Consider the following 115343-nt stretch of genomic DNA (forward strand, 5'->3'; position numbering starts at 1 on the left):
CGAGCTCGTCGATGCTCCTCGCGCCCGAGACAGCCGCACAGGCACACACCAGCAGGACCGCGGTCAGCGAGTACCACCGCCCCCGCCGCGAACGCGGGTCCGGCACCAAGTCGAAGTAGGGGCGCAGGTCAGCGATCCGGCCAGTGTCCAGCGGCCCCAGTTTCACCAGCACCGCAGGGATGGGAGAAGATGCAACGGCAGGCACGAGCCACCTCATGATCATCGGGCTTAGACACCACAATGATCACGAAGCTCGTGCCTGCTCTGCTATACACCCCAACCGGTCACTACCCGACCAGCCGCACGACCCCGGAACTTGCAACCGCCCTGCCGGCGACCGCGGCGGTCGCCCAGCTACTCGCGGACGGCGTCGACCCGGACGACCCGGCCGCACTCGACGCGTGGATCGAGGCGAACCGGCACCATCTCCCCGACGAAGGGTCCTGAACGCGCCGGCCTTCGCACTGACGACGGCCCGCAACGCGCACCGGCCTTCATACCTCGAACAGCCTGTCGCCGAAGGCTTTGACCTGGATCAAAGCCTTCGGCGACAGTGGGGCTGGCCGACTAACTCGACCTGCGGTCAGCTGACCCTGAGTTAGCTCGACCCGTGGTCAGCTGACCCTGGGCGCGCCCGCAACGGTCATACCGCTACCTTGCCGTAACCCTGCGGACGGGAAGCGGCGGGGTCCTTCGGGTCGGGGCCGAAGCGGTTCGGGCCAGACGTGCCGGACTTCAGGAAGAAGACCAGCAGGATGATCCATCCAACCAGCGGGATCAGACCGAGCAGAACCAGCCAGCCAGAACGGTTGATGTCGTGCATACGTCGCACGGCGACCGCGAGTGACGGCAGCACAAGCGCCAGGTTCAGGACCGCGCTGAAGACAATGGTGTTCAGCGCTTCATTGAGGAGCAGACCCACCACGCCAAGCAGGAACAGGAGGAGATTGAACCACCAGTATTCAGCGCGGCGAGCCCGCCCACTGAACCCGACGTACTGGGTAAACACCGAACGAACGGCATCGACAAACGACACGAGAACTCCAAAATCCACACTACTGAGCACAACTTGGCCGGCTGATCCTGTCACAGCCACCACGGCTACGCGCAACCGGAACGCCAACAACCCTACCAAAGGTCCACAATGGATCTCCGGGATCAGCCGGAAGCTCCACTCACCACGGACGATGCTAGTGAATGTAGATCGTAAATATCGACGCCATTAGGTGAAAGCCGAAATTGACTGTACGCGCTGCTCAAGGATGAATATCCGGATCGACAGGGCCTCGGGCCGAGGCCCGATTCGACCAAGGCGACGGCGACGGCGACGGCGACGGCCGCGTGAACCTCAGCGGGCAGAACGCCACCGAATCCCGGTCGGCCAGCGGGAGCGGTGCGGGAGTTGGTGGCGGGACAGCCACCGGCTCCATCGACGGAGTCGGGAGCACGAGGGCACCACTGCCAGGCGGGGCGGTGCTGGCGCTGGTGGACGAACCAGCGCCGGCCGCGGCGAGCAGCGGCATGGACGCGGTACCGACGAGTAGCGCCACCGTCAACAGGTAGCCACGGGAGGGGCCCGCACCGCCGGGGGCACGGTGCGCGCCGACGACCCGTCGATAGCCACCGCCTGAACGGTGCCGGCCGACGAGGGGAGGGCCTGCCGCGTCACCCGACTCGGACACGTCACCCGACTCGGACACGTCGCCCTCCTCGTCGTGGTCTCCGCCGACGAGAGTGACTCAACCGGGCGGCTGCGGCGCTGGCAGTACCATCACCCTGACTCAGTCACACTGGGTAGGCCAACAAGAACAGCGTGTCGACACACCAGATACGTCCGGAGTAATCCCAACCGCCCGGTATTCGGTGTTGCGCCACTGCTGCGGCACGCTGGAATCCAGATAACGAAGCGGGCACCCGCCAGGACGCGGACGGGCCGGACTGTGGGCGTGCTCACGTGTAATGCGAGTATGGACCACGACGGCAACGCAGCCGGAACCTCCGCGCACCCGCAGGCGGTACGGCTGGGCGCCGGCGCTCCCGAACCGGATCCACTCCCCTGGATCCGGCTCACGCCGCGCGGCAACCCCCACCGGGGCCAGGCGTGGCCGCCAGGATCTTGTCCGGCAGCAGTCGGACAGGCGCACGAGTTGCGCGTCGTCGGGTTACCCCCGGCGCCGACGCAGACACGACAGGGAGAGACGGATGGCAAAAGGCGACCCCGGGGTCAGCACCCGCGGCCGGCGGGCCGTACCCCGATCCAGGAAGGGCGCGACCGGCGACCCCGAGCTGGTGCAGCTACTCACCCCCGAAGGTGAGCGCATCGAGAGTGTCACCGGGCCGGACGGCACCGAGTACCGGGTCGACTTCACCGACGAGGAGTACCGCGGCTTCTATCGGGACCTGGTGCTGGTGCGGAAGCTGGACGCCGAGGCGACCGCCCTGCAGCGGCAGGGCGAGCTGGGCCTCTGGGCGAGCCTGCTCGGCCAGGAGGCGGCCCAGGTCGGTTCCGGCCGGGCGCTGCGTACGCAGGACATGGCCTTCCCGACCTACCGGGAACACGGCGTCCTCTACTGCCGGGGCATCGACCCGATCATGCCGCTGGGGCTGTTCCGCGGCGTTGACCAGGGCGGCTGGGACCCGAACGAGTTCAAGTTCAACATGTACACGATCGTGATCGGGGCGCAGACCCTGCACGCGACCGGGTACGCCATGGGCATCACCATGGACGGCAAGACCGGCACCGACGAGGGCGAGGCGGTGATCGCCTACTTCGGCGACGGCGCCACCAGCCAGGGCGATGTCAACGAGGCGTTCGTCTGGGCCAGCGTCTTCAACGCGCCGATGGTCTTCTTCTGCCAGAACAACCAGTACGCCATCTCGGAGCCGCTGGAGCGCCAGACGCGCATCCCGCTCTACCGGCGGGCCGCCGGCTTCGGCTTCCCCGGCATCCGGGTGGACGGCAACGACGTACTGGCCAGCTACGCGGTGACCCGGCACGCGCTGGACAACGCGCGGCACGGGCAGGGGCCGAGCCTGATCGAGGCGTACACCTATCGGATGGGGGCGCACACCACCTCCGACGACCCCACCCGGTACCGGATCGCCAGCGAGGTCGAGGCCTGGCAGGCGAAGGACCCGATCGCCCGGATGAAGACCTTCCTGGTAAAGCAGAAGATCGCCGGCGACGACTTCTTCGCCGAGGTGGACGAGCAGGCCAAGCGTGAGTCGGTGCACCTGCGCGAGCGGGTGCTGGAGATGCCGAACCCGGAGCCGAGCAGCATGTTCGACCACGTCTACCCCAACGGATCGCCCCTGGTTGACCAGCAGCGGGCGCAGTTCACGCAGTACCAGGAGTCGTTCGAGGGGAGCGCGCACTGATGGCCACGGAGACCCTCACCCTCGGCAAGGCCCTCAACGCCGGCATGCGCAAGGCCCTGGAGAACGACCCGAAGGTCGTGATCATGGGCGAGGACGTCGGCAAGCTCGGCGGCGTGTTCCGGATCACCGACGGGCTGCAGAAGGACTTCGGTGACCAGCGGGTGATCGACACCCCGCTCGCCGAGTCCGGCATCATCGGCACCGCGGTCGGCCTGGCCATCCGCGGCTACCGGCCGGTCTGCGAGATCCAGTTCGACGGTTTCGTCTACCCGGCGTACGACCAGATCGTGTCGCAGGTGGCGAAGATGCACTACCGCTCCCGCGGCAAGTTGAAGATCCCGATGGTGATCCGCATTCCGTTCGGGGGCGGCATCGGGGCGGTGGAGCACCACTCCGAGTCGCCGGAGGCGTACTTCTCCCACACCCCTGGGCTCAAGGTCGCCACCTGCGCCAACCCGCAGGACGCGTACGTGATGATCCAGCAGGCCATCGCGTCGGACGACCCGATCGTGTTCCTGGAGCCCAAGCGCCGCTACTGGGAGAAGGGCCCGGTCGAGGTTGACCAGCCGCTGCCGGCGGCCCACCCGCTTCAGGCCGCCCGGGTCGCACGGCCGGGCACCGACGCCACCCTGATCGCGTACGGGCCGATGGTGCGTACCTGTCTGGACGCGGCGACCGCCGCCGCCGAGGACGGCCGTGAGCTGGAGGTCATCGACCTGCGCACGCTCGCCCCGCTGGACCTGGGCCAGGTGTACGAGTCGGTCCGCCGCACCGGTCGGGCCGTCGTGGTGCACGAGGCGCCGTCGAACATCGGCCTCGGAGCCGAGGTCGCGGCCCGGATCACCGAGGAGTGCTTCTACTCCCTGGAGTCGCCGGTGCTGCGGGTGACCGGCTACGACATCCCCTACCCGGCCTCCCGGGTGGAGGAGGAGTACCTGCCCGACCTCGACCGGGTGCTCGACGCCGTCGACCGCACCTTCGGCTGGTGAGCGAGATGTCACGAGTCAAGGAATTCAACCTGCCCGACCTGGGCGAGGGCCTGACCGAGGGAGAGATCCTCAGCTGGCTGGTCAAGGTCGGCGACACGATCGAGCTGAACCAGCCCATCGTCGAGGTGGAGACCGCCAAGGCGGCGGTCGAGATCCCGGCGAAATGGGCCGGCCGGGTGCAGTCGATCTTCCACGCGGAGGGCGCGACCGTCGAGGTCGGAACGCCGATCATCGCGATCGACACCGATCCGGCCGCCGGCCCGCTGGAGACGCCGGAGCCGACCGGCGACGCCGCGAAGGCATCGTCCACCGCGGCGGGGGAGGCCGCCAAGGGCTCGGCCGAGTCCGGCCAGAACGGCGAAGCCGCGTCCGGTGGGCGTACTCCGGTGCTGGTGGGCTACGGCCCGCGTACCACCGCCGCGAAGCGCCGCCCCCGCAAGGGTGCCGCTCCGGCCGCGCCAGCCCAGCCGGCTCCCGCGACAGCCCAGGCCGCTCCCGCGCCAGCCCAGCCGGCTCCCGCGCTGGTGGCCAGCGGGCCACGTACCGCCGGCAACGGGCACAGCGGTCCGGCCGGTGGCGCTCGGGTGCTGGCCAAGCCCCCGGTACGCAAGCTCGCGAAGGATCTCGGGGTTGACCTGTCCACCCTGACCGGGTCGGGTCCGCTCGGCTCGATCAGCCGGGAGGACGTACGGCAGGCGGCGAGCGGCACCCCAGCGGCGGCGCAACCGCTGGCGGCGGCCGCGGCAGTCGGTATCCCGGCGGCGAACTTCGGGGTACACCGCGAGCAGCGGATCCCGGTCAAGGGGGTCCGGAAGCTGACCGCGGAGAACATGTCCCGCTCGGCGTTCACCGCGCCGCACGTGACGGAGTTCCTGACCGTCGACATGACCCGGGCGATGAAGGCCCTGGACCGGCTCCGCCAGCGACGGGAGTGGCGGGATGTCCGGGTCTCCCCGCTGCTGCTGGTCGCCAAGGCCGTGCTGTTGGCCGTCCGGCGGCACCCGATGGTGAACTCGACCTGGGCGGGCGAGGAGATCGTCGTCAAGGACTACGTCAACCTCGGCATCGCGGCGGCGACCGAGCGTGGCCTGATCGTGCCGAACGTGAAGGACGCGGGGCGGCTCACCCTGCGGGAGCTGGCGGATTCGCTGACCGATCTCGTTCAGACCGCCAAGGCCGGAAAGACCTCACCGGCGGACATGTCCGGCGGCACGTTGACCATCACCAACGTGGGGGTCTTCGGCGTGGACACCGGTACCCCGATTCTGCCCCCGGGCGAGTCGGCGATCCTGGCCTTCGGCGCGGTCCGCAAGATGCCGTGGGTACACAAGGGCAAGGTCCGGCCCCGCCAGGTCACCACGCTGGGGCTCTCGTTCGACCATCGGATCATCGACGGGGAGCTCGGGTCACGCTTCCTGCGAGACATCGGCGACTTCCTGGCCGATCCGGAGGCGGCGCTGCTCGCCTGGACCTGACCGGTAGCGATCGGCTGATCCACTGACGGCCGGTGTGTCCGGGGTTGAGACCCCGGCACACCGGCCGTCACCTTTGGCGAGACACCTTCGGTCAAACAGCCACCTTGCCTTAGATCTTTCGGCTCGTGTCCCAGCTCACCTAAGAATCGTTGGCGATCTCGGACCCGGTTGCGCTTCAATTGGTGTCAGCAGGGGCTACCGACAACCGAATAGCCAGGAGTGAGACCCATGAGCATGATCGATCGATTCCGCAGCCGTCGCGACGCCAGCCGCCGCGCCCGTGCCATCGAGCGCGCGCTGCGTTCCGCCAATTCGCCGGCGGTCCGCGACGAGATCCTCACCATCGCGCAGCGTCAGATGTACTGACCCGCCCACGACATTTCTCGCCTCCTCACAGAAGGCCCGTCCGGCTCCGCCGGACGGGCCTTCTGCGTTCCACGGCGCGCACCGTCGACCGGGTCCTGTGGCGGTTGACACCGGGATTTCGCCGTCACCCTGCGCCCGGTACGGTGGTGTCCGGCCGTCGCCCGATGCGGCAGGGCGGCTCCGGTATCGAAGCCAATCGAGACCGCCCGGCAACGCGGGTAGCGGTCCGACGCTCCCGAAACCTCCCTTCAGGAGGACCGGATACGGTGCGGAGAGCGGCCGGGTCGCACGGTCCGGCGATGCCGGTTTCCGTGCCGCGCACCGGCATCCGCGGCCGAAGCTGATGGAGGAGGCGCACGCATGACGTCCGAAGGCACGCACCACCCCGGCCAGCAGCCGGAAGAGGCGTCGCCGGGCGCTGGCGGCCCGACGCCATACGGCGACCGGCCGGCGCAACAGGACAGCGGATACGCCGCGGGGCAGCCGGATCTGGGCTGGGCGCCTCCGCCCCCTGCCCGCCCGGGCCCGCCCGGGCCCACCCGGGCAACCGACGCACCGCCGGCCCCTGCCTGGGGCAGCACCCCACCACCGACGCCGGGTCCGGCTTCGGCGCAGTGGGCCCCGCCCCAGTCCACCGAACCTGCCTGGACGCCGCAACCACCACCCCCGGTCGTCCGGGCCACGGCGCAGGTACCCCAGCCAACCCCCAGCTGGCCCACCCCGGACGCCCCGCCGGCCGGGAAGCCCGAGCGGACAGCCGAGTGGAGCGGCGGAGCCGAGTGGAGCGGCGGAGCCGGCCAACCGGATCCGACCCAGTCGGGCGGGGCACCGGCGGGGGCCGCCTGGGCGCCCGATAGTCCCGCTGCCCCCAGCAACAACGAGGGCGGCTGGCACCCCGGGGAGCCGACGGGGAACGCCGGCATCCCCGCCCCCGGCGAACCCCTCTCGCAGCCCTGGGTCCCGACGCCTCGCAACGCCAGCGATGGGCTGAACATGCCCAACGTCGAGCCGTGGGCGCCGGAGGAAGCCTGGGGTAACGCCGAACGTTCGGCAGCGGCCGGGCCGGAGCCGGCGGCCGGGCCGGAGCCGGCGGCCGCCGGAGCGGCCCCGGTCTACCAGCCGACGCCGGGCCCCGGCATCTCCCCCGCCAACGCCGTCCCGCTCCCGCCGCAGGAGCAGCGGGTGCCCGGCGCCAGCCTGGCAGCCGACCCACCGGCCGAATTCGCCGCCCCACCAGCCGTCCCGGAGGCCGCTCGGCTCGACCTCGGATACGAGGCAGAAAAGCACGAATGGCCCCCACCAGGCGGGCCGGGCGAGCCCTCCGCGCCTCCGGTGGTGCCCGCGCCGCGCACCTCCCCGGAGTCCGCCGAGCAGCCCGTACCCCCGGCGATGTCCGGGGGTGTATCGGCCAGCGCCGCGGTACCGCTGGCCAGCCGGGTGCTCCCCCCAGCTGACCAGGCCCAGGTGCCTCCCTTGTCAACGCCGCAGCCGCGTGTGTATGGCCGTCCCGCGCCGCCAGAGCCGGCGGAGCCCGAGGGTTACCAGGCCGGCCCGCAACAATTCGATCCCGAGAGCGGCTTCGGCCCGGAGAGCGGCTTCGGCCCGGAGAGCGGCTTCGGCCCGGAGAGCGGCTTCGGCCCGGAGGATGGACTCGGTCGCGGTGGCGAGAGTCGGCCCGCGGACCCCACCGGCTCCGCACCCGCCGCGCCGACTCCCGTGGCGCTCTTCCCACCGGATGTCCCCGCCTTCGCCGACACCCCGGCCAGCGAACGACCGGTCAATGGCACCCGGCCGCATCCGGGCGAGGAGCGCCCCGCCGACCGCCTTGGCGAGCCGGTGACCGGCACCGCCAGCGTCAACAGCACCACCGCCTTCCCCCCGCAGCCCGATTCGGCGTTCCCACCGCCGGCCCAGCCCCCGGCCCCGGCCTGGGACCAAGCCCAGCCCCCCACTCCGGCCTGGGACCAAGCCCAGCCCCCCACTCCGGCCTGGGACCAAGCCCAGCCCCCCACTCCGGCCTGGGACCAAGCGCAGTCGGCCGTCCAACCGTGGGATCAGAACAGCCAGGCCGGCCCGGACCCGGACCAGGGCCGCTTCGACGCGTTCCAGCCGATCGCCGAGCCGCCGGCCGACGCCCCTACCCCGAAGGTCCGTAATGGCCGGGTGTTGGCCGCGGTGCTCGTCGCCGCGGTGCTGATCCTGGCCATACCGCTGGGCCTGCTCGCGCTCCTCGGCAAGGTCGGCGGAAACGATTCACCACCGGTCTTCGACCCAGCGGTCGGAAGCTGCGTCCGGCAATCGGGGGACGCGGCGGTGGCGGTGGACTGCAGCGACGCTGAGGCGCACACGGTCGTGTCGAAGGTCGAGACGAAAGAGGAGTGCACCGACCCGGTCCAGCCGCACGTGACGCTCACGGGCTCCGGCAGCAACCGGGTGCTCTGCCTCGAAAAAAACTAACTGACGACCCGACCTGATGGTGGGGCCACAGTAGACCTGTGGCCCCAGGAAAGTGCTGCCGACCTACCAGCGAGCACAACTCACAAAATGTGCGCCAGAGCCGAGCTTTGGGCGGTGTGACCAGCTCATGTCACCGAGGGAAATCACCGCACAACAACAGTAATCTCCACCTTTTGACCGACGTGCTCGGCCGAGTCGAGGTGGTGAAATTAGGGCGTGAAGCTGCTTCGCGAGGATGCGTGCATCGCATCGGCCTTCGCCATCGTCGGCACGGCCCTGATCTTCCTCGCCGCCGAGATCACGCCGGGCCACAACCCGGCGCCACCCGCATGGACGTCCATCATCGCGGTGCTCGCGGCCGCCATAGGCCAGACCTTTCGACGCATCCAGCCGATCGTCGCCCTCTCCGTGGTGGTGCTCACCCTGAGCTGGAGTCTGATCATCAGTGGGTCGGCTCCCCTGGGGGTGGCGCTGGTCCTAGCCGACACGCTCTACGCAGCGGTCCTCTTCTCGAGCCGGCGCACCGGCTGGGCCGTTGCCGCTGCAGCTGGACTGGTGATGATCAGCATCGTCCTAGACGCAGTCGTCACCGACGGGTGGCGTGCCGGGCTGTACCTTGTGTTCAACCTGGGGCTACTGCTCGCCCTGCCCGTATTCTGGGCGCTCGAGGTGCGTAACCACCGGGAACGCGCGAACGCCGAGCGGGAGAGATCGGAAGCCCTCGCCCGGGTAGCGGAGCTGAACCGGGCAGCGGCCATCGCGGCCGAGCGCAACCGCATGGCACGCGACCTCCACGACGTGGTCGCCGGGCAGCTCTCTGCGATCGCCCTTCAGTCGGAGGCCGCGCTAACCTTGTCCGATGACGACCCCGCCCTATTGCACAAGGTGCTCGCCGAGGTACGCCGTGGCACCCTGACCTCACTCGCCGAGATGCGTACGATGATCGACCTACTACGCTCCGATGACCCGGACGAGCCACTCACCGCCCCGGCGGGTCTGGACCGCCTCGACCTCCTCCTCGAGACCGCGGGTGCCGCCGGCCTGCACGTCGAGCTGCACGATCGGCGGGTCACCGCCCAGGCGTCGGTCGCCGTGGAAATTGCGGCGTACCGGATCGTTCAGGAAGCATTGACGAACGCCGCCAAGCACGCTGCCGGCAGCAGAGTTCGCTGCACGCTCGATGAGGAGGATGGCGCCCTGCACCTCGAGGTGGTCAACGACCTCGTACCCGATGCGTCACGAGGTGTCGGTACCCGTAACGGGCTGCTCGGCGCCGCCGAACGCGCAGCGTCCGTCGGCGGCCGGCTCAACGCCGGTGAGGACGGCGGCGTCTGGGCCGTCCGGGCGCGGCTTCCGCTCGCCGAGGCGGTACAAACGTGACCGTGCGGGTCGTCGTAGCCGACGATCTGGCTGCGGTCCGCGCCAGCCTGGCGATGATCCTCGGATCCGCCGATGGCATTGAGGTCGTGGCCGAAGTCGATGATGGCGTCTCCGCGGTGCAGCGGGCGATCGAGCTGCGGCCCGACGTCGTGGTGATGGATATCCGCATGCCCGGCATCAACGGCATCGAGGCCACCCGCAGGCTGGTGACGGACGGAGTGTGCGAAGTACTGGTCCTCACAACCTTCGACATCGACGAGTACGTCGATGCGGCGCTGGCCGCGGGAGCCGCGGGTTTCCTGATCAAATCGACATCCGGATCGGCGCTGATCGAGGCCGTACGCGTCGTTGCCCGCGGCGACGGCATGCTCGCGCCAGAAGTCACGAGAAGGGTCCTGAGCAAGCTCGCCACCGCTCGACGCCAGACGCCACTGCCAGCCTTGGCGACGCTGACGCCGCGGGAGACCGACGTGCTCGTCCGCCTGGGGCGGGGCCTGTCCAACGCCGAGATCTCCGAGGAACTGGTCATCACCGAGGCCACCACGAAGAGCCACGTGTCGCGGGTACTCACCAAACTCGGCGTGCGTTCGCGTGTCAAGGCGGCCGTGGCGGCCCAGGAGGCCGGGCTGACGGAGTGATACGTCCAGTCGGCTCACCATAAGACGCTCCCGGACGTCCACCGGTCCAGCGGAAGATCTGCTCGTGGTTGCGCTCGTGGGCAGTGGTGCCCTCCAGCGCGATCTGGCCGAGGTCGACTCCGCCGATTGGGAGGCGCACCACTGCGGCACGAGCTGCACGCCCGGCCGCAACCAGCGCCGACGGACCCTTCACGGTTGTGGACTGTTCAGGAGGCACCCGACCCCAGCGCCGGGCCGAGTTGCACCGCTAGCACTGCGGCCTGCATACGCGAGCGGACGTCGACCTTGGTCATGATGCGCGAAACATGGCTCTTAACCGTTGTCTCGCGAATGAACAGGGTCGCCGCGAGGTCTGCATTGGACAGGCCCGTCCCGAGACAGCCGAGGACCTCACGCTCCTTCGCCCGCCCAGGGCAGGCAGACGAGGTGGGGCAGCGAAGGATCGTCGTGCCCGAGCGGGGTGAGCCAGGCGTCCGCCGCGAGGGACCAGACGGTGGGCGTCACGCCTCCCCCATCGCACGGACCAGGCTCAACGGCCGCAGATCGGTCCAGTTTTCGTCCACGTAGCTCAGACAAGACGCGCGATCGGTGCCATCCGGCCCACCGTGCACGATGCGCCAGCCAGCCGGCACATCGACAAACGTCGGCCAAAGCGAGTGCTGACCCTCGTCGTTGACCAGGACGAAGAATACGCCGTTGTCGTCGTCAAATGGATTGGTCACCCTTGTCCCCTCCCAGGGTTCTCGCGGTCTGTGGCAGCCAGTCGTCGGGCCGGTACGCGCTGCCGGCAGCGTGCTCGGCCGCTCGTAGGTCGCATCTGGCGTGAACAGATCGAGCGGGCCCGGCACGTCATCCTTGTCAACCAATTCGTAATACCGACGAACGGTGGCCAGCGCCTGATCGCGCTGGACCGTCCGAGTCGAGACGTCGTTGAACATACTGTCCCCCACTCGCAGGGCGCGGCACCAGAGAAGCAGCGTGAACCGCGACCTGTCAACCCCTTCAGAGGAACAAGAAGGACAGACCGCGAAAGCGTTAATGAACATGATGAGAGACGCCGCAGAAATAGTTCGAAAGAACGATGACGGCAGCGCAAACCACGGTCAAGATCGGCCTGTGAACAAAACCTGCGCCCAAGGCTTCCGCTCGTGCACCATGGTCGCGGCAGCCACCCTGCTGCTCACCGGATGCGACCTCCCCGACCTGGTGCCGACTGGCGGCGGACCGGGCCGAGTCACGTCAGCCGATGCGGACACGACTCCGGAGCAGACAGCGTGGATGACGCGGCTGTGTGAGGACCTGGATCGGGTGCGGACCGTTGCGGTCGACCAGGCGGACTTCGATCGCATCGACACCGACACCATCGCTGACACCGCTGCCCGCAGCCTGCGCAGCGTCGGCAAGGCGGCCGACGAATTGATCGGCGAGATCGACGCGCTGGGGCCGCCCCCGGTGGACAACGGCGACAAGGTGCTCGATGAGCTGCGCACGTCGTTCCAGGACGAGCGCGAGTCGATCGAGAAGGCCGCCCGGTACGTCGAGGAGGCTGATCCTTCCAATGTGCTGGAAGGGGTCCAGGCGGTGCGGGCAGCGCAGACGGGCATCCGAGCCATCAGCGTCATGACCAACGAGGTGTCCGACCAGCCGGCACTCGAGCAGGCGTTCGCCGCGACGCCCACGTGCCAGGCGATCGGCAGTGGTGCTACGGGGGAGAAGAGCGGATGACAGTGACCGCCCCGGCCTGCGCCCCGGCCGACCGGCTGTCCGGCGCGGAGCGGTGCGCCCACCCGGCCTTTGGCACGGTGTTCACCGAGCACACGGTTACCCGCACCTGGTCGGCCGACCGTGGATGGGCCGATGGAGTGGTCCAGCCCTACGGCCCGGTCCCGGCCGACCCGGCCACGGTCGGACTGCACCACGGGCAGGTCGTGTTCTGACTTGCCCGCTGCTATCGCGCGCGGCGAGGTCTCCGAGCTGCCCGCCTGCGGGACGGCGGCCGTTGTGACGCCGGTCGGACGGATCGTGTCCGAGTACGGCCGTAGGTCGCTCGGCGACGGCCCGATCGGGCCGATAGCCCGGTTGTTGCGTGACCGCCTGGTGGCCGTGCAGCGTGGCCGCGCCCCCGACGAGCGGGGAGGGCTGCTGCCATGCAACTGATCATCTGTGTTAGCGGTCCGTGCCCGGCCGCCGAACCATTCGCCAACCCGCGGTGATCACGGAGACCACGGCCAGGACGACCACCGCGGTGACAGCCACGTTCACCGCGACGGGAATGCCTGCCATGAATTGCTGCTTGAGGAAATTCGCCCCGATGATCGCGATCGCATACACGTACCAGGGCGCCCAGTTATCGTCCGCGCCTTTGGCCATCACACACTCCTCGTCGATTCGGTTCACGGGCTCGCTCCCGAGCCGATGTAAGACCGATCGTGACAGCGTCGGGACCGGTGGGCGTCGGCGGAAAGTATGATCTCGGCGCGTTCCAACTCCGCCCCGGGCGACGCCTGGCCAGGTGTTCCGGTCAGCCGCCGAACGAGGGGATGAGAGACGCCATGGCAACGATCCCGAAGGGGACTACCCAGGCCGAACGGGCGCGCCGGCGCAACGACGAACGCGCCCGCCCCAGGTTGGGACGGGCGCGTTCGGAGGGTAGGTCAGTCGCGTCCTGGAAGCTGGGCGACGAACGCCCGCCACGACGCCGGCCCGAAGACCAGCGCCGGGCCGGTCGGGTCCTTGGAATCCCTAACCCCCACCCCACCGGGCAGATCGTCGGCAACCTCGACGCAGTCGCCGCCGTTGCCGCTGCTGCGGCTGCTCTTGCGCCATCGCGCCCCGGTCAAGTCCATGATTCAGCCACTTCCCTCAGAAGATCAACTGACTGCCAGTGGGACAACGCCTCACCCCGCACGTTCTCCCACACCTCCAGTATCGCCGCCACGTCGTTCGGGGTGCTAACCATCTCCCCCTCCAGCTGGCTGTCCAGGTAGACCGCCATCCGGTGGTCCGCACCGGTGCCGATGACGAACGGCCCGTTGAGCCCCGCGTAGGCGCCGACGGTCAACGGCACGACGTGCAGCCGGATGTGTGCGGCCGCGCACGCTGCCAGCAGCGCCGACACCTGCTCGCGCATCGTCTCCCGGCCGCCGACCGGGCGCCGGAGGGCGACCTCGTCGACCACGGCCGCGAACTGCGGCGGATCTTCCCTGGTGAGGATGGCCTGGCGCGAGAGCCGGGTGGCGACGAGCCGGTCGACCGCCGTGCGCCCCCGTAAACCCCCACTGGACAGCACCGCGCGTGCGTAGGCCTCGGTCTGCAGCAAGCCAGGAACAACCAGCGGCTGATATGACCGCAGCGACGTCGCCTCGCGTTCGAATTCCTGCCACGGTCGGAACCAGACCGGATTGCGACGTCTCGAAGTGTCCGGCCATATGTCCTCCTTGTCCACACCGAGCGCATCCGCCGCCGCCGTGCGGTGCGCCGGGTGCGGAACATGATCCTTTACGAGCCACCGCGTCGTCGTTTTCCGGTCAACCCCGACCCGTTCGGCGAGCGATTGAGCGGTGTGGCCAGCCTCGTTCATGGCCAGCCGAAGTGCCTCGTTCATGGGCCCCTCCGGAAGGCATTTCGGATGTCTTCGGACCATACGCGGATGGGGTTTTACTGTCCACTACTGATAGCCAGACTGACTCCGCGAAACGGCGTAAGCCGGTGGAGGTCCTATCCCGCCGGAGGCGCTGTCGGACCGCCCCCACCCGTGGGGGCGGTCCCCCACCAGCACCAAGGAGATCAAATGCGAATTCGCTGGTTCAGTCGGCGCCGGAAAAACACCGCGCCGCACCGCCCGCACCGCGCGAACGAGCCGCACCGGACGAACGCTTCACAGCACCCAGCGGCTTCGGGGCGTCCAGCGGCGCCGGAGCGGGCCCGGCCGGCGAACCGGCCAGCCAACCTCCCCGCCTGGATGACCCAACCAACCGTCGCCGACCCCCAACCCGGACGCGTCGGCTGGCTCACCCCCGCCCAACAGTGGCGAGCCAACGGAGGCCGCTGGTGAACCCCCACCACCTACCCCAACCACGACTCGGCCCCCACCCCCAACACCCCCGCCACCACACCCGGAACCAACCACCCCACACACCCCTACGACCCATGTGGGCCTGCCGCGCCTGCGGCCACCCCTGGCCCTGCGCCGAAGCCCGCCTCCTCCTCAAAGCCGAATACGAAACCCGACAGCCGAGCCTCACCATCTACCTCGCCGGACTCCTCTACGAAGCCATGCACGACCTCTACCACCTCAACCCCCACGACGGACCGAACCCCCGCGAACTATTCGATCGTTTCGTTTCCTGGGGACCATTCCGGCGGCAGGCGCACAAGCGACCAGATTGAGGCTTCGACCGACCGAGACCTTAGTTTCTATCCAAGGAGCGCAATGCGGTTCGTAAAGACTCTGCCGCCCCGGCGGGCCTCACTCGCCGCGGCACTGGCCGTCCTGCTGCTCGCCGCAGCCCCGGCGGCCCCAGCCCGGACCGCGGCGACACCATCCGAACCCACGGCCGACCGTTCGCAAGCCCCGCAGTCCAGCGACGACATCGATCCCGCCCTACGTGCGGAAATGCTTCGGCAGAGCGCCACCGAGCCCGCGCAGCACGTCATCATGGCGGAGCAGCTGACCACGCCCCAGTCCGGCTTCGCCGGCCTCGCACACAACGACGGTGGCCTCATCGTCTACTGGAAGGGTGAGCTGACTTCCGGCATGCGCGCAGCGCTGACCCAGGCCCGCCGCTGGTGCACCGTCACCGTAGAGCCGGCGGCGCACTCCGAGGCCGAGCTAAAGGCCGCTGGGCAGAAAATCTGGAACGCCACGCGTGGTCGGCGCACCGGCATCCACTCGATCGGCTATATGCCAGATGGCAGTGGGCTGGAGGTGGGGCGCATCCCTCCGGACACGTCGGCGCGATCAGCGGGAGACAGCCGCCCCACCGAGTCGATCACGCCCCTCGCCCAGCTGATCGAGGAGGCGGGGGTGACGGTGCCGGTCACCATCGAAGACATCACGGAACCCATCAGGCTGCTGGCCGACAGCCGGGAAGGCACGCCGAGCGATGCCACCGACCGGCGCAACCCGTAGAAGTAGCCGCGTCGTTTTCCGCGTCACGTTGGCTCATCCACGGGGGCACCTGCATCGTTGCCGTGGGAGGGTTGCCCCATGGCAACCGCGCCTCGCGTCCGAGCACCCGAGCTGAAGGGCCGTCGCTGGCTGAACACCGGCGGACGAGACCTGACCCTGGCCGACCTTCGAGGCCGGATAACCGTCCTCGACTTCTGGACCTTCTGCTGCATCAACTGCCTACACGTGCTCGACGAGCTACGGCCCATCGAGCAGAAGTACGCCGACGTACTCGTGGTCGTCGGCGTCCACTCGCCCAAGTTCGAACACGAGAAGGACCCGGACGCCCTGGCCGACGCCGTCGAACGGTACGGCGTGCACCACCCGGTGCTCGACGACCCTGAACTGAACATGTGGCAGCAGTACGCCGCCCGGGCCTGGCCGACCCTCGCCGTGATCGACCCCGAGGGGTACGTGGTGGCCACGATGGCCGGTGAGGGGCACGCCGAGGGCCTGGTCCGGCTCGTGGACGACCTGATCGCCACCCACGAGGCCAAGGGCACCCTGCACCGGGGCGACGGCCCGTACGTGCCCCCCGCCGAGCCGGAGACCACGCTGCGCTTCCCCGGCAAAGGCGTCGTACTCGACAACGGGAACCTGCTGGTGTCGGACTCGGCCCGGCACTCCCTCGCGGAGCTGGCCCCCGACGGCGAGACGCTGCTGCGCCGGATCGGCACCGGCGCGCGCGGTCGGACCGACGGGCCGGCCACGGCGGCCACCTTCGCCGAGCCGCAAGGGCTCTGCCTCCTCCCGGCTCGCGTCTCCCGGCTGGTCGGCTACGACCTGGTCGTCGCCGACACCGTCAACCACCTGCTGCGCGGCGTACGCCTCGACACCGGCGAGGTGGTCACCGTGGCCGGCACCGGCCGGCAGTGGCGTTCCACCGTGGATGACCACGCCCACGACGCCCGCTCCGTCGACCTCTCCTCCCCCTGGGATCTGGCCTGGTACGACGGCCGCCTGGTGATCGCCATGGCCGGCATCCACCAGCTCTGGTGGTTCGACCCGGTGAAGCGCACCGCCGGCATGTACGCGGGCAGCACCGTCGAGGCCCGCAAGGACGGCCCGCTGGCCGAGGCGTGGCTGGCCCAGCCCTCCGGCCTGTCGGTCTCCGCCGACGGCAGCCGGCTCTGGGTGGCCGACAGCGAGACCAGCGCAGTCCGCTACGTCGAGAACGGCACCCTGCACACCGCCGTCGGGCAGGGGCTCTTCGAGTTCGGGCACGTTGACGGGCCGGCGGCGCAGGCGCTACTCCAGCATCCGCTGGGAGTCTGCGCGTTGCCGGACGGGTCGGTGCTGATCGCCGACACGTACAACGGGGCGGTCCGCCGCTACGACCCGGAGACGGACTCGGTGGGCACGGTCGCCGACGGGCTCGCCGAGCCGAGCGACCTGCTGCTCACCCCGGACGGCGGGGTACTGGTCGTGGAGTCCGCCGCCCACCGGCTGACCCGACTCGCGCCGGGCGCGCTCACCGCCGCCGGGGCCAGCACGGTCGACGGCCCACGGCACCGTGCCGAGCGGAGACCGACCGAGCTACGCGCCGGCGAGGTGACCCTGGAGGTCATCTTCACCCCGGCATCCGGTCAGCAGCTCGACGACAGCTACGGGCCGTCCACCCGGCTGGTGGTCACGGCGTCCCCGCCGGAGCTGCTGCTGGCCGGCGCGGGCACCAGCACCGAGCTGACCCGCCAGCTGGTCCTCAACGACTCGGTCCCCGAGGGGGTGCTCCAGGTGACCGCCCAGGCGGCGACCTGCGACGCCGACGTGGCGCACGCCGCCTGCCACCTGACCCGACAGGACTGGGGCGTACCAATCTGGGTGGTTGACGACGCCGCCGACCGGCTCCCGCTGGTGCTACGCGGCATGGACGCCGGAACCGGCGCGGAACCCGGCACCTGAACCGGCGCGGGGTCCCGCTACCCTGCTACGCCCGCCCCGCCCCTCCCGTGAACGGGGCGAGCGGGACCCCCGCGTCCACCAACACGGCGCGAATCAGCTCGGCACAGCGCACCGCACCAGGGGTGTCGCCGTGCAGGCAGATCGACTGGACCGGGCAGGGAATCACGGTGCCGTCGACCGCCACCACCGCCTGCTCGGTCGCCATCCGGAGAGCCTGCTGGGCCATCTGCTCCGCGTCGGTGACCAGCGCGTCCGGGGCGCCCCGGGGCACCAGCCTGCCGTTGGGCTGGTAGCCCCGGTCGGCGAAGCCCTCGCTGACCGCCCGCAGCCCGGCCCCGTTCGCGAGCTGGGCGAACACCGAGCCGGATGGGCAGAGCACGGAAAGTTGGTCGTCGTACTCGGCGACCGCGGCGACCACCGCCGCCGCCTGCGATTCGTCGTGGGTGACGGCGTGGTAGAGCGCGCCGTGCGGCTTGAGGTAGCGGACCCGCGTCCCGGCGACCCGGCAGAAGCCGTCGAGCGCACCGAGCTGGTAGATGACCTCGTCGCGCAGCTCGGCGAACTCGTACGCGATGTGCCGGCGGCCGAAGCCGACCAGGTCCCGGTAGCTGACCTGGGCGCCCACCATGACTCCCCGCTCGGCGGCCGCGGCGCAGACCCGGCGCATGGTGACGGCGTCGCCCGCGTGGAACCCGCAGGCGACGTTGGCGGAGGTGACCAGGTCCAGCAGCGCGGCATCGTCGCCGAGCCGCCAGACGCCGAGGCCCTCACCGAGATCCGCGTTGAGGTCCATAGAACCTCACCGTAGTCCCTGGCCGGGCCTGCGCGAGCGGAGTCACGTCAACCACCACCCCGACCACCGGGTATCCCCCGGTGGTCGGATGGTCGGCGAGGAAGACCAGGGGTTGACCGTCCGCCGGCACCTGCACCGCCCCGAGTACGAGACCCTCGCTGGGCAGTTCCCCCGACACCGCGCGGGGCAGCGGCGCCCCGGACAGGCGAGCGCCGACGCGGTTGCTGACCGGGGTCAGGGTGTACGCCGTACCGAACAACCGGTCGAGTGCGGGTGCGGTGAACCAGTCGGCGCGTGGACCGAGGCACAGCTCCAGCCGCACCTGCTCCGGTGCCGGCACGGTCGGGGTGACATCCACCGGGGCGGGCGGCCCGGCCGGCGCGCCCACGGGGAGCCGGTCGCCGTCGTGCAGCGGGGACGGGCCGAGCCCGGAGAGGGTGTCCGTGGCCCGGCTGCCGAGCACCGGTTCGACGGCGATCCCGCCAGCGACGGCGAGCCAGGACCGCAGCCCGGTGCGGGGCGGGCCGACCCGCACCGTCGCACCCGCCGGGACGGCGAGCGGCCGCCCCACGTCGCCGGGACGCGCACCGACGTGGACGGGGGCGTCCGCCCCGGTGACCGTGACCGTGGTGGCGCGACGAAACCGCAGCTCACACCCGGTCAGGGTGATCTCCAGACCGGCGGCGCTCTCCGGGTTGCCGACCAGCCGGTTGGCCAGCCGGAGCGCGCCCGGGTCGAGGGCGCCGGAGCGCGATACGCCGAGGTGTGCCCAGCCGGGCCGGCCGAGATCCTGCACGGTGGTGAGAATGCCGGCCCGCAGCACCTCGACCACGCCGCCGCTGCCGGCTACGGGCACGTTGGGTGGCTTCGGCCCGGCGGGCCGGGTGCCGGTCATGCCGGGACCAACCGCACCCGGGTGCCGGGCGTGAGCCGGGCCGGCGGGTCGGCGTGCACGTCGAACAGGGGCAGGTCGGTGTGGCCGACGAGCAGCCAGCCGCCGGGCGAGGCGGTCGGATAGATCCCGGCGTACGGACCGGCCAGCGCCACGGAGCCGGCCGGGACCCGGGGGCGGGGGGTCGGCAGCCGGGGCATGGCCAACCCGACCGGCAACCCGGTCAGGTACGCGAAGCCGGGCGCGAAACCGCAGAAGGCCACCCGGAACTCGGTGTCGATGAGCCGGCGTACGACGGTCGGCACGGCGACGTCCCAGTAGCCGGCGACGGTCGGCAGGTCCGCCCCGTTGTAGCGCACCGGAACCTCGACAACGCCGGTGCCTCCACTGCCGGTGCCCGGGTCGGCGGTGCCGACGCTCGTGCCGGTGGCAGCGATGCTGGGGGGCGGGTCCCAGGTGCCGAGAAGCGCGGCGGTGTGGGCCGGGTCGGTGAGGCCGTCGAGCAGCACGGTGCGGGCCGCCGGGATGATCTCGATCGCGTCCAGGTCGCCCCGTTCCCGGCGGCGCCACAGCTCGGCTCGCCACGCCTCCACCTGGTCGGCGTCGGAACAGTCGAGCAGCAGGGCGTGCGCCCCGACCGGCCGGATCCGCATCCCGCCATCTTTCCGGACCGCGCCGGGTTCCGGAACGAGCCGGTGCCGGGCGGCCCGCTGGCGCAGCCGACCCGGGCGGCCCGCTGGCGCAGCCGGACGCCCACCCGCTCGGCCACCGGTTTCGTGACCATCGGCACTACCACCAGGTAACCTACGGCGTCGTAACCTGTTGGCGTGACCTCCTCCGCACCAACCCGCCTCAAGCCGACCGACCTCGGCAAGCCTCGGATGCGCGGCTGGCTGCACGCGTACGCGTTCTTCGTCGCCATCGTCTGCGGGATCGTCCTCTGCTCCATCGCCGCGGCCCGGTCCGGCTGGTCGCCGCTGGTCAGCACCCTGATCTACAGCCTGACCGTCTGCGGGCTCTTCGGCACCAGCGGGCTCTACCACCGGCGGGTGTGGTCCGAGCGCGGCTTTCAGGTCATGCGGCGGATGGACCATTCGATGATCTTTATCTTCATCGCTGGTACGTACACGCCGCTCTGCGTCCTGCTGCTGGAGCCCCGACCGGCGACGATCATGCTCACGTTGGTGTGGGGTGGCGCATTCGGGGGCGTGGCCCTCAAGCTCAGCTGGCCGCACGCCCCGCGCTGGGTATCCGCACCGCTCTACCTGGCGCTCGGCTGGGTCGCGGTGGCGATGCTGCCGGACATCCTCCACGCGGGCGGGGTGACCGCCCTGGTTCTGCTGATCGTTGGCGGTGCGATCTACAGCATCGGCGCGGTGAGCTACGCCCTGCGCCGGCCCAACCCGTGGCCCACGGTCTTCGGCCACCACGAGTTCTTCCACGCCTGCACCCTGGTCGCCGCGACCTGTCACCACATCGCGATCTACTTCGCCCTCTTCGCCTAAACAGGTCCTGGGACTCCGGCCCGGTTGCGGATGGATAGGCCGGTGCGGGTTTGGACCTCGCGGGAGACGGCGAGGGCGGCGAACACGATGGTCAGGTGCGCCTCGATGGCGTCTTGCGTGCGGTGGAACATGGGCCGGGCGGCCAGGTCGGACTTGCTCATCCGAAACGACGCCTCGACCTGCCAGAGGTCGTGGTAGGCGCTGATGACCTCGTCTGCGGGCATGGCGGTGCCGGCGATGTTGGTGACGTAGCCCTTCAGGCCCACCAGTCGGCGGGCGCGGTCCAGCGATGCTTGATCGAGGGTCTGTGCCCCGTTGTTGGTCTTGACGGACCTCGGAGTCCGGGCCGTTTTCTGCCCGTTGACGACGGCGCGGGCTCGTTGCTCCTGCGCGGCGAGGGTGCGCCGGTCGCGCACGGCCCGTTTGTGGGAGTAGGCCCAGACCGCGCGCCACGAGCCGGGATGGGTGTGCGGGTTCCCGCCGCAGTCGACCAGCAGCCCGACCACGATCTGCGGGTCGACCCGGCGTTCCTTGGAGTAGCCGACCCTGCGCAGGTCATCCTCCTTCTCCGCCTCGAAGTACAGGGTCGTGACGTCGTAGAGACACAAGGTGATGTCCCCGCTGGCCGCGGGGCACTGGGAGCCTGGTGACCCGGCGGTCTGGGTGGTGATGGATGCCGGCTACGACGCCGCCCGGCTGGCCTGGCTGCTACGTGACCTGCCGGTACGCGTGCTGGCCCGGATGCGATCCGACCGGGTGCTACGCCGCCGGCCAGCTGGGGCGCCCCGGACGTGACCACCGCGACCGAGACCCGCCTCTACGGCACCGCGACCGCCCGCGCCTGGCACCGGGGCTAACCCGCCGCGCCGCCTGGGCAGACTGCCCCGACCTGCCCATTCCCGAAGGCACCGTCGTCCGTCTCGACGTGCAGCGACTGCCCTCCGGCAGGACCGCGAAACCAGTCTGGCTGTGGTGGTTCACCGGCCTCGCCCACCAACCCAGCGACAACCCCGACCCGGCCATCATCGACCTGCTGTGGTAGGCGTTCCTGCGCCGTTTCGACATCGAGCACACCTTCCGGCTACTCAAGCAGACCCTCGGCTGGACCGTGCCGAAACTACGCGACCCACACGCCGCCGACCGCTGACCTGGCTGATCATCGCCGCCACACCCAACTACGACTGACCCGACCCCTCGCCGCAGACCTACGCCACCCGTGGGAACGACCAGCCCCACCCCACCGGCTCACCCCAGCCCGCGTCCGCCGCGGATTTCGGCACCTACGCGCCAACAGCCCCTGTCCCGCCAGTGCACCGAAACCCACCCGACCAGGACCCGGCCGCCCACCAGGACGACCCAACCGCCACCCCACCCGCCGCCACGACGTCCACATCGTCACCAGCAGCGCGACCGGGAGGACAACATCTCCCAAGAAGAAATCGATCAATCCCCGGCCACGCCGCACAGGTTAAAGATCAAGGTAAGGCGTGAAAACGATCCGCCCCGAGCGCATCGCCGCAGTTCACAGCCGCACCGCCCTCAAGATCCGCAAACCGTGAGCCAACTCAGGTTCCACCGCCAGAGAGCCATCCAACCCTTTGACGACACCATGAGACCGGACAACGAAACTATGACAGACAGTGTGAGAAATTTCACACGCGGTTGCCCCAAATAAGGGATAGTTATAGTATTCAATATAGAAGTCAGATTGACTTCTATATATAAGTAGGGAGTGAAATACATTGACATGCTACGCATTAAAGGAGGAGTCATGCTAGGCAAAGTGATCGCATCCGTGGCAGTGATGTTGGCCGCCACTCTGTCACCTGCTAGCGCCCATGCCAGCAATCCGACTCCAACAACAGCGAACACTGCCACGACAACGTCGACCAATAGCATAAACGGCACCAGATGCAACTACAAAGGTGGGTTCACACTCTGCATAGATCGGGATGGGAGCGATATAAAAGTCCGACCGACTATGGGCTCGCGCTCGGAGATTGGAGATATACCCGAGTTCGAACTTGCTTCAAAACTTGAGCTACAAATAATTGAAACACGCCCCTCTCCCGTCGGGCCAATTACCTCCACCTACACTCAGTACAAGGTACCTTTCTGGCTTGACCACTCCTACCCCGAGGCCGAATGGCTCTGCCGCGAAGACGCCATCGCAGTTTATGCCAAAGTTCGAATCGAAGTCTTGTTCACAAAATGGCAGGACGTCGTAACCATGGATGCTGATTGCTAACTCCACGCGGTAACGGCTCAGGGGCCGCCACCGATTAAAATTTCACCGGCAACCAAAGAGGAACGCTGCACCCTCAGCGAAAACCTGACATAGGGAACCCCGGTGTGCACGGGCTCACGAGCGCGAATCGCCAGTGTACACCGGGGTGACCGTAGCGACGCTAGAATGTCCACTTCCGGCGAGTTGCAGCAACTCTCGCTTGGCAGGATTATTGCAACCCCGTGGCGCCCAAGTGCGGATGAGGGACTACCACCAATTTGCCGGATCAGCAGATGCCGTGGTTCACGCCGACGTTGCCCGGTGCCGCTTCCTGCCAACCAGCACCTACTGCATCCGGGCGGGGAGGTGTAAGAAAAAATCATCGCCCCTCCCGCCGCAGGAACGCCCCACTCTCACCAGCCACGACGGCCTGCTCACACCCGGCCAGCAACTCCAGCTTCTGCCCCGCAGTGAACGACCGGCGGAACGCGGGCCATCCGCACGCGGGCCCTTCCTAAGACTGACCCCATCCTGGGCCGTCACGACGTCAACAACAGTATTCAACGACTCTCGATCCTGAACTCGCCCCGTCCGGCGGACTTGCAATGAACCGCTGGCTCAACTCACCCTGACAGACAGGGATCGGGCAAGCTGGGGGCATGACGGACACGCAGGCCCAGAACCGCACGCTGGTGTTGCTTCGGCACGCGAAGGCGGAGCCGCCCGGCGACCAGCCGGACGTGGACCGGCCGCTGACGGCGCGGGGGCGAGCGGACGCGGCGGCGGCCGGCGCGTGGCTGGCCCACCACGGGCTCCTCCCGGACGTGGTGATCTGCTCCTCGGCCCGCCGCACCCGGGAAACCTGGCACGGCGTGGCGATGGGGATGACCGGGGCACCACCGGAGGACGGCTCCGCCGGCCCGGCTCCCGACGTGCACTACGCCGACGACGCGTACGAGGCGCATCCGGCGGATCTGCTGGCCCTGGTGCGGCGGGTCGAACCGACCGCCCGGACGGTGTTACTGATCGCCCACAACCCCGGCGTGTCGCAGCTGTCGATCCTGCTCGACTCCGAGCAGGCGGACCGGGACCCGCAACGGACCAGCCAGGCCGTGGTGCACCGCACCACGGCGGAGTGGGCCGGCCTCGGCCGCCGGGACACCGTCATCACCGCCGAGCACACCGCCCGCGGCTGAGCCGCTCACCCGGGCCGGGCCGCTCACCCGGGCCGGGCCGCCACCAAAGTCGCGACGGCTCACCTGAGCCGCTCAGGACGGCGGCGCTGTCGGCGGCGGCGGGTCCGGCGGCGGTGGCATCATCGCGGTCGGATGCGACAGCCGGTTCTCCTCCACGATCAGCGTCCGGGCCCGCTTGCGCCGGTCCTGCCAGAACCACACCGTGGTGAGGAGGACGGCCAGCCCGGCCAGGATGAAGACCCAGCCGACCGCACGCAGGTCAACCCACCAGACGTTGGCCCGGACCGCGAAGGTGAGGATCGCCCCGAGGGCGATCAGGAAAATACCGCTACCAATGCCCATGTGCGCTGCACTCCCCCGTGCGATGGCTCTGGGCGTTCTCTGCCTGACCTGATGCCGGTTACCCGCCGCCGCCGCACCGCAACCCCGTCCGGGCCGGCAACCCCGCCCCCGGGCCCGCAAACCCCCCGTCCCGGGCGGGGTTGCGGTGCGGCGCGAGCGTCGGAGCCAACGCGACGGCCGGCGGGTCACCCCGCCGGCCGTCGCTGCTGCCGGGTCTGCCCCGGATCAGGCCCTACCCGTCGAAACGGATCAGAACGCCTCCTCCGGGAGGTCCATGACGCTCAGGTCAACGTTCTCGATGATGCGCCGATCGGCACCGATGCGCGGTAGCACCTCACGGGCGAAGAACCGGGCGGCGGCCACCTTGCCGGTGTAGAAATCCCGATCGGTGCCGGGGTCACCGGCGAGCGCCGTCAGCGCCACGTCGGCCTGCCGCTGGAGCAACCAGCCCACCACCACGTCACCGATGGCGAGCAGGAACCGACGGCTGCCCAGGCCGACCTTGTAGAGCGCCCGGGTCTCGCCGCCCTGCGCCTCACCCAGCCAGCCGGTCAGCGTGCCGAGGATGCTCTGGATCTCGCCGAGGGCGCGGCCGAGCGCCTGCCGCTCCTCCTTGAGCTGCCCGTTGCCGCCTTCGGCAGCGATGAACTCCTGGATCTCGCCGGCGACCGCCATCAGGGCCTTGCCGTTGTCCCGGACGACCTTGCGGAAGATCAGGTCGAGGCTCTGGATCGCCGTGGTGCCCTCGTACAGGGTGTCGATCTTGGCGTCCCGGACGTACTGCTCCAGCGGGTAGTCCTGGAGGAAGCCGGAACCACCGAAGGTCTGGAGGGACTCGTGGCCGAGCAGCTCGTACGCCCGCTCCGAGCCGACCCCCTTGACCAGCGGCAGCAGCAGGTCGTTGACCCGCTTGGCGAGCTGGACGGTCTTCTCGTCGCCGGCCGCCTCGGCGATGGCGACCTTGTCCTGCCAGCCGGCCGTGTAGCAGACCAGGGCCCGCAGCCCCTCGGCGTACGACTTCTGGAGCAGCAGCGAACGGCGTACGTCCGGGTGGTTTGTGATCGTGACCCGGGGGGCGCTCTTGTCGGTCATCTGGGTCAGGTCGGCGCCCTGCACCCGGTTTTTGGCGTACTCGAGTGCGTTCAGGTAGCCGGTGGAGAGGGTGGCGATCGCCTTCGTACCGACCATCATCCGGGCGTACTCGATGATCATGAACATCTGCCGGATGCCGTCGTGCTTCTCACCCAGCAGCCAGCCCTGGGCCGGCACGCCGTGCTCGCCGAAGGTCAGCTCGCAGGTGTTCGAGACCTTCAGGCCCATCTTGTGCTCGACGTTGGTGGCGAAGACGCCGTTGCGCTCGCCCAGCTCGCCGGTCTCCTCGTTGAAGTGGTACTTCGGCACCACGAAGAGGGAGAGGCCCTTGGTGCCCGGACCACCCACGCCCTCGACCCCGACCGGCCGGGCCAGCACATAGTGGACGATGTTGTCGCTGAGGTCGTGCTCGCCGGAGGTGATGAAGCGCTTGACGCCCTCGATGTGCCACGAGCCGTCCGGCTGCGGGATGGCCCGGGCGCGGCCGGCGCCGACATCCGAGCCGGCGTCCGCCTCGGTCAGCACCATCGTGGAGCCCCAACCCTGGTCGATGAAGAGCTTCGACCACTTCCGCTGCTGCTCGGTGCCCTCAACGTGCAGGACGTGCGCGAACGAGGGGCCGGAGGCGTACATCCAGACCGCGGCGTTGGAGCCCAGCACCAGCTCGGCCAGCGACCACCAGAGGGCGCGGGGTGCGTTGCTACCGCCGAGTTCCTCGGGCAGGTCCAGCCGCCAGAACTCGGCGTCGATGAACCGGCGGTACGACTTCTTGAACGACTCCGACAGCGGCGCGGTGTGCGTCGCCGGATCGAAGACCGGCGGGTTGCGGTCGCTGTCTGTATAGCTGGCTGCCAGGTCTTCCCGGGCTAGGCGGTCGACCTCGGCGAGGAAGCTCCGGGCGGTGTCGACATCCAGCTCCGTGTAGGGAGCCTGGCTGAACGCCCGGTCTGCCCCGAACACCTCGAACAGGTTGAACTCAAGGTCCCGAAGGTTGCTCTTGTAGTGGGTCATGGTCGCTGGCCCCGCTTCCGGACGCGTGTTACCGATCAGTAACCCTGACTGTATTACTCGCGGGTAAGCAACGACAAGCCCTTTACCCCTCCGCCGTGCCAACCTCCCAACTCGGCACGGCGGCCGAACCACCTAGCCGAGTACCGGTGTACTCCATCAGGACCAGCGCGATGTCATCGTCGAGCCGGTCATACACCCACTCGACCAGCGCTGCCTCCAGAGAGGCCAGCCCGTCGGCGACGGTGCCATGCCCGAGCAACCGCCAGGCCCGATCGGCGGTCGGGAAGAACTCGCCGCCCCGCCGAGCCTCGCCGAGCCCGTCGGTGAACAACAGCAGCCGGTCGCCCGGCTCCAACCGCTCCACCCGGGCTCGCACCGCCGGCATGAACCCCAACGGCGGCGCCGGCGCCGGCGGCTCCAACGCGATCACCGCCCCCCGACGCAACAACAGCGGCGCCGGATGTCCACAGTTAACAATAGTCAGGGTGCCGCCCCGCTCCTCGACCAGGGCCGCGGTCACGAAGTCCTCGTCCCCTCCGCTTCGGGCCACCGCCCGGTCCAGGTCCGCGACGACCGCCCGCAGGTCCGCCCGCTCGTACGCCACATGCCGGTAAGAGCCCAGCACGATGCTGGCCAACCGGACCGCGTCCAAGCCCTTGCCCCGAACATCCCCGATGATCATGCGTACGCCATACGGCGTGTCCAGGGCCTCATACAGGTCGCCGCCGATCTCCGCGGTGGCCGTTGAGGAGATGTACCGGGCGGCTACGGCCAACGGGCCGACCTGTGGACCGAGCGGACGGAGTACCGCCTGCTGGGCAACCGTGGCAAGCCTCGACAACTCCTCGATCCGCTCGGCCTGCCGCTGCCGGATCGACGCCATGGTGGCCGCCAACGCGGCACCCAGGGAGATGCCGGCCACCGCGACCGCGGCCGGCAGTGACCCGGCCCCCTCGGCCAACGCGAAGCCAACGCCGAGGAAGACGGCTACGGCCCCCACCCCCAGCACCACCTGCCAGGAGGCCAGGACTGCGGCCAGGAACGGGGCAGCGGTCAACAAAGCGATGTAGTTGGCCCCGCGGCCGTCGGCGCTCTCCAGTGCCGAGACGATTGCGAGCAGGGCAAAGGCCGCGCCGAGGCCGGCACGGGATCCGGGGCCCAGTGGGCCACGGCCCAGCTGGGAAAGCTGTGTACGTACGAGGGACAGCATGCCTGATGGACCGTGGCCGTTGAATGAACCTGACCTGACATCCGAGGCGGTTCTGGCTGGGCGGGTCACCCCGGGACGCCGTTCACGGTTGCCGGCGGGCTCAGCCCAACACCTCGTACCGAACCTCGACGTGCCCCGCGCTCAGTGGGGCGATCACCGCAAAGGCCGCCTCGGACAGGTCAATGCAGCGCCCCGTGACGAACGGACCCCGGTCGTTGATCCGCACGGTCACCGACGTACTGGTGACCGGGTTAGTGACCCGCACCATCGTGTCAAACGGCAGGGTCTTGTGGGCGGCGGTCATCGCCGAGGGATCAAAGGCTTCCCCGCTCGCCGTCAGCTGCCCCTCGGAGTAGTAGGAGGCGCCGCAGGACCCGGTCTCCACCACGGTCGGGCCGGTGTTGGTTGGCGCCGGGGTGGCGCTGGCTGACGTCGTCGCCGTCGACTGCGGCGTGCTGGATCTCGGCTTGCTCCGCGACGGCGCCTCGCTCTTCCGGGTGGGCGTGGGGCTCGCGGCTGGAGTAGACGGGGCGCTGGCGCTCGGCGGGACACTCGGCGAAGCGGAGAGCGGGGCGGGCGTGGCGGCCGCAGAGTCAGCCGTGGTCGGCGCGCCTGCGACGGACCGGTCGGACTCGTTGGCGGAGGTCAGCCGGACGGTGCCCACGGTCCCACCGATCGCGAGCACGACACCGACCGCCGCGGTTGCCGCGACGCCGGCCGGGGAGACCCTTCGGGTACGCGCATGCCTGCCGGCCACCAGCCCGATCCTTTCGCCAACTGAACAAAGCGGGTCGGACCGTAACGAGCGAAGCACATCCGAAGTCAACGTGATCATGGAGGTATTGCCCGATTTATAGTGAAACGAATAGCCGATCATCCGATCGGCAGTGGTCCGCCCAGCCGATCGCCGGCAGTCGACCAGAATGGCGGCATGCACCCCGAGCTGAGTGGACGTCTCGCCGAGCTGATCCGTTGGATCGACCCGGGACCGGGCGCCACCCATCTGGTCAGTGACATCTCCGGCTGGTGGCGGGACCCGATGGTGCTGGCCCGCCTCGGCCCGGCCCTGGTCAACCCCTTCCAGCAGTCCCAGCCGACGGTAGTGATCTCCCCGGCGGTCACCGGCTACCTGCTCGGACCACTCGCCGCGACCGCGCTCGGCATCGGCTTCGTCGCAGCCCACAAGCCCAGCGACGGTCGCCTCCCCCCGGGCACACTCACCTGGGCACAGGGCCCGCCGGACTATCGCGGGCGGCGACTCGACCTCGCCGTACGAGACCGGAACCTGAAAGCCGGAGACCGGGTGCTGGTGGTGGACGACTGGGTCTCCACCGGAGCCCAGGTGCGCGCCCTCTACGACATCTGCGCGGCCCGGGGCGCCACCCCGCTCGGCACCGCCACGGTGGTGGCCGACTGCCCCCCGGAAGTCGCTGCCGAGCTCCGGATCCAGAGCCTGCTCACCGGCGCCGACCTCACCCCCTGAGCCGCAGCCGGGCCAGCATGGTCAGCCGGTCAGCCGGGCCAGCATGGTCAGCTGGTCAGCCGGCGCAGCTCCGGCAGCTGGGAGGCCACCTCCCCCAGGACCGCCTCCTCCCCCGCGTACCAGCTACTGGGCCGAGGCCAGTGGGTGATCACGTCGGTGAAACCGAGTGCCGCGGCCCGCCCCACCTGCTCGGCGAAGAACTCCGCGCTACGGAGCGAGAAGACGGGCGCGGAGTCCACCAACAGGTGCCGGTCGAGGGAACCGGGCTCGCTGCCGACCGACACCAGCGACTTGTCCAGCCGAACGGTCAGATCCGCCACCCCGTCCCACCACGCCTCCAAATCGTCGGTGGTGGGGCCGGTGGTGACCCAGCCCTGGCCGTACCGGACCGCGAGCCGCATCGAACGAGGTCCGTTGGCGGCGACGACGAACGGCACCCGCGGCGTCTGGACGCAGCCCGGGTTGTTCCGCGCGTCCACCGCGGTGAACCAGTCACCCCGCCACGTCGTCCCATCCTCGCGCAACACCAGGTCGAGCAGCTCGACGAACTCGCTGAACCGGTCCACCCGCTGCCGCGGCGGAAGGGTCTCGCCGCCAAACACCGCGGCGTCGAACCCGATGCCGCCCGCGCCCAGACCGAGCAGGGCCCGACCGCCGGACACATCGTCGAGGGCGGTGACCTGGCGGGCGAAGGCGGCCGGATGCCGGAAGTTCGGCGACGCGACCAGGGTGCCCAGCCGGATCTGGCGAGTCACGGCCGCAGCGGCGGTCAGGGTGGTCATCGAGTCGAACCAGGGCCCGTCCACCAAGTCCCGCCAGCCCAGGTGGTCATAGGTCCAGGCGTGGTCGAAACCCCACTCGTCCGCCTGCCGCCAACGCCGCCCCGACTCCGCCCAGCGCTGGTCTGGAAGGATCACAATGCCGATCCGCATGATCACCAGCCTATCCCCTTCCCCCCGACGGCACCCGGTGGCCAGGGAAAAGGCTCGGCTGGTAGGCGAGCGGACTCACCCAACTGTTGATCACCGTATGCAGCGAGGCGCCGCCCGTCAGCGCAGCGGCTTCGCCATCTGCTGAGCGGTCATCTCATACCCGCTCTGCTCGTACAGGGCGATCGCCGGCTTGTTGTGGCCGAAGACATTGAGCCCCAGGCGCAGCGCCCCCGCTTCCCGGGCCAGTTCCTCGGCAGCCGACAGGACGGCAGCGCCGTAGCCCAGCCGGCGGTGGGCGGGATCAACCCTGATATCGAAGATCCAGGCCATCTCGGCCGACTTGCTGCGCGGGTCGTCCAAGCCGAGCCAGAGGACTCCGACCGCCGCACCGCTGCTGTTCTCCGCCACCAACAGCCGATGGCGCTCGGTGGCCAGCCCGTGGGGCAGGTACTGCTCCCGATCCCGAAGCGCCTTCCGCCGGGCCACTTCGGTCGAGACCAACCCGGTCTGGGACTCCACATACTCCCGGAGCTGCTGATCCGAGTAGACGTCGTACTCGTCCTGGCGCATGTCCCGCAGTTTCACGACCTGACCCATGGTCGAAGACTACTCGGAACACGATCCGGGCCGGCCGCAACAGTCGGCTTCGGACACCCAACCCAACTAGCCACCCAGATATAGACAGAAAGGGTGCCCAGCGGGATCGAACAGCACCCGTACCGTCTGTTGTGGCTGGTGGCTGGCGACCGTCGCGCCCAGCTCCACCGCGTGCGCCACCGCCGCATCCAGGTCTGACACCTCAAAATCCAGGTGCAGCATCATCTGCGAAGCGCCCGAGGTGGTCGGCCACGTGGGGCGCTGGTAGCCGGTGGCGGTCTGCACCGCCAGATAAGCCACACCATCCGGCGGGGCGATGCTGACGAAATTCGGCTCCTCTTGGTAGACCTGCCAACCAAGCAGCTCGGTGTAGAACCGGGCGAGCATCGCCGCATCCGGCGCATCCAGCACCACGCCCCAGTAGTCCCGCCGTTCTGCTCTCGGGGTGGCGCTGTCGTCCGTAATTCGTCCACGCATGGATTCATCCTGGCCCGGTGGTCTGACAGAAACGGCCGAACAATCACCGCCACGGGCCAGCGGTCTGCCGACCCTGGCCGACAGGCTTTCACCTCGCCGCACGACTGATCCCGAGGGCACACCTGCGCAGTCGGCGGGGCATCCGGCCGCTAGAAGGGGGTAGGGCACGGGCCGTCGGAAGGAAGGCCGAACCCACTTGGTTTGATAACTCTATGTACGTCACGGCTCCGCACCGCATCGGTGAAGTCCAGCTGGCTGATGGGCGGCTGCTGGGTTGGGCAGAATGGGGACCACCGGACGGGACACCAGTGCTGTTCTCTCCTGGTGCCGCCACCAGCCGTTGGCTCGGGTTCGGCGCCGAAGTCATCGACCGGCTCGGCGTACGACTCGTTTCGGTGGACCGTCCAGGGCTCGGCGCCTCGACGCCGCTGCCCGGTCGAACCTTCGCCGACTTCGTCGCCGACCTCCGACAGTTAACCGCGATGCGCGGATTGGGTCGGCCCGCGATGGTCGGCAACTCGCAGGGCGCGCCGTTCGCGCTGGCCTGCGCGGAGGGAGGTGTCACCGCTGCCCTCGCCATCGTCTCCGGCGCAGACGAGGTGGCCGCGCCGGAGTTCGCCTCCGCACTGCCCGCCGAGCTACGCCAGCTCGTCGACTGGACGGTACGGGACCCAGCTGAAGCTGAGCGCTTCTTCGCCGGATACAGCGCCGACACGCTGCTTGACTTTGTACTCCACGGCAGCCCGGAATGTGACCTCGCGGTGTACCGCGAAGCCGGGTTCGCGGCCGCCTATCGCCGCGCCCTGAACGAGGCGTTCGCGCAGGGGGCAGCTGGGTACGCGCGGGACACGGTGCTGGCGATGAGCCCCTGGCCCATCGACCTCGACAAAATCTCCGCGCCGGCCGACATCTGGTACGGCGAACTGGACCAGAGCCACTCGCCGGACAACGGATCGTTGCTCACCGCCCGGATACCCGGCGCCGAGCATCACCTCGTACCGGCGATCGGCGGAGCGGTGCTGTGGACACATGCCGAGCCGATCCTCAGCACCCTGTTGACCAGGGCCAGCGCCTAGTCGTCGCCGACCAGGTCATGGCGGGGCCACCTATTTCAGCCGACTAGACCCACGGAAGCCCCGGCGGGACAGTGTCCTGAACAGGGCTTTCGCGCGTGGATCGGTGACGGGAATCAAACCGGTCGGGCGGGACGGACCGTCAGGTTGAGGCTGTCGATGTGCCGCTGTCGACCCGTGTTGACCGCTGAAACGGGCACGGATCGGGCACGCTGCCAGATACTTGCGCCATGACCACCTCGACCAGGAGACTCGCGTCACAGCAAGCAACGCGAGGAACCAACATGGGCGAAGACAATGCCGCACCGAGGGATGTCGCCGAGCGTCTGACGACCAGGCGGCGAGGGTTGTTCCGGAAGGTGGTAACCGGCGACACCGTCGGCCTCGATGACCGGGATACGGTCGTACGGTGGCTGCGCGAGCTCCATCAGGAGCGAGACCAGACAGTGATCATCCATCGGTCGTGGGGGTCGGTTTGCGTGGTCGGCGAAGGACGGGCCCCGACCGACATCATGATGACCGAAGACGACGGCCGGATGTGGTATGCGGCCCGCGCGGGAAGCAAGATCCCGCAGCAGCGTCCCCAGCTAACCCCAGCCGAGGTAGAGCACGTCATGCTCGAGGCGCTGACCTCAGATACCCGGCCTCAGTGGCCAGAGTGGCGGGAATTCTGATTGCCCACAGCACAGGAGCGTGACCAGCGCATCGCCGACGGGCTCAGCCTTCACCACCGGTGGTGGTTAGCGCCTTCGATGGTCAGGACCTTCTTGCCTGTCCGTCCTGCAGCGTCAGGAACCCAGGTTCGATCGTTCTCCCCCGCGACGAGCAGGGCCGACGCTGGGTTAACGGCCCACCAATGGCCCATCCTTGTTCCAGCATGGCCCAGAACCACGGAAGCCCTGGCGGGACATCTGTCCTGACCAGGGCTTCCGTGCGTGGAGCGGGTGACGGGAATCGAACCCGCACTGTCAGCTTGGGAAGCTGATGTTCTGCCATTGAACTACACCCGCGGGCGGGACCACTCTACCTCAAGCACCACGCGGCGCACATCCCGGCACCAGCCGACCTGAACAGCCGGCGAGCGACAGCGCCGGAACGGGCTGAACCCACAGCCGCGAACGTCGGCGCCGGCGCAGCGGCCATCCGGACGCGCCCGGCCAGGGGAGATGGAGCGACCTGCCGGCCAAGCCCTTCGGAGCCGCCTCGGCATTTTCAAAGCTGTCGATGTCTTGTAAGGTCTGCCCCACGTTTCCGCCATGGCACGCACACTCCCCCGCTGTGCTGCCAAAAGGAGGTGGCCCATGGGTCTCCGTCCCAACCTACTGTCCCGTCGAAGCGCCGGCATCGCGTCAACGTCGTTCGCGCTGCTCCTCGGCGCCGTCACGGCCGGCTACGTCCCGGCGCACGCGGCACCGCTCGCGAACCACGGCGCGGAACACGCCGCGAGCGAGGAGTGCGAGCCGGTCCACGCCAACGCCAAGGCCCGGCCGGGCAGCATCACCGATCACGACCCGAACCACCTGACCGAAGCCGAGGTGACAGCGCGGGAGAGCGAGCTCGCCGAACTGGTGGATATGCAGGTACGGCGCGAGGGCGCCGCCGCCTTCGCACCCGTGGCGCCCGCGTCGATCGCCATCCCGGTGGTGGTGCACGTCATCCAGGAGAACAGCACCCGGGCCGGCGGCAACATCCCGGACTCCATGATCCACTCCCAGATCGACGTGCTGAACGAGTCGTTCGCCGGGGCGACCGGTGGCGCACCGACAGCCTTCGGCTTCACGCTTCAGTCGATCAACCGGGTTACGAACCCGAGCTGGTACCCGATCAACTATGGCTCATCGTCGGAACGGTCGATGAAGAGGTCGCTGCGCGTCGGTGGCGCGGGAACCCTCAACCTCTACCTCGGTGACCTTTCGAGCGGCCTGCTCGGCTGGGCGACCTTCCCGAAGCGCTCGATAAAAAAGATGGACGGCGTCGTCGTGCTGAATGAGTCGCTGCCGGGCGGCACCGCCACCAACTACAACCTCGGCGACACCGGCACCCACGAGGTTGGCCACTGGCTCAACCTCTACCACACCTTCCAAGGCGGCTGTAGTGGCTCCGGGGACGGGGTCAGCGACACCCCGGCCGAAGCCTCCCCGGCCTACCAGTGCCCAACCGGACGGGACACCTGCTCCTCGGCGGGCGTGGACCCGATCCACAACTTCATGGACTACACGTACGACTCCTGCATGTACGAATTCACTCCGGGCCAGGCCAGCCGCATGCTGACCGCCTGGAATGCGTATCGGGCATAGCCCTCGACCGGTACGGTCTGCTGCCGGCTCCGAACGTTCGGAGCCGGCAGCGGCGCTTGCCCGGCCGACGCTCAGGCCGCCGCGCTGCCCTGATCGACGGTGGGGGCCGGTGAGCCGGCGCGTCGAGGCTGGCCGGGGTGACCCGACGCGGCCTGACCACCCGGCTCCAGCCAAACCTGAACCGCCGGTCTCGCCACGCCGGCGATGTCGTGCTGGGCGATCATCGCGACATCAATGCTGAACTCGAAGAGCCGCCAGTCGATGTCGTAGATGGCGCAGTGCCGGCGGGCCAAACGGGTCACCCGGACCGGATCCGTCACCAGCTGAGCCCGACCCGCGACATATGCCTCGTCGTCGCTCTCCTCTGCGGGAAAAGAGTGCAGCGCGTAACGCCCGTCGCGCTCCAGGTCACGCCGCTTGGGCGAGTCGATCACGAAACAGAAGAGGCCCTCGTCGGCGAGCACCGGGGAGACCGGATGCACCCGAGGACCGCCATCGGCGCGGACCGTGGCCAGGTAGCCCAGGCCCGGCCCGTACTGCTGGAGAAGTCGGCGGACCCCGTCGGCGAGGCAGGGTACGTCGGCGGCGAACTCGGACCAGGAAGCCATACCCGCACCCTATCGAACGTGCGTTCGAATGCCCAGGCGAAATGGGCGCGTGTCGTCCCACTCGCTATGGTGGTCCGATGCTTCTCTCCGATCGTGACCTGGCCTCCGAGATCAAGGCCGGCACGCTGGCGCTGGAGCCGTTCGATCCCGCGCTGGTCCAGCCATCCAGCATCGACGTACGGCTGGACAAGCTCTTCCGGGTGTTCAACAACCACCTGTACACACACATCGACCCGTCCCAGCAGCAGGACGACCTGACCTCGGCGGTCGAGGTACCCGACGGCGAGCCGTTCGTGCTGCACCCCGGCGAGTTCGTGCTGGCCTCCACCCTCGAGGTCATCTCGCTCGGGGACCAGCTCGCCGGCCGGCTGGAGGGCAAGAGCTCACTCGGTCGGCTTGGGCTGCTCACCCACTCGACCGCCGGCTTCATCGACCCGGGCTTCTCCGGCCACGTGACGCTGGAACTCTCCAACGTGGCGAACCTGCCGATCATGCTCTGGCCCGGCATGAAGATCGGTCAGCTCTGCATCTTCCGCCTCTGCTCACCCTCCGAGCACCCGTACGGATCCGCCGTCTACGGGTCCCGTTACCAGGGGCAGCGGGGCCCGACGCCCAGCCGCTCCTGGCAGAGTTGGCGGACCTGGCCGACGCGCTGACGCCGGGCGGTCCAGCGGTTGGCCCGGGCTGAGCCGGCGGCTACCCCACGGGCGAGCCGGCGGCGGCACCGCCGGAACCGACAGCCGCACACGACGAGGCCCCGGACGAGACAGCTCGTCCGGGGCCTCGGTCCAGTCGCCGGCTCAGCCCGGTCGACGGAAGCCGGCGATCGACGGCATGGTGTTGATGCTGGAGACCATGACCGGCTTGCCGGTCCGGGGCGCGTGCACCATCTGGTCGTTGCCCAGATACAGGCCGACATGGTGCAGGTTGCTGGGGCTGGAGAAGAAGACCAGGTCGCCGGGGCGCGCCTCGGACCGTGAAATCGCCTGCCCCTCGTTCCACTGCGCGCCGGTGTAGTGCGTCAGGTAGATACCGGCCGCCTTGTACGCGTACTGCGTCAGCCCGGAGCAGTCGAACGAGTCGGGGCCGGTGGCACCCCAGACGTACGGGTCACCCACCTGAGCGCAGGCGGTCCGGATGGCGGTCCGGGCAGCTTCGCTGACCACACCGTTGATGGTGGGGCACTGCGGGGTCGACACCGTGGTTACTGGGAGTGAGTCCTTGAGGCGCGTGATCTCGGCGTCGATCTGTTTCTTTCTCGCCGCCAGCTCGCTCTCCTGCTTATCCTGCTCCGCAATCAACTCGTCGAGTGAATTCTTCTGACCCTCGTACTCTTTGCGGATCGTCAGCACTTCCTCGAGCTGCCGATTCTCCATAAGGGCAACCCGGTTCAGCAGGGCCAACTCCTCGCTGATTTTATTCGGGTCATCGCTTACCAGCAGCGCGCCGAGTTCCCGCGACGGCCCACTGATGTAGTACTGCGAGGCCAGCCCGCCGATCCGCTTCATCGCGGTCTCGGTCTCCTGCTGGAGCGGAGCGAGCTTCTCCGCGAGTTCCTCCGACTTCTCGCGGTTTATCTTCAGCTCCGCCCGAACCTTGTTGTACTGCGCGATCGTGGGCTCCATCTCACGCCACTGCTCGTCAATCGCGGCCTCGATCTCCTCCACGGACGGCTCGGCGTACGCGGGGACCGCCAGCACACCGAGACTGACCGCAACCGCGGCGACCGCGGCGAGCAAACCGTTAACAGACCGACGCAATCCGCCCGAACGGCGTGACCCTACCCAGTCCTGGCGATGAGGGGGCGTGGTTGCCACCAGCACCGACTCCTTTTGCAACCCAGACCACGGGGCGCCTCGGAACAAGGGGGGGACGAGGCAGACGATCCACCGCAGCGCAGGCACAACAATAGGCAGAGTCTGGCACGGAATCAAGAAAGGCCAACGGCTTTACTTCTGTGTAGTCACTCACCCACAAATAGTGCTGACCCAACTCAAAAAATAGATACTTCCAAAACATTTACATCCACAAACCTGACCCTCTGTAGTCACAACATGGCCGGGCTGATACGAAGTGACCGGTGGCGGCACCCGATGGGGTGCCGCCACCGTCCTGGTCCGGAAGCGGCTCTACCAGGTGCCGGCTCGGCACCTGGTAGAGCCCGTAATGGCTAGATCAGCCCGTGACCTGGGCACTCTTCTGGTCAACCGGCGGCTGCTCCGGGCGCACCGACCGGAGCAGGACGCTCGCCACGTCCACCACCTCGACCTGCTCGCCGGCGCCCTTACCGTTCACACCGTCGTTGAGCATCGTCGAGCAGAACGGGCAGCCGACCGCAACCGTCGCGGCACCGGTCGACATGGCCTCCTCAACCCGATCCACGTTGATCCGCTTGCCGATCTTCTCCTCCATCCACATGCGGGCGCCGCCGGCACCGCAGCAGAAGGAGCGTTCGCTGTTTCGCGGCATCTCGGTGAGCTCGCCCTGGATCGCCGTTCCGAGCACCGCACGCGGCGGAGCGAAGACCCGGTTGTGCCGGCCCAGGTAGCAGGGGTCGTGGTAGGTGACGCCGCCATCGATCGCCTGCACCGGCGTCAGCGCACCGGTGGCCACCAGGTGGGCCAGCAGCTGGGTGTGGTGCACCACCTCGAACTCACCACCGAGCTGCCCGTACTCGTTGCCCAGGGTGTTGAAGCAGTGCGGACAGGTAGCGACGATCTTGCGCCGGCTCTGCTCCCGGCCGTCGAACGCCTCGTTCAGAGTCTCGACGTTCTGCTGGGCGAGCATCTGGAAGACGAACTCGTTGCCGATCCGACGGGCCGGGTCCCCGGAACAGGTCTCCCCCTCGCCCAGGATGGCGAAGGAGACGCCGGCCTCGTGCAGCAGTGTGGCGACCGCCCGGGTGGTCTTCTTGGCCCGGTCCTCGAAGGCTCCGGCGCAGCCAACCCAGAACAGGTACTCGAAGTCGTCAACCTCGCCGACCCGCGGCACCTCGAAGTCGAGACCCTTGGTCCAGTCCTCCCGGGTGTTCTGCGGGGCACCCCACGGGTTGCCCTTGTTCTCCAGGTTGCGCAGCATCACCCCGGCCTCCGAGGGGAAGCTGGACTCGATGAGCATCTGGTAGCGACGCATGTCGACGATGTGGTCGACATGCTCGATGTCGACCGGGCACTGCTCGACGCAGGCCCCGCAGGTGGTACAGGACCAGAGCACATCCGGATCGATGACACCGGACTCCTCGGCCCCGCCGATCAGCGGCTTCTCCGCCTCGGCGAGCGCCAGCGCGTCAACGTGCGCGAGCTGCCCGTCGGTGGCCTTCTCCGCACCGGTCAGATCCTTGCCACCGCCAGCCAGCAGGTACGGGGCCTTCGCGTAGGCGTGATCGCGGAGGCTGAGCACCAACAACTTCGGCGACAGCGGCTTACCGGTGTTCCACGCCGGGCACTGGGACTGGCAGCGGCCGCACTCGGTGCAGGTACTGAAGTCCAGCAGCCCCTTCCAGGTGAACTGCTCGACCTGGGCGACTCCGAACTGGTCCTTCTCCGGGTCCGCCTCCTCGAAGTCGAGGAGCTCACCGTTACTGGTCATCGGCCGCAGCGCACCGAGCCCGGACCCCGACCGACCCGGGTTGCGCTTGAAGAAGATGTTGGGGAAGGCCAGGAAGCGGTGCCAGGCGACCCCCATGGTCACGTTCAGCGAAATCACGATCAGCCAGGTCATCGAGATCGCGATCTTGATGACGGCGGCGACGCTGACCCCGGCCTCCCAGTTCGGTAGCAGGCCGCCGACCGCGTGGCTGAGCGGCGCCGCCCAGACCGGGTACTCGAAGTGATCAGTGGCGACCTTGAAACCCCGGATGAGGAAACCCATCACCAGGACGCCGAGGATGACGGCCTCGACGAAGTAGCCCTGCCACATCGTTGAGCCCGTGAACCGGGACTTTCCACCGGGCCGGGTCGGTCGGTTACGCAGCCGGATCGCGATCAACACCAGGATGCTGACGATCCCGAAGATGCCGAGCCACTCGGTGACGAGACCGTAGACCGCCCAGTTCCCGACCAGCGGGAGCCCGCCGGTGGGAGAGACGACCTCGAAGTACGCCTCCAGCACCAGCAGCGACAGCACGATGAACCCGACCATCACGAACCAGTGCGCGGCCCCCACCAGGCTCCAGCGAAGCATCCGGGTGTGCCCCGCGGTCTCCGCCAGCATCGTCCGCGTCCGCGTGGCCCAGTCGGTGAAGCGGGCCGGATCCGGCTGGCCCAGCCGGATCACCGCCACCATCTTCCTGACTGCCCGCACGGCGAGCCACACCGCCACCGCGGTGATGGCGGCCGCGACGATCGTGGTGGCGATCTGGACGCTGCCCATCGAGTCGGCCCTCCCGGTCTACTACTGCCTCGAGCGGCTCGGCGATCGGTACCCGGCCCAGACGCGGTCGGCGGCGCTCTGCCGCGTACTCGGCCCGGACCGATCGTTGGACCTTGCCTCACCCGGTCGTGCAGTGCAGCCTACGCGCACGGTTACCCATCGGTAACGTGACGCATCTCGCATCCCTGACGATGCCGTCCTGCGCCACACAATAGGGTGCCGCGTCCGGCAACGCCGGTTGGGGCCGAGTCGACCAGGCGGGCCAGGCGAGCGCGCCGGCTCCGGCCGGCACGCGGGTCAACGCGTGGTCAACGCCAGCGCGAGAGCAGGATCAGAGAGCCGACCATTGCGCCGAAGCCCACCGCGAGGTTCCAGTAACCCCACGACATGACCGGATACGCCTGCTCGGAAAGGTAGTAGACCACCAGCCAGCCGATGCCGGCGACGATGAGCGCGACCGCCGTGACCGGCAACCAGACCGGGCTAGGCTTACGCGTCGCCGCCGTCGCCGTCGGACGCACATCCGTCGGCGGGGTGTACACCTTCTTCTTACGAACCTGAGACTTGGGCACGGCGCTCTCCAGAGGGGGTGACGACCTCGTCCGGCCTGACAACCGGGCGCGAGGGCGACGGTCCATGGCCAATAATGTTCGACAGCTAGCGTAGTCCGGAAGACCCGTTCAGGCCACGAAAGGGTCTTCTCCAACACCCCGGAGGGGTTACTGGAGCGGGCCGGCCGGCGACGAGGGGAGGGAACCCCGTGGAGTACACATCCGGCGAGACCTCCTGGCGGAAGGTGCTCCGGCGGGTCGTCGTCGCCCTCATCCGGCGCCCCCGGCAGCGCCGGCTCGGCTGGCCGGTCGGCGTACCGTTGATCGCCGCTGCGGCCGGGCTACTCTTCACCACCACCGCTACCACCGCCGGGGGCACCACCCTGCGCGAGGATCGCCGCCCCCAACTCAACCAGCTCATCCAGGACCGCCACGCCGAGGTGGCGGCCAGCGAGCAGCGGGCGGCGGAGCTCCGCGCGACGGTCGAGGCCCGCACCAACGCCCTCGCCGGTTCTGACGGGACGATCCAGCAGCAGCAGGAGCGGGCGGCGGCCAGCCAGGAGCCGGCCGGATTTACCGCCCTCACCGGCCCCGGGGTGACCGTGGAGCTCGACGACGCGCCGCGGCGCAGCGACGGCAGCTTGCCCACGGGCGTCACCAACGACGACCTGGTGGTGCACCAAGGCGACGTACAGGCCGTGGTGAACGCCCTCTGGGCCGGCGGCGCGGAGGCGATGTCAATCATGGATGTCCGCGTACTCGCCACCAGCGCGGTACGCTGCGTCGGTAACACCCTGCTACTCCACGGCCGGGTGTACTCCCCTCCATTCAAGATCGCAGCGATCGGTGACTCCGCTGCCCTCCAGCGGTCCCTCACCGAATCCGAGGGAGTCCGGTTGTTCAGAGACCTGGCGAACACCTACAAGCTCGGCTACAAGGAGACTGACTCCACCGTGACGGTGCCGGCGTTTGATGGCTCAGCCGCCCTCCGTTGGACGACGGTGCCCGAATGACCAGGGAACCGGAGAGCTGGCAACCCGATCGGGACAACGATGAGACGGCGTTCCTGCCGCGGCTGGAACGCCCCTGGCAGCAGCCCCGGCACGGTGCGGAGCAGCCGTTGCCCCCGCCGGGGCCCCTGCCCCGGCCGTCCACCCCAGCCCAACCCGACCCACCGAGCCAGCCGGTCGCCCCAAGCCAACCGGACCCACCGGGCCAGGAGGCCGCCCCAACCCAACCGGGCCTGCCGCCGATCCAGCCGCCGGGGTTGACTGGCCCACGGCCCGGCCCGCCGAGCCAGTCACCGCGACACTCGGCCGACCCCGCCTCAGCACCTCCAGCCGGCTCAGCCTTCGACGCTGCGTACCCGCCCACGCCGACGGCGCCGCCACCATCGCCACCACCGACGGCTGACGCCCCCACCGCCTTCATCCCCATCACACCGCCACGGACCGCGACCCCGAACGCTGACACCACCCCGAAGGCAGGCCCGGTCCCTGACGCCCCCCGAGGCACCGGCTCCGCCGCCGATCCGGCGGCCACCGCACTCATCCCCCGCGTGGCCAGCCACACCCCCCCACCACTCGACTCCACCGCCCTGATGGGCGCTGTGCCCCAGCCACCGCGCGACACGGACGCCACGACCGGACCTGCCGGCGGGGAGCCGGCCCCGCCGCGCCGGGGTGAGCGGGTGGTCAAGCTACGCCCAGAGCAGTCCGGCGACGGTTACAGGAGCGTCTACTCGGAACTGACCCGGCCGACGTTCCGGTCCCGCTTCCGCATCGGCGTCCGCGCCGCCGGGGAGGTACTCATCACCTTCGGCATAGTGGTGCTCCTCTTCGCCGGGTACGAGATCTGGGGGAAGTCGGTGATCGTCAACGCCTACCAGAACGACCTCAGCCAGCAGCTCGCCGAGGCGTGGGGGCCGACCGGTGACCCAACTGTGACGCCCTCCGCTACTCCCTCGTCCACCCCCGCCTCGCCGGCAGTGCAGGGCACTCCGATCGCCGGCCTGTACATTCCACAGCTCGACAAGAACTGGATCGTCGTCGAGGGGGTGACCCAGAAGGACCTCCGGTACGCCCCGGGCCACTATCCGACGAGTGCCCTCCCCGGCCAGCTCGGCAACTTCTCCGTCGCCGGGCACCGGAACCGGGCCACCTTCTGGCGACTTGACGAGCTGAACGACGGCGACGTGATCGTTGCCGAGGATCGGGACAACTGGTACATCTACCGGGTCACTCGCAACCACATCGTCAAACCGAGCGAGGTGTCCGTGGTGGCGCCGGTTCCCGGCGACGCGGGCGCCGAGCCGACCGACGCGATGCTCACCCTGACCACCTGCCACCCGAAGTTCGACAACTACGAACGCCTGATCATCCACGCGAAGCTGGACCGGACCCAGGCCAAGTCGGCGGGCCGCCCGGCGGAACTGGGGGGCTGAGGAGATGTACGCCTGGATCTGGCGGAAGTTGCCGTTCGGGCTGCCCGGCAAGCTGGCCGGCAGCGTCCTGTTAACGACGGCCGCGGTCGCTCTGCTCTGGTACGTGGTCTTCCCCTGGGCTGAGCCGCTACTCCCCTTCGACGATGTCCAGGTCACCCAGGAGACGGGAGACCCCGGAGCGCCGGAGGTTCCCGGCTTCCCGCCGCCCGGCGACGGGCCGGCGCCGACCGAGGACGGGCACGACCTGCCGTACGACACGGACGAGAACAACCCACCCCCCTCCCCGGAAGAGTGACCCGTGCGCATCCTGGTCATCGACAACTACGACTCGTTCGTCTTCAACCTGGTGCAGTACCTGGGTCAGCTCGGCGCCGACTGCGAGGTGCGCCGCAACGACGAGATCAGCGTCGCGGCGGTCGGGCAGGCGAACGCGGATGGCGTCCTGCTCTCCCCCGGCCCGGGTAGCCCGGATCGCGCCGGCATCTGCCTGGACGTCATCCGGGAGTACGCCGGGGTGCTCCCCCTCTTCGGTGTCTGCCTCGGCCACCAGGCGATCGGGGAGGCGTTCGGCGCCACGGTCGCCCAGGCTCCAGAGCTGCTGCACGGCAAGACCTCGGAGGTCCGGCACCAGGGCGTGGGGGTACTGGCCGGCCTACCGGAGGTGTTCACCGCAACCCGCTACCACTCGCTCACTCTCGTGCCGGAGACGTTGCCGGCCGAGTTGGAGGTCACCGGTTGGACCAGTTCCGGTGTGGTGATGGCGATGCGCCACCGGACGTTGCCGATCGAGGGGGTGCAGTTTCATCCCGAGTCGGTCCTGACCGAGGGCGGGCACCTGATGCTGGCGAACTGGTTGGCGTCCTGCGGCTTTCCGGAGGCGCTGGAGCGTGCCCCCGCGTTGGCGGCCGAGGTCGACGCACGCCGACGTACCGCCTTCAGCACCACCTAACCGTCGATCAACAACGCCCTCAATCACCGTCGCCCGGCGTGTCGGTCGGATCCGGCGTCGGCGTCGGCGTATCGGTCGGATCCGGCGTCGGGGGCTCGGTCGGCTCCTCCAACACCGTCACCGTGATGGTCACCGTCTTGCCCTTCTCAAGCTTGGTGTTCGGACTCGGGTTCTGGTTCGTCACCCGGCCTTCCTCACCCGGCGGCACCGGCTGACCCTCCCGGATGTCAACCTTGTAGCCGGCGTCCTCGAGCTCCCGCTTGGCGTCCTCAACATAGGACTGCACCACGTTCGGTACGGTGCCGATGTTGCCCTTGGAGACGGTCAGTGTGACCACCTCGCCCTCCGCCGCCTGGTTGCCCTCATCCGGCGTCACCCGCAGGACGGTGCCCGCCGGCTCCGCGTCGTCGACCTCCTCCCGCGCGACCTCGAAGCCGGCATTCTCCAGCTGCCGCTTCGCGTTGTCGTAGGTGGAGCCGACCAGGGTGTCCGGAATCGTCACCGTCGCCGGCCCAGCGCAGATGAAGACCGTGACGACGTCGTCCGGGGCCAGCCGCTCACCCTGGGCTGGCTCCTGGTTGGCCACCTCCCCCTTGGTGCAGTCGTTGTCGCGGACCTCCTGGCCGGTATTCGGCACCAGGTTGGCCTTCTCAATCGCCGCGAACGCCTGCTCCTGGGTCAGCCCGGTTACCGGCGGGACCGTGGCCCGCTCGGGTTCTTCGGGCAGGAAGGCGTACACAGCCAGCGCGGCCACCGCGAGTACCCCGAGCACGGCGAAGGTGGCGATCAACCACGACGATGCCCGGCGCCGACGTGGGTCGCCGACCCGGGCTGGTATCTGTTGGGTACGCGGACCGGGTGCGGCGGCCGGATATCCAGCCCCGGCCGGGGCGAGTTGGGTGGTCTCCTCCTCCCGCAGGACCGGGGTCGCCATGACCGGCCGTCCGGCGGCGGCACGCAGCAGGTCCGCCCGCATCTCGCCGGCGCTCTGGTAGCGGTTGAGCGGGTTCTTCGACAGCGCCTTGAGGATGATCGCGTCGACGGCCGGGGGGACCTCCGGGTTGAGGTCGCTGGGCGTCGGTGGCGTCTCCCGGACATGCTGGTACGCGACGCTGACCGGGCTGTCCCCGACGAACGGCGGGTGCCCGCAGAGCAACTCGAAGAGCACACATCCGGCGGCGTAGACATCCGAACGGGCGTCCACCGACTCACCGCGGGCCTGCTCGGGTGAGAGGTACTGTGCGGTGCCGATCACGGCGCTGGTCTGCGTCATCGTGGTCGCGCCGCTGGCCAGCGCCCGGGCGATCCCGAAGTCCATCACCTTGACCTGGCCGGTCTGGGTGAGCATGACGTTGCCGGGCTTGATGTCCCGGTGGATGATGCTGTGCCGGTGGCTGAACTCCAGCGCCGCGCACATGTCGGCGCAGATCTCCAGCGCCCGGCGCGGCTGGAGCCGCCCTTCGGCGCCCAGCACCTCCTTCAGGGTCCGCCCGCCGACGAACTCCATGACGATGAACGGCAGGGTCTCACCGGTCGGTGCCTGCTCCTCGCCGGTGTCGTAGACGGCGACGATGGCCGGGTGGTTGAGGGAGGCCGCGTTCTGCGCCTCCCGTCGGAACCGCATCTGGAAGGTGGCGTCGCGGGCCAGATCGGCCCGGAGCATCTTGATCGCAACATCCCGACCCAGTCGCAGGTCACGACCGCGATGCACCTCGGCCATGCCGCCGTAGCCGATAAGCTCGCCGACCTGGTAACGGCCACCGAGCAGGCGGGCCTGCGCTGTCATCGCGTCTGTCGTCCTTCGCTCGTCGTCGTCTCGTCGCCGCCCATCGCGGGCAGTTGCAGTTGACGGTACGACGTTTGGTCTGAATCGTCGCGTCCGTCGAGCCGGAGTTCGCCGGAGGTTCCCGTCGACTGCCCCGGCCGGCCGGTGAGCCCGGCATACCCCTCGTCCCAAACGTAGGAAACCATGCGAAAGCAGGTCAGGACCAGAGCGACCAGGAGGAAGAAAAGGAGCAATCTCCCGAACCGGGACCGGCGGGACCGCGGAGCCGGCGTTGGGGGGTGCCCGGGCCGCGCCGACGCCAGCGGCACGGCGGCAACCGGGGACCACTGCGCCGGCGGTCGCGGGGCCAGCGGTGGGAAGGGCTGCTGCGGCGCGGGCGGCGGCGGGAAGGGCTGCTGCTGCGGGGCGGGCGGCGGCGGCATCGGCGAACGGGAAGCCTGCGGTGGACGGGCAACGACCGGCGGCGGCACTTTGGCTCGGCCCGGCGCCGGCGCGGCAGGCGCCGGCGAAACCACGCTGGCCCGACCCGGCACCGCCGAAACCGGACTGGCCTGGCCCGCCGCCCGGGCGGCCTGGGAGAGCTGGACCTTCAGTTGTCGAGCCACTCCGGCCAATGCCGCCGCGCTCGGCCAGCGGTCCGCCGGGTCCTTCGCCATGGCCCGCTCGACCACCGCCCGCACCTGCGGCGGAATGTCGGCAGGCAGCGCCCGAGGTGTGTCCCGGACGTGCTGCAGGGCGATCTCGAGTGGGTTATCGCCCGCAAACGGCCGCCGGCCGGAGAGACACTGGTAGGCGACCACACCGAGGGCGTACACATCCGAGGCCGGGGTGGCGACCGCTCCGGTCGCCTGCTCCGGTGAGATGTACGAGGCGGTGCCGAGCACCGAGCCGGCGGCGGTGAGCTGGGCCACCAGGTCGGATCGGGCGATACCGAAGTCGGTGAGTACCAGGGTGCCGTTCGGCCGGACCAGGAGGTTGCCGGGCTTCACGTCTCGGTGCACGATGCCCTCCAGGTGGGCGGCGTGCAACGCGTCGGCGGCCTGGGCTACCAGGGCCATCGTCCGGGCGGAGGTGAGCCGGCCGACCCGGTTCAGGGCGGCCAGGAGCGCCTCGCCCTCCACGTGCTCCATCACCAGGAAAGCGATCTGCTGGTCGCTGCCGAAGTCGTAGATGTCAACGACACCGGGGTGGTTGATGGTCGCCATCGTGCGCGCCTCGCCCCGGAACCGCTCGGCGAAGTCAGGATCGTCGAGCAGGGCCGGCAGGAGACTCTTTACGGCGACTGTCCGGCCGAGCACCTCGTCGGTGCCGCGCCAGACGTCGCCCATGCCGCCGCTGGCGATCCGCTCGTCGAGCCGGTAGCGGTTGCCGAGCTTCACCCCGGTACTGAGCACGTCAGCGGCTCCCCGGTGAGGCGATCGCCGCCCGCATGATCTGCCCGGCGATCCGGGCGGCCTCGGAGCTGCCGCCGTCGCCGGTCTCCTCCAGCAGGACGCAGACCGCGGAGACCGGGTTGCCGTCCTCGTCGAGCGCGAAGCCGATGAACCAGCTGTGTTCGGGAGTGTCCGGACCGGACTCTGCCGTGCCGGTCTTGCCGCCGACGGTGTAGCCGCTGATCCGGGCGTTGCGGCCGGTGCCGTTCTGGACGACACTCTCCATCATCTCCCGCAGGTCGGCGGCGACCTGGTCAGTGACCGGCTGCCGCAACTCGTCGGGCTCGGCGGTGTAGTAGTTGGTGGTGCGATCAGCGCCGAGGATCTGACTGACCAGGTATGGGCGCAGCTGGCTGCCGTCGTTGGCGACCGTGGCGGCGATCAGGGCGCCCTGGAGCGGGGTCATCCGGACATCACGCTGGCCGATGGAGGACTGGGCCAGGGCAGCCGGGTCGACGCTGCCGTCGGCGTTCTCCATGCTGCCGGTCCGACTGGCCGCGACCGGTTCGCCGTCCTCACCGAGCCGGCCGACGGTCAGGTCGTCCTGCTCGAAGCCGAACTGCCGGGCCTTCTCCTTGAGCGTGTCCGCGCCGAGGCTCACTCCGAGTTGGGCGAAGCCGGTGTTACACGACTCGGTCACCGCGTTCATCAGCGTGACCTCCTCCTCCGGGCAGATGGAGGGGGCCGCGTTTTCGATCGGCTTGCCCGAGGTCGGCGGGGTCCAGCTGGGCCCGGCGGGGATCTTCGTGTCCTGGGTGACACCGTTCTCGAGCGCGGCGGCGGCCGTCACGATCTTGAAGGTGGAGCCCGGCGGGAGCACCTCGCCGAGCGCCCGGTTCTTCAGCGGACCGTCCGGGTTCTGCTGCAGCTTGTTGTATGCCGTCGTGGCCTCATCCGAGTCGTGGCTGGCCAGTGGGTTCGGGTCGAAGCTCGGCATCGAGACCAGCGCCTGCACCGCCCCGGTACGCGGGTCGAGCGCGATGGCCGCACCCTTGCTGACCCCCTCGCGGTTGTCCCGCAGCTGCTCGTACGCGACGTCCTGCGCCTGCTCGGAGATGGTGAGCAGGACGTTCGCCCCGGCGGTCTCGTCGCCGGTGACCAGGTCCCGCAGCCGGTCGCCGATCAGCTGGTCGCTGGTGCCGGCCAGGAAGGCGTTCTCCGCCTCCTCGATGCCGGTGTCGGCCAGGTTGACCGGCTTGTAGCCGATCGCGTGGGCGTACTTCGCCCCGCCGGGATAGGTGCGCAGGTACTCCAGCTCCCCGTCGGTCTTCTTACTCACCGCGAACGCCGTACCGCCGGCCTCGATGTTGCCGCGCTTGCGCTCGTATTCGGCGACCTGGACCCGGCCGTTGTAGTCGCTGTTGCGGTAGTCGTCGGCCTTGTATGCCTGAATCCAGTTCAGGTTCGCGAAGAGTAGCCCGAACAGGACCATCACGACGAGACCCACCCGGCGCAGTGGCGCGTTCACGGTCTGATCACCTCCGTGGGGGCACCGTGTAGCTGCTCTGGCGGTCCGCCCGTCGGTCGGGTCGACAGAGGGCCCCCGCCGGTCACTGGCCGACGGGCGGCATCGGAGATCCGGACCAGGATCGCGATGAGTAACCAGTTCGCCATCAGCGACGAACCGCCGGCGGAGAGGAACGGCGTGGTCTGGCCGGTGAGCGGAATCAGCCCGCTGATCCCGCCAACGATCACGAAGACCTGGAGCCCGAGGGTGAACGCCAGACCACCGGCGAGCAGCTTGCCGAACGAGTCGTGGACCGCCAGCGCGGCGCGCAGCCCTCGCTCGACGATGAGCAGGTAGACCACCAACAGGGCGGAGAGACCGAAGAGACCGATCTCCTCGCCGAGGCCGGCGAAGATGAAGTCGTTCTGCACCTCGGGCAGCTTGAGCGGCTGGCCGGCGCCCGGCCCGGCGCCGAACATTCCTCCGCTACCAAGGGCGAGCAGCCCCTGCACCAGCTGGTAGCCGTCGTTGTACGGGTCGGCGAACGGGTCCAGCCAGATGTTGGCCCGCAGGTAGAAGTTGGCGAACGGGCCACCGACCACGTCGCCCAACACGTACGCCAGATAGGCGCCGCCGAAGAAGAGCACCAAGCCGATGAGGAGCCAGCTCACCCGTTCGGTGGCGATGTAGAGCGTCGCCACGAACATGCCGAAGTAGAGCAGGGAGGTGCCCAGGTCCTTCTCGAAGACCAGGACCAAAAGGCTGATCAGCCAGACCACCACGACCGGCCCGAGGTCCCGGCCCCGGGGGAGGTCGACACCCAGAAACCGGCGACTGGCCAGGGAGAGGACCTCCCGCTTGCGGACCAGGTAGTACGCGAAGAAAGCCAGCAGCGCGAGCTTGGCGAACTCACCGGGCTGGATGGAGAGACCACCGACCCGGATCCAGAGCTTCGCGCCGTTGATCTCGGAAATGCTCCGCGGTAGCACCGCCGGGATCATCACCAGCACGATGCCGGCGAGACCCAGCGTGTACGCGTACCGGGAGATCGAGCGGTGGTCGCGGACCACAGCGAGCAACCCGGCGGCGAGGGCGACCGAGATCAGTGTCCAGGCGAGTTGGCGCCCGCCGGTGCCGGCGAAGGTCGCCAGTTCGGCCCGCTCGGCCGGGGTGGCGCGGGCCAGGTCCAGCCGGTGCAGGAAGCCGACACCGAGGCCGTTGAGGAGGGCCACGGACGGCAACAGGGCCGGGTCGGCGAAGGGAGCCAGGAACCGGATCACCACGTGCAGGCCGAGGAAGACCGCGCTGAGCGCGGCGGCCGGCACCCAGAAGCTCGGCGTGACCGTGTCGAGCACGCTGGCTTCGACCATCGCCCCGTACGCGGCCACCAGCACCATGGCGAGCAACAGCAGCGACAGTTCGGCGTTACGCCGGGCCCGGGCCAGCCGCACGCCGCTCTGCCCGCCCGTGGTCGTGGGCGGGGATGTCGACGTGGCCGCTCCGGTCACTGAACGTCCTGACAGATCAAGCCGGCGCTCACTCGGGCGACCGGCAGGCGGCCGGATCAACAGCCGGCGGCGGGATGGCGGGCAGGGCGTCGGGCGAGGGGGTCGGCTCGCCGGTTGCCGGCGCGCTCGGGGCGGCGGAGGCCGCCGAAGGTGTACTCGGACCGTCGGCCGGCGTTGACGCATCGAGCTCCGCGGTCGGGCTCGGCGCTGCTGGCGCGCTCGGACTCGGGCTCGGGGGACAGGTCGGCTTCAGGTTGGGGTTGCTCGGAGTGTCAGCGGTCAACTCGGCGAGCCGACGCTCCGCATCCGCTTCACTCTTGGCCGGGATGCCCTGTTTGACCTGTTCCTGTGCGGCGAGCGTGAGGTCGTCCAGCTTGGCGGAGCTGGTCGAGTGCACGGTAGAGAGGTCGACGCCGGCGATCTGACCTTCGACGCCGCGGAACACCGCGACCTCGCCGTTCCCCGTGGCTCCGACGTAGTACTGCCGCTGGGTGTAGCTCCACCAACCGGATAGCATTCCGCCCAGCAGGACGAGCAGGGCGAGACTCACCGCCGCGAGGAGGATCGGCCGGCGGCGGCGGCGCTCCGGCTCGTCGTCCCCGGCAGTCGACTCGTCCGGCGGCTCCGGCGGCGCCCCGGAGAGCGCGGAGGCGCGGGCCGCGGGAGTGGAGTCATCGGCGGAGGTCGCCATGCCCCGGTCCCGGGAGGCGGCGCCACCGACGATCGGGCTCGCCTCGACGATGTCCTGGTCGGTCGCGTCGGCGATGATCACGGTGATGTTGTCCGGACCGCCACCGCGCAGCGCGAGCTGAACCAACCGCTCCACGCACTGCTGCGGGTCGGCGTACTCCCGCATCGTCTCCATGATCGTCTCTGCGCTCACCACGCCCGAGAGACCGTCGCTACAGATCAGGTACCGGTCGCCGGCGAGGACCTGACGGACCGAGTACTCCGCGTCGATATCCCGGCCGTCAAGGGCCCGGGTCAGCAGCGACCGCTGGGGGTGGCTGCTCGCCTCCTCGGCGCTGATCCGGCCCTCGTCCACCAGCATCTGGACGTACGTGTCGTCCTTGGTGATCTGGGCGAACTCGCCGGCACGCAGCAGGTAGGCACGAGAGTCGCCGATGTGCACCATGCCCAGCTTGCTGCCGGAGAAGAGGATCGCGGTGAGTGTCGTCCCCATCCCCTCCAGCTGCGGATTGGCGTCGACCGTCTCGCGTAGCTGTTGGGTGGCGTTGGTGACAGCCGAACGAAGCGCGTCCACGAGGGCGTTTCCCGGGACATCCTCGTCCAGCGGCGCCATGGCGCCGATGACAATGTTGCTGGCGACATCACCGGCGGCCATACCGCCCATGCCATCGGCGACGGCGAGCAGCCGTGGCCCGGCATAGACGGAGTCCTGGTTGCCGTCTCGGATCAGCCCGCGGTCGCTGTGGGCCGCATAGCGGAGGGTCAGAGTCATGGCCGTAATTCGAGTGAGGTGCGCCCGATGCGAATCGGCACGCCGAGGGGGACGGGGGTAGGTCCGGTGACCTTAGCGCGATCCAGGTAGGTGCCGTTAGTCGAACCCAGGTCCTCAACGAACCACTGCCCGTCGCGGGGCACGAGCCGGGCGTGTCGCGCGGAGGCGTAGTCGTCGGTAATCACGAGGGTGGAATCCTCGGCCCGACCAATTGTGATCTGCGCTTCACCGAGGGTGATGCGGGTGCCGGCCAACTGGCCGGCGGTCACCACCAACTGGCGGGCTGCCTTTCCCCGCTTCACCCGGGCCGGCTTACCGCCCTGACCAAGGACGGCTCCGACCCCTCGAGGGGCCGCTACCAGCCGGCCAGAGCGGGCGCCCGCGAAGAGGTCCCGGCGAATCACCCCGACCACCGTGAAGACGAAAATCCACAGCAAGATCAGGAACCCGAACCGGGCAACGGTGACGACGAGTTCCGGCAAGGCGGATCAACCATCCACGCGGAAGGTCAGGGTGGTGGTGCCGAGCTGGACCATGTCGCCAGGGTTCAGGGCAACGGCGGAGACCCGCTGACCGTTGACCATCGTGCCGTTGGTTGACCCGAGGTCGGTCAGCACGACCTGACCGCCGTCGAAATCCAGCCGGGCGTGTCGCCGCGAGATGCCGACATCGGGCAGGCGCAGGGTGGCCTGGTCGCCACGGCCGATCACGGTCGTGCCCAGCTGGAGCGGGTAGGTCCGCCCGTCGCCGGAGACCAGCCGCACGTTGGGGCCGCCACCCTGACCGGGCGGCGGGCCGTAGCCACCCCCCTGGTCGTAGGCGGGGTAGGCCGGCGGGCCGGCGTCGTAACCCGGCGGGCCGGCGTCGTAGCCCGGCCCCGACACCGGGGCAACCTCACCGCCGGTATAGACCTCGGCGGTCACCCGGAACATACCGGTGTCGAGCCCCTCCCCTCGTTCGACCTCGACGATCACGTCGCCGTAGACCGTCCACGCCTGCTCGCCGATGAACTCCGCCTGCGACTGGGCCAGCTCCTGGGCCAGCGCGGCGGCGTACGGCGCCAGGCGACTGTGGTCGTATGGCGAGAGATCGATCACGTAGCGGTTGGGCACCAACGTGCGCCCACCGGCCAAAATCGCCTTGTGCGCCTCGGCCTCCCGCTGCATGGCGTTGAGGATCTCCACGGGGTGGACCACCCCTTTGAAGACCTTGGCGAAAGCCCCTTCGACCAGGCCTTCCAGACGCTTCTCGAAGCGTTGCAGCACGCTCACCGGCTCCTCCTCGGGTCCCGAGGACATGATGGTATCCGGCCGAGAAGCGTCCAGCTCACACGCCGCTCGGCCGCGCTTGTCCCGGCCCGTTCGGCGGGCCGGTTCCGTCGTGCTAGTCTTTCGTCCGCCACAAACGGTGGCCGTCCTACGAGGGTAACCGTTGGTGGCAAGTGCGAGGAGCCACGTAGAATGTCCCGAGCCCGGCGGTGCAGCCGGAGGGCCGGGGCACCAGGTGTCTCCGGTTGAAGCCACGGGGAAGTGGCGGAATGGCAGACGCGCACGGTTCAGGTCCGTGTGCCCGAAAGGGCGTGGGGGTTCAACTCCCCCCTTCCCCACCAGACGAGGGCTCCGCAGTAGCGGGGCCCTCGCGCCGTCTCGGGGCACGTCGTACGTCACGCTATGCTCCGATCGTTCTTGACTCCGACGGACCAGGAGTGACGTGTGAGTGTCGCATTCGTGACCGGATCGGGCGGTCTCATTGGTTCCGAAGCGGTCCGGCATTTTGCCGGCCTCGGTCTCGATGTCGTCGGAATTGACAATGACATGCGGCAGGAGTTCTTCGGCGCGGAGGCCTCGACCGCGTGGAACGTCCGGCGGCTCACTGCGGAGCTGGGCGCCGCCTACACGCACCAAAGCATCGACATCCGCGACCGGGACGCACTCGCGAAGCTCTTCCGCCGGTACGGCCGCGACACCGCCGTGGTGATCCACACCGCCGCACAGCCGTCGCACGACTGGGCCGTCCGCGACCCGTTCACCGACTTCGACGTCAACGCCGCCGGCACCCTCAATGTGCTGCAGAGCGTCCGCGAGCACTGCATCGAGGCGCCGGTCATCCACTGCTCCACCAACAAGGTCTACGGGGACCGGCCGAACAGCCTGCCGCTGGTCGAGTTGGCGACCCGGTGGGAGATCGAGCCCGGGCATCCGTACGAGCAGGGCATCCGGGAGGACATGTCGATCGACGCCTGCCTGCACTCGATCTTCGGCGCCTCCAAGGTGGCGGCGGACGTGATGGTGCAGGAGTACGGCCGTTACTTCGACATGCAGACGGCCTGCTTCCGCGGTGGCACCCTGACCGGGCCCGCGCACGCCGCCACCGAGCTACACGGTTTCCTCGGGTACGTGATGCGGGCCAACATGGAACGCCGGAAATACAAGATCTTCGGATACCAGGGCAAGCAGGTCCGGGACGCGATCCACAGCTCGGACGTGGTCTCGGCGTTCGAGTCGTTCTTCCGTAACCCGCGCTCCGCCGCCGTCTACAACCTGGGCGGCGGCCGGCACTCCAACACCTCGATGCGCGAGGCGTTCGCCCTGGCCCAGCAGATCACCGGGCAGGAGATGGACTCCGAGTACGTCGAGGCGAACCGAATCGGCGACCACAAGTGGTGGATCGGCTCGAACGAAGCCTTCCACGCCGACTACCCGGACTGGAAGCAGGTCTACGACGTGCCCATGATCATGCGGGAGATCTACGAGGCCAACGTCGACACGTGGGTTCCGCAGTCATGACCCCCCGGGGCAAGCGGAACGTGCTCGGCGTCCTCGTTGATGTCACCGACTACGCCACCGCCACCGAGACGGTCGTGACCGCGGCGCACGAGCGGCAGCCGCTGGCGCTGACCGCCCTGGCCGTACACGGCGTGATGACCGGTGTGCTCGACCCCGCACACAATGCCCGGTTGAACTCGTTCGACGTGGTCACTCCGGATGGACAGCCGGTGCGCTGGGCGCTCAACGTGCTGTACCGGGCCGGGCTGACCGACCGGGTCTACGGCCCGACGCTCACCCTGCATGTGTTGTCCCGCTTCGCCGACGAGGGCCTTCCGGTCTATCTCTACGGTTCCACCGAGGAGACGCTCGCAACGCTGGTGCCGGCCCTGGAGCGCATGTTTCCCGCGCTGAAACTCGCCGGGGTGGAGCCGTCCAAGTTCCGACCGGTGCAACCCGGCGAGGCTGTCGAGATCGCCGATCGGATCCGGGACAGCGGGGCCCGGCTCGTGCTGGTCGGGCTGGGCTGTCCGCGGCAGGAGATTTTCGCGTACGCCATGCGACCGTTGCTGGACATGCCGCTGATGGCGGTCGGCGCGGCCTTCGACTACCACGCGGGTCTGCTGCGGCAGCCGCCACCGTGGATGCAGCGGGCCGGCCTGGAGTGGCTCTGGCGACTCGGCCTGGAACCGAAGCGCCTCTGGCGCCGTTACGTGATCCTCAACCCGGCCTACCTGGCCCGGCTCGCCGCACAGAAGACCGGCCTGTGGAAGGCGGAGCCGCCGGAAGCCGCCACCGAGCAGCCCACCAGCTTCGCGGTCTGAGGAAGGTTTCGGCACGGTACGGGGCCCTGTCCCGGAATCTCCGGGAAGGGGCCCCGCCCGGTGAGATCGAATCAGACCGTCAGGGTCCAGGTGTCGATGTAGCCGATGTGCCTGCGATAGATATCGCGGACCTGGAGCTGCCAGGTGCCGTCGGCCGCCTCATTGGAGAGGTCCACCGTGTAGGTCTCGTTGACGTTGTCGGCGGAGTCGGACAGCTTGGGAATCTTCAAGATGTAGAACGGGTAGAACGAGCCGTCCGGCGGGATCAGGTCGATCATGAGGTCACCCCGCCAGGTGTGCGGAATGTCCACGGTCACCGTCGAGGTGGCGGCGGCGTCCCGGTCGCAGCCGGCGATGGTGATCGAGCTCGTCGCCGGGCCGCCCGCGTCCGGGATCGACACGTCGGTGTCGTTGGTGCCGGAGCAGCCCGGCGGCGGAGGCGGAGGCGGCGGAGGCGGCGTGGTACCACCGTCACCGACGTAGAGGAGCTTGTTCGGGGAACCGCTGCCCGGGGAGCCGATCGCACCGTCGGTGGCGTTGTCGACCAGCGCGTCCCGAATCTGCTGCGGGCTGTACGACGGGTTGGCCGACAGGACCATCGCCGCGGCACCCGCGACGTGCGGCGAGGCCATCGACGTGCCGCTGATCGTACGCGTGCTGGTGTCACTGGTGATCCACGGCGCGGTGATCAACGAACCCGGCGCGAAGATGTCCAGACAGGGGCCGTAGTTGGAGCGAGAGGACCTGACATCGGTGCTGGTGGTGTTCCCGACGGTGATCGCGTCGGGGGTACGCGCCGGCGAGTAGTTACAGGCGTTGGCGCTGCTGTTACCCGCCGCCAACGCGTAGGTGATACCGGAGTCGATCGAGTTGGTCACCGCGTCGTCCAACGCACTGTTCGCACCGCCACCAAGGCTCATGTTCGCCACCGCCGGCTGGACCGCGTTCGCGGTCACCCAGTCGACACCGGCCATAACCCCAGCGTAAGTACCGCCGCCCGCGCAGTTCAGCACCTTCACCGCTACCAGGTTGGTCTCCTTGGCAACACCGTATGCCGTACCACCGACAGTGCCGGCCACGTGCGTACCGTGCCCATTACAGTCCGTGTCGTTGTTGTCGGCGGTGTTGGTACCCCAGGAAGCCCTACCACCGAAGTCCTGGTGAGTAGTACGGATACCAGTGTCGAGGATATAGACCGTCACGTCACTGGCAGTGTTCGGATACGTGTAGGAGTCGTCCAACGGCAGATCCCGCTGATCAACCCGGTCCAAACCCCAAGACGGCGGGTTGGCCTGGGTGCCATTGATCGACACCTGATGGTTCTGCTCGACGTAGGCCACCGCCGGGTCAGCCGCGATCCGAGCGGCGGCACCAGCATCCACCCGCAGTTCAGCCCCACGCAGGGCTGCGGTGTACGTCCGGGCTACCTGGCCACCATGCCGATCCGCCAGGCGATCAGCCGACCGCTCGACCGCACCGCGGCCGACCGCACTGTCCTTGAAGACCACAATGTAGCTGTCGGCTACAGCCGTAGCGCCCCCCGCACTACGGATCTCACCAACCGGTTCAGCGGCCATAGCGGGGGCTGCGGACGCCACCATGGCCATCATGGCTAATCCGGCGAACACGGACCTTCGGGATAGACCCATCTCCTCTGTCTCCCTCCGGATGGCATCAAAGTCCACCGGCTCCCGGCGAACCTGTCGTCAGCTGCCAATTCGGTGATGATGAGTAGTCAGCATGAGAGAGAAACCAACACGTCGAGTCACCGCGCCAGGGGTGGCGCGGGGCCCCTCCCGGAGTCTCCGGAAAGGGGCCCCGCCCGGTGAAATCAGATCAGACCGTCAGGGTCCAGGTGTTGATGTAGCCGGTGTCCCGGCGGTAGACGTCGCGGACCTGAAGCTTCCAGGTCCCCTCGGCCGCCTCGCTGGAGAGGTTCACCGTGTAGGTCTCGTTGACGTTGTCGGCGGAGTCGGACAGGTCGTTGGTCTTCAACCGGTAGGACGAGCCGTCCGGCGCGATCAGGTCGATGACGAGGTCACCCCGCCAGGTGTGGGGGATGTCCACCGCCACGGTCGAGGAGGCGGTGGCGTCCCGGTCGCAGCCGGCGATGGTGATCGAGCTGGTCACCGCGGAGCCCGCGTCCGGGATCGACACGTCGGTGTCGTTGGTGCCGGAGCAGCCCGGCGGCGGAGGCGGCGGAGGCGGCGTGGTACCACCGTCACCGACGTAGAGGAGCTTGTTCGGGGAACCGCTGCCCGGGGAGCCGATCGCACCGTCGGTGGCGTTGTCGACCAGCGCATCCCGAATCTGCTGCGGGGTGTACGACGGGTTGGCCGACAGGACCAGTGCCGCGGCACCCGCGACGTGCGGCGATGCCATCGACGTGCCGCTGATCGTGTTTGTGCTGGTGTCACTGGTGATCCACGGCGCGGTGATCGACGAGCCCGGCGCGAAGATGTCCAGACAGGTTCCGATGTTGGAGAACCAGGACAGTCCGTCACTGCTGGTGGTAGAGCCGACGGTGATCGCGTCGGGGGTACGCGCCGGCGAGTAGTTGCAGGCGTTGGCGCTGCTGTTACCCGCCGCCAGCGCGTAGGTGACACCGGAGTCGATCGAGTTGGTCACCGCGTCGTCCAACGCACTGTTCGCACCGCCACCGAGGCTCATGTTCGCCACCGCCGGCTGGACCGCGTTCGCGGTCACCCAGTCGACGCCGGCCACGACCCCGGCCCAGGTGCCGCTACCCGCGCAGTTCAGCACCTTCACCGCTACCAGGTTGGTCTCCTTGGCGACGCCGTGTGCCGTGCCACCGACGGTGCCGGCGACGTGCGTGCCGTGCCCGTTACAGTCGGTGTCGTTGTTGTCGGCGGTGTTGGTGCCCCAGGTGGCCCTACCACCGAAGTCCTGGTGGGTGGTGCGGATGCCGGTGTCGAGGATGTAGACGGTCACGTCACTGGCGGTGTTCGGGTAGGTGTAGGAGTTGTCCAGCGGCAGGTCGCGCTGGTCAACCCGGTCCAGGCCCCAGGACGGGGGGTTGTTCTGGGTGTCGGTGATCGACACCTGGTGGTTCTGCTCGACGTAGGCCACCGCTGGGTCGGCCGCGATCCGAGCGGCGGCACCAGCGTCCACCCGCAGTTCGGCTCCGCGGAGGGCTGCGGTGTACGTCCGGGCTACCTGGCCACCGTGCCGGTCCACCAGGCGATCGGCTGACCGCTCGACCGCACCGCGGCCTACCGCGCTGTCCTTGAAGACCACGATGTAGCTGTCGGCTACGGCCGTAGCACCCCCCGCACTACGGATCTCACCAACCGGTTCAGCGGCCATAGCGGGGGCTGCGGACGCCATCATGGCCATCGTGGCTAGTCCGACGAACATGGACCTTCGGGATAGACCCATCTCCTCTGTCTCCCTCCGGCTGGCATCGAGGTCCACCGACTCCCAACGAGTCGATCGATAGATGCCAATCCATCAATGAGAGTAATCGGCGGGGAGACGAGAAATCAACACATCGAGTCACCGCCCACGCGTGGAGTTACCTGGAAGATCACCGATACGGCCACGGTGATACCGGCTACCGGAGGACGGAGGCACCGGCGTTCACCGGCGTTCGCTGCCGCACGGGTGCACCCGCCCGGCACCGGCGATCAGCACCACCGACTGGCGGCCTGAGCGGCGCCCTAGCGCGAAACAACCGTCAGCGGGGCCGCCCCGGGCCCTGCACGTAGAGAAGTTCGAGAATGGCCCGGGTCGCCTCGAACCAGCGATCCAGCCAACCCGGCGGTGGAACACTGCCCTTCGGTGGTAGTTCCAGCAGGAGACCGCGCAGCAACGGGTGATCGACCAACGATTCCACCGAACCAGTCGGCCAGCGGTCGGCCGGAACGCCCGGCCCAGTCGACGGATCCGGGTCGAGCGAAGTCAGGGGCTGGGGTGGAGCGGGTCGCTGAGGTGGGGACCCGTCCTGCCGCTCGCCGGCTTCACCGTCCGGCGACACCACCTCAGTGAGCACCGTATCCCGGCGTGTCCCGCGGTACTTGCCACCGAACCGCTCCGGCTTGCCCGGACCGTTGGGGAGGTTCTCTGACCCGATCGTCGTCATCCGTCTCGCCTACTTCGTTCGGTTGCCGATCGGTGCGGCGGGCACTAGCCATATGGCGCACCGACGGGTTCAACGAGACGGAACCGATGTGGCGACGGGGAACGCCCACGGGCCCCTCCCGGTCACTCACCGAAAGGGGCCCGTGGACACCAGGCTGAAACCGTCAGGGCGTCGCCCTCACTCGATGTAGAGGAGCTTGTTCGGCGAGCCAGCACCCGGGGAGTCGATCACGCCGTTGGTGGCGTTGTCGACCAGTGCGTCCCGAACTTCCTGCGTGGTGGCAAACGGATCATCCCAGAGCACCATCACTACGGCACCCGCGACGTGCGGCGCGGCCATCGACGTACCGCTGATCGTATTCGTGCTGGTGTCACTGTCGATCCAGGGCGCGGTGATCGACGAACCCGGCGCGAAGATGTCCAGGCAGCTACCGTAGTTGGAGAACCAGGACAGCTCATCACTACTGGTCGTCGACCCGACAGTGATCGCCTCCGGGACCCGCGCCGGCGAGTAGTTACAGGCATCATCACTACTGTTTCCCGCCGCCACCACATAGGTGACGCCGGAGTCGATCGAGTTACTCACCGCGTCGTCCACCGCGCTACTGGCAACACTGCCCAGGCTCATGTTCGCCACGGCTCTGGGGCCTTCCTGCGCGTCCACGGTGACCCAGTCAACGCCTTCGATCACCCCCGCCAGAGTGCCGATGCCCGTGCAGTCCAGCACCTTCACCGCCACCAGCCTGGTCAACTTGGCGATGCCGTGCTCCGCACCGCCGACGGTGCCGGCGACGTGCGTGCCGTGCCCGTGGCAGTCGGTGTCAATACTGTCGACCGTGTTGGTGCCCCAGTTGACCCGGGAGGTGAAGTCCTGGTGGGTGGCGCGGATGCCGGTGTCGATGATGTAGCTGCGCGTGTAGAGCGCGTCGTTCCGGTAGGTGTACGAGTTGTCCAGCGGCAGGTCACGCTGATCCACCCGGTCCAAACCCCAAGACGGAGGGTTGAGCTGGGTATTCGCCACAGACACCGTGTGGTTTTGCTCGACGTAGGCCACGGTCGGGTCGGCCGCCATCCGGGCCGCCGTAGCGGCATCCATCCGCACCTCTGCTCCGCGGAGTGCCGCGGCAAACGTCCGTGCCACCTGACCACCATGCCGATCCAGCAGATGGTCTACCGACGTCTCCACCGCGGCACGACTCACCGCACTGTCCTTGAAGACCACGATGTAGCTGTCAGCGACCGCGGTAGCACCCCCGGCGCTACGGATCACACCGACCGACTCAGCCGCCATAGCCGGAAGCGCTGGCCCCACCATGGCTATCGCGGTCAACCCGACAAGCACCGACCTACTAGATAAACCCATCTCCTCTGCCTCCTTCCGAAGGCGTCGAACGCCTTCGAAAGCGAAACTTTAATCGAAAGATGCAGACCTGACAATAAGGACAGGTTGCCCGAGCAGAGAGTTATACATAGCAATTAGTGCATACCATGACGGGATGTCCCGAAGGGCAAGCCGCACCGGCCCACACGGAGGGTGACGGCCCCAGGAAAGCCGACGCCCCCGCCCGGACAAGCCGGGCGGGGGCGTCGCTCCTCGTCAGCGCGGGTCGAAGGCACCGCCTCGCGCGTTGCTGACGAAGGAACGCCAGTCACCCTGACTGAAGACCAGGGCCGGACCGGACCTGTCCTTCGAGTCCCGCACGCCGACCGCCCCCGGTACGTACGCCACCTCAACGCAGTTGTCGCAGTTTGGCCCGCTCTTCGAGCTCTTGAACCAGGTGCCCTGCGTCAGGTCCACAGGGAACTCCTTGGTCGCCATTTCCACAACGGCTCCTCTGCCAGTTTCGCGATGTGTGCCATGGACTCCTCAGGACTGATGGCAGCCGCGCGGATGTGATCAAAGATGAAGCTGTACTTCTGCAGTTCGTCGCTCTTCTCCAGGAAGAGCCCACCCGTAGCGTTCTCCGCGTACACAACATCCGGATCACTGGGTTCGGGGAAGCTCAGGATGCTGAAGGTCCCGTCCATGCCCGCATGCGCACCCACCTCGAACGGCAGGATCTGCAACGTCACGTTCGGTAGTTCGGTTACTTCCAACAGCCGCCTGAGCTGACCACGCATCACCGTGTCCCCACCCACCGGCCGGCTCACCACTGCCTCATCGAGCACCACCCACACATCGACTGAATCATCCTGAGTCAGCAACGACTGACGACCCAATCGGACACGGACACGTTGTGCGACCTGCTCTGCGGTGAAGTCCGGTCGCGCAGCACGGATCATGGCGCTCGCATACTCTTCGGTCTCCAGTAGACCCGGCACGACCTGCTGCTCGTAGGCACGGATGGAGCTGGCCGCCGCCTCCAGGCCGACGTACGCCCCAACCAGAACCGTGCTGTACGGATGCCACCAGCCCTTCTGCCGGGCCTCGCGAGCGATCTGCACCAACTCGTCGCTCTCCGCGCCCACCACGCCGTAGATCCGGAGCATGTCGCGGACGTCGCGGGGCGTCGCTGTGGTGTGGCCGGTCTCGATCCGGGAGACCTTCGAGGCCGAGCACTCGAGCTGCTCGGCGACCGACTCGATGGTGATTCCCGCACCCTCACGCTGCCGACGGAGTTCCGCGCCCAGCCGCCGGCGGCGGATCGTCGGGCTTCGCCGCTCAGCCACGGTGCCACCCCGGACTCAATCTCGCGGTCATTGCCACCCGTCCCCCTCCACCTTGACAACTTCCCGGCTCGGCCGTCGCGCCGGGGAGGGCACGACGGTGGACGGGCTCGCGGCGGCGGATGGCGGCGGGGCGAACCCGGCCCTCAGTGTGCCGCCCGAATACGAACAGCTCAAGCATTGCATCGCTCTGGACCGACAACCCATCGGCAACAACCGACATGCAACTTGCATGTCGCACGTCACTGATGCACTCTATTCCCTATGGCGGATCACGTAGAGTCCTACTCCGCTCTCACACCGTGGTGATCCTGCGGTCAGGCACCAACAAACGCCAGCCGGCGGGGCACCACCCCGAGGCCGACAACACATGTCCCCCGACAACTCCCGCCGGCGCCTCCGCCGGCCCTCTTTCCCAGGAGCCCATGTGCTTCCCCGCACCGGTGACGTACTGCACGTGACTCGCGCGGCGAGTGTCCAATTCCTCCGACCCATCGCCTTCCGGGTGATCCGGGTCCTTGACTGGCCGACCTACGACGGTTGGCTCTGGCTCGACGGCTACGAGTTGAACGCATCGGGGGACGCGGTCAGCCGACGGTCGATCTTCGTACAGCAGGGAGGACTGGACCAGATCCAGCCCGCGCCGCAACGCCACCCACAGACCGTAGGGACACCGCGCCGACCGCTGGCGCGGACCCCAGCCCGCGTGGGCTGACCTGCCAGAATCCTGAACCTGGGAGCCGCCCGGTCAGCCGGTGGGGTGGCCGTGAACGTCCGGTCAGCCGGTGGGGGTGGGAGCGGGCGTCGGCTGCCCTGACGACGGTCCGGGCATCGACACCACCAGGACGACCGCTGTCCCCTCCGGCACCAGCACACCCGCTCGCGGTTCCGTCCCGATCACGATGCCGGGCGGCTGATCCGCAGTCCGATACTGGACCCGGTACGCCAGTCCGATCTGGTCCAGGAGCGCCTGGGCCGTCGCCAGTGGCAGGTCGACCACCGGGGGCATCGGGACCTCACCCGGCTCCACTGTCGGCGACGGAGTGGTCGGCGCGACCGAGGTCGGCGTGGTCGTGGTCGGCGTGGTCGTGGTCGGCGCGGCGGACGTTGGCATGGGGGACGTTGGCGTCGGCGATGCCGGTGGCGTGGTAGCCGACGGCGAGGAGCCGGGGTTGACCTGCTCGTCGTCGCCGGCACCAAGGGTGAGCCACAGACCGACGCCGAAGCCGGCGAGCAGCAGGAGAATCACTCCCCAGAGGAGCGGTGACCACCACGGTCGCCCGTTCGGCTCCGCGTACCACCCGGCCTCCTCCTGGTACTCCGGCGGGCGCGGCGGCGGCACGCCCGCACGCCCGGACCATGCCGCCGGCCCTCCGGTGGGGGGCAGGGGCGCGGTCTGGTCAGCAGGCGGCAGCGGCCCGGTCTGATCCGCCGGCAGCGGGCGGGTTTCGTCGTCCGGCCCGTCAGCGGCGGGCTTTCGGTCGTCGCTCATCCCACGTCCCCCCTCGCTGCCTGACGACAACCTAGCTGGCGAGCAGGGGGGACGGCGGGAATCGGCTCACCACGGCCCGGTCGGTGTCAACCCCCACAACCAAACCATCCCGCTGTAATTACTCTACGTAAGAATTTGGGCTCGGTACTCCCCGCCCCGACCACAGGACGTTACGCTCGCCGGCATGGCGAGACGCGGCTGGGCAATATCGATCATGACCGCGCTTGGTACCGCCGCCGGGGCCGGCGCCGCCGCGCTGGGCTTCGGGTACGGCCTGGGCATCATCAACTGGGCCCCACCGCCCGATCAGAGTGCCGCTGTCACCGCCTGGACCGCCAGCCTGATCTGGGCCACCTGGATCGCCGCTACCTCTACTGTGGCCGGTGCGGTCTGCGCACAACACCTCCGCCGTCGTGGCCCGGTGGACCACCCGCCGACCAGCAGCCACAGCGAACACTCGGGAGCGGACTCGACAGCCGACAACCCGAGCGGCCCCGAGACCGCCGCACCGACCACCCGGGAGACGGCGAAGTGGAGCCAGGACAACCCGGGTGAATCCGACGGGGCGCTCGGCAAACTGGCGCTCGCCGGAGCCGCCGGGATCGGCGCCCTGATCACGGTCCTGTTGACCGCCGTACCGGCCCGGGTGGCCGTGGTACCCGGCGTCGCCGCACCCCGGGATGTCGCCGCTGGATACGCCGCCCTGGGCATCGTGGTCGGCGTGGCCATCGCCGGATGGGCGTTGCACTCCCGGGCCGCCGCCACCAACGTGATCGTGACCGTCGGCTGGCTGTGGCTGCTCGCAGTGGTGGCCGTTGTGGACGGCGTCATCGCGGGGCAGGGGCTGAATACCGCCCAGCTCGGCATCTGGCAACTCAGCGTCGGCGGAAGCGAGCTGTGGCTCCGCGACTGGTTCTACTGGCCGGGTGCGCTGCTGTCCCTCGGCTCTGCCCTCCTCATCGGCATACTGGTCGCCCGCGGCACGGCCCGGAACCCCGACCAGCGGGTTGGCACCACCGCCTCCGGCGCAGCCGGCCCGCTCCTCGTCGCAGTCGTCTACCTGCTCGCCGTACCGGGGCTGGCGGACCTCGCTCCCGGCCAGGCGTCGGCGCACCTCATCGCCCCGTACGCGGTCATCATCGGTCTTGGGGGCTCAGCGCTGGTCGCCACGCTCGGCCAACGGGCCGACCGCCGACGGCGGGGAGTTTCGCCCCAGCCGGCGGAGGCTCCAGCCGATTCCCCCCAGCCGGCGGAGGCTCCAGCCGATTCCCCCCAGCCGACCGAGCCACCGACCGCCCCACAGTCGGACGGATCGACCGGCGCGACGGCTACCCCTCGCCGCCGGGCACGCGGATCAAGCAGCCGACGTCCCCGCACTACGCAGGCGGACACCACGGCCGGAGTGCCGGTTCAGCGCAGCGTGGACGCGGCACCGGCACCGGCACCGGCACCGAACACGGCACCCGCCGTGCAGGAGCCGACGGAGACGGGCTCGCCCCGGCCTCGGTCCCCCCGCCGCACCAGCTGACCGTGGCGCCGAGCACCGCGCCGGATCGGGGTCTGCCCCCAAGCCTTCGGTCACCATCGTCCCCGACACTCCGACCGGAAGGCCGTACGATCGCCCGCCGGCCAACTAATCGACCGGCCAGGTGTGCACCGGCTCGTTGCTGCGCTGAAGTTCGGCATACCGCTGGACCATGTGGTGCAGGGCGGCCGGGCGGTCGAGTTTCCGGTGCCGCTCGGCCGCCCACACCGTTTCCGCCTGCCACACCGCGCCGTTACGCCCGGTCCGACAACGCTGCTCGATGACGCCGAGCAGCCGGTCCCGCTCACCGGGAGCCACGCCGAACCGGTCGAGACCGACCGCCGCCTGCGGCAGCAGCACGTCGAGGACCAGCTCGGCGACCGGCACCTCACCGAGCTGCGGCCAGTGCACCACGGCGTCCATGCCGCGTCGGGCGGCGGAGTGGAAGTTCTCCTCCGCCGAGCTGAACGGCAGCTCGCTCCACGCCGGACGGTCCGCCTCCGCCAGCCCTCGTGCCGATCCGAAGTAGAAGGCGGCGTTGGCCAGCATGTCGATCACGGTCGGACCGGCGGGCAGGACCCGATTCTCCACCCGTAGGTGCGGACGCCCCTCGGTGATGTCGTAGACCGGCCGGTTCCAGCGGTAGACCGTCCCGTTGTGCAGGCGGAGTTCGCCGAGTTGCGGCACACCCCCGCCGTGCAGCACCTCCACCGGGTCCTCTTCCTCGCAGATCGGCAACAGCGCCGGGAAGTAACGGACATTCTCCTCGAAGAGGTCGAAAATCGAGGTGATCCACCGCTCGCCGAACCAGACCCGAGGACGGACACCCTGCGCCTTCAACTCATCTGGCCGGGTGTCGGTCGCTTGTTGGAACAGCGCGATCCGGGTCTCCGCCCAGAGTTGTCGGCCATACAGATAGGGAGAGTTGGCGCCGGTCGCCACCTGGGCGGCGGCGATCGCCTGTGAGGCGTTCCAGTAGTCAGCGAAGCTGTCCGGCGCGACCTGGAGGTGAAACTGCAGACTGGTGCAGGCCGACTCGGGCGCGATCGAGTCGGTGTGGGTCTGTAGCCGCTCGACCCCCTGGATGTCGAGCTCGATGTCTTCGCCACGCGCTCCAACGATCTGGTCGTTGAGCACCCGGTAGCGCTCGTTGGTGGAGAGGTTGTCAACGACCAGGTGCCCCTCGGTCAGGGTGGGCAGGATTCCCACCAGGAGGATCTTTGCGTCAGACTTGGCCGCCCACGCGTCGGCACGGGCAAGACTGCCACGAAGATCCTGTTCGTAGCCGGTGAAGCCGGCGCCCTCAATCAGCCGGGGGACGGCGTTCAACTCGAGATTGAACTGCCCCAGCTCCGTCTGGAAGAGCGGGTCGGCGATGTCGGCGAGAATCTCCTCGTTCCGCATCGCTGGTTCGGCGGCGGAGTCGACCAGGTTCAGCTCGATTTCCAAGCCGGTCATTGGCCGGTCGGCAGCGAACCCGAAGTCGTCCAACATCAAGGCGAAGACGTCCAGGCAGCGGCGCACCTTGCGCCGATAGCGGATCCGATCCTCCCGGGAGAAGGCGCCCCGCGTGACATCCGTGCCCATGTATCCTCCCGGCGCCCGAGGTGACGGAGCGATGCCGCTCCGCAGCGCATTGTGAACCCTCCACGGTAAGAGTGGCCGAGGCAGCGGGCCAGAGCCCGGCACACACGAGCCCACCGAGCCTGGTCACGTGCACCATCCACAAAGATGCTTGTTTTGTAGATACGCGCTCAGCAGATATTGCTCGCAGCAATATTTCACTGATCAACTACTGGTAGTATCAGCCGGTGGACCAGAATGCGTTCGACGACCCCCGGATCACCGCTGTTGGTCTACTTGTCGAGGCGCACGCGGGGCTGTTGGCCCGGTTCGCCGCCCAATTCGAGGAGCACGGCCTCTCCCCGGTGGAATTCGAGGTGCTCACCCGGCTCGCCCGCTCACCTGAAAATCAGCTTCGAATGACCGATCTCGCCGCACAGACCTCCCTCTCCACCAGCGGGACGACCCGCGTGGTGGACCGGATGGAACGCGATGGGCTCCTCGCCCGGCGTGCCTGCCCCGCCGACCGACGTAGCTCCTTCGCCGTGGCCACGAAATCGGGCCGGGAGCGGCCGAGGCCGTACTCCCGGATCACCTACGAAACATCGAGGAGTGGTTCACGGGGCAGCTCGACCCGGAGTCACTGACCCGGCTCCTCGATGGGCTACGTCGAGTGCGAGATGCGGTCCACCCTGGCGCCACCGCCGGCGCCATAGACCCGGAGCCGGACCGGAACAGCCACTGACGCCACCGGTGGAAAGCGCCGGCGTGGCCAGGGCACCACCGGCAGCGAACACCACCGGCAGAAAGAGCGGCAGAACTGCTCGAGAACATGCTTATTGTTGGGCAAGTTGGTCAGCTGACGTTTCCCCGCCAACTAAGCTCCAATCAACGGGGGATGCACCCGGGGGAGGCGCGGGCGACGAGCGAGGGGTAACAGAGGGGGCTCTCGCTCGCGCCGCTCCCGGGACCTGTTCACCCGGCAACCCCGACAACGGCTCACGGCCGACGGGTAGCCGCAGCCAAAGCCTCCACCTCCGGCGGCAGCAGGCAGATCCCACTGACCCGACAGACCGCATCCAGCCGATCCAGCACGGCCGGTTCCGCCGTGCTGGCGGCCAGCCCCACCAGCGCCTCCACCAGGTCGCGGCGGTCCTGACTGTTGGCTCCCGCCTCGGCAGCGACGGCGAACCACTCGGCCGCCACCTCACGATCGCCCCGGCGCAACGCCAGCGTTCCCTCGATCAACCCGCAGATCCCGTCCGCTGGAATCCAGCTCAGACCCGCCGCCGGTCCCCCGAGCCGCAGCTCGGCCAGCACCTCGGTCGCCTCCGCCACGCGATCGTCCTGTGCCAACGCCAGCCCGACCGTGCCCAGCACCCGCCGGTGGTGCCCCGGGTCACCCAGCGCCGTCAACGCCGCCAGCGTCCTCCGCCCCTGATCGACGGCCATGTCGTACCGACCCTCAAGGCGCGTGACCTCCGCCAGATTGGCCATCGCGAGTACTCGTAGCCGCCGCTCCCCGCACTGGGCCGCGAGGCGATCGGCCGCAGCCAACCGGCGCCGAGCAGTGGCAAGGTCACCGACCCGGATCCCGTGCCAGGCCAGGTTGTTCTGCGCCACCGTCATATCCCGGATCCGCCCGTTCCGGGTGGCCAGCGCCAGTACCGCCTCGGCCTGCCCCCGCGCCTCATCGTGGTCGCCGGTGCCGGTGAACAACCTGCCCAGAACGGTACGGGCCTCCAGCTCACCAGCGACCTCGCCGGCCGACTGGAAGGCGGCGAGTGCCGCGCGGGCAGCCGGCAGTTCCTCCGCCCCAGCGCCGTGCTCCGCGGCCAACCGGGCCACGCCCAGCAACGCCCACGCCCGCAGGACGGGGGAAGCGTCAGCGGTACGCGGATCCGCCAGCAACCGGCGCAGCCACTGCCGGCCGGCCACGTCGCGCCCGCGAAAGCGCCACCACCGAACGAGTCCGGCCGCCAGGCCCAGCGCGGTCACCGGTTCGTCGACAGCGGCATGCCCGAGTGCGGAGCTGATGTCCCCGCCCACATCATCCAGTCGGTGCACCGCCGCCGTCAGGTCCGCGCCAACCAGGTACGGAGCCGTCTCGGCGACCAGCCGGGCCATGACCCGCGCATGTTGACGCCGGGCCAGGGTGAGTTCACCCGCGCCGGCAGCCTGCTCGACGGCGAACTCCCGAACCGCGTCGAGCAGCCGGAATCGGAACGGCCTCACCCCCAGGATGCTGAGTAGACCCAGCTCCCGGAGTCGATCCAGCAGCCCAACCGGGTCAACGACCAGCGCCCTGCCCCCCGGTTCGGCGCCGATTCCGAGCATCTCCTCGGCCAACGTGATCGACCAGCGGTTACCGAAGATGGCGAGCCGCCGCAGGGCAGCCCGCTCCGCGGGGGTGAGCAGGAGATAGCTGGTGGCAACGGCGTCCCGCAGCGTCTCGACGACCGCTGCGGGCGTCCGCTGCGCCGGGCCCGGATCAGCAGCGTTCCAGCCCGGCCGCTCGGCTGCACCGGAAACCGTCGCCAGATCGAGAACCCGATCGCCATACCGGTCGAGCAACTCGTTGAGGTCGAGGAGGTGCCCGCGCGCCGCCATCAGCTCGATCGCCAACGGAAGGCCACCGAGGCGGCGGACCAGCCGGGCCAGCGCCGGCAGCTCCGCCGCCGCCGGCGGGTTCGGTCGGACCAGCTCGAGTCGGGCGGTAAACAGCGCCACCGCCGGATACTGGGCGAGGGCCGCCAGGCCAGCCTCGTCGCGGTCCGGTGGTGGCGTATCGAGCGGGGCCACCGGCCGGACCCGCTCACCGCGGAGCCCGACCGGGTGTCTACCGGTGACCAGCACCCACAGGGACGGCACCGCGGTCGCCAGCTGGTGCACGGCTTCGGCGACCGGGCCAGGAGCCCGCTCCACGGCGTCCACAAGCAGCAGTGCCGGCTGGCCGGCGAGGCGGGTGGCCAACTCGGGGAGGCGAGCTACTCCGAAGGCCGCCGCCGAGGCGGCAAGCAACTCCGCGACATCCGTTCCCTCCCCGGTTAGGACCCCGGTTACCCCACCCGGGAGCTGCCCGGTAGCCGCGTGGGCCACTGACAGCGCCAGCGCCGTCTTGCCGACTCCCGCCAATCCGACCAGGCTGACCAGCCGGGCTGCCGGCTCCCCACTGAGCATCCCGACCAGCTCGGCCACGTCACGCTCCCGACCGATCAGCTCGGGGGCCGGGGGCAGCGCGGTCGGCCGTACCATGCCGTCCGGGCCGACGTAGAACCCTGACTCGGACTCCGGATACCGGGGCGTCGGCAGCTGTCGGGCGGCGACGAAGGTGGACCGCGCTGCCCCGGCCAGCCCAAGGGCGGTCGCTAGCAGTTCGACGGTGGTCCGCTGGGGTCGCGACGAACGGCCCCGCTCCACGTCCCGAACGGTTCGGACCCCGATACCGGCCCGACCCGCCAGTTCGACCTGGGTCAGGCCGGCGGCAAGCCGATGTCCGCGGAGTAGGTCGGGCAGCCCCATCGGGCCGCCGGACCACCGCGAATAGTCGTCCTCCGGACTCATGGCCAGGAAGGGTACGGATCAACGACGATTGCCGACAGGCCCTCGTCGTCCTATTGACGCACCCTACGGATACCCGACAGCGATGCCATGCGTGGTTCCGGCGACAAGACACGCGCTGCCGGCCACAGCCCAGTTCCCGGCTACAGCCCCAGTTCCCGGGCAATGATCATACGCTGCACCTCGGAGGTACCCTCACCGATCTCCAGAATCTTGGCGTCCCGCCAGAATCGGGCCACCGGAAACTCGTTCATGAAGCCGTATCCGCCGTGGATCTGGGTGGCGTCCCGAGCGTTGTCCACCGCGATGGTGCTGGCGTACAGCTTGGCGATGGCCGCCTGGCGCTTGAACGGTTCTCCGGCGAGCATCCGCGCCGCGGCGTCATAATAGGCCAGCCGGGCGGTGTGCACCCGCAGCTCCATGTCCGCAATCTTGAATTGAATCGCCTGGTTGGCCCCGATCGGACGGCCGAAGGCGTGCCGTTCCTTCGCATACCGGACCGACTCGTCCACACAGCCCTGGGCCAAGCCGACGGCGAGGGCGGCGATCGCGATCCGTCCCTCGTCGAGAATCCGCAGGAACTGCGCGAAGCCTCGGCCCCGCTCGCCGAGCAGGTTTCCCGCCGGCACCCGGCAGTCATCGAAGGTCAGCTCGTGCGTGTCGGAGGCCGTCCAGCCCACCTTGGAGTATCCCGGGGCCACGGTGAAGCCGGGGGTTCCGGTCGGCACCATGATTGTGGACAGCTCCTTCGAGCCGTCCGGCCTGGTACCGGTGACCGCCGCGACGGTGACCAGCTCGGTGATGTCGGTCCCGGAGTTGGTGATGAACGCCTTCGACCCGTTGATCACCCACTCGTCCGTCGACTCATCGAGTACCGCCCGGGTCTGGGTTCCCCCGGCGTCCGAGCCGAAGCCCGGCTCAGTCAGCCCGAACGCGGCCAGTGCCGTGCCGTTGAGTAGCCGCGGCAGCCACTGCGCCCGCTGCTCATCCGTGCCGAACCGGTAGATGGGCATCGCACCGAGCGAGACCGCCGCCTCGAGCGTGATCGCCACGCTGGAGTCGATCCGGGCAAGTTCCTCCAGCACCAGGCAGAGCGCGAAGTAGTCGCCCCCCATGCCGCCGTGCTCCTCCGGAAAGGGGAGGCCGAACAGGCCCATCTTTCCCATCTGGCGAATGACGTCGTACGGGAAGGTGTGCTGCTCGTAGTGGTCGGCGATGACCGGAGCAACCACCGCACGGGCGAAGTCGCGGACGCTCGTCCGCAGCGCCTCATGCTCCTCGGTGAGCCGAAAGTCCATGGATTCCTCCTGTTGGGGGATGGGCCACCCGACGCTCGTGACGCCGGGGCGGCCGGGTCAGACGGGGGTGACGCCGGGGCGGCCGGGTCAGACGGGGGTGACGCCGTGCCGGCGGGTGGCGAAGTGGCGATCCTTGCTGCGGGCGGCGGCGAACCGGCGAATCAGCTCGCCTCGCAGCTCGGGTGGTTCCACGATCGCGTCAACCACCAGTTCGCTGGCGAGCCGGACGATGTCGATGTCCTGCTCGTACTCCTCGCGCCGGGCGGCGACGAAGGCCGCCCGTTCGCCCTCGTCCCCGATGGCCCCGATCTTGTTGGCGTAGACCGCGTTCACCGCCGCCTCCGCACCCATCACGGCGATCTTCGCGGTCGGCAGGGCGATCGTGGCGTCCGGCTCGAACCCGGGGCCGGCCATCGCGTACAGGCCAGCGCCGTATGCCTTGCGCACCACCACGCAGATCTTCGGTACGGTCGCCTCGGAGATCGCAGTGATCATTTTTGCGCCGTGCCGAATGATGCCCTGCTTCTCCACCGCGCTGCCGACCATGAACCCGGGTACGTCGGAGAGGAACAGCAGCGGCACGTTGAACGCGTCACAGAGCTGCACGAACCGCGTCGCCTTGTCGGCCGAGTCCACGAAGAGCACGCCCCCCTTGAACATCGAGTTGTTGCCGACCACGCCAACGACCTCGCCGTTGAGCCGACCAAAGCCGATGGTCAACTCCTTGGCCCACAGCGCCTGGATCTCGAAGAAACTCCCCTGGTCGAGCAGCCCCTTCGCGTACCGACGCAGATCGAACGCCTGCCGCTCGCTGGCCGGCACCAGCGCCGCCAGATCGGCCTTCGCCGGCGCATCGACGGCGGGTGCCGACGGCGGCTCCTGCGTCCAGTTTGTCGGCAGGTATGACAGGTAGCGCCGCACAACGTCAAGCGCGTCGGCCTCACTCCGGCAGAGGAAGTGCCCGACGCCGGACTCGGCGCAGTGCACCCGGGCCCCGCCCATCGCCTCCAGCGTGGTCTGCTCTCCGGTGACCATTTCGACCATCCGGTCCGAGCCCAGGTACATGCTGGCGTTTCCCTCGACCATCGCGACCACGTCGCAGAAGGCCGGGATGTACGCCCCACCGGCCGCGCTCGGTCCGAAGAGCGCGCAGACCTGGGGGATCGAGCCAGACGCGCGGACCTGGTTCCAAAAGATCTTTCCGGCGCCACGCCGGCCGGGGAACAGATCCACCTGATCGGTGATCCGGGCACCGGCCGAATCGACCAGGTAGACCATCGGAACCTTGGTCGCGTAGGCCCGCTCGATGATCCGGATGATCTTTTCGACCGTCCTTGCTCCCCAGCTGCCCGCCTTGACCGTGGAGTCGTTGGCCAGCACACAGACCGGGCGGCCGTCGATGGTGGCGGTTCCGGTGATCACGCCGTCGGCGGGCAGCCCTTCGGCCAGCGCGTTGGCATAGAGCCCGTCCTCGACCAACGACCCCTCGTCAACCAGGAGCGCGACCCGTTCCCGGGCGAAGAGCTTGCCCTTCGCCGCATTCGCCGCATGGTATTTGTCCGCGCCACCGGCCCGGGCCCGCTTCCGTAGCTGTTCCAGCGCCTCACCATCGAGCATCACGCCGACTCCTCCTGTGCCGCCGCTCCCGGTCCGGCGCGCACTCGCGCGCACCGCCGAACCTACCTGAACGATCGTTAGGGTAGCGTACCGCGCCCACCATTTGCCTGCCCGCTCCAGGCGGATTCGGGACACCGACGCCTGACCCCACGGCAACACCCGGCCCACGGCGGGCGGTGCGAGCCAGCCCGGCGCGGAAGCCAGCCAGGCCAGGGGCTTATTCAGGCGGGGGCATCAGGCAGGCGAGGGAGTCAGGCAGGCGAGGGAGTCAGCCGGGTCCGCGGGCCAGCCCGGAGCACGCCGCTGGGCAGGCTTCGGCCGACCAACTCCTCGGCCAGTTCGGCGACCTCGACCAAGGCGGCCAAGTCGATGCCGGTGTCGATACCCATGTCATGCAGCAGGTGCACGGCCTCCTCGGTAGCCAGGTTGCCGCTGGCCCCGGGCGCGTACGGGCAGCCACCCAGCCCCCCGACGCTCGCATCGAACTCGGTAACCCCCAGCTCGACGGCGGTCAACAGGTTCGCCAGGGCGGTGCCGCGGGTGTTGTGGAAGTGCAGCAGCACCGGTACGTGTGCGTCACGATCACGTACGGCCGTCACCAACTCACGGACCCGGCGGGGCGTCGCCATGCCGGTGGTATCGCCGAACGCCACCCGGTCGGCGCCGTCGCGCACCACCCGCTCCACGATCCCGGCCACTCGAACGGGGTCAATGTCCCCCTCGTACGGGCAGCCGAAGCTGGTCGCGACGATGACCTCCGCCCGAGCACCGGCGTTGTGAAGCAACTCGACCAACTCGGCGATGTCGTCCAGCGACTCATCGGTGGAGCGGTTGACGTTGCCCCGGTTGTGGGTGTCGCTGGCGGAGACCACCACCTCGATCTCGGTGAACCCGGCAGCCAACGCGCGCTGGGCACCGCGGGTGTTCGGCACCAGCGCCGAGTAGCGCACCCCTTCGGTCCGCTCCGCCCGCCGCCACACCTCGTCGGCGTCGGCCATCTGTGGAATCGCCTTTGGGTGCACAAAGGACACCGCTTCGATCCGCCCAACCCCGGTCCGGGAGAGCGCATCGAGCAGTCGCACCTTCGCCTCGGTCGGAATCGGCTCCTCGTTCTGGAGACCGTCGCGCGGCCCAACCTCCCGAATAGCCACGAATCCCGGCATGTTACCCATGGGCCACCTCACTGTGACGCGCTCTGGTCCGACTCCCCCAGCATGTCACCCACGCCGCCGGACCGAACCCGACGCCACATCAACGCTTGACCCCGGGATCAGTACCTCGACCCCGGGGTCACACATCAAAGCGAATACCCTCCGCGCGTCCGAGCAGCCACGGTCAGCGCATGCGGGAGACGATGCCGGTGTCGTAGTCGCCGGAGAGGAACTCCGGGTTGTCCAACAGCTCGGCGAAGAAGGGCAGGTTGTTCTTCGGCCCTGCCAGCTGGAACTGCGCCACCGCGGCCCGCGCCCGACTGATCGCTTCGGCGCGGTCCGCACCACTGACGACCAGCTTGGCCATCAGGCTGTCGTAGAACGGGGTCACCGTGTTGCCGGCGACATACCCCGAATCGACGCGGATGCCCTCGCCGGTCGGTTCGGTCCAGGTGGTGATCGCCCCCGGCCCAGGCAGGAAACGCTTCGGGTCCTCGGCGTTGACCCGCAGCTCAATCGCGTGCCCGCGCGGGGTCAACGTATCCGGGTCGAACGTCGGCGGCAGCCCGGCGGCCACCCGCAGCTGCTCCTCGACCAGGTCAACCCCGTAGACCAGCTCGGTGACCGGGTGCTCGACCTGCAGTCGCGTGTTCATCTCCAGGAAGAAGAACTCGCCGGTGCCGGGGGCGAGCAGGCATTCGACCGTGCCGGCGTTGCGGTAGCCGACCGCCTCGCCCGCCCGCACCGCCGCGGCCAGAAGACGCGACCGAAGCTCCGGGGTGACCGCCGGGGAGGGGGACTCCTCGACCAACTTCTGGTTCCGTCGCTGCACCGAGCACTCGCGCTCGCCGAGCGCCACCACCCGGCCGTCCGCCAAGCCGAGAATCTGCACCTCGACGTGGCGCACCCGGGGGAAATACCGTTCGATCAGGACGGACCCGTCCCCGAACATCCGCTCGGCGAACGCGCGCACCTTGTCGTACTCGGTACGGAGCGCGGTCTCGTCGTTCGCGACTCCCATGCCCATGCCGCCACCGCCAGCGGCGGCCTTGACCATCACCGGGTAGCCGATCTCTGCCGCCGCGTTGACCGCCGCGGCAAGGTCCGCCGCCGGTTCCGTGGTGCCCGGCGCGACCGGCACCCCGGCCGCCACCATCAGATTTCGGGCGTTGATTTTGTCACCCATCGCGGTGATCGCGTCCGGACCGGGCCCGACCCAGAGCAGACCACTCGCCGCGACGGCCTGGGCGAAGTCGGCGTTCTCCGACAGGAAGCCGTAGCCGGGGTGAATCGCCTGCACGCCGGTCGACTTGGCGGCGGCGAGGACAGCCTCGACGTTCCGGTAACTCTGCGCCGGATTCGCCGGACCGACACAGACCGCCTGGTCGGCCTCGGTCACAAACGGCAGGCCGGCGTCCGCCTCCGAGTGCACCGCCACCGCCCGGACACCGAGCCGCTTCGCGGTCCGGATGATCCGGCGGGCGATCTCGCCCCTATTGACGACCAGCAGTGACTCGATCATGTTTCCTCCAGCGTCCCGGGGGTTGAACGGAAGCTAGGGAACCATGCCGCCCCGGTTACTGACGAGTCAGTGTGCGGCACAGCCCCTCGATCCGGCCTGGGGCAGGCTCGGGCTTGGGGCCAGTGCTCAACGCGCTGTCGGTGCCAACAGCGCGGCCAGTGTCGCGGCTCGGAGCAGCTCGGCTCGGCGCTGCCGGTCCACCACGCCACCGAGGAACGGGGTCGAATTCATCAGGCCAAAGGCGGCGTGGGCCAGCACCCGCGCCTCATTGTCGGGCAGGCCCGGGTGCGACGCGGTCAGCACGCTGACCCACTCCTCGACGTACAGCCGCTGGAGCCGACGGATCCGGCGACGCGGTTGGTCAGGTAGTCGGTCCAGCTCGTGCAGGTGCAGGGCGATCACCGCCGGTTGGGCCAGCGCGAAGTCGACATGGAAGTCGATCAGCGACTCTAACGCGGCGCGAGGGTCGTCCGGATGGGTCGCCGCCCGCTCCCGGCCGCCGGTGAGCAGCCCTTCGCTGACCGGGGTCAACGCGGCGACCAGCATCGCCTCCTTGCCAGCGAAGTGGTGGTAGAGCGCCGGACCGGTCACCCCGGCGGCAGCGCCGATGTCATCCATCGACACACCGTGGTAGCCCCGGGCGGCAAACAGCCCGACCGCGATCTCGAGGATCTCGTTCTTACGGGACCGACGCCGGCCACTGCCCGTATCGCCGTTCGCCGCTCTGGGCGACTGCTGCACCGTCACGGGGAAAGCGTAGTCCGCAGACTCCACCGCCCGCAGCGGTCGGGGCCGTGCCCCGGATTCCCGAAACACGGCCGGGACAGAACCAGGCGCGGTGGGCCCTGGGCGGAGCGAAGCCGGTCAGCCCTTCAACGGGGTCAGATCGGGGCGTTTGGCGGTGACCGTGTCGCCAGAGCTGCGACCGGTGAGGCGACGCGTCAGCCAGGGTGCCAGGTGCTGGGTGGCCCAACGGAGGTCGTCGGTGCGGGCCGTCAGCCACGGCCGGGGCAGCGGACGTTCGGGGACCAGCAACCATTCCTCGGCACAGCTGACCCCCAGCGCGGTCAGCACCTGGGCAGCCACCCGCCGGTGCCCGGCCGAGGAGAGGTGCAACCGATCGGTGCTCCACAGCATCGGATTCAGGTACGTGTCGTCGGCGTACAGGTCGACCAGGATCGCGCCATGCCGTTCCGCCGTGTCACCAACCGCCTGGTTGAGTAACTGCACCCGAGGGGAGACCAGCCGCTGCCCGGGTAGGCGGGCCATCACGTCGGCGAAACGGAACAGGAGCACGTCGGCCCCGCCAGCGCGTAGCCGCCCCACCACGTCGTTGAAGCGCGCGATCAGGACATCCGGGTCGAAGCTTCGCCGCAGCACGTCGTTCCCACCCGCCGCGAAACTGATCAGATCCGGCTGCATCGCCAACGCGGCGGGAACCTGCTCGTCCACCACCCGAGGAAAGAGCCGGCCGCGAACAGCGAGGTTCGCGTACCGGAAATCAGACCCGGCTTCCGCGGCGAGCCGGGTGGCCACCAGGTCGGCCCAGCCCCGAAAGCCGCCATCCGAGTACGTGTCGTTCAGGCCCTCGGTGAAGCTGTCCCCGACCGCCACAAAGCTGCGCCAGCCCACTACACCCTCCAGGGTAGGGAAGGACCCGTGTCTCCGCCTCCGGTAGCGGCGAGCCCCGCCTGAGAAGCGATAGTTTCTCACCAATGGTGCTTCTCGGGGTGCCCCCGGGCCGGAGCCGGGTGACATCGAGGCGGTGCCGAGTCGGAAAGCCTCTGGTCGAAGGGGTGACCGCAGAGGTAAGTGTAGTAAGGGAGAAACGGGGAACCGCGTCCCGAACGGGCTGGATCGCTGCCAAAGGAGTCCCATGACCAGTTTCCGGGTCAGTGACGTGATGACGAAGCAGGTCATCTACCTGCCGTTGGAGACCACTCTGGACGAGGCTGCACGGGTGATGAAAGAGGCCGACATCGGGGACGTGGTCGCGACCGACGGCGCCACGCTCGCCGGAGTACTCACCGACCGGGACATCGTGGTCCGGGCCGTCGCCCAGCGGAGCGACCCAGCCCAGACCACCATTGGCTCGATCATCAGCCGTGAGGTGGTGATGATCGAACAGAACTGCACCGCGGGCGAGGCGGCGGCCCTCATGCGGGAACGGGGCGTGCGGCGAGTACTGGTCTGCGACAACGAGCGAAAGCTGGTCGGCATCGTCTCCCTCGGTGACCTCGCCCTGCGGCTCGACCCCCAGTCGGCGCTCGGCCAACTCACCGGACAGGCCCCGCTGCCATAACGCGAACACGACCCGCCGCCATAGCGCGAACACGAGCCGCCGCCGTGGGGTGGAGGCGACCCGACGGTAGCCTGGCGGGATGCCCGAGATGCCTCCCCGGCTGGTCGAGATCGTGGACGAGTTCGCCACGGCACCCCGTGACATCGTGCTGGAACTGCTGCTGGAATACGCCGACGCCATCGGGCCGTTGCCGTCCGGGCACCCCGGTCGCGCGGAGCTGGAGCCGGTCCCGGAGTGCCAGACGGCACTCTTCCTACGCGCCCGGGTGACTCCGGAGGGCAGCGTCGAGACCATCTTCGACTGCCCGCCCGAGGCCGCCACCACCCGCGCCTTCGCGGGCATCCTCGCCGAAGGGCTCGCCGGCGCTCGGCCGGCGCAGGTGCTGGCCGTCCCCGACGACCTGTACCAGCGGATGGGGCTGGCCCAGGCGGTGAGTCCGCTACGGATCCGGGGCGGCACCGCGGTGCTGGCCCGACTCAAACGTCAGGTCCGGGAACAGACGGGCTGACTCCCGGGTTGCCTTCGGTTATGGAGATCGAAATCTACAGCGACCTGGTCTGCCCCTGGTGTTATCTGGGCAAGCGCCGGTTGGAGCGGGCGCTCGCGTCCTACGACGGCGCCGTGACCGTCAGCTACCGACCGTTCCAGCTCGACCCGGCGCCGGTACCCGAGCCGCTGCCGCTACTGGACGCGCTGGGCGCGAAGTTCGGTGGCCGGGAGCGCGCACGGCAGATGGCGGACCAGGTCACGCGGGCCGCCGCCGGAGACGGCATCGAGTTCGACTTCGACCGTGCGCTCGCGGCGAACACCTTCGACGCGCATCGGATGGTCGCCTGGGCGACCGAGCGGGACCGGGCCGCCGAGACGGTCGAGGCGCTACACCGGGCCCACTTCCGCGACGGCGTCGACATCGGCTCCCGACCGGCTCTGGCCACGATCGCGGGCGAGGTCGGCCTGGACGCCGCGGCAGCCCACACCTTCCTCGAATCCGACGGGCAGGTAGCCGAGGTCCGCGCCCGGCTGGCCACCGCGCGGGAACTCGGCATCACGAGCGTGCCGACCTTCGTTCTCGCCGGCCGGTACGCGGTGAGCGGCGCACAGGATTCGTCAGCTCTGCTCGCCGCCTTGACCGAGGCCCAGCGGCACCTGGCGACCGGTGCCTGATGAAGTACACCCGGCGACCGCCCCGGACATCGACCGCCCTGATGTTTCACGTGCAACAACATTGACAAACCCCGCCGCCCGGTGGCGCGGGTGCCGCTACCACCAGGTCAACTCCCGGCGACGTAGCCCTTCCTCTCCAACAGGGCCCGATCCCGGTGGGCAGCCAACTCCTCGGCCCGCTGGGCCTCGATCCGACGTACCTCCACCTCCTCCAGGGAGTGCCGGATCGCGAGGCGGATCACTCCGTACAGGAAGATGAACCCTCCGACGTACAGAACCACGGTGGTGACCAGGGCGAACATGAAGCCACCGTAGGTCTGTCCGAACCGGGCGGGGCGGTGGCCGCAGACGGGTTCCCCCATACGTGTCCAGCGCCCACCCACCCCGACCCGGCCCGGGAAAACCGAGGGTCGCCGGGTGCACCCCGCCAAGGCGATCAGGCGGTCTCCATCGCCTCCCCAAGCCCCTTGGCCAGCCCGGACAGATGCTGGTCGGCGAGCACGTGACCAGCGGTTACCACCAACGCCACCGGCCACTCGATGACCTGCAACAGGGTGAGCAGACCCACCCCCGCGTAGTACGCCAGCTTGTCCGGCGGCGGGATGGCCACCTCCCCCAGTACCGGCACCTCCACTCGGCGGGTGAACGTCCGGACCATGTCCCGACTCCCACTGAGATCCCGGGTCAACATACTCATCTCGACCTCCCAGAAACGGCGGTGACCGCCCTGGTCTTCCACCGTCGGCGCCCGCCATGCCGGCCTGACCGGTAGAACTTCACCGCTACTCAGGGGCATAACGGACGGCCGGGCGGGAAGCCAGACCGCCGGGACACACGGCGTGGGAGGCGGGATGGCGTACGGGAAGAGCGACACCGGGGAATCGCGCCGATACGAATACCGCCGTACGCCTCGATGATCCCGCTGGGACGCGTCGCTGGCAGCGTGCGCGTACCGGCCGTGCCAGAGCTGATGGGGCAGACGGCCCGCGGCCTCGGATCAGCCGCTGCCCGGGCCGCGCGGCTCACCGGGCTGACCCGCCGCCGGGTCTGGTCCCGCCACGGCCGACACCACATCGAGGTACACGGTGTCTGTCAGGACGGCGGGGAGCAGCTCGCCCGACAGGTCGAAGCGGCGCTGGAACGCGTACCCGGGGTGAGCTGGGCCCGGGTGAACGCCCCCTCGGGGCGGGTGGTGGTCGCCGTTGGTTCCCCCGAGCCGCGACTGCGCGATCTGATCGCCACCGTGGCCCGCGCCGAACGCGTCAGCCCGCACGAACCAGACCCGGAGATCCCACCGCCGCACCCCCCGGAGGAGGGCCCCCGCACCCCCCGTACGCTCGGCGCCCTCGCCTCCGACGCGCTCGGTCTGACGCTCTCCGCCGCCACCCGGATCCTGCCCTTCACCCCGGTGCCGGGGGAGGTCGCCGGCCTCCTCAACGCGATTGACCTACACCCGAGACTGCACGCCCTCGCCGACCGGGGAGTACGCGCCGACCCGCGTGCCGACCTCCTCTTCCCGCTGGCCGAGGCGGTGGCGCAGGGCCTCGCGGGCGGCTGGACCGGCATCGTCCTGGACAGCCTCCAGCGGGTGGTGCAGTGGGGCGAGGCACGGGCCCAACTCGCCGCGTGGACAGCGGCCGAACCCCGACTCACGGGCGCCCCGGGCCGGGCCGCTGCACCCGTCCTGCCCGCCGAACGACCCTGCCCGAAGCCGGATGGGCCGGCTGAGAAGTACGTACTCCGGATGCTCCACGCCGGCGCGGCAGCAGCCGCCGCCGCGACCCCGGTGGCCGGTCCGAAACGTGCCGCCGCACTCGGCCTCGCCACGCTGCCGAAGGCCAGCGGCGCCGGCCGAGAGGGGTACGCCGCACAGCTCGGTAGCCTGCTCGCGCGGCGCGGCGTCGTCGCCATGGACCGCCGCGCGCTCCGCGAACTCGACCGGATCGACACACTGGTGCTGGACGCCACGATCCTCGGCTCCGACCGCGGCCTCCTCAGCGACCTGGCGCCACTGGGCGACGCGGAGCTGGGCGAGGTGGGTGCGCGGGCGTTCGCCCTCTTCGACCCGGATCAGCCGACGGCGGTCCAGCACGGCGACGGCTGGGTTCTCGGCCCGCTGGACCGCCTAGAGGCGGCGAGCCCGGGCGACACCCTGCACAGCGACCGGCTTCGCGCCTCCGGCGGCCGACTCCTCGGCCTGGCACACGGCGGTCGGCTCGTCGCGCTGCTGCGGGTCGAGGCCGAGCCGACCCCCGACGTGGACCTCCTGCCGGCCGCCGCTCGACGCGCGGGGTTGCGGCTGGTCGTGGCGGACGACGACCCGGGCCGGTACGACTTCGCCGACATCGTCCTCGCCGGCGGCGTCCAGCTCACCGAAACCGTACGCCAGCTGCAACGCGACGGCGCGGTCGTAATGCTGCTCTCCGGTGCCCGGGGGGCGCTCGCGGCAGCCGACTGCGGTCTCGGCCTGACCATCGACGAGGAGCTGCCCCCCTGGGGCGCGCACCTACTGGTCGGAACCGACCTCGGGGCCGCCGCGCTGGTGGTCGAGGCAGCTGGGGTGGCCCGCCGGATGACGAGGCAGAACATCCGGCTGGGGCTCGGGGGCGCCGGTCTCGGTACGCTGTCCGCACTCACCGCCGCCCGCGAACAGCTTCCGGACCGGACCCAGGCCGCGGTCAACGGGACGGCGGCGTTGGCGTTCGCCCACGGCGTGTGGCGGGCCCACCACCTACCCAAACCGACTGAGGCCCCGGCCGGGCGGACGGCGGTCCCGTGGCATCTGATGCCGGTGGGAACCGTCCTCGACGAGTTGGGTAGCAGCTTCGACGGGTTGGATCCGACGGAGGCCGACCGCCGACACTCCGGCCAGGTCGCCGACGGCGGCCCGACTCCGACCCTGCTCCGCGCCTTCCTGGACGAGCTGGCCAACCCGTTGACCCCGGTCCTCGCCGCCGGGGCGGTGCTGTCCGCGTCGTTCGGCTCCCTGGTCGACGCCGCCCTGGTCAGCGGGGTGGTAGGCGGATCCGCCCTGGTCGGGGCGGTACATCAACGCAACACCGAACGGTCGCTGGCCGAGTTACTGTCCCGTACCGCGGTCACCGCCCGGGTCCGGCGGGGCGGCGCCGAGCAGCGGCTACCCGCCGACGACCTGGTCCCCGGCGACGTGATCATCCTGGAACCCGGTGACGCCGTACCGGCCGACTGCCGGATCCTCGAGGCCACGGGGCTGGAGGCAGACGAGTCCTCGCTCACCGGTGAGTCGTTGCCGGTTGGCAAGACCGACCGACCGGTGGCTGCGTCCGACATCGCCGACCGCCATTCGATGCTGTACGAAGGCACCACCGTCGCCGCCGGTCACGGTCAGGGGGTGGTTGTCGCCACCGGTACCGACACGGAGGCCGGTCGCAGCCTCAGCCTCGCCCGGCAGGCCCGACCCAGCGGCGGCGTCGAGGCGCGACTCGGCGGGCTCACCGGCTCGGCGATACCGCTCGCGCTCGGATCCGCCGTCGCGGTCGCCGGTGCCGGCGTCGCGCGCGGCGTACCGCTGGCGGAGACCGCCTCAACGGCCGCGAACCTGGCCGTCGCGTCGGTGCCCGAGGGGTTGCCGTTCCTGGTCAGCGCCGCGCAGCTAGCGGCGGCCCGGCGTCTGGCCGAACGCGGCGCCCTGGTGCGTAACCCTCGCACGATCGAGGCGTTGGGGCGCGTGGACGTACTCTGCTTCGACAAGACCGGCACCCTGACCGAGGGCCGGCTGGTGCTCTCCGGAGTCGGCGACGGTACTCGGTGCGCCACCGTTGACCGGCTCGACGACCACCTCCGCATGATCCTCGCGGTCGCACTGCGCGCCACTCCGGACGCCGAGGACCCGGAACAGCTTCCCGAGCAGGCCGACCGGGCGATCCGCCGGGCAGCCCAGGAGACCAACACGGTGGACCAGACCGGCGCCGAGGACTGGTGTCCCGCCGGCGGGCTTCCCTTCGAACCGTCCCGTGGCTACCACGCCACCGTCGGCACCTGCGATGCCGGCCTGGTCCTCAGCGTCAAGGGTGCCCCGGAGACCGTCCTGCCCCGCTGCCAGAATCGGCGGACCGAGGCCGGGGTGGCGCCGTTGGACGACGCGACCCGGGAGGCGGTCCAGCAGGAGCTACTCCGGCATGCCGGGGCCGGCCAACGGGTGCTGGCCCTCGCCGAACGGGTCGTGCCCGACGAGTCCATCGCTGACGACGACGTCCAGGACCTGACCTTCGTCGGCATCCTCGCGCTGGCCGACGGGATCCGGGCCAACGCCGCGCCGGCGGTGGAGAGCATCCGCCGGGCGGGGGTGCACACGATCATGATCACCGGTGACCATCCGGCCACCGCCGAGGCGATCGCCTCGGTGATCAGCCCCGGTGATGGGCAACGGGTGGCGACCGCCAACGACCTCGTGGACCTCGACGACGAGGCGCTGGCAGCCCGCCTGGTCACCACCGACATCGTGGCCCGGTGCACCCCAGCCCACAAGGTACGGATGATTCAGGCGCTCCGGACCTGTGGTCGTACCGTGGCGATGACCGGCGACGGCGCCAACGACGCACCCGCCATCCGCCTCGCCGACGTCGGCATCGCCCTTGGACAGCGCGGCACCCCCGCGGCTCGCGCGGCGGCCGACCTGGTGGTCCTGGACGACCGGCTGGAGACCATCATCGCCACCCTCGCCGAAGGGCGGGCCATGTGGTCGTCGGTCCGGCACGCGCTGAGCATCCTGTTCGGCGGCAACCTCGGCGAGATCGCGTTCAGCATCGTCACCGCCGCCGCTGACGGCCGATCCGCGCTCAACGGCCGGCAACTGCTGCTCGTCAACCTACTCACCGATCTGGCCCCCGCCCTGGCCGTGGCGGTCCGGCCACCCCCGCCGGAGCAGAGCGAGAACCTGCTCCGGGAAGGGCCAGACACCTCCCTCGGCGCCACCCTCAACCGGGAACTCGGCGTCCGCGCCACCTCCACCGCGCTCGGTGCCACCGCCGGCTGGGTGCTGTCCCGGTGGGCGGCGGCGTCACCCCGCCGGGCCGGCACGGTAGCCCTGGTGTCGCTGATCGGCACCCAGCTCGGCCAGACCCTGCTGGCCGGCGGCACCACCCGCGGCGTCCTGCTCACCACCGCCGGCTCGGTGGGGGTACTCGTACTGGTCGTGCAGACGCCCGGCCTCAGCCACTTCTTCGGCTGCACCCCGCTCGGCCCGATCGGCTGGACGATCGCCACCGGCTCCGCGGCCGGCGCCGCCCTCGCCAACGGCACGGTCGCCCGCCTGGTGGAGCAGCTACCGGCCCCACCCCGCCCCGGGGTGGACCTGCCCGACCTGCTCGCCCGCCTCCGCCACCGGGGGCAATGCAGCTAGCGGCTACGTCCAGGTCGCGGCGGCGCGGCGCAACCGGTCGTTGATCGCCCGGCCCACCCCCACCTCGGGCACCGGTTCCACCAGGATCTCGTCCACCCCGGCCCCGTCCAGTCGATGCAGCGCGTCGAACAACCGGGCCGCCGCCTCGGTCAGGTCGCCCCTGCTGGACAGCACCTCCACCGCCGCCCAGTCCCCCACCGGGCAGCCGCGGAAGCCCAGGAACCCCCGCCGGGACACGCCCCCATCCGCCGGCTCGACATCGGTGACAAACCGCAGCCGCGTACGCGGGGCGTAGTGCGCCGCCAGCGTCCCCGGTGCCACCGGCTGACCCGAACTGCCCGGCCGGACCAGCACCGGACCGACCGTCTCCTGAAGCGACTCCACCGGCAGCGCGCCCAACCGCAGCACCACCGGACGGTCGCCCCGCGCGTCCACGATCGTCGACTCGATCCCACACCGGGTCGGCCCGCCGTCGAGCACCACGTCAACGGCCGCCCCCAGCCCCGCCACCACATGCTCGGCCCGGGTCGGGCTGAGCTGACCGAACCGGTTCGCGCTCGGTGCCGCCACCGGCACCCCGGCCGCTGCGATCAACTCGCGCGTCGCCGCGTGGTCCGGCACCCGCACCGCCATCGTCTCCAGCCCGGAGGTGACGATCGGCGGGATCACCGCCGGCCGGTCCACGATCAGCGTCAGCGGTCCGGGCCAGAACCGCTCGGCCAGCACCGCCACCGCCGCCGGCACCGTACCCACCAGCTTCTCCAGCTCCGCCGCCTCAGCCAGGTGACTGATCAGCGGGTCGAAGCTCGGCCGCGCCTTGGCCGCGAAGATCCGAGCCACCGCCGGGGCGTCCAGTGCGTTCGCGCCCAGGCCGTACACCGTCTCGGTGGGCAGGGCCACCAGACCACCGGCGCGCAGGACGGCAGCGGCCTCGACAACACCGCTGTCAGCGGGCAGTACTCGCGGCGTGCTCACGCCTCGACGCTAGCCTGCCGGACCCGCTCCCCCGTCGCCGACCCGATCAGCGTGCAGAAATCACTGGACCAACGACATACAGTCGGACAGTGACCGAGAACACCACGAAGCGTTTAGCCGTGCCGGCCAAGGCGTCCCTCGAGGGCATCGAGCAGGTCTGGTCGCGGGTATGGGAGCAGAACGACACCTATCGCTTCGACCGCTCGGTAACCCGGGACGAGGTCTACTCGATCGACACCCCGCCGCCGACGGTCAGCGGGGCGCTGCACGTCGGTCACGTCTTCTCCTACACCCACGCCGACGCCATCGCGAGATTCCAGCGGATGCGGGGCCGGGCGGTGTTCTATCCGATGGGATGGGACGACAACGGTCTGCCCACCGAGCGGCGGGTGCAGAACTACTACGGGGTGCGGTGCGACCCCTCCCTGCCGTACGACCCGGGCTACACGCCACCGGCCGAGCCCCCGAGCCGGCCGCAACCGATCTCCCGGCGTAACTTCGTCGGGCTGTGCCGGAACCTCACCGAGCTGGACGAGCAGGCGTTCGCGGCCCTCTGGCGGCACCTGGGCCTCTCCGTCGACTGGTCCCTGACCTACTCGACGATCGATGACCGGAGTCGGGCGATCTCCCAGCGGGCCTTCCTCTGTAATCTGGGCCGGGGTGAGGCGTACCTGGCGGACGCCCCGACCCTTTGGGACGTCACCTTCCGCACGGCCGTCGCGCAGGCCGAGTTGGAGGATCGCGAGCGCCAGGGAAACTACTACCGGCTCGCCTTCCACTCGGCGACCGGAGACAAGATCTACGTCGAGACCACCCGGCCCGAGTTGCTGCCGGCCTGCGTCGCGCTCGTCGCCCACCCGGATGACGAACGGTACCGACATCTGTTCGGCAGCACCGCCGGCACGCCGCTCTTCGGTGTCCCGGTGCCGATCAGGGCGCACCCGCTGGCTCAGCCGGACAAGGGCTCCGGAATCGCGATGATCTGCACCTTCGGCGACCTGACGGACGTGCTGTGGTGGCGGGAGCTGGCCCTACCGACCCGGCCCGTGATGGGCCGCGACGGCCGCCTGCTCCCCGAGCCACCACCCGGGGTCGTCAACGCCGACGCGGTGGCGGCGTACCGGATGCTCGCCGGCCTGACCGCGTTCTCCGCGAAGGCGAAGATCGTGGAGCTGCTGCGCGCCGCCGGGAATCTCGAGACCGAGCCCCGCCCCACCACCCAGGCGGTCAAGTTCTACGAGAAGGGCGACAAGCCACTCGAGATCGTCACCACCCGACAGTGGTACGTCCGCAACGGTGGTCGGGACACCGCACTGCGGGCCGCGCTGGTCGGCCGGGGACGCGAGCTGACCTGGTCCCCCGAGTTCATGCGCAGCCGGTACGAGAACTGGGTCGAGGGTCTCTCCGGGGACTGGATCATCAGCCGGCAGCGTTTCTTCGGTGTGCCGATCCCGGTCTGGTACCCGCTCGACGACTCGGGCGAGCCCGACTACGAGCACCCCATCCTGCCGGACGACGCGGCGCTGCCGGTTGACCCCAGCAGCGACGTCCCGACCGGCTACCAGGAGACCCAGCGCAACCGACCGGGCGGTTTCATGGCGGACCCGGATGTGATGGACACCTGGGCCACCTCCTCGCTCACCCCGGAGATCGCCGGCGGGTGGACGGTCGACGACGACCTCTTCGCCCGGGTCTTCCCGATGGACCTCCGTCCGCAGGCGCACGAAATCATCCGGACCTGGTTGTTCGCCACCGTGCTCCGGTCGCACCAGGAGTTCAACCGCCTGCCGTGGAACACCGCGCTGCTGTCGGGCTGGATCCTGGACCCGGACCGCAAGAAGATGTCGAAGTCCAAGGGGAACACGGTCACGCCGATGGCTCTCCTGGAGGAGTACGGCTCCGACGCCGTCCGGTACTGGGCGGTCAGCGGCCGGCCGGGCACCGACACGGCCTTCGACACCGGTCAGATGAAGATCGGCCGCCGACTCGCCATCAAAATCCTGAACGCCACCAAGTTCGTGCTGCGGTTCGGCTCCCCGACGTTGTTGGCACCCCACGTGGCGCAGGTGACCGAACCGCTCGACCGTTCGATGCTGGCCCGCCTGGCCTCCGTCGTCGACTCCGCCACCTCGGGGTTCGCCCAGTACGACTACACCCGGTCCCTCGAGTGCACGGAGCAGTTCTTCTGGTCGTTCTGCGACGACTACCTGGAGTTGGTCAAGGAGCGCGCGTACGGGGAGCCGGACGATCCCGCCATCCGTTCGGCCCACGCCGCGCTCGCGCTGGCGCTGCACACGCTGCTGCGACTCTTCGCGCCGATGCTGCCGTTCGTCACCGAGGAAGCCTGGTCGTGGTGGCAGGAGGGTTCGGTGCACCGGGCGTCGTGGCCGGCCCGGCAGGAGCTCGTCAGCCCCGGCGATCCCACCCACTCCGCCGAGGTCGGTGATTCCGCAGCCGCCAGCGGTTCCACCGAGGCCGGAACGGAGTTACTCGGACTCGCCGCCGAGGTGCTTGCCGCCATCCGCCGGGCGAAGTCCGAGGCGAAGCAGTCGATGCGGGTGCCGGTAGCCCAACTCACCCTCCGCGGGCGCCCGCGCGACCTCGCCGCCTTCGCTCTGGTCAGCCGGGATGTTCGAGCAGCGGGGGTGGTGCGGGAGGTCGACACCGCCGAGGCGGACACGCCGTTGACGCCGGAGATCACACTCGGCGGACGGGCCCGGGCTGAACCTGGGCCCGACGGTGATGCTGCGCACCGAAGCATGCGCAACCAGGGCAGCTGTTGACCCGCTGAGACAGGAGGTGGGGCGAGCTCGGGGTACAGCCGGATCGATACGTGCCCTACGAGCGGTAGGCGTCGCGCCGATGGCGGATCGAGTGGATCTCCCCGACTCTCTTGGCCTCGTTGATCCGGTAGATGATTCGGTACGTGCCACGGCGGGCGGAGTGAAAGCCGTCGAAGGGTTCGTCCAGTGGCTTGCCAATACGGTAGGGGCTGATCGCGATCGCATGCTGGATGGTCTCCGTCGCCGCGATCGCCACCTCCAACGGCAGGTCCTCGTGCAGGTTGCGCCGCGCCTGTCGGGAGAACATCACCGTGTAGGAGCTGGACGGTTCGGCGGTGCCGTCGTCCACCGCTCTGATGCCTCGTGGGGGCATCAGGCGGCCCTGCTCCGACGCCGCTCCAGCTCCGCGCGAGCCTCATCCATCGAGAACGTGTCGCCGGCCTCGAAATCCTCCCGCGACTGACGCAGGTCGGCGAGGGCTTCATCGTCGGAGAGCAGATCCAGCGTTTCCCGCATCGACTCGTACTCGGCTACCGAGATCAGCATGACGTCGGCGCGGCCGTTGCGGGTGATTGTGAAGTGATCGTGCTCTCGGGCGACCCGGTCGGCAAGTTCGGCGATCCGAGCCTTAGCTTCGGTGATCGGTATGGTCTCCATAACAGCCACTATAGCGACCGGTCAGAATAATGACCGGCCGCTCTAGTCTTGACCCGCTGAGCTCGGGCCCGCCGGGCTGGCCGCGCCGTTCACGTTACGGGCGTAGGTCCGTCCTGGCGGCGCCGGTGACCGGGTCGAAGGGGTAGGAGAGGTGCTGGTGGGTCATCAGCCAGGCGCCGTCCCGGCGTTGGAAGATGCGGGTCCCGCGGGACCAGGTGTCCACTGACTGGCTGCCGGCGGACACCTCGACGTGGTTAAGCCCCCAGGCGACGGCGAGATCACCGTTGACCAGGATTTTCAGGTCGGGAACGTGCCAGGTGACGCGGCTGTCGCCGGCCGCGTCGAGCCCGGCTTTGCAGACCTCGCGGACAGCCTCGACACCGATGCACTGCAGCACCTGGTCATGCTCGTAGGAGACGACGTCGTCGGCGATGGGGGCCATCAGGCCGTCGAGGTCTTTGGCGGCGGTGCTGGCGAACCAGCGTTGGTGCAGCCGGCGCAACTCCTGCTCGGCCTCAGCATGCTTCTGTTCGGCCTCAGCATGCTCCTGCTCGGCGGCAGCGTGGCCCTGCTCGGCGGCGGCGCGGTCCTGGTCCGGAGCGGGGTCGGCCGCGGTGGACCCGTCGGTGAGCGGAAACGAGTGATGCTCGTGAACAATGACCCACCGGCCGGCCTGCTTGCGCAGACCGAACGTCAGCCGCAGCCGGTTTTCGGGATTGTCGGCGAAGTCACGCTCGGTGCCGCAGCGCAGCAGGGCGTACGCGAAGGCGACATCCTCGCCCGCGGTGACCTCCAGCGACTCGATATCGAACGAGGCCCCCTGGGCCTGCCAACGGAAGAATGGTGGCCAGGTCTCGCGGTAGGCGTCGAGACCCCGCACCCCCTGCTGCGGCGGCGGCACGTCGAACATCACGATGTCCTGCGTGTGGTCGGCAAGGACTCCGGTGAGATCGCCGTGGTGGACCGCTTCGGCCCAGCGCTCGATCAGGGTACGGATCTGCTCCTCGTTACTAGCCATGCTCGGCTCGGTCCTTCCGGGTTGATGGGTCCGTCAGGACTACAACCCGGGCCAGTCCGCAAAATCATCGCGCGCCGAGAAAATTCTCTTCCCACAGCTGGGCCGGCAGGCCGAAGGTCGGGAAGTCGGCGTCCAGGAACGAAACCACCTCGGCCACCTTCCGCCCGCGCAGGGTCAGCACATCCAGACCCGCCGGGACGTACGCGCCCCGCTCCTCGCTCCACAGGTAGGTGCCGAACGCGAGCTGCCCGTTCGCCCACGCCGGCACGAACCGCCAGCGACGCCGCGGCACCGCCTCGACCAGGAACCCGCGGATGTCTACCGGGCCGGCGTACCACCTGGTCAGCGGCGGCATCGAGTACCGCGCGTCCTCGGTCAGCATCGCCACGATCGCGTCAACGTCACCCGCCTCCCAGGCGGTCACGTACCGCCGGGCCACCTTCCGTTGTTCCGCGTCGCCGAGCGTCTGCAAGGTCTGCTGTTGGCTGCGCTCGGGGCGCAGCTTCCCGACGACCTTGCGGGCCCGCTGCAGAGCGCTGTTGACCGCGGCCACCGTGGTGCCCAACACCTCAGCGACCTCACCGGCGGTGTAGCCGAGCACGTCGCGCAGCAACAGCACCGCTCGCTGTGACGCCGACAGATGCTGCAAGGCGGCGACGAACGCCAACTCCACGTTCTCCCGCGCCACGACGCGGGCTTCGGGACTCAGCCGCGCCGTCCAATCCATCAGCCGATCGGGGTACGGCTCCAGCCACGCCGCCTCGGTCAGCGGCGCACCGCCCGGACTCAGATCCGTGGGCAACTCGCGCCGACCCCGACGCTCAATAATCGTCAGCGACCGGTTCGTCGCAATCTTGTACAGCCATGGCCGAATCGACCCGTGATCGTCGAAGCGATTCAGGCTGCGCCACGCCCGATCCAGGGTCTCCTGGACCGCATCCTCCGCGTCATGGACCGACCCCAGCATCCGGTAGCAGTGGACGCGGAGCTCATCCCGCAGCGGCCCCACCACACGGCCGAAGGCATCGCCGTCACCGGCCCGCGCCGCCACCAACTGCGTCGCAGCAGCCCCTCCTGCCCGACTCGAACTGCTCCCGCGATCTCCGGCATCGCTCACCAGCGCCACGCTACATCGACAGCAGAAGATCCTGCGTCATCCCGGATTCGAGAGAGCTCGCCGCTGGGCTCGGTGTCCAGCCGCGGCATCGCCTCCACGAGGCTTCGGTGGATGTGGGCGAGGTCGGGGTCGGACCATTCGGTGGCACCCGGGTCGCGGCCACCACCGCCATCCCAGTCCAACTCCGGGGCCTCGGCGTGCTGGTGCACCCACCACAGGTTGCCCCACGGGTCACGCATCCGAGAAAAGACCGTGCCGAAAAAGTCGGTCGGCCGAGTGACGATCCGCGCGCCACGCTGCACGGCCCGTGCGAGCACGCTGTCCACGCTGTCGACGTAGATCTGAGTCAGTTGCGGCAGGAACGGCCAGCCCGGCTTTCGCTCGCCGAACATCAAGGTCGTACCGCCGATCTCGAGCTCGGCATGCAACAACAGACCGTCGATGTCTACAGTACGGGCCTCGAGGTGCTCTGCGCCCCCGAACGCCTCCCGCAGGAAGGTCATCAGCCCGTCGGCATCGTGGACGACAAAGAACGGATTCAGTGTGGAGAACCCGGTCGGGGTGGCGATGGCGTTCATGTGTCGTCCTCGACGTAGGCACGCCAGCCTGTCCGGATCTCGGGAATGGGCGAAGCCCGCTGTTCCCACACATACCGATGGTAGTCGATCATGTTGGGGGCTGCGTGCGCTTCTGGCCGCGCTACGAGCGCCGCCGTGAAGCGGTCAGCAAGACCAAATCAGCCGCCGGACCAGGTGGGGTGTGCCGGATGAGTCCCCGACGATCTGAAACTAGATCACGCCTGGTCACAGGCTTGGAAAGTGGAGCCCAGGGGACTTGAACCCCTAACCCCTGCCTTGCAAAGGCAGTGCTCTGCCAGTTGAGCTAGGGCCCCGGAAGCGGTCCGTGTCGCCGAACGCGGGCCAGTACGAGTCAGCGCAGGTCGGGCGCGTTGGTGGCCTCATGCCAGAGGGCACGCTCGTCGTTGGTTTCCTTGACTCGCTTGACCACGACTGCCGCCACACCGACAATACCGACGAGGATCAGCAGCTTCTTGAACATTAGGGCGACCCCTTACGCTCGACAGTGCCGTCGGACCTACCCGAGGACCGTATCAGCCGGAAGCAAGGGGGCGGTAAACGGGCCCACCGATGCAGTGCCCCCTGGACGACTCAGCACCGTATCCCGCCCCCAGCCGACGCCGCGGGACCGATCACTCCGGCCGGTGGCAGACCGCCTCGACGTTGTTGCCGTCCGGATCGCGGACGAAAGCACCGAAGTAGGTCGGGTGATATTCCGGCCAGACTCGGGGCGCGTGCAGCACCTCCGCCCCGAGTGTCACCGCGGCGTCATGGAACGCCTGCACTGCAGCCCGGTCCGGCGCGGTGAAGGCGATGTGCGCCTCGGCACCCCCGGTCGCACCACGCAGCGGGCGGCTGAGCCAGAAGTCAGGAGTGCTGCTGCCGTAGCCGACCGCCTCCGGGAACTCCATCAGGCGGCGCCCATCAAGTGGGGCCAGGACAGCATCATAGAAGGCGAGACTGGCGTCGAAATCACGAACCTGAATGCCAAGATGGTTGAGCACCGGACCCCCTCGAAGACGAACCGGCCCAGGGCAACCGGGCTGGACAGAGCATCGAACGGCGCCAGACTAGGAGTGGGGTACGACACTCCCGCCACGCATGCCGCGGTGCTGGCGTCTCGCCGCTGGTGCGGCGGGGGAAACTGTAATCGACGCTACGAAAAAGCTCGGCCCCCAGAATGTGAGGACCGAGCTGGAGGTGGGGCTAGCTGGAATCGAACCAGCGACCTCAGAGTTATCAGCTCTGCGCTCTAACCGACTGAGCTATAGCCCCGTGTTGCGACGAGCAAGGTTAACCCATCGGGCCTACCGCCCCAAAATCGGGGTGGCTCCGGGCGCGCTCCCGGACCAGGCGGGTGCGGGTGCCCGGGTCGCCGTCGGCGACCCGGGCACCGCTGACGTACTCAGTCGCGCTCGGCGAGCGTCAGCTCGACACCGCCCACCAGGTCGGCGCAGACGTTGTATACGAACGCACCCAGCGTTGCCAGTGCCGTGAACAGCACGACGTTGACCAAGCCGATCAACGCAGAACTCAGAATCACGCCACGGGCGGTGATCTGGAAGCCGTTGGCGCTCTGCCCGCCGCCCGCGTTGACCAGGTCACTCAGGCTGTCGTTGACGCTGGCGAACACGCCCATCGCGTCCAGCGCCAGATACAGCACCGAGGTCGCGACCACGACGACGATGAAGAGCACCACCGAAACGGCGAAGGCGAACTTCATCACCGACCACGGGTCGATCCGCCGCAGGTTCAGCCGGGCCCGACGCGGGCCGCGAGACGCGGCCGAGCTGACCGCGGTACGCGCGGCGCGTACCGCCTCGCCGACGCGCGCCGCGCCGACGGCCGCCACTCCGCCGATTCCCGGCGGGAGGCCGCCGCCCTGGGGTTGGCCAGCGGAGTTCGGCTGTGCTCGGGCGAACCCGGTGACCCGCGGCTGACTTCCGGTGTCACCAGGTCGGGGGACGCTGTTCACGCCGCCCAGGGCGGCCGCGCTCCCGGCCGCCGCGCTGGTCTTACCAGCCGCCACGCCGGTCTTCCCAGCGCCACCGGAGGTCGGTACCTGGGCAGTCCCGGCCGTCTTCTTCTCAGCGGCGGCACCATCGGTAGGCGGCGACTCAGCCTTCGTGGCCGTAACCGGTTCCTCGCTGGATTCGGGCTCCTTGTCCGGCGGCGGGGCCATCCCCGGAGCTCTGGTGAACTTGGGGGCCGGCACGTCGGCGGGGACGGTGGCCCGGCCCACTGCCGCACGGCTGGCGGCTGAGGCACCGCTCGTGGCGCCGTCCTCGTCGACCGGGTCAGCCGAGTTCCCCGCGTTCCCCGACTTCGCCTGTGTCTCCGTCATGCAACTAGTCCTGTTCGTCAGGCTCGTCGGCATTGCGAGCAATCGCCACGATGGTTACGCCATCCGGAAGGTCCATCAGCTTGACCCCCATTGTGTTCCGGTCGCGCGTACGGCGTACAGGCTTCACCGGAGTCCGAATGACACCACCGTTACTGGTGATAGCGAAGAGCTCGTCGTCCGGGTCGATCACCACAGCACCGACCAGACCACCGCGCCGTTCGGTGATCTTCGCAGTCAGCACGCCCTTACCTCCCCGGCCCTGGACCGGGTATTCCTCGATCGGAGTACGTTTCGCGTAACCACCGTTGGTGGCCACCAGGACGTCCAAGCCGTGCCGGACGACCTCCATCGCGAGCAACTCGTCGTCCTCGCTGAACCGCATCCCGATCACGCCCGAGGTAGCCCGCCCCATTGGCCGCAGCGCCTCGTCGGCGGCGTTGAACCGGATCGCCAGGGCGTTCTTCGACACCAGCAGGAGATCCTGCTCCGGCGCCACCAGGGCAGCGCCGACCAGTTCGTCGTCCTCGCGCAGGTTGATCGCGATGATGCCGCCGGACCGGTTGGAGTCGAACTCCTCAAGCCTCGTCTTCTTCACCACTCCGTTCTTGGTGGCCAACACCAGGTAGGGGGCGACCTGGTAGTCGGAAATCTCGATGATCTGTGCGATCTGCTCGTCTGGCTGGAAGGCGAGCAGGTTGGCCACGTGCTGGCCCTTGGCCACCCTACTGGCTTCCGGGAGCTCGTACGCCTTGGCCCGGTACACCCGACCCTTGTTGGTGAAGAACAAAATCCAGTCGTGCGTCGAGCACACGAAGAAGTGGCTGACGATGTCGTCCTGCCGCAGGGAGGCGCCGCTGACCCCCTTGCCGCCCCGCCGCTGCGAACGGTACGCGTCCACCTTGGTGCGCTTCGCGTACCCGGTTCGGGTGATGGTGACCACGACGTCCTCGCGGGCGATCAGGTCCTCCATCGAGACCTCGCCGTCGAACGGAATGATCTGGGTACGCCGGTCGTCGCCCCACTTCGCGACGATCTCGCCCAGCTCCTCCGAGACGATCCGCCGCTGCCGCTCGGGCTTCGCCAGGATGTCCTTGAAGTCGGCGATCTCCAGCTCCAGCTTCGCCAGGTCGTCGAGGATTCGCTGCCGTTCCAGCGCGGCCAGCCGGCGCAGCTGCATGTCCAGGATCGCGGTCGCCTGGATCTCGTCGATCTCCAGCAACCGGATCAGGCCCTGCCGCGCGTCATCCACCGTCGGCGAGCGCCGGATCAGCGCGATCACCTCGTCGAGGGCGTCCAGCGCCTTGGCCAGACCCCGCAGGATGTGCGCCCGCTCCTCGGCCTTACGCAGCCGGTACGCCGTCCGCCGACGGATCACCTCGATCTGGTGATCGACGTAGTAGCGGATGAACTGGGCCAGGTTGAGCGTGCGCGGTACGCCGTCCACCAGCGCCAACATGTTCGCGCCGAAGGTCTCCTGCAGCTGGGTGTGCTTGTAGAGGTTGTTCAGCACCACCTTGGCGACCGCGTCGCGCTTGAGCACCAGCACCAGCCGCAGGCCGGTACGTCCGGAGGACTCGTCCCGGATGTCGGCGATCCCGCCGAGCTTCCCCTCCTTGATCAGCTCGGCGATCCGCTCGGCGAGGTTGTCGGGGTTCACCTGGTACGGCAGCTCGCTGACCACCAGCGCCGGCCGGCCCCGCTTGTCCTCCTCGACCTCGACCACGGCGCGCATCCGGATCGAGCCACGACCGGTGCGGTACGCGTCCTGGATCGCCGCCTGGCCGACGATCAGGCCGTGGGTCGGGAAGTCCGGTCCCTTGACGATGCCCAGGAGGGCTTCCAGGGTGCTCGCCTCGTCGGCCTCCGGGTGCTCCAGGCACCACTGCACCGCCGCACCGATCTCCCGCAGGTTGTGCGGCGGGATCTTGGTGGCCATCCCGACCGCGATGCCTTCGGAGCCGTTGACCAGCAGGTTGGGGATCCGGGACGGCAGGATCGTGGGCTCCTTGGCCCGGCCGTCGTAGTTGTCCTGCAGGTCGACGGTGTCCTCGTCGATGTCCCGCAGCATCTCCATCGCCAGCGGTTGGAGCTTGCACTCGGTGTACCGCATCGCCGCGGCCGGATCGTTACCCGGGGAGCCGAAGTTACCGTTGCCGTCCACCAGCGGGTAGCGCAGCGCCCAGGGCTGGGCCATCCGGACCAGCGCGTCGTAGATCGCCGAGTCACCGTGTGGGTGGAACTGGCCCATCACGTCGCCGACCACCCGGGAGCACTTCACGTACCCCCGGTCGGGCCGGTACCCCGAGTCGAACATCGCGTAGAGGATCTTGCGGTGGACCGGCTTCAGCCCGTCCCGGACGTCCGGCAGCGCCCGCCCGACGATCACGCTCATGGCGTAGTCGAGGTAGGAACGCTGCATCTCCACCTCGAGCCCGACCGGCTCGATCCGGTCGTGCGCCACGACGGCGCCGGCGGTCTCGGGAACGTCAGGCTCGTTCGGTGTGGACTCGGGGGTATCGGTCACTTGTTATCCCTTATCAGACTCAGAGTCGCTTTTGTGCTGTGGATAACCGCTGTGGAAACTGGCCTGGCTGTGGATAACTCTGTGGATTCACCGAGTCGCGCCGCGGGCGCCGGACCAGACCCGAGCGGGCCTCAGATGTCCAGGAACCGCACGTCCTTGGCGTTACGCTGGATAAACGAGCGACGAGCCTCGACATCCTCCCCCATCAGCACACTGAACAGCTCGTCCGCGGTCGCCGCGTCATCGAGCGTCACCTGCCGCAGGGTGCGGGTGGCCGGGTTCATCGTGGTCTCCCACAGCTCGGGATAGTTCATCTCGCCGAGCCCCTTGAACCGCTGGATGTCGTCCGGCTTGGCGTTGGGCTTCTTCTGCTGCCGCAGGGTGATCAGCCCATCCCGCTCCCGGTCGGAGTACGCGTACTGCGCGTCGTCCCCCTTCCGGTTCCACTTGATCTTGTAGAGCGGCGGGGCGGCCAGGTAGACGTGCCCCAGCTCTACCAACGGCCGCATGAAGCGGAAGAGCAGCGTCAACAGCAGCGTCTGAATGTGCTGACCATCGACGTCCGCATCGGCCATCAACACAATCTTGTGGTACCGCAGCTTCTCGATGTCGAAGTCGTCGTGGATACCCGTGCCGAGCGCCGTGATCAGCGCCTGGACCTCATTGTTCTTCAGGACCCGGTCGATCCGCGCCTTCTCCACATTGAGGATCTTGCCGCGGATCGGCAGGATCGCCTGCGTCCGCGGGTCGCGCCCCTGCTTGGCGGAGCCGCCGGCCGAGTCGCCCTCAACGATGAAGACCTCGCACTCACGGGGATCGGTTGACTGGCAGTCGGCCAGCTTGCCCGGCATCGAGCCGGACTCCAGCAGCGACTTGCGCCGGGCCAACTTGCGGGCCTGCTGGGCGGCGACCCGGGCGCGGGCGGCCTGGGATGCCTTGGTGATGATGACCTTCGCCTCGGCCGGGTTCCGGTCCAGCCAGTCAACCAGCCACTCGTTGCAGACCCGCTGCACGAAGCTCTTGACCGGGGTGTTGCCCAGCTTGGTCTTGGTCTGACCCTCGAACTGCGGGTTGGTCAGCTTCACCGAGATGATCGCCGCCAGCCCCTCCCGGATGTCCTCCCCGGAGAGCTTCTCGTCACTCTTGAGAAGCCGCTTATCCGCACCGTACCGGTTGATGACGCTGGTCAGCGCCGACCGGAAGCCCTCCTCGTGGGTGCCGCCCTCATGCGTGTTGATGTTGTTGGCGAAGGTGTAGACCGACTCGCCATACGACTCGTTCCACTGCATGGCGATCTCGACCGACATGCCGTCTTCCTCGGTACCGAACTCGACCACCGACTTGTGGATCGAGGTCTTCGAGGCGTTCAGGTGCCGGACGAAGTCGGCGATGCCACCCTGGTAGCAGAAGGTGACCTCGCGCATCTTGCTGTCATCGCCCTCGTCGACTCGCTCGTCGAGGAAGTGGATGGTCAGACCCCGGTTGAGGAAGGCCATCTCCTGGAGCCGACGGTAGATGGTCTGGAAGTCGAAACTTACGGTCTCGAAGACCGTCGGATCGGGCCAGAAGGAGACTGCCGAGCCGGTGGCGGCGGTCGGCTCCCCCTTCTCCAGCGGCGTCGGCTTCGAGTCCGTGTACGACTGCCGCCAGAAGTAGCCGTCCTTCTGGATCTCGACAGCCATCCGGGTGGAGAGGGCGTTCACGACCGACACACCGACGCCGTGCAGACCACCGGAGACGGCGTACGCCTTGCCGTCAAACTTGCCACCGGCGTGCAGCACGGTCAGCGCCACCTCCACACCCGGCTTCTTGAGCTTCGGGTGCGGGTCGACCGGGAAACCACGGCCGTTGTCGGTGACCCGAACCCCACCGTCAGCGAGCAGCACCACGTCGATGGTGTCGCAGTGCCCGGCCAGCGCCTCGTCCACCGCGTTGTCCACCACCTCCCACACCAGGTGGTGCAGGCCACGCTCGCCGGTGGACCCGATGTACATACCGGGGCGCTTACGGACCGCCTCCAACCCTTCGAGGACAGTGATCGACTCTGCGCCGTACTCCTGCTTGTCCTGCGCTGCCACCCTCGGCCACTTTCTCGCGTCGGCCACACCACTGGCGCGACCGGTCACGGGGTTCGGCGGACAGAACGCGACGTCGGGCGCGCGGACCGACACCGGAGAGTGGTCCGGGCCGGGGTCGAACGCGCCGGCCGCCGCGGGTGCCCGCGGATCGCGATCGGCTCGACCTGATGTGCAACGATGATCTCGGGCCCATGCTGGCCCCGGGTTTCATCGCTCCGCACCGGGTCTTCGTCTCAGGCCCAATCCTACTGTGCGTCGGCGACAGATCCACCACTCGGCACCCCTTGCGCGGCAGCTGAGACCTTCATAGCCGGCCGACTGCTCACTCCACGACTCCCCCTACGTGCACCGAGCCGGCCGCAGGCTCGCACCGGCCGGCGCCACCCCCGCCCAATGTGTGTCCATCCCGCGATCAACTCCAGCTTGATCTTTGCCGGCTGGAACCGGACGATCAACGCGTTCGTACGGAGATGGGCTTGAGAGGTGACACCAGATGGGGCTGGACAACGTCGTGGTGAACTGGCCGCGGACCGGCCGCTTCTACGAACCGGTCGCGCCGGCGGAGTTCGTGGACTTCGGCGAGATCGTCGATATGCCGCAGGTCTCCACACCGACCGCCGCGCTCGCCGAGCTGATCGCCAAGACCGGCACGGTCCGGGCAACCGCGTACACCGAGCTGGTCGATCTGATCCTCGGCCTAGAAAATGTGCTGTACGCCACAGAGAGCTCGGAGGGGGACGAGGACCCGGTAATCGACCCGGACGGCTGCGGGTGGATCGCCGACGGAGTCGAGCGGTTCGTGGCGCGGCACCGAGCAGTCGGCGAGGCAGTCACCTTCGAGACCGTCAGCGAGGTGCTTCGCGCGATACTCGGCGACGGACGCCTGGCCGAGCAGCAGCTGCGTTGGCTGGACAGCCGGCTGGACCGGCTCCGCGACGACAACGGAGCCCCGCCGCAGTGGACCTTCACCTGCGCGGAGCTGAGCGTCCTCGCCGCCTTCTACCGCCGCTGCGCCGAACGGGGCTTCGCGGTCTACGCCGAATCGGTGGCACCCCGCCGGGCCGTTCAGCCGTAGGTGTCCCGGGGGCCACGGCCCCGCACCCGACGAGGGCCACGCGACCAGGACGGTGCGGCCGGACCGTGGATGTGCAGCCGACGTACGACGTTGTGGCCCACCTCGCTGGCGATCTGCTGCAGCAGCGAGCCGGCGAGCAGCCGGAGCTGGGTGGCCCAGGCGGTCGAGCGCGCCTCCACGGTCAGCTCGCCCCCCTCCAGCTTCACCGGCCGGCTGTGTTGGGCCACATCCGGGCCGACCACCCGTTCCCAGGCACCGAAGACCGTGGCCTCGGCCGCCGGTTGCTGCCAGCCTCGGGCCTTCACCAGCCGGTCCAGCACCGCGCCGAGTGGCTGCGGGTCGCGCGGGTCCGGTCCCGGGCCGGAATAGCCCCGCGGCCGTCGCCCCCCGCCGCTCGCCCCGCTGTTGCGGCTGCGTCGTTGCGGCTGCGTCGCCTGACGCCGCGCCTTCGCCGCATCCAGCACGGCCCGCGCGAGCTGTGGCCCGGCCGGTGCCTCCGCCCCGGTGTCCGCTGGCGGGGCCGCCCCGTCCGCTCCGGTATCCCCCGCCGCACGGGGTCCGGCGGTGGGTTCCGCCTCATCCGACACGCTGCACCTCCCCGTCGCGGACAACGAACCGCGCGCCGTGCAGACGCGCGGGGAGATCTTCTACCACCGCACAGGTCACCAGGAGTTGGCTCGCCGCACCGACCAGCTCGGCGAGGCGGTCCCGCCGGCCGGTGTCCAGCTCGGCGAAGACGTCGTCCAGCACCAGCACCGGCTCGATCCCGTCAGCGCGCAGTAGGTCGTACCCGGCCAGCCGAAGCGCCAACGCCAACGACCAGGACTCGCCGTGGCTGGCGTACCCCTTCGCGGGCAGTGGCCCCAGCGTGAGGGTGAGGTCGTCCCGGTGCGGGCCGACCAGGGTGGTCCCCCGCTCGATCTCGGCTGCCCGGCCGGCGGCGAGCGCATCGCTCAGCGCCGCGGTCAGCTCTGCCCGGTCAGCGGTTGGGCCGGCCGATTCGACCGACGATCGGTACGTGATGCCGGCCGCGCCCCTACCGGCGGCCACCGCGTCGTACGCCCGGGTGACGTGGGGGGTGAGTGCGGCGACCAGGTCGAGCCGACCGGCCAGCAGCTCGGCACCGTGCCGCGCGAGGTGCTCGTCCCAGACCGCGAGGGTGGAGAGGTCCCCGCCGCGGGTCCCGCCGGTCTTACGTGCCAGGTACGCGGTGCGCAGCAGCGCGTTCCGCTGCCGAAGCACCCGTTCGTAGTCGGCCCGCACCCCGGCGAACCGGGGCTGCCGGAGTACCAGCAGATCGTCGAGGTAGCGGCGCCGCTGCGCCGGGTCGCCCCGGACCAGCTCCAGGTCCTCCGGGGCGAAGAGCACCAGCCGCAGGGCACCGAGCACGTCCCGGGCCCGCCGGGCCGGCGACCGGCCGAGCCGGGCCCGGTTGGCCCGCCCCGGAACGATCTCCAGCTCGACCAGCAGCTCCCGCCCCTCGTGCACCACGGTGCAGCGGATGATCCCCGCGGTGGCACCCATCCGGACCAGCGGGGCGTCCGTGGCGACCCGGTGGGAGTCCAGGGTCGCCACATAGCCGAGCGCCTCGATCAGGTTGGTCTTGCCGACCCCGTTCGCACCGACCAGGACGTTCGCCCCCGGTTCAAAATCCACTCCGACCTGCTCGTACGAGCGGAAGTCGACGAGTTCCAGCCGGCGGACGTACACGGGCGGTGGGGCCGTCAGCGCTTGCGAACGGCGTGCCCGCCGAACTGCTGGCGCAGCGCGGCGACGGCCTTCATCGCGGGTGAGTCATCCTCCCGGGAGGTGAAGCGGGCGAAGAGCGCGGCGGCGATGACGTTCATCGGAACGGCGAGCCGGACCGCCTCGTCCACGGTCCAGCGCCCCTCGCCGGTGTCCTCGGTGTAGGGGCTCAACTCGGCCAGCTCCGGGTCCTCATCGAGTGCCCGGTCGAGGAGGTCGAGCAGCCAGGAGCGGACGACCGTGCCCTCCCGCCAGGACTTGAAGACACCCGGGACATCGGTGACCAGCTCGGACTTGGCCAGCAGTTCGTAGCCCTCGGCGTAGGCGTGCATGAGACCGTACTCGACGCCGTTGTGCACCATCTTGGCGTAGTGCCCGGCACCGACCGGACCAGCGTGCACGAAGCCGAAGTCTCCGGCCGGCTTCAACGCGTCGAAGATCGGCATCAGCCGGTCAACGTGTTCCTGGGCACCGCCGACCATGAGGGCGTACCCGTTCTGCCGGCCCCAGACGCCACCGGAAACCCCGGCGTCGACGTACCCGATGCCGTGCTCGTTCAGCCGCTCGGCGCGCGGGGCATCGTCGCTGAACCGCGAGTTGCCACCATCAACGATGATGTCGCCGGCGTCGAGCACCTCCGCCACCTTGTCGATGGTCTCGTCGGTGACGGCGGCGGGGACCATGACCCACACCGCGCGGGGCGCGTCCAGCTTCCGCGCCATCTCCGCCAGGCTGGTGACGTCGCTCAGCTCGGCCTGGTTGTCGTAGCCGATCACCTCATGCCCGGCGGCCCGCAGCCGCTCCCGCATGTTGCCGCCCATCCGGCCGAGCCCTACCAGGCCGAGCTGCATTGTCCGTACCTCCGTGCGTTTGTGGTTCGTCTCGGGTGCGATCAGCGGGAGACGCGGATCGGCATGATGAGGTAGCGGTACCCGGGAACGATCTCACCATCCTCATCGACGGGAGAAATCACCGCCGGCTTGAAGGCGTCAACGAACGACAGTACGGCGAACTGGGTCCCCATGTTCGAGAGACCGTCGATCAGGTATTGGGGGTTGAAGCCGACGGTGAGCGGATCACCACTGAAGGTGGCCTCCATCGCCTCGCTGGCGCGGGCCTCCTCGGTGCCACCGGCCTCGACCACCAGTCCGTCACCGCTCAGGCTCAGCAGCACCGGAGTGGTGCGTTCGGCGACGAGCGCGACCCGCTTGACGACCTCGATAAGCGCGCTGACCGGCACCTGGGCCTGCGCGTTCTGGGTGGCCGGGAAGAGCGAGCGCACCGGCGGGTAGTTGGCGCCGTCGAGGAGTCGGCTGGTGGTCCGCCGGGGGCCGCCAACGAAACCGATCATGCCCTCGCCCGCCGCCCCCTGGGAGAGCGCCATGGTTACCTGGCCGCCGAGCGGCCCTAGGGCCTTGGCGGTGTCGTGCAGGGTGCGGGCCGGCACCAGCGCGTTGAGGCTGATCTCCGGGTCTTCCGGGTGCCACTCGATCTCGCGCAGGGCGAGGCGGTAGCGGTCGGTGGCGAGCATGGCCAACGTGCCCCCGGAGAGCTCCAGTCGGACGCCGGTCATCATCGGCAGGGTCTCGTCCCGGCCGGCTGCCACGGCTACCTGGGCAACAGCGGCGGCGAACGCAGCGGCGTCGATGGTGCCAGCGCTGACCGGCATCTCCGGGAGCGTCGGATAGTCCTCGACCGGCATGGTGGGCAGCGTGAACCGGGCGCTGCCGCAGACGAGCTCGAGGTGGGCGCCAACCGCCGCGATGTCGACCGGCTTGGCCGGCAGTGCCTTGGTGATCTCAGCAAGGAGCCGGCCGGAGACCAGGGCCGCGCCGTCGGCGTCCCCCTGCACTTCGACGGTCACCTGGCTGGAGACCTCGTAGTCGAAGCCAGAGACCTGCAGGTTGCCGTCGGTGACCCGGAGCAGTACTCCGGCGAGCACCGGTACCGAAGGACGGCTCGGCAGGCTCTTTGCGGTCCAGGCCACGGCCTCGGCGAGCGCGTCGCGCTCTACTCGGAACTTCATCAATGCCTCCGCGTCAACGTCAGCGCCAACTCTCTCATGCCGACCGCTGCCTGCCGACCCGCCGGGGCGTGCCGGTTCTCCTGGCACCTTAGGGCGCGTGGGCATTGGCGGTACGCCCGGCCCCACGCACGTCCAGGTGCGGCTGACCGGCTGCAGCGGTCTGCGGCCCGATCCACAGGAAGTCCAACGGTGATGATTGGTTTTTGTTGTCTTTAGAGATCTAACTCATCGTCTTCGTCGCACCTGTGCAAACTGTGGAGAACCTGTGTTGATCCTGGTCAGCCCGGGTGTCCACCGGTGGGTTTCCTGTGGAGAACCCGGGGGAAAACCCGGGCGGTCATCCACAGGCCAGAGTTATCCCCAGCCCGTCCACCGTTGTCCACCGGTTATCCACCGGTTATCCACCGACTTCTTCCCCAGACCTGTGGATCGTCGCTCGTAGCTCGACCCGAGTTATCCCCAGAACCTTCAACAGCCTGTCCACACCCAGCTCGCCTCCGGTGGACAACGACCTCGTTATCCCCAAGCGTCCACAGCACTACCCCCAGGTTTTTCCACAACCTGTGGATAACAAGGGGCGAAGGCTCCCACGTTCTCCACCGACGGAGGCGGAGGCTGTGGACAACGAACGGGGCTTCTCGGTCCCGAGGGGTGGCCCGGATCCGGCCCACCGCCCAGATCCGGGTCCCGTAGTTCGGTCCGGTGGGGGTTGGTGGGGCGCCGAGGGAGCGCCGCGGTGGTGCCGGTTCGGTGGCTCAGCGGGTGGCTCAGCGGTTCGGGGCAGCCCGCCGACAGGCGGGGCGGCGGCGGGGCCTCAGATGTTCTGCTTGATCCGGTTGGTCAGCTCGGCGATCTGGTTGTAGAGCGATCGCCGCTCGGCCATCTGCTGACGGATCTTGCGGTCGGCGTGCATGACCGTGGTGTGGTCGCGTCCTCCGAATGCCTGTCCGATTCGGGGCAGCGACAGGTCGGTCAGCTCCCGGCACAGGTACATGGCGACCTGGCGGGCGTTGACGAGCACCCGCGAGCGGGAGTGCCCACGCAGGTCCTCCAGACTGACCCCGAAGTAGTCGGCGGTCGCCACCATGATCTGGTCGGCGGTGATCTCTGGTCCGGTGCCGTCCGGGATGAAGTCCCGCAGCACCTCCTCGGCCAGCGACAACTCCACCGACGACCGGGTGAGGCTGGCGAACGCGGTGACCCGGATCAGCGCGCCCTCAAGTTCTCGGATCGAGCTCGACACCCGGGACGCGATGAACTCGAGTACGTCCGGCGGGGCGAACAGCCGCTCCTGGGCGGCCTTCTTCTGCAGGATCGCGATCCGGGTCTCCAGGTCTGGCGGCTGGATGTCGGCGAGCAGACCCCACTCGAACCGGGTCCGCAACCGGTCCTCCAGGGTCGCCAGCTGCCTCGGTGATCGGTCGGAGGTGATCACGATCTGCTTGTTGGCGTTGTGCAGTGTGTTGAAGGTGTGGAAGAACTCCTCCTGCGTCCGCTCCCGGTTCTCCAGGAACTGGATGTCGTCGATCAAGAGGATGTCGACATCCCGGTACCGGCGCTGGAAGGCACTGATCTTGTCGTCGCGCAGCGAGTTGATGAAGTCGTTGGTGAACTCCTCGGTCGAGACGTACCGGACCGAGTTGGCGTTGCCGAGCGTGGTGGCGTAGTGGCCGATCGCGTGTAGCAGGTGCGTCTTGCCCAGCCCGGAGCTGCCGTAGATGAACAGCGGGTTGTACGCCTTCGCCGGTGACTCGGCGACCGCCACCGAAGCCGCATGGGCGAATCGGTTGGACGAACCGATGACGAACGTTTCGAACATGTATTTCGGGTTGAGCCGGTTGCCACCGCCGTCGGCTGGCGTTGGCAACCGGCGGTCCTCGCGACCACCGGGCCGGGGCAGGTGCTCCACCCGCCCCGGCCCGCTGTCGGTACCGAGTTCCCGGGGCAGTGCCGGCCCCCCGCGCTGGTCCGCCGCCTCTGCTCGGTAGCGGACGTCGAAGGGGCGTTCGGACATTGGTGGGCCCAGTCGGGCCTGCTCGTCAACATCGCGTCGCTCGCCTCGGGGCGGCCCGCCGAAAGCGGAGCCGAACAACGGCTCCTGGCCGTCCTGGGACACCGGCGTCGGCTGCTCGCCGTACGAACCGGCGGACACCGCGGCGCGGCGCTCCGGTTGGGCCTGCCCGGGAATAAGCGGGAACTGTTGGTCCACGCCGTGGTCCAGGCTCCCTCCAGCGGCACCACCGGTGGCGCCGCTGGGCAGCGGGCCGACCTCTGGGCTGGGGGCGCTGTGGTAGATGGTGCCGGCCGGGCGGCCGGAGCCGTCTTCCGGCGCTCGCACTGTGACAGCGACCTGGATGGGCCGCCCCAGCCGGCGGGTGAGCGCCTCGGTGATCGCTGGGCGGAGCCGGGACTCGATGACATCTCGGGTGAAGGCGTCCGGGACGGAGACCAGCGCGGTGTCCTCGACGATGGCGCGGAGCCGGGTCAGCCGTAGGTAGGCCCGCTGCTGCGCGGAGACGATCTCGTCGGCCAGCTCGTCGGTCGCCGCCGTCCACACCGCGGCAAGGTCGGTTGTATCCGTCACCGTCGTGCCACCCCCTCGCCTCTGTTCCCGGACGCCGCCGTCCTCCCCGTCGGTCGTCCCGGGCCCGCCGGTTCACGCGGTGCTGTCCCCGCCCCGGCTGACCGAACGACCCTTGTCCACAAGTTATCCACAGCCTGTGTGGGTACCGGTTGTGGCCGCCCCGCATGTGGGTCAGACCTCCCCCGGTACGAGCGGGCGCTGAAGCGGGTCATCTTGCCGAACGATCCACCGCCCGAATCGGTCTTGCCTGCCGACGGCGACCACAGCCGGACGGCCCCGGGCTTCCGACAGCCACTCGCGATTTGGGCCGACAGCCCTACACCGCAATCGGGCACGGTAACAGCGATGTCCGGACGCCATCAACAGCAGACGTACGCCGACCGTCGGCGGCAGCAGCGGAAACGTCGGAACGACCGGTGTCGGGCCAGCCGGTGGGAGCGTTGACGCTCGTGGTGCCCCCTGCGTACGCTGGAGCGGCTGCTCTCTCACCCTCTGCTAGGGTGATGGATGCTTGCTGTCCGCAGCGTCGGGCAGCGTTTGATCGGGGGCGCCGCGAAGGTGTTCCGGATCATCACCCGGTTCGGATCATGACACGACCCGGATCGTGACACGACCTGAAACTGGGACGACCTCGGACCAGACGCGACCCCGGCGATCCCTCGCCCAGGGGTAGGACAACGGAGAGCCTGACGTGAGCAAGCGCACCTTCCAGCCGAACAACCGCCGGCGCGCGAAGACCCACGGCTTCCGGCTGCGCATGCGCACCCGTGCCGGCCGCGCCATCATCTCGACCCGTCGCAGCAAGGGCCGCGCTCGCCTGGCGGCCTGAGGTCGCCAGGTCCGATCGGCAGGGCGTGGAGAGTCGTGCTGACCGCCGCGCAGCGTCTGCGGCGTAGCACTGACTTCGCCGCGGCGGTCCGTGGTGGCCGACGCGTCGGGCGCGGCGTGGTCGTCGTCCATCTGACCTCGCCCGGCACCCCACCGGAGATCTCTTCGACAAAGCCGGCGCGGGACACTGGTGCGGAGCAGACAGCCGCACCAGCCCGCGCCGGCTTCGTCGTCTCCAAGGCGGTTGGCAACGCCGTCGTCCGGAACACTGTCCGCCGCCGGCTGCGGCACCTGGTCCGGGAGCGACTCCCGGGACTGCCGGCCGGGAGCACCCTCATCGTCCGTGCCCTGCCCGCCGCGGCGCACCGGTCGTACCAACGACTCGGTGTTGATCTCGATGCCGCGATCGCGGCCGCACGCGCCCCCCGCGGGCGGCGGTCCCGGTGAGTTCGACACCCGATCCGGCACCGCCGAGCTCACTCGGTGCCCGGGTGCTGGCCGGGCCCATCATCGCGTACCGTCGGTGGATAAGTCCGGCGTTGCCGGCCCGCTGTCGGTTCTACCCGTCGTGCAGCGCGTACGCCCTGGAGGCGGTGACCCGCCACGGCCCGGTTCGGGGAGCCGGCCTGACGGTCCGGCGGCTGATGCGTTGCCACCCCTTCCACCCGGGTGGATTCGATCCGGTGCCGGAGCCGGACGGTCGCCGCCGCGCCGATGTGACTGGAGTCTGAGAATTGCTCGACCCTATCTATATAACGATCTCGTGGATCCTGCTGCGCTGGCACCAGCTCTGGGACGCCATCGGGGTGCCGGAAGGCGTGGTGCTCGGCACCAACTGGTCCTGGATCCTGGCCGTCATCTTCCTGGTGGTCACCGTCCGGGTGATCCTCTTCCCGGTCTTCGTCAAGCAGATCAAGTCACAGCGGGCGATGCAGGCGCTGCAACCGCAGGTCAAGGCGCTGCAGGAGAAACACAAGGGTGACCGGGAGACGCTCCAGAAGGAGATGATGGAGCTCTATCGGAAGGAAAAGGCGAACCCGCTCATGGGCTGCCTTCCGATGTTCCTCCAGATTCCGGTCTTCCTCGGCCTGTTCCACGTGCTCCGCCGGCTCAACCCGGACAAGCCACTGGACAAGAAGACGCTCTACGGCTGGACGGTCGACCAGTTCGACAGCGCGTCGATCGCGAAGCTCTTCACCGCGCCGATCGCCGGCAAGTTCGGCTCCTCCCCCGCGGAACTGGACGCGCTGGGTGCCGACGGCACCACCGTCAAGATCATGGCCGGCATTCTGGTGCTGGTGATGATGGGCACCACCTACCTGACCAGCCGCCAGATGATCCTCAAGACCGGCTGGGCCGAGGACCCGCAGCAGCGGATGATCCAGCGGTTGATGCTCTACGGCATTCCGGCGTCGCTGCTCATCTCCGGCGCGATCTTCCCGATCGGTGTGATCATCTACTGGGTCACCAACAACATGTTCACGCTGGCCCAGCAGCAGTGGGTGTTGCGTAAGTTCCCGCCGCCGCCGAGCGCGAAGTCCAGCACCACTGGTACGCGTGGCCCGGTGCGACCGGCGAAGAGCGGTGGCCTCTTCGGCCGCGGCAAGTCCGCCCCTTCTGCCGACACCCAGCCGGCCGCGACCAAGGCCGCCGCCCCGAAGCCGGGTGCCAAGCCCACCAGCCAGAAGAAGGGCCAGCCCGCGAACCAGAAGGGGCAGCCGGCCAGTCAGAAGGCCCAGCCCACGGGCCAGAAGGCCCAGCCCGCGAACCAGAAGGGGCAGCCGGCCAATCAGAAGGCCCAGCCCGCCAGCCAGAAGAAGGGCCAGCCCGCGAACCAGAAGGGCCGTCCCGCTAAACGGCAAGGCTGATCCGACCGGTGTTCGGCGGTGTCTACCTTGGTGCCGCCGCCGGTGGGCAATACGCCGCCGCGCCCTGCGGCCACGGGCGAGACTGCCCCGATAGACCTACCCGTGGTGCCGGCGTTCCCGCCGGCCCCGGGAGACCAGCGGACCCGACGGTCCGGCCGAGTGAGTACGGAGGAGACCGTGACCGAGACCAGCACGCCCCGCGCTGACGAGTCCCAGGACGCCGAGGGGACGGAGACGACAGCGAAGGGCCAGACCGAGGCGGCCGAGGCCGAAGCCGGCGGCACGGAGCAGCGGTCCACCGGTGAGAGCGATCTGTTCCGGCAGAGTGAGATCGCCGCCGACTACGTGGAGGGCCTGCTCGACATCCTCGACTACGACGGGGACATCGACGAGCTGGTCTCCGGTGGGCGTCCGGTCGTGGAGGTGGTTGGCAGCCGACTCCAGAGCCTGGTGGGTCAGCGCGGCGCCACGTTGGAGGCACTGCAGGAACTCACCCGACTCGCGGTCTTCCGGCAGACCGGAACCCCCAGCCGACTGCTGCTCGACGTGGGCGGCTACCGGGCGGGCCGTCGTAAGGAGCTCGCCGCGGTGGCGAAGAACGCCGTCGAGAAGGTCAAGGAGTACGGCGAGTCGGTGCGGCTGGAGCCGATGTCCGCCTTCGAACGCAAGTGTGTGCACGATGTGGTCAACGCCATCGACGGGGTGGCGAGCGAGTCTGAGGGCGTCGAGCCGAGTCGGCGCATCATTGTTCGGCCAGCGGACTGAGCGGGTGACTCACGACGCGCGCGCGTCCGGCCCGGGTGGTACGCCGCCCGGTCCGGTGCCTGTCGGCGATCGCCCCGCTCCGGCCGAGGCGGATGCCATCCCACCCCCGGAACTGGCCTCCGTGGCCCGGACGCTCTTCGGCGACCGGCTGGGCCTAGCTGTTGCGTACGCGGGCCTGTTGGTGACCGACGGGGTGGTCCGGGGCCTCATCGGCCCGCGGGAGGCACCGCGGATCTGGGATCGGCATCTGCTCAACTGCGCGGCGGTGGCGGAGCGGATTCCGTCCGGTGCGGCGGTGCTTGACGTGGGTAGCGGTGCCGGACTGCCGGGCCTTGTGCTCGCCATCGCTCGGCCGGATCTCTCGGTCACCCTGGTCGAGCCGCTGGCCCGTCGCACCGCCTTCCTCGTCGAGGCGGTGGCGCAGCTCGACCTGGCGGCCTCGGTCCGGGTTGTCCGGGGCCGGGCCGAGGAGATCGCCTCCGGTGGTGGTGGAGTCGAGCCGCTCACCGGTGATGTGGTGACCGCTCGGGCGGTGGCGCCGCTGGATCGGCTCGCCCGGTGGTGCCTTCCGCTGGCGGTGCCGGGCGGAAGGCTGGTCGCCCTCAAGGGAGTCTCGGCAGCGGAGGAGGCCGCCGAGCATGCCGTCGTCGTGGATCGGCTTGGCGGCGGCGCGCCGGAGGTGCACCACTGCGGTGCGGGCGTTGTGGAGCCACCGACGACGGTGATCGAGATCGTTCGGGAGCGGGTGGTGGCACCGCCGCGACCCAAGCCCACGAAGCGTTCCCGTGGTGGTCGGCGGCGCTGAGTCGTCGGTGGTATTTCGCATCACCGGCCTCCTGATCTCCGAGGCCGTGCCGGGCGGTGCTGGAATCGGAGCCATCGGCCACCGCCGGCCTGGCGGACTGCTCAGTGGTCTGCCGGTGTTCGGCGGATCCGGCTCGCGGCTGCGTCGTTGAAATAGGTACGGGTGGCAGGTGAGCTGTGCAGCCCGACGTGGACCGAGCACTCCCAACCCCCGTAGGCTGGCCGCGCGTCGATATTGTGGAGCGGGGGTGCCGGGCACTCGCCGGATTCCGACCGCTTCCAACGGGTCGCTCAGGGTGTGACCACCCGAGCGAGCCGTTGACAGGATGCGGACCGACCATCCGAAGCCGGGCAGGGATGACAGGTGCATGACGACGGCAGGTACGACGATCCGCGCGCGACCGGGTCAACGGGTGACCTGGTTTCACGTGAAACCGACGATCCCGGTTGGGTACCCCCCAGCCCTCCCGTCAGCCCGCCCGTCCGAGCGTCGCAGGACGATACCTTCCGGCGAGCGGCGCCAACTCCGGGACATTCCCGCCCTTCGTCGCCGGAAGTATCGTTGAGCCGCAGTACCGGGGATAGTTCCCGGGTCGGCGATCCGCCGGTGGCCGAGCAGGCCGCGTCGGTACGGGGAAAGACAGTCGCGTCGACATGCGTCGAGGTGGCTGTGCCGCAGCAGGAAGCGCCGGGGCGGCCGGCCGAACCGACCAAGGCTCCGAACCTGCCCTCCGGGCCGGACGGGGTTGATGACACGTACGTTTCACGTGAAACACCGACGCGCGAAGAGGATGACCCACCGTTGGCGATGGAAGCTATGCGCGCCGTGCAGATCCTGAACCCGAGCGGCGAGGTGACGATGCCTCGCCCAGACCGGACCCGGGTCATGTGCGTCGCGAACCAGAAGGGCGGCGTTGGAAAAACCACCACGACGGTGAACCTGGCAGTGGCGCTGGCGCTGCACGGGAACCGGGTGCTGGTGGTTGACCTCGATCCGCAGGGCAACGCGTCTACCGGACTCAACGTCCCGCACCACACTGGGGTGCCGGACGTGTACGACTGCCTGATCAATGGCTTGCCCTTGGCGGATGTCGCCCAGTCGGTCGAGGGAATCCCCAGTCTGTGGTGTGTACCCGCCACGATCGACCTGGCCGGCGCCGAGATCGAACTGGTCTCTGTGGTTGCTCGGGAGTCGCGGCTGGCCCGCGCCATCACCGGCTACCCGGGCCACTTCGACTACGTCCTCATCGACTGCCCGCCGTCGCTTGGTCTGCTCACGGTGAATGCGTTGGTTGCCGCGGAGGAGGTACTCATCCCGATCCAGTGTGAGTACTACGCGCTGGAGGGGCTGAACCAACTGATCAACAACATCAACCTCGTCCGGCAGCACCTCAACCCCCGACTGGACGTCTCCACCATCCTGCTGACGATGTACGACCGGCGTACGCGGCTGGCGGACGCCGTGGAGCAGGATGTCCGCAACCACTTTGGGGACAAGGTGCTCCAGGCGGTCATCCCGCGTAACGTCCGGGTATCCGAGGCACCCAGCTACGGCCAGTCCGTGATGACCTACGATCCCGGGTCCCGGGGGGCGACGAGCTACTTCGAGGCCGCCCAGGAGATCGCTGAGCGGGGCATCAAGGCCGAGGTGAGCCGCAATGCGTAGCGCGGACAGGCCACGGGGAGGCCAGGCATGAAGAATCGTCCCAAGGGTGGGCTCGGTCGAGGGCTGGGCGCCCTCATTCCGACCGAGGCGGCGGCACCCGCCCCAGTCGTCAGTAACCCAGCGGTGACACCGACCGCCGGTCTGGCGGCGGTGAGTACGCCGCCACCGGCGGCCGACTCACTCAGCCCGGTCCCGGGTGCTCGCTTCGCCGAAATACCGGTCGACGCGATTGTTCCCAACCCCAAGCAGCCGCGGCAGGTCTTCGACGAGGACGCGCTGGAGGAGCTGAAGTTCTCCATCCAGGAGGTCGGCTTCCTCCAGCCAATCGTTGTCCGCCAGCTCGACGACGAGAAGTTCGAACTCGTCATGGGTGAGCGCCGCTGGCGGGCCGCACAGGCGGTTGGTCGAAGCTCCATACCGGCGATCGTGCGGGATACCCGGGATGATTCGATGCTCCGGGACGCGTTGCTGGAGAACATTCACCGCGCCAACCTGAACCCGCTGGAAGAGGCGGCGGCGTACCAGCAACTGTTGGACGAGTTCGGTGCCACGCACGAGGAGCTGGCCCGGCGGATCGGCCGGAGCCGGCCGCAGATCTCCAACACGATCCGGCTGCTCAACCTCCCTGCCCAGGTGCAGCGCCGGGTCGCCGCCGGAGTTCTCTCTGCCGGCCATGCCCGAGCGCTGTTGAGCCTGGACAATCCAGAGGCGCAGGAGCGACTAGCCCAACGCATCGTCGCCGAGGGACTGTCTGTGCGGGCAACTGAGGAGGTGGTGGCGCTCTCGCTCAGCGACGACACCAGCGAGAAGGAAGCGCCGAAGCGGCGGCCGAAGCCGCATGCACCCGCACTGACTGATCTCGCCGATCGGCTTTCCGACCGCTTCGACACCAGGGTCAAGGTCGACATCGGCCGGAGCAAGGGGAAGATCACGATCGAGTTCGGCAGTGTGGACGACCTGGAGCGGATCGTCGACATCATCGGGGTCGAGCGGGAGCAGCCCGAGGACTGACCGAAGGTCGACTTCCGCCCTGAGTATCGCCCCCGTTTCACGTGAAACGGGGGCGGTTGTCGTTACGACCTGGGGAGTGGCTCGACCTGTGGATCAGTGGGACCGCCTCAGGTCGGCGCTGCGCCTTACCCATTGCCTCGGCCACCCCCCTCCGCCCGCCCCTCCGCCCGCCTGTCCGCCCGCCCGCCTGCCTGCCTGTCCGCCCGTCCATCCGCTTGGCCACTCGAACCGATCCGCTCACGCGGATCTGCCGGCTCGGAAGTGCCTGTTGGGCGACTGTTTCCCCGTGCCTCATGTCGGTTCGCGACCGAATGCGCCTACCCACCGGCCCCCGCGACTCTGACCACCGATGTCGGCGCCGGGTGGTGCAGAAGTCTCGTCCCCAACGTTATCCACAGCAGTTGTCCACAGGTTGCGCTGTTTCACGTGAAACAGCGCCTCAACCGCGGTGTTGACCTGTGGAAGATGGCTGTGGATAACCTCCGACCTCCTGTGGATAACGTTGGAGGTGGGTGGACGGCGGTTGATTCGATCCGACGGATCGACGGTCGAAGGAGGTGGGGACAGTCGTCCCGGAAACAGTTAGGGTCACCCTCGTGCCCGACACCCCTCCCTCAGTGCCGAACTTCACCCAATGGCCTTCCTTCCCCTTCGAGGGCGATCTCCGCGTCAAACAACTTGATGACCCGGTCGCTACCGAGCCGCCCCGTCGCGGCGAAGGCGACCGGGAATGCACCGCTTGTGGCGCCCCCGATGAGGCGTACATCTGGGTTGGCGAGCGGTGGCGGGTCCGTGCGATGGATCGACCTACCGGGCTGCCGATGGTGTTGATCCTGGAATCCCGCTCACACTTGGATCTAGGTGACCTACCGAATCTGCTCGCGGCCGAGCTCGGCGTGCTGACGGTCCGGTTGGAGCGCGCCATCCGCTCCCTCGACGGCGTGTCCCGGGTGCATGTGAACCGCTGGGGCGACGGATCCGCGCACCTACACCTCTGGTTTCTCGCCCGGCCGTACGGTCAGCTCCAACTCCGGGGGACCTTCCTGCCCCTGTGGGATTCGATTCTGCCGCCGATCCCCGAGTCGACCTGGCGGGAGAATCTCGCCCTCGTCGCCGCCTGGTTGGCGGATTTCGGTGGACGCCAACTGGCCGAACCGCCTCGCATCCAGTGGCAGGCGCCGGCCAGTTTCGGGGCGGTGGAGGCCACGGAGGAGGTAGAGGCCACGGAGGAGGTAGGGGCCGCGGATGCGATAGCGGGCGCGGAGACCGCGGAAGCCGTCGAGACTGTGGAGACCGCTGTGGACGCAGAAAGCTCGGCTTCCGCCACCAGGCAGCAGAATCCGACAAGTAGCGGCCCTGTGGCGGGTAGCGGCGGCTCGGCGGAGACTGCCGGTGCGGCGGGGTCCGACGCGGCGCCGGGCGAGGAGAGCGACGGAGAGAGCGGCCGGGAGAGCGACGGAGAGAGCGACCGGGAGAGCGACGCAGCGAGCGACCGGGAGGCCGGGAGTGTGGCGGCTAGCGCCGGTGCTGACGTTCCGGCGGGCGGTGCTGATGCTGGTGTCGGCGCTCCGGAGAGTGAGTCTTCCTCGTCCCCGCTCGCTGTGGATCCGGGACCTCCGATGGAGGGTGCGGGAGCCCCGAACCGCACCGAAAGTGAGGAGGCCGGGTCGGGCGGCGCGGTCGGCGAGGCCCCTGTGGGCCGCGCTGACTCCGGTGCACCGGAGAAGGCCGATGCTGCTCCGCCACCGCCATCAGCACCGAACGCGGTCCCGTCCTGACGCGGCCCGCCAACGACGACCGCGCTTCGCCGGCTCAGGCTGCCCGAGCAGCAGCCTGGGAAACCAGGGTCCCGATCATTCGACCGAAGTCGAGACCGGCGGCCTGAGCCGCGAGCGGTAGCAGCGAGGTCTCCGTCATGCCGGGCGCGACGTTCACCCCGAGTACGTGCGGCTGACCGTCGGCATCGATGACTAGGTCGACCCGGCTGAGGTCGCGCAACCCGAGCGCGGTGTGGGCGGCGACGGCGAGTTCGGCGACCGCCCCGGCCACCTCGGCGGCCAGTCGGGCCGGGGTGTGCCATGTGGTACGGCCGGCCGTGTATCGGGCGGCGTAGTCGTAGACGCCGTTCCGGGGCACGATCTCCACCGCCGGCAGGGCCTGCGGTCCTGCACCGAGGTCGATCACGGATACTGCCACGTCTGTCCCGGGTAGGTAGCGTTCGACGAGGGCGGTGGAGTCGTACGCGAAACAACCGACCATCGCGGCGGGGAGGGCGCCGCTGTCCCGAACCACGGCGGCACCCAGACCCGACCCACCCTGTGCGGGCTTCACCATCAGTGGGAGGCTCAGCCGGTCGACGATGCGATCCAGCACCGCCACCGCACCAAGTTCGGAGAAGCGGTCATGGGGTAGGGCCACCCAGTCCGGAGTGGGGATGTGCGCCTCTCGAAGCACGGTCTTGGCCGAGGGCTTGTCCCAGGCGCGGCGGGACGCGCGGGCGTCGCAGCCGACGTACGGGACGTCA

General features: G+C 69.2%; 104 protein-coding genes, 4 tRNA genes and 6 pseudogenes (1 of these 114 running past the window's edge). 47 read left to right on the plus strand and 67 right to left on the minus strand.

What is annotated here, in order from left to right; translation table 11 throughout:
• The coding region (locus tag T398_RS09855; RefSeq protein WP_496446041.1) for a transposase family protein at positions 1-223 on the minus strand (223 nt) is incomplete at its 3' end.
• Positions 224-255: 32 nt separating this feature from the next.
• On the opposite strand from T398_RS09855, the gene T398_RS09860 reads away from it, so the two are divergent.
• The gene (locus T398_RS09860) at positions 256-447 is read left to right on the plus strand and encodes a hypothetical protein (RefSeq protein WP_496446385.1); all 192 of its coding nucleotides are present in this window, start codon (positions 256-258) and stop codon (positions 445-447) included.
• Between the two features lie 196 nt (positions 448-643).
• Here T398_RS09860 and T398_RS09865 read toward each other — a convergent pair whose 3' ends face one another.
• Entirely contained in the window at positions 644-1036 is a 393-nt protein-coding gene (locus T398_RS09865; RefSeq protein WP_496446042.1) for a DUF805 domain-containing protein, read from the minus strand.
• A gap of 1166 nt (positions 1037-2202) precedes the next feature.
• Between T398_RS09865 and pdhA the strand changes: the two genes are divergently transcribed.
• The 7 genes from pdhA to T398_RS09900 all read left to right on the plus strand — a co-directional run bounded on the left by pdhA (position 2203) and on the right by T398_RS09900 (position 10683).
• Complete coding sequence (pdhA, locus tag T398_RS09870) at positions 2203-3378, plus strand: pyruvate dehydrogenase (acetyl-transferring) E1 component subunit alpha (protein ID WP_018727940.1); 1176 nt, start codon at positions 2203-2205, stop codon at positions 3376-3378.
• A complete protein-coding gene (locus T398_RS09875; RefSeq protein WP_496446045.1) occupies positions 3378-4367 on the plus strand; it encodes an alpha-ketoacid dehydrogenase subunit beta in 990 nt (329 codons plus the stop codon). The genes pdhA and T398_RS09875 overlap by 1 nt, the downstream gene beginning before the upstream one ends.
• Before the next feature lie 5 nt (positions 4368-4372).
• On the plus strand, positions 4373-5842 hold the full coding sequence (locus T398_RS09880; RefSeq protein WP_496446347.1) for a dihydrolipoamide acetyltransferase family protein: 1470 nt from the start codon (positions 4373-4375) through the stop codon (positions 5840-5842).
• 228 nt (positions 5843-6070) lie between these two features.
• The gene (locus T398_RS09885) at positions 6071-6208 is read left to right on the plus strand and encodes a hypothetical protein (protein ID WP_018254840.1); all 138 of its coding nucleotides are present in this window, start codon (positions 6071-6073) and stop codon (positions 6206-6208) included.
• Between the two features lie 360 nt (positions 6209-6568).
• Positions 6569-8665 carry an LppU/SCO3897 family protein gene (locus T398_RS09890; RefSeq protein WP_496446046.1) on the plus strand — a complete coding sequence of 699 codons (2097 nt, stop codon included), beginning with the start codon at positions 6569-6571 and terminating at the stop codon, positions 8663-8665.
• A gap of 216 nt (positions 8666-8881) precedes the next feature.
• Positions 8882-10045, plus strand: coding sequence for a sensor histidine kinase (locus T398_RS09895; RefSeq protein WP_496446048.1), 1164 nt, complete (start codon positions 8882-8884; stop codon positions 10043-10045).
• Complete coding sequence (locus tag T398_RS09900) at positions 10042-10683, plus strand: response regulator (protein ID WP_496446049.1); 642 nt, start codon at positions 10042-10044, stop codon at positions 10681-10683. The genes T398_RS09895 and T398_RS09900 overlap by 4 nt, the downstream gene beginning before the upstream one ends.
• 206 nt (positions 10684-10889) lie before the next feature.
• Here the strand turns inward: T398_RS09900 and T398_RS09905 are convergent, their stop codons facing one another.
• Together T398_RS09905 and T398_RS09910 are read right to left on the minus strand one after the other, a co-directional pair.
• The gene (locus tag T398_RS09905; protein ID WP_496446348.1) at positions 10890-11126 is read right to left on the minus strand and encodes a response regulator transcription factor; all 237 of its coding nucleotides are present in this window, start codon (positions 11124-11126) and stop codon (positions 10890-10892) included.
• A 57-nt stretch (positions 11127-11183) separates the two neighbouring features.
• The gene (locus tag T398_RS09910; RefSeq protein WP_496446349.1) at positions 11184-11405 is read right to left on the minus strand and encodes an MbtH family protein; all 222 of its coding nucleotides are present in this window, start codon (positions 11403-11405) and stop codon (positions 11184-11186) included.
• A gap of 256 nt (positions 11406-11661) precedes the next feature.
• Here T398_RS09910 and T398_RS09915 point away from each other — a divergent pair, with 256 nt between their 5' ends.
• The 3 genes from T398_RS09915 to T398_RS09925 are packed head-to-tail and all read left to right on the plus strand — an operon-like array spanning position 11662 to position 12840.
• Positions 11662-12408, plus strand: a complete 747-nt coding sequence (locus T398_RS09915; protein ID WP_496446050.1) for a hypothetical protein — start codon at positions 11662-11664, stop codon at positions 12406-12408.
• The gene (locus T398_RS09920) at positions 12405-12620 is read left to right on the plus strand and encodes a hypothetical protein (protein ID WP_496446051.1); all 216 of its coding nucleotides are present in this window, start codon (positions 12405-12407) and stop codon (positions 12618-12620) included. Before T398_RS09915 ends, T398_RS09920 begins: the two co-directional genes overlap by 4 nt.
• A 1-nt stretch (position 12621) precedes the next feature.
• Positions 12622-12840: a hypothetical protein gene (locus tag T398_RS09925; protein ID WP_496446052.1), complete on the plus strand. Its 219-nt coding sequence runs from the start codon at positions 12622-12624 to the stop codon at positions 12838-12840.
• 9 nt (positions 12841-12849) lie between these two features.
• Here T398_RS09925 and T398_RS09930 read toward each other — a convergent pair whose 3' ends face one another.
• From T398_RS09930 to T398_RS09940, 3 genes are all read right to left on the minus strand, one after another.
• The gene (locus tag T398_RS09930) at positions 12850-13080 is read right to left on the minus strand and encodes a hypothetical protein (RefSeq protein ID WP_496446053.1); all 231 of its coding nucleotides are present in this window, start codon (positions 13078-13080) and stop codon (positions 12850-12852) included.
• Positions 13081-13337: 257 nt separating this feature from the next.
• On the minus strand, positions 13338-13529 hold the full coding sequence (locus tag T398_RS09935; protein ID WP_496446055.1) for a DUF397 domain-containing protein: 192 nt from the start codon (positions 13527-13529) through the stop codon (positions 13338-13340).
• A complete protein-coding gene (locus tag T398_RS09940; RefSeq protein ID WP_496446057.1) occupies positions 13520-14287 on the minus strand; it encodes a helix-turn-helix domain-containing protein in 768 nt (255 codons plus the stop codon). The genes T398_RS09935 and T398_RS09940 overlap by 10 nt, the downstream gene beginning before the upstream one ends.
• Positions 14288-14733: 446 nt before the next feature.
• Here T398_RS09940 and T398_RS09945 point away from each other — a divergent pair, with 446 nt between their 5' ends.
• The 3 genes from T398_RS09945 (at position 14734) to T398_RS09955 (ending at position 17755) form a co-directional block, all read left to right on the plus strand.
• Entirely contained in the window at positions 14734-15072 is a 339-nt protein-coding gene (locus tag T398_RS09945) for a hypothetical protein (protein ID WP_496446059.1), read from the plus strand.
• A gap of 43 nt (positions 15073-15115) precedes the next feature.
• Complete coding sequence (locus T398_RS09950) at positions 15116-15814, plus strand: hypothetical protein (RefSeq protein ID WP_496446061.1); 699 nt, start codon at positions 15116-15118, stop codon at positions 15812-15814.
• A gap of 78 nt (positions 15815-15892) precedes the next feature.
• On the plus strand, positions 15893-17755 hold the full coding sequence (locus T398_RS09955; protein ID WP_496446062.1) for an NHL domain-containing thioredoxin family protein: 1863 nt from the start codon (positions 15893-15895) through the stop codon (positions 17753-17755).
• A 25-nt stretch (positions 17756-17780) separates the two neighbouring features.
• Here the strand turns inward: T398_RS09955 and T398_RS09960 are convergent, their stop codons facing one another.
• Genes T398_RS09960 through T398_RS09970 form a run of 3 tightly spaced genes read right to left on the minus strand, consistent with a single transcriptional unit; the run spans position 17781 to position 20093 of the window.
• Positions 17781-18548 carry a LamB/YcsF family protein gene (locus tag T398_RS09960; RefSeq protein ID WP_496446064.1) on the minus strand — a complete coding sequence of 256 codons (768 nt, stop codon included), beginning with the start codon at positions 18546-18548 and terminating at the stop codon, positions 17781-17783.
• Positions 18523-19443 carry a 5-oxoprolinase subunit C family protein gene (locus tag T398_RS09965; protein ID WP_496446065.1) on the minus strand — a complete coding sequence of 307 codons (921 nt, stop codon included), beginning with the start codon at positions 19441-19443 and terminating at the stop codon, positions 18523-18525. Before T398_RS09965 ends, T398_RS09960 begins: the two co-directional genes overlap by 26 nt.
• The gene (locus T398_RS09970; protein ID WP_496446067.1) at positions 19440-20093 is read right to left on the minus strand and encodes a 5-oxoprolinase subunit B family protein; all 654 of its coding nucleotides are present in this window, start codon (positions 20091-20093) and stop codon (positions 19440-19442) included. Before T398_RS09970 ends, T398_RS09965 begins: the two co-directional genes overlap by 4 nt.
• Before the next feature lie 174 nt (positions 20094-20267).
• Here T398_RS09970 and trhA point away from each other — a divergent pair, with 174 nt between their 5' ends.
• Complete coding sequence (gene trhA / locus T398_RS09975) at positions 20268-20945, plus strand: PAQR family membrane homeostasis protein TrhA (protein ID WP_496446069.1); 678 nt, start codon at positions 20268-20270, stop codon at positions 20943-20945.
• Between the two features lie 29 nt (positions 20946-20974).
• Here trhA and T398_RS09980 read toward each other — a convergent pair.
• Positions 20975-21565, minus strand: a pseudogene (locus T398_RS09980) (IS1634 family transposase); the annotation flags it as partial.
• Between the two features lies 1 nt (position 21566).
• Between T398_RS09980 and T398_RS09985 the strand changes: the two are divergent.
• A pseudogene (locus T398_RS09985) lies at positions 21567-22417 on the plus strand (transposase); the annotation flags it as partial.
• A 1414-nt stretch (positions 22418-23831) separates the two neighbouring features.
• Positions 23832-24368 carry a SixA phosphatase family protein gene (locus T398_RS09990; protein ID WP_496446071.1) on the plus strand — a complete coding sequence of 179 codons (537 nt, stop codon included), beginning with the start codon at positions 23832-23834 and terminating at the stop codon, positions 24366-24368.
• Positions 24369-24440: 72 nt separating this feature from the next.
• Here the strand turns inward: T398_RS09990 and T398_RS09995 are convergent, their stop codons facing one another.
• From T398_RS09995 to T398_RS10010, 4 genes are all read right to left on the minus strand, one after another.
• Positions 24441-24710 (minus strand): DUF6458 family protein, encoded by a 270-nt coding sequence (locus T398_RS09995; protein ID WP_018217865.1) that lies wholly within the window; start codon positions 24708-24710, stop codon positions 24441-24443.
• Between the two features lie 249 nt (positions 24711-24959).
• Complete coding sequence (locus T398_RS10000; RefSeq protein WP_496446073.1) at positions 24960-26813, minus strand: acyl-CoA dehydrogenase; 1854 nt, start codon at positions 26811-26813, stop codon at positions 24960-24962.
• 82 nt (positions 26814-26895) lie between these two features.
• Entirely contained in the window at positions 26896-28023 is a 1128-nt protein-coding gene (locus tag T398_RS10005; RefSeq protein WP_496446075.1) for a PP2C family protein-serine/threonine phosphatase, read from the minus strand.
• A 100-nt stretch (positions 28024-28123) separates the two neighbouring features.
• Complete coding sequence (locus tag T398_RS10010) at positions 28124-28780, minus strand: septal ring lytic transglycosylase RlpA family protein (protein ID WP_496446076.1); 657 nt, start codon at positions 28778-28780, stop codon at positions 28124-28126.
• Positions 28781-28954: 174 nt separating this feature from the next.
• On the opposite strand from T398_RS10010, the gene T398_RS10015 reads away from it, so the two are divergent.
• Positions 28955-29506 (plus strand): phosphoribosyltransferase family protein, encoded by a 552-nt coding sequence (locus tag T398_RS10015; protein WP_496446078.1) that lies wholly within the window; start codon positions 28955-28957, stop codon positions 29504-29506.
• Positions 29507-29553: 47 nt separating this feature from the next.
• Here T398_RS10015 and T398_RS10020 read toward each other — a convergent pair whose 3' ends face one another.
• From T398_RS10020 to T398_RS10030, 3 genes are all read right to left on the minus strand, one after another.
• Positions 29554-30444: an LLM class flavin-dependent oxidoreductase gene (locus T398_RS10020; RefSeq protein WP_496446079.1), complete on the minus strand. Its 891-nt coding sequence runs from the start codon at positions 30442-30444 to the stop codon at positions 29554-29556.
• Positions 30445-30555: 111 nt separating this feature from the next.
• Entirely contained in the window at positions 30556-31035 is a 480-nt protein-coding gene (locus tag T398_RS10025) for a GNAT family N-acetyltransferase (protein WP_496446080.1), read from the minus strand.
• Positions 31036-31101: 66 nt separating this feature from the next.
• Entirely contained in the window at positions 31102-31512 is a 411-nt protein-coding gene (locus T398_RS10030; RefSeq protein ID WP_496446082.1) for a VOC family protein, read from the minus strand.
• A 212-nt stretch (positions 31513-31724) separates the two neighbouring features.
• Here T398_RS10030 and T398_RS10035 point away from each other — a divergent pair, with 212 nt between their 5' ends.
• A complete protein-coding gene (locus T398_RS10035) occupies positions 31725-32588 on the plus strand; it encodes an alpha/beta fold hydrolase (protein WP_496446083.1) in 864 nt (287 codons plus the stop codon).
• Positions 32589-32869: 281 nt separating this feature from the next.
• Positions 32870-33259: a hypothetical protein gene (locus T398_RS10040; protein ID WP_496446351.1), complete on the plus strand. Its 390-nt coding sequence runs from the start codon at positions 32870-32872 to the stop codon at positions 33257-33259.
• 62 nt (positions 33260-33321) lie between these two features.
• Here T398_RS10040 and T398_RS10045 read toward each other — a convergent pair.
• Positions 33322-33432: pseudogene (locus tag T398_RS10045) on the minus strand (alpha/beta hydrolase); the annotation flags it as partial.
• An 89-nt stretch (positions 33433-33521) separates the two neighbouring features.
• Positions 33522-33595, minus strand: a tRNA-Gly gene (locus T398_RS10050).
• 291 nt (positions 33596-33886) lie between these two features.
• Here T398_RS10050 and T398_RS10055 point away from each other — a divergent pair.
• Positions 33887-34882 carry a zinc metalloprotease gene (locus T398_RS10055; protein WP_496446085.1) on the plus strand — a complete coding sequence of 332 codons (996 nt, stop codon included), beginning with the start codon at positions 33887-33889 and terminating at the stop codon, positions 34880-34882.
• Positions 34883-34953: 71 nt separating this feature from the next.
• On the opposite strand, the gene T398_RS10060 is transcribed toward T398_RS10055, so the two are convergent.
• Complete coding sequence (locus tag T398_RS10060) at positions 34954-35490, minus strand: pyridoxamine 5'-phosphate oxidase family protein (RefSeq protein WP_496446086.1); 537 nt, start codon at positions 35488-35490, stop codon at positions 34954-34956.
• A gap of 77 nt (positions 35491-35567) precedes the next feature.
• Between T398_RS10060 and dcd the strand changes: the two genes are divergently transcribed.
• On the plus strand, positions 35568-36146 hold the full coding sequence (gene dcd / locus T398_RS10065; RefSeq protein ID WP_018728083.1) for a dCTP deaminase: 579 nt from the start codon (positions 35568-35570) through the stop codon (positions 36144-36146).
• 144 nt (positions 36147-36290) lie between these two features.
• Here dcd and T398_RS10070 read toward each other — a convergent pair whose 3' ends face one another.
• From T398_RS10070 to T398_RS10080, 3 genes are all read right to left on the minus strand, one after another.
• Positions 36291-37307: a C40 family peptidase gene (locus tag T398_RS10070; protein WP_496446087.1), complete on the minus strand. Its 1017-nt coding sequence runs from the start codon at positions 37305-37307 to the stop codon at positions 36291-36293.
• 358 nt (positions 37308-37665) lie between these two features.
• Entirely contained in the window at positions 37666-39861 is a 2196-nt protein-coding gene (locus T398_RS10075; protein WP_496446089.1) for a (Fe-S)-binding protein, read from the minus strand.
• A 308-nt stretch (positions 39862-40169) separates the two neighbouring features.
• Entirely contained in the window at positions 40170-40433 is a 264-nt protein-coding gene (locus T398_RS10080) for a cell division protein CrgA (RefSeq protein ID WP_018217839.1), read from the minus strand.
• Between the two features lie 188 nt (positions 40434-40621).
• Here T398_RS10080 and T398_RS10085 point away from each other — a divergent pair, with 188 nt between their 5' ends.
• The 4 genes from T398_RS10085 to T398_RS10100 are packed head-to-tail and all read left to right on the plus strand — an operon-like array spanning position 40622 to position 43804.
• The gene (locus T398_RS10085; RefSeq protein ID WP_496446091.1) at positions 40622-41425 is read left to right on the plus strand and encodes a DUF881 domain-containing protein; all 804 of its coding nucleotides are present in this window, start codon (positions 40622-40624) and stop codon (positions 41423-41425) included.
• A complete protein-coding gene (locus T398_RS10090; RefSeq protein ID WP_496446093.1) occupies positions 41422-42855 on the plus strand; it encodes a class E sortase in 1434 nt (477 codons plus the stop codon). Before T398_RS10085 ends, T398_RS10090 begins: the two co-directional genes overlap by 4 nt.
• 4 nt (positions 42856-42859) lie before the next feature.
• Positions 42860-43150, plus strand: coding sequence for a hypothetical protein (locus T398_RS10095; RefSeq protein WP_496446095.1), 291 nt, complete (start codon positions 42860-42862; stop codon positions 43148-43150).
• A gap of 3 nt (positions 43151-43153) precedes the next feature.
• Complete coding sequence (locus T398_RS10100; RefSeq protein WP_496446097.1) at positions 43154-43804, plus strand: aminodeoxychorismate/anthranilate synthase component II; 651 nt, start codon at positions 43154-43156, stop codon at positions 43802-43804.
• Positions 43805-43823: 19 nt separating this feature from the next.
• Here the strand turns inward: T398_RS10100 and pknB are convergent, their stop codons facing one another.
• Genes pknB through T398_RS10135 form a run of 7 tightly spaced genes read right to left on the minus strand, consistent with a single transcriptional unit; the run spans position 43824 to position 52738 of the window.
• Positions 43824-45590 (minus strand): Stk1 family PASTA domain-containing Ser/Thr kinase, encoded by a 1767-nt coding sequence (pknB, locus tag T398_RS10105; RefSeq protein ID WP_496446099.1) that lies wholly within the window; start codon positions 45588-45590, stop codon positions 43824-43826.
• Positions 45587-46984: a serine/threonine-protein kinase gene (locus T398_RS10110; protein WP_496446101.1), complete on the minus strand. Its 1398-nt coding sequence runs from the start codon at positions 46982-46984 to the stop codon at positions 45587-45589. The genes pknB and T398_RS10110 overlap by 4 nt, the downstream gene beginning before the upstream one ends.
• 1 nt (position 46985) lies before the next feature.
• The gene (locus tag T398_RS10115; protein WP_496446103.1) at positions 46986-48491 is read right to left on the minus strand and encodes a peptidoglycan D,D-transpeptidase FtsI family protein; all 1506 of its coding nucleotides are present in this window, start codon (positions 48489-48491) and stop codon (positions 46986-46988) included.
• Positions 48488-49978, minus strand: coding sequence for an FtsW/RodA/SpoVE family cell cycle protein (locus T398_RS10120; protein ID WP_496446105.1), 1491 nt, complete (start codon positions 49976-49978; stop codon positions 48488-48490). Before T398_RS10120 ends, T398_RS10115 begins: the two co-directional genes overlap by 4 nt.
• A 28-nt stretch (positions 49979-50006) precedes the next feature.
• Positions 50007-51440 carry a PP2C family protein-serine/threonine phosphatase gene (locus T398_RS10125; RefSeq protein WP_496446106.1) on the minus strand — a complete coding sequence of 478 codons (1434 nt, stop codon included), beginning with the start codon at positions 51438-51440 and terminating at the stop codon, positions 50007-50009.
• Entirely contained in the window at positions 51437-51922 is a 486-nt protein-coding gene (locus T398_RS10130; RefSeq protein ID WP_018217829.1) for an FHA domain-containing protein FhaB/FipA, read from the minus strand. The genes T398_RS10125 and T398_RS10130 overlap by 4 nt, the downstream gene beginning before the upstream one ends.
• A 6-nt stretch (positions 51923-51928) precedes the next feature.
• Complete coding sequence (locus T398_RS10135; RefSeq protein ID WP_018221839.1) at positions 51929-52738, minus strand: FHA domain-containing protein; 810 nt, start codon at positions 52736-52738, stop codon at positions 51929-51931.
• 225 nt (positions 52739-52963) lie between these two features.
• Here T398_RS10135 and T398_RS10140 point away from each other — a divergent pair.
• From T398_RS10140 to T398_RS10150, 3 genes are all read left to right on the plus strand, one after another.
• Positions 52964-53049, plus strand: a tRNA-Leu gene (locus T398_RS10140).
• Positions 53050-53152: 103 nt separating this feature from the next.
• Positions 53153-54226, plus strand: a complete 1074-nt coding sequence (locus T398_RS10145; RefSeq protein ID WP_496446107.1) for an NAD-dependent epimerase/dehydratase family protein — start codon at positions 53153-53155, stop codon at positions 54224-54226.
• Positions 54223-55029 (plus strand): WecB/TagA/CpsF family glycosyltransferase, encoded by an 807-nt coding sequence (locus tag T398_RS10150; RefSeq protein ID WP_496446353.1) that lies wholly within the window; start codon positions 54223-54225, stop codon positions 55027-55029. Before T398_RS10145 ends, T398_RS10150 begins: the two co-directional genes overlap by 4 nt.
• Positions 55030-55100: 71 nt before the next feature.
• On the opposite strand, the gene T398_RS10155 is transcribed toward T398_RS10150, so the two are convergent.
• From T398_RS10155 to T398_RS10180, 6 genes and pseudogenes are all read right to left on the minus strand, one after another.
• On the minus strand, positions 55101-56678 hold the full coding sequence (locus T398_RS10155) for a S8 family peptidase (RefSeq protein WP_496446109.1): 1578 nt from the start codon (positions 56676-56678) through the stop codon (positions 55101-55103).
• Positions 56679-56865: 187 nt separating this feature from the next.
• Positions 56866-58428 carry a S8 family serine peptidase gene (locus tag T398_RS10160; protein WP_496446111.1) on the minus strand — a complete coding sequence of 521 codons (1563 nt, stop codon included), beginning with the start codon at positions 58426-58428 and terminating at the stop codon, positions 56866-56868.
• A 298-nt stretch (positions 58429-58726) separates the two neighbouring features.
• A complete protein-coding gene (locus T398_RS10165) occupies positions 58727-59131 on the minus strand; it encodes a hypothetical protein (RefSeq protein ID WP_496446113.1) in 405 nt (134 codons plus the stop codon).
• Positions 59132-59314: 183 nt separating this feature from the next.
• Positions 59315-60493, minus strand: a pseudogene (locus T398_RS10170) (S8 family peptidase); the annotation flags it as partial.
• 234 nt (positions 60494-60727) lie between these two features.
• Entirely contained in the window at positions 60728-60949 is a 222-nt protein-coding gene (locus T398_RS10175) for a DUF397 domain-containing protein (protein WP_496446354.1), read from the minus strand.
• The gene (locus tag T398_RS10180; RefSeq protein ID WP_496446114.1) at positions 60919-61800 is read right to left on the minus strand and encodes a helix-turn-helix domain-containing protein; all 882 of its coding nucleotides are present in this window, start codon (positions 61798-61800) and stop codon (positions 60919-60921) included. The genes T398_RS10175 and T398_RS10180 overlap by 31 nt, the downstream gene beginning before the upstream one ends.
• A gap of 424 nt (positions 61801-62224) precedes the next feature.
• Here T398_RS10180 and T398_RS10185 point away from each other — a divergent pair, with 424 nt between their 5' ends.
• Positions 62225-62512 carry a hypothetical protein gene (locus T398_RS10185; RefSeq protein ID WP_496446115.1) on the plus strand — a complete coding sequence of 96 codons (288 nt, stop codon included), beginning with the start codon at positions 62225-62227 and terminating at the stop codon, positions 62510-62512.
• Positions 62513-62575: 63 nt separating this feature from the next.
• Here T398_RS10185 and T398_RS10190 read toward each other — a convergent pair whose 3' ends face one another.
• Positions 62576-63289: a PASTA domain-containing protein gene (locus T398_RS10190; protein WP_496446116.1), complete on the minus strand. Its 714-nt coding sequence runs from the start codon at positions 63287-63289 to the stop codon at positions 62576-62578.
• Positions 63290-63503: 214 nt separating this feature from the next.
• Here T398_RS10190 and T398_RS10195 point away from each other — a divergent pair, with 214 nt between their 5' ends.
• A complete protein-coding gene (locus T398_RS10195) occupies positions 63504-64817 on the plus strand; it encodes a hypothetical protein (protein ID WP_496446355.1) in 1314 nt (437 codons plus the stop codon).
• Between the two features lie 105 nt (positions 64818-64922).
• Here the strand turns inward: T398_RS10195 and T398_RS10200 are convergent, their stop codons facing one another.
• Positions 64923-66401 carry a glutamate-cysteine ligase family protein gene (locus T398_RS10200; protein ID WP_496446118.1) on the minus strand — a complete coding sequence of 493 codons (1479 nt, stop codon included), beginning with the start codon at positions 66399-66401 and terminating at the stop codon, positions 64923-64925.
• Positions 66402-66625: 224 nt separating this feature from the next.
• On the opposite strand from T398_RS10200, the pseudogene T398_RS10205 reads away from it, so the two are divergent.
• Positions 66626-67122: pseudogene (locus T398_RS10205) on the plus strand (MarR family winged helix-turn-helix transcriptional regulator).
• Positions 67123-67376: 254 nt separating this feature from the next.
• Here the strand turns inward: T398_RS10205 and T398_RS10210 are convergent.
• The 7 genes from T398_RS10210 to T398_RS10240 all read right to left on the minus strand — a co-directional run bounded on the left by T398_RS10210 (position 67377) and on the right by T398_RS10240 (position 77158).
• A complete protein-coding gene (locus tag T398_RS10210) occupies positions 67377-69941 on the minus strand; it encodes an ATP-binding protein (protein WP_496446120.1) in 2565 nt (854 codons plus the stop codon).
• 140 nt (positions 69942-70081) lie between these two features.
• A complete protein-coding gene (locus T398_RS10215; protein WP_496446121.1) occupies positions 70082-71236 on the minus strand; it encodes an acyl-CoA dehydrogenase family protein in 1155 nt (384 codons plus the stop codon).
• 87 nt (positions 71237-71323) lie between these two features.
• Positions 71324-72856 carry an acyl-CoA carboxylase subunit beta gene (locus T398_RS10220; RefSeq protein WP_496446123.1) on the minus strand — a complete coding sequence of 511 codons (1533 nt, stop codon included), beginning with the start codon at positions 72854-72856 and terminating at the stop codon, positions 71324-71326.
• Positions 72857-73104: 248 nt separating this feature from the next.
• On the minus strand, positions 73105-74016 hold the full coding sequence (locus T398_RS10225) for a hydroxymethylglutaryl-CoA lyase (protein WP_496446356.1): 912 nt from the start codon (positions 74014-74016) through the stop codon (positions 73105-73107).
• Between the two features lie 172 nt (positions 74017-74188).
• A complete protein-coding gene (locus T398_RS10230) occupies positions 74189-75526 on the minus strand; it encodes an acetyl-CoA carboxylase biotin carboxylase subunit (RefSeq protein WP_496446125.1) in 1338 nt (445 codons plus the stop codon).
• 126 nt (positions 75527-75652) lie between these two features.
• Positions 75653-76273, minus strand: a complete 621-nt coding sequence (locus tag T398_RS10235; protein ID WP_496446126.1) for a TetR/AcrR family transcriptional regulator — start codon at positions 76271-76273, stop codon at positions 75653-75655.
• Positions 76274-76390: 117 nt separating this feature from the next.
• Positions 76391-77158, minus strand: a complete 768-nt coding sequence (locus T398_RS10240; protein WP_496446128.1) for an SGNH/GDSL hydrolase family protein — start codon at positions 77156-77158, stop codon at positions 76391-76393.
• Between the two features lie 244 nt (positions 77159-77402).
• On the opposite strand from T398_RS10240, the gene T398_RS10245 reads away from it, so the two are divergent.
• From T398_RS10245 to T398_RS10255, 3 genes are all read left to right on the plus strand, one after another.
• Positions 77403-77828: a CBS domain-containing protein gene (locus T398_RS10245; RefSeq protein WP_496446130.1), complete on the plus strand. Its 426-nt coding sequence runs from the start codon at positions 77403-77405 to the stop codon at positions 77826-77828.
• 79 nt (positions 77829-77907) lie between these two features.
• On the plus strand, positions 77908-78336 hold the full coding sequence (locus T398_RS10250) for a SufE family protein (RefSeq protein ID WP_496446132.1): 429 nt from the start codon (positions 77908-77910) through the stop codon (positions 78334-78336).
• 20 nt (positions 78337-78356) lie between these two features.
• The gene (locus T398_RS10255; protein WP_496446133.1) at positions 78357-78992 is read left to right on the plus strand and encodes a DsbA family oxidoreductase; all 636 of its coding nucleotides are present in this window, start codon (positions 78357-78359) and stop codon (positions 78990-78992) included.
• Positions 78993-79099: 107 nt separating this feature from the next.
• Here the strand turns inward: T398_RS10255 and T398_RS10260 are convergent, their stop codons facing one another.
• Together T398_RS10260 and T398_RS10265 are read right to left on the minus strand one after the other, a co-directional pair.
• Positions 79100-79294 carry a hypothetical protein gene (locus T398_RS10260; RefSeq protein WP_496446135.1) on the minus strand — a complete coding sequence of 65 codons (195 nt, stop codon included), beginning with the start codon at positions 79292-79294 and terminating at the stop codon, positions 79100-79102.
• A gap of 134 nt (positions 79295-79428) precedes the next feature.
• Positions 79429-79788, minus strand: coding sequence for a hypothetical protein (locus tag T398_RS10265; protein ID WP_496446358.1), 360 nt, complete (start codon positions 79786-79788; stop codon positions 79429-79431).
• A gap of 117 nt (positions 79789-79905) precedes the next feature.
• Between T398_RS10265 and T398_RS10270 the strand changes: the two genes are divergently transcribed.
• Positions 79906-84372 carry a cation-translocating P-type ATPase gene (locus tag T398_RS10270; protein WP_496446137.1) on the plus strand — a complete coding sequence of 1489 codons (4467 nt, stop codon included), beginning with the start codon at positions 79906-79908 and terminating at the stop codon, positions 84370-84372.
• A gap of 3 nt (positions 84373-84375) precedes the next feature.
• On the opposite strand, the gene T398_RS10275 is transcribed toward T398_RS10270, so the two are convergent.
• Positions 84376-85329: an L-threonylcarbamoyladenylate synthase gene (locus T398_RS10275; protein WP_496446360.1), complete on the minus strand. Its 954-nt coding sequence runs from the start codon at positions 85327-85329 to the stop codon at positions 84376-84378.
• 137 nt (positions 85330-85466) lie between these two features.
• Here T398_RS10275 and valS point away from each other — a divergent pair.
• A pseudogene (valS, locus tag T398_RS10280) lies at positions 85467-88055 on the plus strand (valine--tRNA ligase); the annotation flags it as partial.
• A 130-nt stretch (positions 88056-88185) separates the two neighbouring features.
• Here the strand turns inward: valS and T398_RS10285 are convergent.
• The 12 genes from T398_RS10285 to gyrB all read right to left on the minus strand — a co-directional run bounded on the left by T398_RS10285 (position 88186) and on the right by gyrB (position 98446).
• The gene (locus T398_RS10285) at positions 88186-88479 is read right to left on the minus strand and encodes a type II toxin-antitoxin system RelE family toxin (RefSeq protein ID WP_496446139.1); all 294 of its coding nucleotides are present in this window, start codon (positions 88477-88479) and stop codon (positions 88186-88188) included.
• Positions 88480-88502: 23 nt separating this feature from the next.
• The gene (locus T398_RS10290; RefSeq protein ID WP_496446140.1) at positions 88503-88787 is read right to left on the minus strand and encodes a type II toxin-antitoxin system Phd/YefM family antitoxin; all 285 of its coding nucleotides are present in this window, start codon (positions 88785-88787) and stop codon (positions 88503-88505) included.
• A gap of 94 nt (positions 88788-88881) precedes the next feature.
• Complete coding sequence (locus T398_RS10295) at positions 88882-89805, minus strand: YybH family protein (protein ID WP_496446142.1); 924 nt, start codon at positions 89803-89805, stop codon at positions 88882-88884.
• Between the two features lie 64 nt (positions 89806-89869).
• On the minus strand, positions 89870-90856 hold the full coding sequence (locus T398_RS10300; protein ID WP_496446361.1) for a sigma-70 family RNA polymerase sigma factor: 987 nt from the start codon (positions 90854-90856) through the stop codon (positions 89870-89872).
• Between the two features lie 62 nt (positions 90857-90918).
• Positions 90919-91500, minus strand: a complete 582-nt coding sequence (locus tag T398_RS10305) for a VOC family protein (protein WP_496446143.1) — start codon at positions 91498-91500, stop codon at positions 90919-90921.
• 241 nt (positions 91501-91741) lie between these two features.
• A tRNA-Ala gene (locus T398_RS10310) sits at positions 91742-91814 on the minus strand.
• Positions 91815-91852: 38 nt separating this feature from the next.
• Positions 91853-91981 (minus strand): DLW-39 family protein, encoded by a 129-nt coding sequence (locus T398_RS10315; protein ID WP_018217793.1) that lies wholly within the window; start codon positions 91979-91981, stop codon positions 91853-91855.
• Between the two features lie 151 nt (positions 91982-92132).
• Entirely contained in the window at positions 92133-92504 is a 372-nt protein-coding gene (locus T398_RS10320) for a VOC family protein (RefSeq protein WP_496446145.1), read from the minus strand.
• A 197-nt stretch (positions 92505-92701) separates the two neighbouring features.
• Positions 92702-92775, minus strand: a tRNA-Ile gene (locus T398_RS10325).
• A 130-nt stretch (positions 92776-92905) separates the two neighbouring features.
• The gene (locus T398_RS10330; protein WP_496446147.1) at positions 92906-93844 is read right to left on the minus strand and encodes a DUF3566 domain-containing protein; all 939 of its coding nucleotides are present in this window, start codon (positions 93842-93844) and stop codon (positions 92906-92908) included.
• Positions 93845-93848: 4 nt separating this feature from the next.
• Entirely contained in the window at positions 93849-96368 is a 2520-nt protein-coding gene (gyrA, locus tag T398_RS10335; RefSeq protein WP_496446149.1) for a DNA gyrase subunit A, read from the minus strand.
• 131 nt (positions 96369-96499) lie between these two features.
• Complete coding sequence (gene gyrB, locus T398_RS10340) at positions 96500-98446, minus strand: DNA topoisomerase (ATP-hydrolyzing) subunit B (RefSeq protein WP_496446151.1); 1947 nt, start codon at positions 98444-98446, stop codon at positions 96500-96502.
• A gap of 493 nt (positions 98447-98939) precedes the next feature.
• Here gyrB and T398_RS10345 point away from each other — a divergent pair, with 493 nt between their 5' ends.
• The gene (locus T398_RS10345) at positions 98940-99521 is read left to right on the plus strand and encodes a hypothetical protein (protein WP_496446153.1); all 582 of its coding nucleotides are present in this window, start codon (positions 98940-98942) and stop codon (positions 99519-99521) included.
• Here the strand turns inward: T398_RS10345 and T398_RS10350 are convergent.
• The 5 genes from T398_RS10350 to dnaA all read right to left on the minus strand — a co-directional run bounded on the left by T398_RS10350 (position 99512) and on the right by dnaA (position 105877).
• Positions 99512-100108, minus strand: coding sequence for a DciA family protein (locus T398_RS10350; RefSeq protein WP_496446154.1), 597 nt, complete (start codon positions 100106-100108; stop codon positions 99512-99514). The two genes, T398_RS10345 and T398_RS10350, sit on opposite strands and share 10 nt — an antisense overlap.
• A complete protein-coding gene (gene recF, locus T398_RS10355) occupies positions 100098-101231 on the minus strand; it encodes a DNA replication/repair protein RecF (protein ID WP_496446155.1) in 1134 nt (377 codons plus the stop codon). The genes T398_RS10350 and recF overlap by 11 nt, the downstream gene beginning before the upstream one ends.
• Before the next feature lie 14 nt (positions 101232-101245).
• Entirely contained in the window at positions 101246-102160 is a 915-nt protein-coding gene (gnd, locus tag T398_RS10360; RefSeq protein WP_496446363.1) for a phosphogluconate dehydrogenase (NAD(+)-dependent, decarboxylating), read from the minus strand.
• Positions 102160-103293: a DNA polymerase III subunit beta gene (dnaN, locus tag T398_RS10365; RefSeq protein WP_496446157.1), complete on the minus strand. Its 1134-nt coding sequence runs from the start codon at positions 103291-103293 to the stop codon at positions 102160-102162. Before dnaN ends, gnd begins: the two co-directional genes overlap by 1 nt.
• A gap of 814 nt (positions 103294-104107) precedes the next feature.
• The gene (gene dnaA, locus T398_RS10370) at positions 104108-105877 is read right to left on the minus strand and encodes a chromosomal replication initiator protein DnaA (RefSeq protein ID WP_496446159.1); all 1770 of its coding nucleotides are present in this window, start codon (positions 105875-105877) and stop codon (positions 104108-104110) included.
• Between the two features lie 691 nt (positions 105878-106568).
• Here dnaA and rpmH point away from each other — a divergent pair.
• The 9 genes from rpmH (at position 106569) to T398_RS10415 (ending at position 114597) form a co-directional block, all read left to right on the plus strand.
• Positions 106569-106706, plus strand: coding sequence for a 50S ribosomal protein L34 (rpmH, locus tag T398_RS10375; RefSeq protein ID WP_018221882.1), 138 nt, complete (start codon positions 106569-106571; stop codon positions 106704-106706).
• 35 nt (positions 106707-106741) lie between these two features.
• The gene (gene rnpA / locus T398_RS10380) at positions 106742-107152 is read left to right on the plus strand and encodes a ribonuclease P protein component (RefSeq protein ID WP_018217782.1); all 411 of its coding nucleotides are present in this window, start codon (positions 106742-106744) and stop codon (positions 107150-107152) included.
• 44 nt (positions 107153-107196) lie between these two features.
• Positions 107197-107436, plus strand: coding sequence for a membrane protein insertion efficiency factor YidD (yidD, locus tag T398_RS10385; protein ID WP_496446364.1), 240 nt, complete (start codon positions 107197-107199; stop codon positions 107434-107436).
• A gap of 3 nt (positions 107437-107439) precedes the next feature.
• Entirely contained in the window at positions 107440-108573 is a 1134-nt protein-coding gene (gene yidC, locus T398_RS10390; RefSeq protein WP_496446160.1) for a membrane protein insertase YidC, read from the plus strand.
• Between the two features lie 159 nt (positions 108574-108732).
• Positions 108733-109338, plus strand: coding sequence for a Jag family protein (locus T398_RS10395; protein ID WP_496446162.1), 606 nt, complete (start codon positions 108733-108735; stop codon positions 109336-109338).
• The gene (gene rsmG / locus T398_RS10400) at positions 109319-110143 is read left to right on the plus strand and encodes a 16S rRNA (guanine(527)-N(7))-methyltransferase RsmG (RefSeq protein WP_496446164.1); all 825 of its coding nucleotides are present in this window, start codon (positions 109319-109321) and stop codon (positions 110141-110143) included. The genes T398_RS10395 and rsmG overlap by 20 nt, the downstream gene beginning before the upstream one ends.
• A 363-nt stretch (positions 110144-110506) precedes the next feature.
• Positions 110507-111808 (plus strand): ParA family protein, encoded by a 1302-nt coding sequence (locus T398_RS10405; RefSeq protein WP_496446166.1) that lies wholly within the window; start codon positions 110507-110509, stop codon positions 111806-111808.
• A 27-nt stretch (positions 111809-111835) separates the two neighbouring features.
• The gene (locus T398_RS10410) at positions 111836-112819 is read left to right on the plus strand and encodes a ParB/RepB/Spo0J family partition protein (RefSeq protein ID WP_496446168.1); all 984 of its coding nucleotides are present in this window, start codon (positions 111836-111838) and stop codon (positions 112817-112819) included.
• 821 nt (positions 112820-113640) lie between these two features.
• Positions 113641-114597 carry a hypothetical protein gene (locus T398_RS10415; RefSeq protein WP_496446366.1) on the plus strand — a complete coding sequence of 319 codons (957 nt, stop codon included), beginning with the start codon at positions 113641-113643 and terminating at the stop codon, positions 114595-114597.
• A 34-nt stretch (positions 114598-114631) separates the two neighbouring features.
• Here the strand turns inward: T398_RS10415 and T398_RS10420 are convergent, their stop codons facing one another.
• A protein-coding gene (locus T398_RS10420; protein WP_496446170.1) for a D-alanine--D-alanine ligase family protein crosses the window boundary here: on the minus strand, positions 114632-115343 show its 3' portion. The gene runs 269 nt beyond the window's last position; the window shows 712 of its 981 coding nt (coding positions 270-981); its start codon lies beyond the right edge, outside the window — the gene reads right to left on this strand; it ends in the stop codon at positions 114632-114634.

This window comes from Salinispora goodfellowii (assembly GCF_059570675.1).

What these genes read in the sequence shown, in the direction of transcription:
- pdhA (WP_018727940.1), top strand. Translation starts at nt 2,203, where the DNA reads ATGGCAAAAGGCGACCCCGGGGTCAGCACCCGCGGCCGGCGGGCCGTA.
- T398_RS09875 (WP_496446045.1), top strand. Translation starts at nt 3,378, where the DNA reads ATGGCCACGGAGACCCTCACCCTCGGCAAGGCCCTCAACGCCGGCATG.
- T398_RS09880 (WP_496446347.1), top strand. Translation starts at nt 4,373, where the DNA reads ATGTCACGAGTCAAGGAATTCAACCTGCCCGACCTGGGCGAGGGCCTG.
- T398_RS09885 (WP_018254840.1), top strand. Translation starts at nt 6,071, where the DNA reads ATGAGCATGATCGATCGATTCCGCAGCCGTCGCGACGCCAGCCGCCGC.
- T398_RS09890 (WP_496446046.1), top strand. Translation starts at nt 6,569, where the DNA reads ATGACGTCCGAAGGCACGCACCACCCCGGCCAGCAGCCGGAAGAGGCG.
- T398_RS09920 (WP_496446051.1), top strand. Translation starts at nt 12,405, where the DNA reads ATGACAGTGACCGCCCCGGCCTGCGCCCCGGCCGACCGGCTGTCCGGC.
- T398_RS09935 (WP_496446055.1), bottom strand. Translation starts at nt 13,529, where the DNA reads ATGGACTTGACCGGGGCGCGATGGCGCAAGAGCAGCCGCAGCAGCGGC.
- T398_RS09940 (WP_496446057.1), bottom strand. Translation starts at nt 14,287, where the DNA reads ATGAACGAGGCACTTCGGCTGGCCATGAACGAGGCTGGCCACACCGCT.
- T398_RS09950 (WP_496446061.1), top strand. Translation starts at nt 15,116, where the DNA reads ATGCGGTTCGTAAAGACTCTGCCGCCCCGGCGGGCCTCACTCGCCGCG.
- T398_RS09955 (WP_496446062.1), top strand. Translation starts at nt 15,893, where the DNA reads ATGGCAACCGCGCCTCGCGTCCGAGCACCCGAGCTGAAGGGCCGTCGC.
- T398_RS09960 (WP_496446064.1), bottom strand. Translation starts at nt 18,548, where the DNA reads ATGGACCTCAACGCGGATCTCGGTGAGGGCCTCGGCGTCTGGCGGCTC.
- T398_RS09965 (WP_496446065.1), bottom strand. Translation starts at nt 19,443, where the DNA reads ATGACCGGCACCCGGCCCGCCGGGCCGAAGCCACCCAACGTGCCCGTA.
- T398_RS09970 (WP_496446067.1), bottom strand. Translation starts at nt 20,093, where the DNA reads ATGCGGATCCGGCCGGTCGGGGCGCACGCCCTGCTGCTCGACTGTTCC.
- T398_RS09990 (WP_496446071.1), top strand. Translation starts at nt 23,832, where the DNA reads ATGACGGACACGCAGGCCCAGAACCGCACGCTGGTGTTGCTTCGGCAC.
- T398_RS09995 (WP_018217865.1), bottom strand. Translation starts at nt 24,710, where the DNA reads ATGGGCATTGGTAGCGGTATTTTCCTGATCGCCCTCGGGGCGATCCTC.
- T398_RS10000 (WP_496446073.1), bottom strand. Translation starts at nt 26,813, where the DNA reads ATGACCCACTACAAGAGCAACCTTCGGGACCTTGAGTTCAACCTGTTC.
- T398_RS10005 (WP_496446075.1), bottom strand. Translation starts at nt 28,023, where the DNA reads ATGCTGTCCCTCGTACGTACACAGCTTTCCCAGCTGGGCCGTGGCCCA.
- T398_RS10015 (WP_496446078.1), top strand. Translation starts at nt 28,955, where the DNA reads ATGCACCCCGAGCTGAGTGGACGTCTCGCCGAGCTGATCCGTTGGATC.
- T398_RS10025 (WP_496446080.1), bottom strand. Translation starts at nt 31,035, where the DNA reads ATGGGTCAGGTCGTGAAACTGCGGGACATGCGCCAGGACGAGTACGAC.
- T398_RS10030 (WP_496446082.1), bottom strand. Translation starts at nt 31,512, where the DNA reads ATGCGTGGACGAATTACGGACGACAGCGCCACCCCGAGAGCAGAACGG.
- T398_RS10035 (WP_496446083.1), top strand. Translation starts at nt 31,725, where the DNA reads ATGTACGTCACGGCTCCGCACCGCATCGGTGAAGTCCAGCTGGCTGAT.
- T398_RS10040 (WP_496446351.1), top strand. Translation starts at nt 32,870, where the DNA reads ATGGGCGAAGACAATGCCGCACCGAGGGATGTCGCCGAGCGTCTGACG.
- T398_RS10055 (WP_496446085.1), top strand. Translation starts at nt 33,887, where the DNA reads ATGGGTCTCCGTCCCAACCTACTGTCCCGTCGAAGCGCCGGCATCGCG.
- T398_RS10060 (WP_496446086.1), bottom strand. Translation starts at nt 35,490, where the DNA reads ATGGCTTCCTGGTCCGAGTTCGCCGCCGACGTACCCTGCCTCGCCGAC.
- dcd (WP_018728083.1), top strand. Translation starts at nt 35,568, where the DNA reads ATGCTTCTCTCCGATCGTGACCTGGCCTCCGAGATCAAGGCCGGCACG.
- T398_RS10075 (WP_496446089.1), bottom strand. Translation starts at nt 39,861, where the DNA reads ATGGGCAGCGTCCAGATCGCCACCACGATCGTCGCGGCCGCCATCACC.
- T398_RS10090 (WP_496446093.1), top strand. Translation starts at nt 41,422, where the DNA reads ATGACCAGGGAACCGGAGAGCTGGCAACCCGATCGGGACAACGATGAG.
- T398_RS10095 (WP_496446095.1), top strand. Translation starts at nt 42,860, where the DNA reads ATGTACGCCTGGATCTGGCGGAAGTTGCCGTTCGGGCTGCCCGGCAAG.
- pknB (WP_496446099.1), bottom strand. Translation starts at nt 45,590, where the DNA reads ATGACAGCGCAGGCCCGCCTGCTCGGTGGCCGTTACCAGGTCGGCGAG.
- T398_RS10125 (WP_496446106.1), bottom strand. Translation starts at nt 51,440, where the DNA reads ATGACTCTGACCCTCCGCTATGCGGCCCACAGCGACCGCGGGCTGATC.
- T398_RS10135 (WP_018221839.1), bottom strand. Translation starts at nt 52,738, where the DNA reads ATGTCCTCGGGACCCGAGGAGGAGCCGGTGAGCGTGCTGCAACGCTTC.
- T398_RS10150 (WP_496446353.1), top strand. Translation starts at nt 54,223, where the DNA reads ATGACCCCCCGGGGCAAGCGGAACGTGCTCGGCGTCCTCGTTGATGTC.
- T398_RS10155 (WP_496446109.1), bottom strand. Translation starts at nt 56,678, where the DNA reads ATGGGTCTATCCCGAAGGTCCGTGTTCGCCGGATTAGCCATGATGGCC.
- T398_RS10160 (WP_496446111.1), bottom strand. Translation starts at nt 58,428, where the DNA reads ATGGGTCTATCCCGAAGGTCCATGTTCGTCGGACTAGCCACGATGGCC.
- T398_RS10165 (WP_496446113.1), bottom strand. Translation starts at nt 59,131, where the DNA reads ATGACGACGATCGGGTCAGAGAACCTCCCCAACGGTCCGGGCAAGCCG.
- T398_RS10175 (WP_496446354.1), bottom strand. Translation starts at nt 60,949, where the DNA reads ATGGCGACCAAGGAGTTCCCTGTGGACCTGACGCAGGGCACCTGGTTC.
- T398_RS10190 (WP_496446116.1), bottom strand. Translation starts at nt 63,289, where the DNA reads ATGAGCGACGACCGAAAGCCCGCCGCTGACGGGCCGGACGACGAAACC.
- T398_RS10195 (WP_496446355.1), top strand. Translation starts at nt 63,504, where the DNA reads ATGACCGCGCTTGGTACCGCCGCCGGGGCCGGCGCCGCCGCGCTGGGC.
- T398_RS10200 (WP_496446118.1), bottom strand. Translation starts at nt 66,401, where the DNA reads ATGGGCACGGATGTCACGCGGGGCGCCTTCTCCCGGGAGGATCGGATC.
- T398_RS10210 (WP_496446120.1), bottom strand. Translation starts at nt 69,941, where the DNA reads ATGAGTCCGGAGGACGACTATTCGCGGTGGTCCGGCGGCCCGATGGGG.
- T398_RS10215 (WP_496446121.1), bottom strand. Translation starts at nt 71,236, where the DNA reads ATGGACTTTCGGCTCACCGAGGAGCATGAGGCGCTGCGGACGAGCGTC.
- T398_RS10225 (WP_496446356.1), bottom strand. Translation starts at nt 74,016, where the DNA reads ATGCCGGGATTCGTGGCTATTCGGGAGGTTGGGCCGCGCGACGGTCTC.
- T398_RS10230 (WP_496446125.1), bottom strand. Translation starts at nt 75,526, where the DNA reads ATGATCGAGTCACTGCTGGTCGTCAATAGGGGCGAGATCGCCCGCCGG.
- T398_RS10245 (WP_496446130.1), top strand. Translation starts at nt 77,403, where the DNA reads ATGACCAGTTTCCGGGTCAGTGACGTGATGACGAAGCAGGTCATCTAC.
- T398_RS10250 (WP_496446132.1), top strand. Translation starts at nt 77,908, where the DNA reads ATGCCCGAGATGCCTCCCCGGCTGGTCGAGATCGTGGACGAGTTCGCC.
- T398_RS10255 (WP_496446133.1), top strand. Translation starts at nt 78,357, where the DNA reads ATGGAGATCGAAATCTACAGCGACCTGGTCTGCCCCTGGTGTTATCTG.
- T398_RS10260 (WP_496446135.1), bottom strand. Translation starts at nt 79,294, where the DNA reads ATGTTCGCCCTGGTCACCACCGTGGTTCTGTACGTCGGAGGGTTCATC.
- T398_RS10265 (WP_496446358.1), bottom strand. Translation starts at nt 79,788, where the DNA reads ATGCCCCTGAGTAGCGGTGAAGTTCTACCGGTCAGGCCGGCATGGCGG.
- T398_RS10270 (WP_496446137.1), top strand. Translation starts at nt 79,906, where the DNA reads ATGATCCCGCTGGGACGCGTCGCTGGCAGCGTGCGCGTACCGGCCGTG.
- T398_RS10290 (WP_496446140.1), bottom strand. Translation starts at nt 88,787, where the DNA reads ATGGAGACCATACCGATCACCGAAGCTAAGGCTCGGATCGCCGAACTT.
- T398_RS10295 (WP_496446142.1), bottom strand. Translation starts at nt 89,805, where the DNA reads ATGGCTAGTAACGAGGAGCAGATCCGTACCCTGATCGAGCGCTGGGCC.
- T398_RS10305 (WP_496446143.1), bottom strand. Translation starts at nt 91,500, where the DNA reads ATGAACGCCATCGCCACCCCGACCGGGTTCTCCACACTGAATCCGTTC.
- T398_RS10315 (WP_018217793.1), bottom strand. Translation starts at nt 91,981, where the DNA reads ATGTTCAAGAAGCTGCTGATCCTCGTCGGTATTGTCGGTGTGGCGGCA.
- T398_RS10330 (WP_496446147.1), bottom strand. Translation starts at nt 93,844, where the DNA reads ATGACGGAGACACAGGCGAAGTCGGGGAACGCGGGGAACTCGGCTGAC.
- T398_RS10345 (WP_496446153.1), top strand. Translation starts at nt 98,940, where the DNA reads ATGGGGCTGGACAACGTCGTGGTGAACTGGCCGCGGACCGGCCGCTTC.
- dnaN (WP_496446157.1), bottom strand. Translation starts at nt 103,293, where the DNA reads ATGAAGTTCCGAGTAGAGCGCGACGCGCTCGCCGAGGCCGTGGCCTGG.
- T398_RS10410 (WP_496446168.1), top strand. Translation starts at nt 111,836, where the DNA reads ATGAAGAATCGTCCCAAGGGTGGGCTCGGTCGAGGGCTGGGCGCCCTC.
- T398_RS10415 (WP_496446366.1), top strand. Translation starts at nt 113,641, where the DNA reads ATGGTGTTGATCCTGGAATCCCGCTCACACTTGGATCTAGGTGACCTA.